Origin of the sequence: Reyranella humidisoli, from assembly GCF_019039055.1 — a bacterium.
Classification (GTDB): Bacteria; Pseudomonadota; Alphaproteobacteria; order Reyranellales; family Reyranellaceae; genus Reyranella; species Reyranella humidisoli.
Genome location: NZ_JAHOPB010000001.1, coordinates 333,261 through 445,811 on the forward strand (window position 1 = coordinate 333,261; position 112,551 = coordinate 445,811).

The window sequence follows — 112,551 nt, forward strand, 5'->3', positions numbered from 1 at the left end:
CAGCGCCGCCGCCGTCGCGGGATTGGTGCCGTGCGCCGATTCGGGCGCCAGCACGGTCTTGCGCGTCGCACGCTCGCCCTTGGCCTCGAGGGCCGCAGCGATCGCCATCATCCCGCACATCTCGCCATGCGCGCCGGCGGCCGGCGACATCGCCACGGCCGGCATGCCGGTCAGGGTCTTGAGCCAGTGCGCCAGCCCGTCGATCAGCTCCAGCGCCCCCTGCACGGTCGAGACCGGCTGCAGCGGATGGAGATCGCCGATGCCCGGCAGGCGCGCGACCTTCTCGTTGATGCGGGGATTGTGCTTCATCGTGCACGAGCCCAGCGGGTAGACGCCCATGTCGATCGCGTAGTTCTTCTGGCTGAGCCGCGTGAAGTGCTGCACCACCTGCGGCTCGGAAAGACCGGGCAGACCGATCGTGCCCTTTCGGCGCACGCCGTTCAGGCGCTCCTTCACCTTCGGCGGTTCCGGCAGGTCGACGCCGCAGCGTCCGGCCTGGCCCATCTCGAAGATCAGCGGCTCCTCGATCTGGAGCGCACGATTGCCGGTATAGGTGCCGTGGTTGTTGGCGGAGCCGGTGGCGACGCCACCAGCGCGGCCCTGGCTACGATCGAGCGACTGTACCATCACAGCACCTCCTTCAGCGCGGCGACAAGCGGATCCATACCCGCATCGGTCGCCGTCTCGGTCGCCGCCAGCAGCAGCAGGTTCGCAACCGAGGGATCGTTCGGGATCAGGCGCGACACCGGCAGGCCGCCCAGGATGCGCTTGGCCGCCAGCGCCTCGACGACTTCGGCGGCGGGCTTGGGCAGCTTCACCGTGAACTCGTTGAAGAAGCTGTCGTTCACCACCGTGACGCCGGGGATCGCGGCGATCTTGTCGGCGAGCTGCGAGGCCTTGGCGTGGTTGATCTCGGCCAGGCGTGTGAAGCCCGCCTCGCCCAGCAAAGTCAGATGCACCGTGAAGGCCAGCGCGCACAGGCCGGCATTGGTGCAGATGTTGGACGTCGCCTTCTCGCGACGGATGTGCTGCTCGCGCGTGGACAGCGTGAGCACGAAGCCGCGCTTGCCGTCGGCATCGACGGTCTCGCCGACGAGACGGCCCGGCATCTGGCGCATGTACTTGTCGCGGGTCGCGAACAGGCCGACATACGGACCGCCGAAGCCGAGCCCGTTGCCGATCGACTGGCCCTCGCAGACCACGATGTCGGCGCCCATCTCGCCCGGCGGCATCAGCAGCCCCAGCGAAACGACTTCCGTCACCACGACGATCAGCAGCGCACCGGCGGCGTGGCAGGCTTCCGCGAGCTTGGTGAAGTCGCGGACATGACCGAAGAAGCTCGGGTTCTGCACGACCACGCAGGACGTGTCGCGATCGACCGCTGCGATCAGCTCCTCGAGGCCCTCGGCATCGGTCTTCGACAGGGTGGCCGTGAAGCCTTCCCACTTGGCCGTGGTCTCGATGATGCTGCGATACTGCGGATGCAGGCCGCCCGAGATCAGCGCCTTGTGGCGGCGGGTGATGCGGTTGGCCATCAGGACGGCCTCGGCGGTGCCGGTCGAGCCGTCGTACATCGAGGCGTTGGCGACCTCCATGCCGGTGAGTAGCGTCACCTGGGTCTGGAACTCGAACAGGTACTGCAGCGTGCCCTGCGTGATCTCCGGCTGATACGGCGTGTACGAGGTCAGAAACTCGCCGCGCTGGATCATGTAGTCGACGGTCGCCGGCACATGATGGCGGTAAGCGCCGGCGCCGATGAAGAACGGCGTGCTCGCGGGCGACAGGTTCCTGGCCGCAAAGCCCTGGAAGGCACGCTCGACTTCGAGCTCGCCCTGGTGATCGGGCAGGCCGCCGACCTTGGCCGCCAGCCGCGCCGACGCCGGCACGTCCCGGAACAGCTCGTCGACCGACTTGGCGCCGATCACGCTCAGCATCTCGCGGCGATCGGCCTCGGTGAGGGGGAGATAACGCATCAGGCTTTTGCTCCTTGAATAATGCCCTCATCCTGGGGAGCATCGCGCAGCGATGCGTCTTGAAGGATGGGAACGAGCACCTTGTCCCTTGCCCATCCTTCGAGACGTACCCTGCAGGCACGCCTCGGGATGAGGTTCGATTTTTAGCCGAGGCTCTTCACGAAGGTGTCGTAGCCGGCCTCGTCCATCAGGCCGTCGAGCTCGCTCTTGTCAGCGAGCTTCAGCTTGAAGAACCAGCCCTTGCCCGTCGGCTCCGCATTCACGTCGCCCGGCGTGTCGGCCAGCGCGGCATTGCTCTCGATCACCTCGCCGGAGGCCGGCGCGTAAATGTCGGAGGCAGCCTTCACCGATTCGACGACGGCGCAGGCCTCGCCCTTGGCGACCGTGCGGCCGGCGGCGGGCACGTCGACGAACACGACGTCGCCCAGCTGCTCCTGGGCGTACTGGGTAATGCCGATCGTACCGACATCGCCCTCGACGCGGATCCACTCATGCTCTTCGGTGTACTTGGTCTCGGCCATCTTGATCTCCTATCCGCGGTAGTAGGCGTGTTTGACGAAAGGCATCGGCACGATCTCGGCCGGCACGGGCTTGCCGCGCACCATGAGATCGACCCGGGTTCCGTTGGCTGACTGGCTGCGCTCGACGTAGCCCATGGCAATGGCGCGCCCCAGCGTGGGCGAGAAGCCGCCCGAGGTAACGATGCCGACGGTCTTGCCGGCGATGACGATCTCGGCACCCTCGCGCGCGATCGCCTTGCCTTCCGGCAGCAGGCCGACCCGCTTGCGCGTCGAGCCCTCGGCGATCTGCTTCTGCACGGTCGCGGTGCCGGGGAAGCCGCCCTGAACGCGGCGCTCCTTGCCGACGCTCCACAGCAGCACCGCTTCGACCGGCGTGGTCGTCGTGTCGATGTCGTGCCCGTAGAGGCACAGACCGGCTTCGAGGCGCAGCGAATCGCGGGCGCCCAGGCCGATCGGCTTCACCTCGGGATGGCTGAGGAGCTTGCGCGCGATGGCGTCGGTCTGGTCGGCGGGCGTCGAGATCTCGTAACCGTCGCCGCCGGTGTAGCCCGAGCGCGTGACGTAGCAGCGTGCGCCGTCGATTACGACATAGGCGCCGGTCATGAACTTCATGGTCGCGACCTGTGGCACCAGCCGCGACAGCACGGCCGAAGCCTGTGGCCCCTGCAGCGCCAGCAACCCGCGCGAGAACATCGGCTCGATCTCGCAGGCCGCCGACAGATGCTTCTGCATGTGCGCGAGGTCGGCGTCCTTGCAGGCGGCGTTGACGACGACCAGCAGGTGATCGCCCGTGCTGGTCACCATCAGATCGTCGAGGATGCCGCCGGCATCGTTGGTGAACTGGGTGTAACGCTGCTGGCCCGGCTGGAGGCCGGTGATGTCACCCGGCACCAGCGTCTCGAGCGCCTTGGCGGCATTCTGGCCGGGCTTCGCGGTGAGCCGCACCTGGCCCATGTGCGACACGTCGAACAGGCCGCAGGCGGTGCGGGTGTGATTGTGCTCGACCAGGATGCCTGTCGGGTACTGGACCGGCATCTCGTAGCCGGCGAACGGCACGAGGCGCGCGCCCAGTTCACGATGGAGGTCGTAAAGCGGCGTGCGCTTCAGGGGGCCGGCGGGAGTTTCGGTCAAGACAGTCTCCGTCAAAGGTCGCGTCCAACGCGACCGGAGTCGCGCTTTCACGACGCACGAAATGCGCCGTTCGCGACCCCCTCTGTCCGGAGACCTGAAAGATTCGCCGACGCAAAAGCCGGCTTACTTCGTCGGTGGGCTGGCACCGAATGGGGCGCCCGCCACTTTCCAGAGACCCATCCTCCTGCGGTCCGTTTGCCTGAGAGTTTCCGGGGTCGGTTGCTCCTTCGGCGCCATCCTCGCGGATGGTCTCTCCCACAGGTCTCGTCTGGGTAGGCAGACCATAGGCAGGCCCCCAATTCCCGTCCACGCACAAAGCCTGCCCGGTGCCCCGAATTACGGGGAAAAGCGTATTGTCTCTTGAAATTGAGTGAATGCTCACTTAATTTATGAGCGTCTGCTCAGTAAAGGAGACTGACATGTTCATCCGCCGCTCTTTCAACGAATCCCTTGAGCTCCAGAGCGAGGTTACGCCGACCTCTCCGCCTGACTGGGTGATCGACTGGCGCTGGCTGTCGACATCGGAAGATGCGGGCGCCACTTTCCCGAGTGAGCGCTCCCTCATAGACTGCGGCACATGGGCAAAGCCGAAGAAACCAAGGCCCGCGTAGAGCGTGCCGCACTCACCCTGTTCGTGGCGCGCGGCGTCGCGGAAACCACGACGCGGGAAATCGCCATGGCGGCCTCGATCGCCGAGGGCACGATCTATCGCTACTTCCCCAGCAAGGAACAACTCGCCCTCGACATCTTCCTCGGCCATCACCGCGCGCTGGCCGAGGCGCTGGTCGAGGCCCATCGTCCCGCCGTCGTCCTGCGCGATAAGATCGACGCCATCGTCCGCTGCTACTGCGAATGGGCGGACCGGGACTGGTCGCTGTTTGCCTACCACCTGCTCACCCAGCATCTCTTCCTGGCGATGGTCCCCGACGGGACCCCCAACCCGGTCGACGTCGTACGCGAGGTCATCATCGACGCAATGGCGGCCGGCGAAATCCCGTCGCGCGACCCCGATCTGGCCGCGGCCTCGGCGATCGGCACCGTGATGCAGCCCGCGACCTACAAGGTCTACGGCCGCTTCGAAGGCCCCCTGTCCGAGCACGTGACGTTCTTCGCCGATGCGGCGTGGGCGGTGCTGGCCGTTCCGGAACGCTAAGTCGCCGCTCAGGCCGCGACGTAGACGAACGCCTCGAGGCCGGATTTCAGGTGCACCGCGACACGCTTGTAGTCCGAGACCTCGTAGGTGTCGGCGGCGGCGAGTTCGGCCGCCGTGATCCTGAACACCACGCCCGCCACCTCGTCGCGGGGATTGCCAGTCGGCCGCGCCATGAAATGGTGGGTCTTGCCGCTGGTCTTCACGACCCCGGCGTCCTTGATCTCGAACAGTGACGTCGCGTAACCCGGCAAGGCGTCGGCACGGCCTTCGAGAAGCCGGCCGAAGGTTGCGAGCTGGACCTCTTCCTGCTGGAGCGTTCCATAGGAGAAGAGCCAGACGCCGGCGGTCACGTCGACGTCAGCCCTCGCGGGCCAGCGCGCCGAAGGCTTCGGCGAAGGCCTCGCGCGGGCCGCCGACACCGGTCTCGTTGAAAATGTCGGCGGTCAGCGACTTCACGGCGTTCTCGTCGATGCGCACGCCATTGTTCTCGAGGAAGCCGCGCGCCGCCGTCACGGCCTCGTCCATCGCGCCGCCGCGCTTGTAGAGCTGGTAGTAATCGGGATGGCCGCCGCGGCCCAGCGCCTCGGCCAGGACGTCGGTGAAGTTCACGACCTTGAGCGACGGATAGATCGCCTCGGCGCCGGACAGCGCGCGATGGCAGGAATGGTACATGGTGACGATCGTGTCGGCGCCCCCATCGATCGCGCCCCTCACCAGGTCGCGATGGATCGCCTGCTCACGATCCTTGAACTTCGCGGCCTGGCCGCCGCACGCATAAGAGAAGCCGGAATCCTGCGGCAGCTCGACCAGTTCGAGGTTGGGCACGGCGCGCAGCAGGTTGCGGACGCTCTCCACCGTGGCCCCGATGCCGAGATGCTCGTGGATCACGACGCGGCGCTTCGGCTGCTCCGCGGTGAAGCGCGCCTTCAGCGCGTCGAGGTTGGCGGCGAGGAATTCGCTGACGTGGCCGAGGTCGAACGACGGCTCTTCGACGTCCTTCTCCAGCTCGTCGAAATTCTTGGTACAGGTCGGGCACCAGGTCAGCACCTTGGAGGCGCCCGACTGGCCGAAGCGCTGGAACGTGCGATGCCCCATCCGCTCATAGGTGGCCAGATCGGCTTCCTGGAACTGATAGACGCCGCAGCAATGCGCCGTGCCGCCGACCACGTCGAAGTCGAGCTCCAGCGCGTCGAGGATGTCCATGACGTTCAGCACGATGTGCGGCGTGCGAAGCACGTTGCAGCCCGTATAGAAGAGCACGTCGGCGGTGCGGCGCTCGGCCGGCGCCAGGATCTTCTTCAGCGTCTCGGACGGGAGCTGCATGCTGGCCAGCAGCCGCACGGCCTGCGCCATGTGGCGGAAACGCCCGGCGGCATTGGCCGCCCCCTCCTGCACTGGCCGCGTCGCCTGCAGCGACTTCATCTTGGCGATGGTCACCCATTGGCGGACGTTGATCTCCTCGGGACAGGCGGCGGTGCAGCGCGCACTGCCGTCGCAGGCACTCAGCCACTTGTCGAGCAGCGGCGCCGCGGCGCCGCCGTCGCGCGTCAGCGAAACCAGTTCGCCGACCCGCTGCACGGCCTGGCCCATGTCGAGCCCGCTCTCGCGCGCCGTGGGGCAAGCCTCGAAGCACTTGCCGCAGGTCGTGCAGCGATCGGCCGCCTCGGCAACCAGCGCTTCGAGCCTGTCGGCATAGGCACTCATCAGCGGCCCATTTGCCTGTTGTAGTCGAGTTCCTCGCGCGACGGCTTGAGGCCAACGGCGATCCGGTAACCGCCGAGTTCCGAAATCTGGCTGAACGGCAGGTTGAGCACGAGATCTTCCTGCGACTGGCCGCGCGGATTGGAGCCCGAGAGCTTGAAGTCGGCGGTGAAATCCTGGCCCTGGACGACCTGACCGGAGGGGCCCAGCACGCGCACGAAGTACGGCACGCGGGTCTGGCCCGGGACGACCGACGGACCGGCGCTCACCGCGACGCGCATGAGCACGTTCACTTCCATCTGATTACGCCGCAGCGTGCACTTGGCACCAACCCCGTTCAGCGCCGCCTCGTACTCGACGTCGCGCGGATCGCGGCCCGGCCCATCCTTGAAGTGGGTCAGCCGTCCGGCGCTCTGCACGGTGAAGGGGACCGGGCAATAGGCGGTCGACGCGTCATCGTCCTTGCTGCCGCCGCAGGCGGCGAGAAGAAGGGTGGCCAGCGCAACGGGTGCAATACGCAGATACATATTCAGGGTCATGCCAGTGTCTTGTGGGCGCCGTCGCACAACGGCTTCTTGGATGAGTGCTTGCAGGCGCAGAGCCAGTAGTCGCCGGTCTTCTCGACCGAATACTTCATCGGGGCGAGGCCGCTGCCCTTGTGGCTGCCGTCGCAGAACGGCTGGGCCTTGCTCAGACCACAGGCGCACCACCAATAGTCCTTGCCCGCCTCGAGAGCGACCTTCGCAGGCGCCTTGGCCGCGACAACCGGCTCGGTCATGTTGCTTTCCCCGTTGCGGCGGCTTTGTTACGGTGCCGCGCCAAATCCGTACTGCACGGACTCTAGGCAATGGTCCGCAGGCCCGCAAGCGAGCGGGTCGTCATCCCGCTGAACGAATTTCATGATTGCCCCGAAGAAGCCGCTCACGATCCTGCTCGCCAGCCCGCGCGGCTTCTGCGCCGGTGTCGACCGCGCCATCCAGATCGTCGAGCGCGCGCTCGAGCGCTACGGACGGCCTGTCTATGTGCGCCACGAGATCGTTCACAACCGCTTCGTCGTCGAGAACCTCGAGGCGCAGGGCGCGATCTTCGTCGACGAGCTGGACGAGGTGCCGGACGACCGGCCCGTCGTGTTTTCCGCGCACGGCGTGCCGAAATCCGTGCCCGCCGAAGCCGCCCGCCGCAACCTTCTCTATGTCGACGCGACCTGCCCCCTCGTTTCAAAGGTCCACCGCGAGGCCGAGCGTCATGCCCAGTCGGGACGCACCGTCATCCTGATCGGCCATGCCGGGCATCCCGAGGTGATCGGCACCATGGGCCAGCTGCCGCCGGGCAAGGTCGTGCTGGTCGAGGACGCGGCGCAGGCCGAGTCCCTTGCCGTCGCCGATCCGGAGAATCTCGCCTATGCCACCCAGACCACCCTGTCGGTCGACGACACGACCGGCATCGTCGCGATCCTGCGTCACCGGTTCCCTTCGATCCAGGGACCGAAGATGGAAGACATCTGCTACGCGACCACCAACCGGCAGGCAGCGGTCAAGGCGATCGCCGAGCGCTGCGACGCGATGGTCGTGATCGGCGCGCCCAATTCGTCGAACTCGATGCGGCTGGTCGAGGTCGCTGCCAACTACGGCTGCGCGAAATCGCGCCTGGTGCAGCGCGCCGCCGACATGGACTGGGACTGGCTGGGCTCCTCGCGGCGCCTCGGCATTACGGCCGGCGCCTCGGCGCCCGAGCTGCTGGTCGACGAGCTGATCGAGGCCTGCCGCACGCGCTACGACGTCACCGTCGAGGAAGTGCGCACGACCGAGGAAAGCGTCGTGTTCAAGCTGCCGCGCGCGCTGGTGGCCTGACGTGGCGGTCTACACGGAAGTCGGCGACACCGAGCTCGAAGCCTTTCTCGCCGAATACGACATCGGCCAGGCCGATTCCTTCAAGGGAATCGCCGAGGGCGTCGAGAACACCAACTTTCTGCTGACCACGACGAAGGGCCAGTACATCGTCACGCTCTACGAGAAGCGCGTCGATCCGGGCGACCTCCCCTTCTTCCTCGGCCTGATGGATCATCTCGCCGCGCGCGGACTCAACTGCCCGCAGCCGATCCATGGCCGCGACGGCAATGCCCTGCGCACGCTGGCGGGCAAGCCGGCGGCCATCACCAGCTTCCTGCATGGCATGTGGCCGCGCCGCACCACGGTCGCGCATTGCGCGCCGGTCGGCGAAGCGCTGGCCACCATGCACCTGGCCGGACAGGATTTCGCGCTGAAGCGCCCCAACGCGCTGTCGGTCGCGGGCTGGCGTCCGCTCTGGGAAGGGTCGCGCCGTCACATCGACGTGGCGCTCGATCGCGAGCTTGGCGCCGAGATCGAGTTCTTCGAGGCGAACTGGCCCAAAGGACTGCCCGCTGGCGTGATCCATGCCGACATGTTCAACGACAATGTCTTCTTCCTGCAGGACAAGCTGTCGGGCGTGATCGACTTCTACTTCGCCTGCAACGATCTGCTGGCCTACGACGTCGCGATCTGCCTCAACGCCTGGTGCTTCGAGATCGACAATGCGTTCAACGCCACCAAGGCGCGCAACCTGTTGCAGGGCTATGAGCGGGTGCGCAAACTCGGCGACGACGAGAAGCAGGCGCTGCCGCTGCTGGCGCGCGGCTCGGCGCTGCGCTTCGCGCTGACGCGGCTCTATGACTGGGTTCACACGCCACCCGACGCGCTGGTCAAGCGCAAGGACCCGCAGGAGTATCTGGCCAAGCTGCGCTTCCACCGCGCCGTCTCGTCCCTGTCGGACTATGGATTGTAAGAGGGACCCGTGAGCGAAGCGGCAAAGGTCGAGATCTTCACCGACGGCGCGTGCAGCGGAAACCCCGGCCCGGGCGGCTGGGGCACCATCCTGCGCATGGGCGAAAAGGAACGCGAGCTTTCCGGCGGCGACCGCACGACCACCAACAATCGCATGGAGCTGATGGCCGCCATCCAGGGGCTGGAGGCACTGAAGCGGCCCTGCCATGTCCGCCTCTTCACCGACAGCACCTATGTGAAGGACGGCGTGACCAAGTGGATCCACGGCTGGAAGAAGAACGGCTGGAAGACGTCGGACAAGAAGCCGGTCAAGAACGTCGAACTGTGGCAGCGCCTCGACGCGGCACGCACGCCGCATCAGGTCGAGTGGCACTGGGTGAAGGGCCATAGCGGCCATCCGGAGAACGAGCGCGCCGACGCGCTGGCGCGCGCGGCGATCCTGACCTTGCGTTCGTAGGCGCGATCAGTTCCGCTTGGGCTGCGTCGGAACCGGCTTCTTCTCGACCTGCTTTTCCATCACCAGATCGAAGCCCTCGCGCGTGCCGTCGCAGGGATTGTCGCCCTCGGCGAGACGCCAGACCTGCGACTTGCCCGAGCGACGGAAGTTGAGGAGGCCGGCGACCTTGCAGGGCGTGCCCTTCTCGACCTTGGCGACACGGAAGGCGACCTCGCCGCGGATCTGAACGACATTCGGCCCGATGCGCTCGACCACGCCGTCGATCGAGGTCCAATCGCCCTCGGTGCCCGGCGCGACGCTGTCGAGGCGGCCCTTGACCACCCAGACCGCGCCCTGGCGCGTGACCGCAAGCTCGCCCGGCTTGGCGCCCTTGATCTTGGCGTGGCGGCCCCAGGCGATCTTGCGTGCGTCGGCGAACATCTGCGCCTCGGCGTCGGAATCGATGACGGTGCGCTCGACCGCGTGCGGCGCGGTCGGCAGCGGCGAGGATAGGTTCGAGGTCGACGCGCCCTTCTCGACCACCGGGGCCCGGTCGGGCGGCGGCGCCGGATAATAGGAGGAAGGCGGCTGCGTCTGGCCTGCGGGAGCCTGCGCGAAAGCCGGCATGGTGAGGGCCGCGAAACCGGCGAGGGCGATCGACGAGAGGGTTTTGTTCATTTGAATGAATTTTACCCGAGCGCCCCGTAGCACGCTACCGCTTCCCGCCGAGGCCCGGCGGCGGCGCGTTGGGTTGGGCCGGGGCCGGGGCCGCGGGCGGATTGGCACCCGCGGCGGAAAGCCCCGCCTCGGCTCGACGCGCCGCCGGCGAACCTGCGGGCACCAGCCGCAACACGCGGTTGAAGTCGCTGTTGGCCGCGTCCCGCGAGCCGCGCGCCAGATTGGCGTAGCCGCGCTCCAGCAACGCTTCCGAATGGTCGGGCGCGATCGACAGCGCGCGGTTGGCGTCGGTCAGGGCACGGCCCGGATCGCGGGCGTTGCGCCACGCCGCGGCGCGCAGCACCAGCACCTCGACATCGTCCTGGCGCAGGCGGATGGCGCGGTCGAAGTCGGAGATGGCGCGCGGCCAGGCCTGCATGGCCGCATAGGACAGGCCGCGATCGACCCACAGGTCCGGATCGCCGGTCTTGAGTTCCAGCGCCTTGCTCTGGGCGGCGGCGGCCTTCTCGGCCGCACCCGTCTCCATCCACGATTGCCCCGCCTGCGCCCACAACTCGGCCCGCAGGCCGGGCCGGTCGTTGCCCATGTCGCGCGCGATGGCCTCGAACTGGGCCGCCGCCTGGGCGTGCTTGCCCGACTGGAACATGGCGACGGCGACGCAATGGCGGGCGCCGAGACCACCGCCTTCGACGATCCACCTCTCGGCCGCCGGCAGCGCCTTCAGCGGCTCCATGCGCGCGAGCCGCATGCAGTCGGTGTAGCGCTTGAGATGATCCGGGGCCGTCTCGAGGCCGGGCGGTCCCGGCATGGGCCGCGCCGGAACGACGGGAATGGGCTGGGCCAGGGACGGCGATGCGACGAAGAGACCGAGCAGCGGCCACAGCGGATTGCGACGAAACAACATGGTTGAAAAGAACAGTGCCTGAGCGTTTCTGACAAGATGACAAGACGACTTTTCATTTTCGGTCTGGGCTACAGCGGCCTTGAAATTGCCAGGCTTGCCAAGGCGCAGGGCTGGTCGGTGGCCGGCACCTGCACGACCGACGAAAAAGCCCGCAGGCTGCGCGCGGAAGGGATCGAGGCGCACGCCTTCGATGGCACCGCGCCGCTCTCGGCCCAATCCTTCGGCGAGGCCAGCCACGCCGTCTGCACGGTGGCACCGGGCACCGCCGGCGATCCGGCGCTGCGCACCTGCCGGGCACTGCTGGGTCGCGCACGCTGGCTGGGCTACCTCTCCACCACGGGCGTGTATGGCGATCACGACGGCGCCTGGGTCGACGAGACGACACCGACCCTCGCGACGCAGCCGCGCAGCCTGCAGCGGCTCGCCGCCGAACAGGGCTGGCGCGACGTCGCGAGCGAAAGCGGCGCCGCCCTCCATATCTTCCGATTGCCGGGCATCTACGGTCCCGGCCGCAGCACGCTCGACCGCGTGGCCGACGGCACGGCGCGGCGGATCGACAAGCCCGGCCAGTTCTTCTCGCGCATCCATGTCACCGACCTGGCCGCCAGCACGCTCAAGGCGATGGACTGCGTACAGGGGACCGAGATCTGGAACGTGGCCGACGACCTGCCGGCCGCCAACGCCGACGTCATCGCCTATGGCTGCGAACTGCTGGGACGGCCGGTACCGCCCGCGATTCCCTGGGAGGACGCGGCGCCCGCGATGACGCCGATGGCGCGCTCCTTCTATGCGGAAAGCCGCCGCGTCAGGAACGACAAGCTCAAGCGCGAGCTGGGCGTCGTGCTGCGCTATCCGACCTATCGCGAAGGGCTGAAGGCGATCGCGGAAGCGGGCGTTTAGCGGCCGACCAAACCCCACCTCATGCTGAGGAGGCCCGAAGGGCCGTCTCGAAGCATGGGCACGCGCACCAAGTCCGTTGCCCATCCTTCGAGACGCGCACTGCGTGCGCTCCTCAGGATGAGGCGGTGCGGGGAAACTTCGGCCGGGAAGACATCAACCCACCAGCTCCTCGACCGTCGCGATCAGGCGGGCGATGTCGGCGGGTGTGCTGAGGCGATGGTCGCCGCCCTTTATGAACGTCGTGATGACTTCCGGCGCGTCGAGATGCTTCGCGATCTGCAGCGAGTATTCCCACGGCACGTCGGGGTCGCTCTGGCCGTGCAGCAGCCGCACCGGACAGGGCAGCGCAAGCGGCTTGTCGAGCAGCAGATGATTGCGGCCTTCCTCGATCAGCTTCCAGGTGAAGACCGAGGGCTCGGGCGAATACTGCGACGGACGCTCGAGCCGGCCGTCACGCTCCAGCGTTGCGCGATCCTCCGGCGACAGGCCGTTCAACAGCATGCGCTCGGTGAAGTCGGGCGCGGCGGCAATCAGCACGAGACCCGCCAGCCGCTCGGGCCGCGCGCGCGCCGCCAGCAGCGACAGCCAGCCGCCCATGCTCGATCCGACCAGCACCAGTTTGCCCGTCGTAAGTTGATCGATGGCGGTGAGCGAATCGTCGAGCCAGCGGCCGATCGTTCCGTCCTCGAAGCGGCCCGACGACTGGCCATGACCGAGATAATCGAAGCGCAGGAACGCGCGGCCCGTCCGGACCGCCCAGTCTTCCAGCGCCACCGCCTTGGTGCCCGTCATGTCGGAGCGAAACCCGCCGAGGAAAACGACGGTCGGCGTTGCTCCCTGTGTCGTTGCATAGGCGATGGTGTTGCCATCGCTGCGCTGCAGCCGCTCGACCCTACCCACGTTCTTCCTCCCGTGTTACCTGCTGCCTCCCCTTGATCGTGTAGCCAAAAGCAAAGCCCGTGTCCGCGCCGACCCTGCTGCAAATCGTTCCGACCCTGGCCGGCGGCGGCCTGGCGCGCGCCACGCTGGAAGCCGCGCAGGCCGTCATCGCCGCCGGCGGCTCGGCGATCGTGGCTTCGCCCGGGGGCAGCATGGTGCCCGACCTGTTGCGCCTGCGCGCAAGTCATCTCGAGCTTCCCGCCCGGAGCCATCCGCTGTGGGGCCGGATGACGCTGCCCGGCAAGCTCGCGTCGAGCCTGCGTGACGCGAAGGTCGACGTCGTGCAGGCGCGCTCGCCCGCCACCGGCTGGGTCGCGCGCGCGCTCGCACGCCGCCTCGGGATCAAGTGGATCGCCACGCTGCACCGGCCGTTCCTCGCGTCGGATGTCACCGGCCGCTTCGTCGAGGGCCGCCAGTCGCGCGCCGACGCCGTGATCGCCGTCTCCCAGCATGTCGCGCGCGACGCGCTGGAGCGCTTCCCCACGCTGCAGGACCGGCTGGAGATCATCCCGCCCGGCATCAATTTCGACCGGTTCGATCCCGCCCTCGTGCGCGCCGACCGGCTGATCCGGCTGGCGGGCGAGCTGCGGGTGCCGGACGGCAGCCATCTCGTGCTCTGTCCGGGCCGCTTCGGCGAGGACAACGGCCAGAAGCTCCTTGTCGAGGCGATCAGGCGGCTGGGCCGCGACGACGTGTTCTGCCTGCTGCTGGGATCGACCGGCGTGCCCACTCCGTTCGAGAAGGAGCTGGAGCGGAGCATCGAAGCGGCGCAGCTGAACGGCCGCGTGCAGATCGGCCCCTATGTCGACGACATGCCGGCGGCCTACATGCTGGCCGACGTGGTGGTATCGACCGGCGGCGCGCGCCAGGGCTTCAGCCGGTCATTGGTAGAGGCGCAGGCGATGGGCCGGCCGGTCGTCGCCGAGGATGGCGGCGGTGCGGCCGAAACGCTGCGTCCCGACGGCGTCACGGGCTGGGTGTCCCCGGCCGGCGATGCCGCCGCCCTGGCGGAGTCGCTGCAGGCGGCGCTGTCGCTCTCGGTCGAGCGCCGGGCGGAACTCGCGCGCGCGGCCCAGGAACATGCGCGCAGCACCTACAGCCTGGCGCAGACCAACCAGCAATTGCTGGCGCTGTATCACCGCCTGGCCGGCCGCTGACCTTGACTCGCGGGGGTCCGGCAACTATGTCCGAGCCCATGGAACGCCGGTTTTTCACCGCTCCTGCCGTAATCACCACCGCCCGAACTTGATTCGGCCGGGCTCGCACTCGTGCGGCTTCCCGGCCTGCTTGCGCCCGACCGTTCGTGTCGGCGGATGAGCTTCGTTCGGAATTTCGTTAGTTGGTGAACAGAATGATCAATATTTCCCTGCCGGACGGTTCGGTCCGGTCCTTCGACAAACCGGTCAGCGGCGCAGACATCGCCGCCTCGATCGGCCCCGGCCTCGCCAAGGCGGCCCTGGCGTTGCGCGTGGACGGCAAGATGGTGGACCTCGCCCATGTGGTCGACCGCGATGCCAGAATCGGCATCGTCACGTCGCGCGATCCCGATGCGCTGGAACTGCTGCGTCACGACGCGGCGCACGTGCTGGCGCAGGCGGTGCAGGAACTCTTTCCCGGCACGCAGATCACGTTCGGCCCCTCGACGGAGGACGGCTTCTACTACGACTTCGTGCGCGACCAGCCCTTCTCGCCGGAGGACTTCGCGAAGATCGAGCAGCGCATGGCCGAGATCGTCGACCGCGACCTGCCGATCGAGCGGTCGGTGTGGGACCGCGCGCAGATCAAGGACTACTTCGCCCAGCACGGCGAGAAGTTCAAAGCCGAGTGGGCCGACGAGCTGCCGCAGGACGAGGAGATCTCGGTCTACAAGCAGGGCGACTGGCTCGACATGTGCCTGGGCCCGCACCTGCCCTCGACGGGCAAGCTCGGCAAGGCGTTCAAGCTGACGAAGGTGTCGGGCGCCTACTGGCGCGGCGACCGCAACAATGCCCAGCTCCAGCGCATCTACGGCACGGTCTTCTTCTCCGACAAGGACCTGAAGGCCTACCTGCACCGCATCGAGGAGGCCGAGAAGCGCGACCATCGCCGCCTCGGCCGCGAGATGGGCCTCTTCCACCAGCAGGAAGAAGCCGCGGGCATGGTGTTCTGGCACCCGAAGGGCTGGACGTTCTGGCGGACGCTGGAGAGCTACATCCGGCGCCGGCTGGATGCCGGCGGCTACCAGGAAGTGAAGACGCCACAGCTGGTCGATCGCAAGCTCTGGGAGGCCTCGGGCCACTGGGAGAAGTTCCGCGAGAACATGTATCTCAGCGAGAACGAGGAAGGCCTGCGCGAGTTCATCGACGATGACGAGAAGCGCATCTTCGCGCTGAAGCCGATGAACTGCCCCTGCCACGTTCAGATCTTCAACCAGGGGCTCCGCAGCTACCGCGAACTGCCGCTGCGCATGGCCGAGTTCGGCTCGTGCCATCGCTTCGAGCCGTCCGGCGCACTGCACGGCATCATGCGCGTGCGCAACTTCACGCAGGACGATGCCCACATCTTCTGCACCGAAGACCAGATCGAGAGCGAGACGATCCGCTTCTGCGAACTGCTGGGCTCGATCTACCGCGACCTGGGCTTCCCCGACTACTTCGTGAAGTTCTCCGACCGGCCGCCGGTGCGGGCGGGCTCGGATGCGGTCTGGGACCAGGCCGAGGGCGCGCTCAAGGCGGCATCCACGGCCGCAGGGCTAGAGCTCCAGCTCAACCCGGGCGAGGGCGCCTTCTACGGGCCCAAGCTGGAGTTCGTGCTGCGCGACGCGATCGGCCGCGACTGGCAGTGCGGCACGCTGCAGGTCGATTTCGTGCTGCCGGAGCGGCTGGACGCGACCTATGTGGCCGAGGACGGCTCGCGCAAGCGGCCCGTCATGCTGCACCGCGCCATCTTCGGCAGTTTCGAGCGCATCATCGGCATCCTGATCGAGAACTATGCCGGACGCTTCCCGCTCTGGCTGGCGCCGACGCAAGCGGTGGTGGTTACGGTCGTGAACGACGCCGACGGCTATGCCGAGGAGGTCGCCGCGGCGCTGCGGGCGGCCGGCATGCGGGTCGACACCGACCTGCGCAACGAGAAGATCAACTACAAGGTCCGCGAGCACTCGCTGGCCCACGTGCCGCTGATCCTCGCGGTCGGCCGGCGCGATATGGAAAACCGCACGGTGGCGATCCGCCGGCTGGGTTCGGACAAGCAGGAGGTCCTTGAACTCGGGGCCGCCGTCACTACACTTTCAAACGAGGCCCGGCCGCCCTTCTAGGGCGGTCCGGTCTCACGACCCGCCCCGCGACAGGGGGCTTCATCACAGGAGAAGTAAGCCATAGCACGACCTGCCCAACAGACTGCGCCCACCCGCGAGGGTCCGCGCGTCAATGCCGAAATCCGAGCCGCGCAAGTCCGTCTCATCGACGAGAACGGCGAAATGGTCGGCGTGCTGAGCACGCGCGAAGCCATCGAGATGGCCGAAGAAGCGAACCTCGACCTGATCGAGATTTCGCCCAATGCCGTGCCGCCGGTCGCCAAGATTTCCGACTACGGCAAGTACAAGTACGAGGCCCAGAAGAAGGCCCACGACGCGCGCAAGCACCAGAAGGTCATCGAGGTCAAAGAGATCAAGATGCGCCCGAACATCGACGACCACGATTACGAAGTGAAGATGCGCGCGATGAAGCGGTTCATCGAGGAAGGCGACAAGGTCAAGGTCACCCTGCGCTTCCGCGGCCGCGAGATGGTTCACGCCAACCTCGGCATGGAGGTGTTGAACCGCGTGCGCAGCGAGATGGACGAGCAAACCAAGATCGAGTCGATGCCGCGCATGGAAGGCCGGCAGATGATCATGGTGCTGGCGCCCAAGTGACGCCAGCCGTGTACGCAGCGAGCGGGCGGCCCCTACTTCTTCTGGGGCCGCTGCCGTAGCGTTACCGTTCCCGTGCTGCGCTGCTCGTCCGGGTTGAAGCGCCCCGTGGTCACGACATTCTCCGGCCAGGTCACGCTGTAGACCGTCTCGCCCGCGAACGACATCGGCGCCTCGGCCTTCGCGGATTTCCAGTAGTCGCACCGCACCGCATCGGCGGGATCGATCTGCTGCGCAAGGCAGAACTGGTGCAGCACATAGGGAATGAATCGCGGCCGGCCGCCTTCCGGCGCGGTCGCCACGTTCAGCGCGAACGACGAGGGCTGCTGGTTGCAGCGGGCGCGCACCACGATCTCCGACGAACCCGGCGTGCGCATCTGCAGGGATTCGAGTTCGGCGCGCAGCGCATCGAGCGCGCGCACGTGCGTGGCCTCGGCGAAGTTTGCCGCGACCAGCGCAGCTTCGTAGCGGCCGATGGCTTCGGCGACCGGCGCCTCGGCATATCCTGCCCGCGCGAGGTCGCGCGACCAGGACAGGGTCTCCAGCGCCCGCACCACCATCTCCCCGGTCAGGCCCGCACTCTCGCCCCAGTCGCCCAGCACGTTGGCGGGCGTCCAGCAGTACTTCAAGAGATTGTAGCCGCCGGCCTCCACGGGAAGCGCGCGCGTCTTCAGAACGCCGATCGACTGCGCCACCACGGTCTTCATCAAGAGGTACTGCATCCCGGGATGCTCTCGGGCCCTGCTGGAACTCGAGAGAGCGGTGATCGGCGTGGCCGCCGCCACCGCATTCGCCGGCGGTGCGATGGGGGGATCGAGCCGGATCGCCGAGGGGTTTGACGGCAGAGGCGCCAGGGATTGGGCCTGAGACGGGCTTTGCGCCTGCGCGGCAGAGGCCGCAAGCACGGCCAGGAACAACAAACTCATGGTCCTCATCGTGCCCAGCCCCCGGCGGTTGCAGCTTTCGCCGCCCGGACAACGCGTCGACATGCCGAACGTTGCGGCTCAGGGCATGTACGCCCCGCCGTTGACGTGCAGCACCTGTCCCGTGGTGGCATCGGAATCGTCCGAGGCCAGGAAGACCGCCGTGCGCGCGATCTGCTCGGGCGTCAGCAGCTTGCCGCCCAGCGGGATGTTGGCGCGCGCCATCTCGACCAGTTCGGCGTCGGTGTTGCCGTAGCGCGGCTGGGCGGTGTCGGTGGTGCCGGGCGCGATGGCGTTGACGCGGATGCCGTGCGGCGCCAGTTCGAGCGCCATCGCCCGCGTCATCGAGACGATGCCACCCTTGCTGGCGCTGTAATGGACGCCGCGCACCGCGCCGCGCACCGACTGGGACGACAGGTTGATGATCGAGCCGCCGGTCCGGCGGGCGGCGATCAGCGCCCGGGCGACGGCGATGGTGGCGAAGCAGCCGGCCTTCAGGTTGATGTCCATCAGGTAATCCCAGTCGCTCTCGCGCATCTCGAGCAGCGGCACGCGCGGATAGACGCCGGCATTGTTCACCAGGATGTCGGGCGGCCCCAGCACCTTCACGGTCTCGGCGACCATCGCCTCGATCTCGGCGACCTTCGAGACGTCGGCCTTGAGGAGATAGGCCTGCCGGCCGAGCTGGGCGATGTCCCGCGCCACCGCCTCGGCGGCCGGACGGTCGTCGAGCCAGCTCACCGCCACGTTCGCGCCCTCGCCCGCCAGCGCCCGGGCGATGGCCGCCCCGATGCCCTGCTGGGCGCCCGTTACCAGAGCCACCTTGCCTGCCAGTTTCATGCGAAAATCCCCCGTCAAATGGGCATTCTGCCCGATCCCGGCGTGCTTGCACGGACCGGGCCGCCTCTGTATAAGCCCCGTTCCTTCAAGCGGCTTGGCCAATAAGGGCATTGCCTCGGCTGCTTCGTAAGGACCTTTCGGCCGTCTGTTCACACAGGGGGCCGGGACCGGCGCGCAAGCGCTAACCCTTTGAAAAGGAACAAAAATGCCCAAGATGAAGACCAAGAGCGCGGCCAAGAAGCGATTCCGCTTCACGGCCTCGGGTAAAGCGAAGCATGGAGTGGCGGGCAAGCGCCACGGCATGAGCAAGCGGGGCAACCGCTTCCTCCGCCAGGCGACCGGCATGGCCATCGTGTCCGATCCCGACACCCGCATCCTCAAGCGCAACTTCTTCCCGTACGAGAGGTAGACCATGGCACGCGTAAAGCGGGGCGTGGCTGCACACGCTCGTCACAAGAAGGTTCTCAAGCTCGCCAAGGGCTATCGCGGCCGCGCCAAGGCGGCGTTCCGCGTCGGCATCGAGAAGGTCGAAAAGGGCCTTCAGTATGCCTACCGCGACCGCCGCAACAAGAAGCGCGCGTTCCGTGGCCTCTGGATCCAGCGCATCAACGCTGCGACCCGCGAGCATGGCATGACCTATTCGCAGTTCATGAACGGCATCATCAAGGCCGGGATCGAGATGGACCGCAAGGTCATGGCCGATCTCGCCACCCGGGAGCCTGCGGCGTTCAAGGCTTTGGTCGATCAGGCCCAGGCCGCCCTCAAGTAACGTCTTCCGCGCGTAACGCGCGGCTGGCAGAGATCGCAAAGAGGGAGCCTGGACCACAGGCTCCCTTTTTTCGTGTTCGGTTTCGAGAGTGGGAAAGATGGACGATCTTTCGACGATTCGCAGCGAGGCGCTCGACGCCGTGCAGGCCGCCGCCGATCTCGGCGCGCTGGAGGCCGCCCGCGTGGCCGTGCTCGGCAAGAAGGGCAGCGTCACCGGCCTGATGAAGACGCTGGGCGGGCTCGCGCCCGAGCAGCGCAAGGAATTCGGCGCCCGCGTGAACCAGCTCAAGGGCGAGATCGAGGCCGCGCTCGACGCCCGCAAGGGCTCGCTCAGCGCCTCGGCGCTGGAAGCCCGGCTCGCTTCCGAGAAGATCGACGTCACCCTGCCCGCCCGTCCCGCGGCCGAAGGGTCGCTGCATCCGATCGGCCAGGTGATGGACGAGGTCGGCGCCATCTTCGGCGAGATGGGCTTCACCTGGGCCGACGGTCCCGACATCGAGGACGACTGGCACAACTTCACCGCCCTCAACATCCCGCCGGATCATCCCGCGCGCCAGATGCAGGACACGTTCTACCTGCCGCCACGCGCCGACGGCACGCCGATGGTGCTGCGCACACATACGTCTCCGGTGCAGGCGCGCACCATGCTGAGCAAGGACGTGCAGAAGCGGCTGGCCGACGGCGGCTCGCTGCGCATCATCGTGCCCGGCCGCACCTTCCGCATCGACAGCGACGCCACGCACACGCCGATGTTCCACCAGGTCGAGGGCCTGGTGATCGACCGCACGACCCACATGGGCCATCTCAAGGGCTGCCTGGTCGATTTCTGCCGCGCCTTCTTCGAGGTCGACGACCTGCCGCTGCGCTTCCGCCCGTCCTACTTCCCGTTCACCGAACCGTCGGCCGAGGTCGACATCGGCTGCTCGTGGAAGGACGGCGAACTGAAGATCGGCGCCGGCGATTCATGGCTGGAGATCCTGGGCTCGGGCATGGTGCACCCCAACGTCATCGCCAATTGCGGCCTCGATCCCGCCGTCTATCAGGGCTTCGCCTTCGGCATGGGCATCGATCGCATCGCCATGCTGAAGTACGGCATCCCCGACCTGCGCGCCTTCTTCGACGCCGACCTGCGCTGGCTGCGCCACTACGGCTTCTCGGCTCTGGAGGCCGTGAAATGAAATTCACCCTGTCCTGGCTCAAGGAGCATCTCGACACCACCGCGACCCTCACCGAGGTGCGCGACGCGCTGACCATGCTCGGCCTCGAGGTCGAGGGCATTACCGATCCGGCAGAGGCGCTGAAGGGCTTCGTCGTAGGCTACGTCGTCGAGGCGGTGCAGCACCCGAACGCCGACCGCCTGCGCGTCTGCAAGGTCGACACCGGCGCCGGCATCGTCCAGGTCGTCTGCGGCGCGCCCAACGCGCGCACCGGCATGAAGGGCATCTTCGCACCGCCGGGCAGCTACATTCCCGGCACCGACCTCCATCTCAAGGTCGGCAAGATCCGCGGCGAGGAGTCGAACGGCATGCTCTGCTCCTCGCGCGAGCTGCAGCTCGGCGACGACCATAGCGGCATCATCGACCTGCCGGCCGAGACCGTGACCGGCATCCCCGCGGCCCAGGCGCTCGGCCTCGACGACGCGGTGATCGAGATCAAGGTGACGCCCAACCGCGGCGATTGCCTGGGCGTGCACGGCATCGCGCGCGACCTCGCCGCCGCCGGCCTCGGCACGCTGAAGCCGGTGAAGGCCGACGCGATCAAGGGCACCTACCAGAGCCCGGTGAAGTGGACGCACGGCTACGAGGCCAAGCCCGACAGCCCCTGCCCGATCGTGGTCGGCCGCCATTTCCGCGGCGTGAAGAACGGCCCCTCGCCCGACTGGCTGCAGCGCCGGCTGAAGGCGATCGGCCTGCGCCCGATCTCGGCGCTGGTCGACATCACCAACCTCGTGACCTTCGACCTCAACCGGCCGCTGCACGTCTATGACGCCGCGAAGCTGTCGGGCGACCTCGTCATGCGCCAGGCGCGCGAGGGCGAGCAGACGCTGGCGCTCGACGGCCGCACCTACACGCTCGATCCCGCGGTGTCGGTGATCGCCGACGACAAGGCCGTGCACGGCATCGGCGGCATCATGGGCGGCGAGGAGACCGGCGTTCAGCCCGAGACCACCACCGTGTTCCTCGAGGCCGCCTACTTCCAACCGATCGGCATCGCCGCCTCGGGCCGCAAGCTCGGCATCCTGTCGGACGCACGCTACCGCAACGAGCGCGGCATCGATCCGGAGTCCTGCTGGTGGGGCGCCGAGGTGGCGACGCGCCTGATCCTCGAACTCTGCGGCGGCGAGTGCAGCGAGATCGTGTCGAGCGGCGTGATGCCGGCCTGGCAGCGCCGCTACGACCTGCGCGCCGATCGCGTGAAGACCCTGACCGGCATCGACGTGCCCGACGCCGACACCGCCTCGATCCTGAAGAAGCTGGGTTTCGAGGTGAACGGCAGCGGCCCGTGGACCGCCGCCGTCCCGTCGTGGCGTCCCGACATCGTGGGCGAGGCGGACCTCGTCGAAGAAGTCACGCGCGTCTTCGGCTTCGACCGCATTCCCACCACCTCGCTGCCGCGCCTGTCGACGACGTCAAAGCCGGTGCGCGACGCCATGCAGCGGCGCGTGCCGCAGGCCCGCCGGGCGCTGGCCGCGCGCGGGCTGAACGAGGCCGTCACCTGGTCGTTCCTGCCGCGCCGCAAGGCCGAGCGCTTCGGCGGCGGCCAGGCCGACCTGCAGCTCCTGAACTCGATCGACGCGACGCTCGACACGATGCGGCCCTCGATCCTGCCAAACCTGATCGATGCAGCGTCGCGCAACGAGGCGCGCGGCCTCGCCGACCCGGCGCTGTTCGAGGTCGGTCCGCAGTACAAGGATGCGACGCCGCAGGGCCAGCGCATGGTCGCCTCCGGCATCCGCCATCACAGCGCGGTGCCGCGCAACTGGGCGGGCCCTGCCCGCACGGTCGATGCGTTCGACGCCAAGGCCGATGCGCTGGCGGTGCTGGCCGCGATCGGCGCGCCCGACACGATCGCCGCCTATGGCGGTTCGGCGCCGGACTGGTACCATCCCGGCCGCTCCGGCGCGCTGAAGCTCGGCGACCGCGTGATGGCTTACTTCGGCGAGCTGCATCCCGAGATTGTCGCGGAAGCCGACCTCAAGGGACCGGTGACCGCCTTCGAGGTGTTCCTCGATGCGCCGCCGCTGCCCAAGGCGAAGGCCACCAAGGCGCGGCCGAAGCTGGTCCTCTCGCCGTTCCAGCCGGTCGAGCGCGACTTCGCGTTCCTCGTGGACGCCAGCGTCGAGGCGGAGAAGCTGGTGCGCGCCGCGCGCAACGCCGACAAGCTGCTGATCACGGCGGCGCGCGTGTTCGATGTCTATGCCGGCAAGGGCGTGCCCGAGGGCCAGAAGTCGCTGGCCATCGCGGTGACCTTGCAGCCGATGGAACGGACGCTGACCGACGCCGAGATCGAGGCCGTGTGCAACAAGATCGTGGCGCAGGTGACCAAGGTCACAGGCGCCGTGCTGCGTGGTTAGGGTGAAATGACCGACCTGTCGCTGATTCGCAATTTCTCGATCATCGCTCACATCGACCACGGCAAGAGCACGCTGGCCGACCGGCTGCTGCTGGCCTGCGGGGCGGTGACGGAGCGCGAGTTCCACGACCAGATGCTCGACTCGATGGACATCGAGCGCGAGCGCGGCATCACCATCAAGGCACAGACCGTGCGCCTCAACTACAAGGCACAGGACGGCAAGACCTACGTGCTGAACCTGATGGACACGCCGGGCCATGTCGACTTCGCCTACGAGGTGAGCCGCTCGCTGGCCGCCTGCGAGGGCTCGCTGCTGGTGGTCGACGCCAGCCAGGGCGTCGAGGCGCAGACGCTGGCCAACGCCTATCACGCCATCGAGGTCAATCACGAGATCATCCCGGTCCTGAACAAGATCGATCTGCCGTCCGCCGATCCGGAGCGGGTCTGCCGCGAGATCGAGGACGTGGTCGGCATCGACACGTCGGAGGCGGTGAAGGTGTCGGCCAAGACCGGCCTCGGCATCGACGAGCTGCTCGAGGCGATGGTCAAGCGCCTGCCGGCGCCCAAGGGCGAGCGCGACGCCCCGCTGAAGGCCCTGCTGGTCGACAGCTGGTACGACCCGTACCTCGGCGTGGTGACGCTGGTCCGCGTGCAGGACGGCGTGCTGCGCCGTGGCATGAAGATCCGCATGATGGCGGCGGCCGCGGCCTACGACCTCGACAAGGTCGGCATCTTCGCGCCCAAGGCGACCGACGTGGCCGAACTCGGTCCCGGCGAGATCGGCTTCATCATCGCCGGCATCAAGACCATCGCCGACTGCAAGGTCGGCGACACGATCACCGACGACCGCAAGCCCGCGACCGAGATGCTGTCGGGCTTCAAGCCCAGCGTGCCGGTGGTGTTCTGCGGCCTGTTCCCCGCCGACGCGGCCGAGTTCGAGACGCTGCGCGAGTCGCTGTCCAAGCTGCGCCTCAACGACTCCTCGTTCCATTTCGAGGCCGAGACCAGCGCGGCGCTGGGCTTCGGCTTCCGTTGCGGCTTCCTGGGCCTGCTGCATCTGGAGATCGTGCAGGAGCGGCTGGAGCGCGAGTTCAACCTCGACCTGGTCACGACGGCCCCCTCGGTCGTCTACAAGGTCGCGATGGTCGACGGTACGTCGATGGAACTGCACAACCCCGCGGACTATCCCGATCCGATGAAGATCGAGACGATGCAGGAGCCGTGGATCAAGGCCACGATCATCACGCCCGACGAGCATCTCGGTTCCGTGCTGACGCTCTGCCAGGAGCGCCGCGGCCAGCAGATCGAGCTCACCTATGCCGGCACGCGCGCCATGGCCGTCTATCGCCTGCCACTGAACGAGGTCGTGTTCGACTTCTACGACCGGCTGAAGTCGATGACGCGCGGCTATGCCAGCTTCGACTACGAGATGGACGGCTACGAGGAGAGCGAGCTGGTGAAGCTCGCCATCCTGGTGAACGCCGAGCCGGTCGATGCGCTGTCGATGATCGTGCACAAGAACGCCGCCGAGAGCCGCGGCCGCCAGCTCTGCGAGCGGCTGAAGGACCTGATCCCGCGCCAGCTCTTCAAGATCGCCATCCAGGCCGCGATCGGCGGCCGGGTGATCGCGCGCGAGACGATCAGCCCGATGCGCAAGGACGTGCTGGCCAAGTGCTATGGCGGCGATATCAGCCGCAAGAAGAAGCTCCTGGAGAAGCAGAAGAAGGGCAAGAAGCGGATGCGGCAGATCGGCGAGGTCGAGATCCCGCAGTCGGCCTTCATCGCCGCCCTCAAGATGGACAATCGGTGAGCGGAACCACCTTCCTCCCCATTCAAATGGGGAGGTAGCGGCGTCTTACGCCGACGGAGGGGTCATGGCCTTCGCGATGCCCATGACCCCATCGCCCCGTATGACGGGGCACTTCCCCATTTGAATGGGGAAGCAATTGATCCCTGCAGCTCAATCCATGTCGGAAAGACTCTAGGAGAGCCCGCCGCGGCGTCGGCGGGGGCGCGAGCCCGCGAGAAAGCCCGGCTCCGTACGGCCGCCATCGCGGCGGCCGATCCAGACCAGGGCGAAACCCAGCACGAGGAAGGCCGGCACCGCCGGCACCGTGAGCAGCGGCCGCATCATCCACGTCCACAGGATGCCCGAGAGATGGCGCCGCGCCGATGTCTGGGTGTTGCCGAGCGAGGACGGGTCGAGGTGCGACCAGAGGCTTCCCAGGGTCGAAAAGGGGTAGCTCCCCTCGGACCACCAGGTGAGCAGGTCGTGCACGACCACTGCGACAGCCAGGGCCAGCAGCAGCCAGCCCAGGGCACGAAACACGACCATTACTCCCCCAGGCACCGCTCCGACGGGCGGACCCTAACCAAGCCGCCGGGACCGGGGAAGGACGTTGCCCAAACCATCCACCGATGTATAAGAGCGGCCGACCGCGCTTCCCGGACAGGTGGCCGAGCGGTTTAAGGCACACGCTTGGAAAGCGTGCGTGGTGTAACAGCCACCGCGGGTTCGAATCCCGCCCTGTCCGCCATTCATTCTGCGAACCTTCTCTCCAGGGCTTGAGCCCTGGAGAATAGGCCCGATTCCCGGGCCAGTCCTCGCGGGAGAGAACCACGATGGCCCGCACAGATCGTGCCCCTCCGGCCAAGCGTGGACTTTCAGATCAGATAGATCCGATTTGGCAGCTCGCTGCGTTCCCCTTCGACCAATGGGAAATGAGCCGCCAGGACGGCACTGCACCGATCGATCGCCGTGACAAAGCCGTCGGCAATGTGGCCTTCCCGCATGTGGCCTCTCAAGATATCGATCGCGCCCTGCCACTCCTCCCGGGGAACGCGGCTGGCAATGCCCTCGTCAGCGATAATGCGAGCGTAGCGCTCGGCCAACGAGACGAAGATCAGGATGCCGGTCCTCTCTCGTGTTCGCGCGATGCCGCGACCCACGAACTGCTCCATGGCCGCGCGGTGGGCGAGAGCACGCCTCGCCGCTCGAGGCAGAAGCGCCACGCGCACACGTGGCAGGCAGAAGACCGCAAGCGAACCGAAGAAGGCCAGAACCTGCAGCGACAATATCAGTTGCAGCGGTGCCGCCGTAAAGCTCATCAACATCCACGGTAGCGCCAGCGCAATGACCGCTGCCAGCATCACAGGCACGCCGACTGCTTCCGACGACGAGGTCCTGGCCAGTACGCAGACGATCTCACCCGTCGTACGAGCCTCGCTGGCGTGGATGGCGGAGGAGATGCGCGCGCGGTCCTGTTCGCTCAATTCCATCACCAGCTCCCTGACGCTCCGCCGCCGCCGGAAGAGCCCCCGCGGCCTGAGAACCCGCCGCCGCCCCTGGAAGATCCCCCTCCGCCCGATCCGCCGCCCCGCCCGCTCATCAGCATGCCGATCACCAGCCACCGGAAGGCCGGCGACACGATCATCAACCCGATCACCGCGATGATGACGACGATGACGAGCCAGTTCACAGGAGCCGAGGCCGGTTCGCTGTCGACACGCAGCGAGGGACGCTGCTGCCATTCCGAGGAATCGGTCGTCAGGACGATGATGATGTCATCGACGCCGCGCGTTATGCCTCCGGCGAAATCGCCTGTCTTGAAACGCGGGGCGATCGCATTGGTGATGATCACCTTCGATAGCGCATCGGTCAGCGTTCCCTCGAGACCGTACCCAACCTCGATCCGGACGCGCTTCTGGTTGGGCGCCACCAGAAGCAACACACCATTGTTGCTCGTCTTGTCGCCGAGCTTCCAGGTCCGAAACAATTCGTTGGCGTACGGCTCGATTTCCTGGCCGTCGAGCGAACTCACCGTGGCGACAACGAGCTGGATACCCGACCTCGATTCGAGGTCGGCGAGCTTGGACTGCAGATCTGCGACAGCGGTCGCCGGCAAGATGTGGGCTTCGTCGACGACCCTGCCGGTCAATGGCGGGAAATTGGCCGCGAAGGCGGCCCACCCGAACAACAGGGACAGCGCCAAGCCCGCGATCCACGCGCCTGTTCTCGAGCGACCAGGACGCATGGTCGACGATCAGAACTTGACGGTCGGTGGCGTCTGGGCGGTATCGCTGGCGGTGAATTCAGCCATCGGCTTGTTCGACCGGAATGCGGTCATTGCCCACAGCATGCCGGGAAAGGTCCTGAGCTCGGTATTGTAAGCCCGTACGGCTTCGATGTAGTCGCGGCGCGCGACGGTAATGCGATTCTCCGTGCCCTCGAGCTGCGACTGCATCGCCAGGAAGTTCTGGTTCGATTTGAGGTCCGGATAATTCTCGCTGATGGCGATCAGCCGGCCCAGGGCGCCCGAGAGCTGGTTCTGCGCATCCTGAAACTGCTTCACCTTTTCCGGATCGGTGAGCTGGGACACGTCGATCCTGGTCTGGGTGGCCTTCGCACGGGCCTCGACCACGGCGGTCAACACGTCTTTCTCCTGCTTGGCATAGCCTTGAACCGTCGCGACCAAATTCGGAATCAAGTCTGCACGACGTTGGTAGTTGTTCTGGACGTCGCCCCACTTCGCTTTCGCTTGCTCCTCGAGCGTCGGGATATTGTTGTACCCACACGACGCCAGGCCCAGGCACAGAACGGCAGTGGCCAGACGCGAAAGGAATGAACTTGAGATCGATCTCGTACCCGTCATGACTCTCCTCGCGAGGCCGACGCTCGTCGAGCCGCGTGTGAAACGTCATTCCTTTCCGGAAGTTCCACTCCGCCTGACGCTTCGCCCTACCTCGCAACTCGCCGTCAGCTTTGCCGGCCGGGATGCTGCAGCGCCCGGGTGCGGACGTTTTCCCCAAACAGCCTTCCAAATTCACAAATTCGGTCAGTGGACTATTCACCGCGCCGGTGCTTGTTTCACCACGAGGTGAACACGATGCCCACACCCGACGACGTTGAGAAAGCCCTGGACGCTATTGCAACCGAGGGCGCCCATGAGGTCCCGGAACCGCTGACGGTCCAGTCCGTCTTCTGGCGGATGATCGATCTCGAGAAGAAGCTGCGTATCTTTCACAGGATGGCAGACAATCGCGATTTGCAGTTCGAGGTGATGACCTACGAGCTGCCTTCCTTCGCCAATCTCCGCCCGCCCACCGAGCTGGGCGTAGAGGTCGACAGGGGACTGATCAAGCCGATCGCGGCGGCAACCTTGCTTCTGAAATCGCTCCAGCGCGCGCAGCGTATCGTTGTTGCAGAGCCGCAAGTGCTGGATGACATCCAGCGGTGTATCGACCGCTTCCTCCAGACCCTGCCGCAGGCGCGCGCTCATCTGCAGCTGCACGGTGCTGATCCGAAACTGTCGCTGCCGGCGGACGAGCTTTAGGGCGATTGGCCCTTCTGAGTTGCGCCAGCTCCTGACCGACCAGCGCCTTCATCGCCTGCAGGCTCTAGACGATTCGTTTTGCGACGGTGTCCTGTACTGACTCGGGAAGAGTTCACAAGCGCCCGCGACGAAAGCAAGGATGGTAAGTCCTTGCACACCTGCCCCGCCGTCTACGACACTCACGGCATGAACGACATCACCACCGGCAACGAACTCTCCGAGCGCATTTCCGCGGCTGCCCTCGAGATCGAGGACAAGGTCATCGCGTGGCGGCGCGACATTCACGAGCACCCGGAGCTTTCCTATCAGGAGACGCGCACCGCCGCGCTCGCCGCCGAGCACCTGAAGAAGCTCGGCTACGAGGTGAAGACGGGCGTCGGGATCACCGGCGTCGTGGGCGTGCTGAGAGGCGGCAAGCCCGGCGGCGTCGTGGCGCTGCGGGCCGACATGGATGCGCTGCCCGTCGAGGAGAAGGTCGACCTGCCCTTCGCGTCAAAGGCCAAGCAGCAGTATCTCGGGCAGACCGTTCCGGTGATGCATGCCTGCGGCCACGATTGCCACGTCGCCATCCTGATGGGTGTGGCCGAGATCCTGGCCGGCATGAAGGACGAGATCCCGGGCACGGTTAAGCTGATCTTCCAGCCCAACGAGGAAGGCTCCAACGACGGTCGCCCGAGCGGCGCCGAGGCGATGATCGCCGACGGCTGCATGCAGAATCCGGCGCCGTCCGCCGTGTTCGGCCTGCACGTCACCTCGGGCATCCGCTCGGGCGTGATTGCGCTCCGTCCCGGCGGGCTGATGGCGAGCGCCGATCGCCTCAAGATCGACGTCGAGGGCCGCCAGACGCACGGCTCGCAGCCGTGGCGCGGCATCGATCCCGTCGTCACCTCGGCGCAGATCATCCTGGCGTTGCAGACCATCGTCAGCCGTCAGCTCGATCCCACCCTGTCGCCGGCGGTGATCTCGATCTCGACCATCCATGGCGGCGTGCGCAACAACATCCTGCCCGACTCGGTCGCCATGGAAGGCACCATCCGCACCCACGATGAGGGCGTGCGTACAGATATCCGGAAGCGCATCGAAAAGACCGCCGGCGCCATCGCCGATGCCGCCGGCGCCAAGGCCACCGTCACGGTCTTCGACGGCGTGCCGGTGACCTACAACGATCCGCCGCTCACCGACTGGGGCACTAACAGCCTGAAGAACGGTCTCGATACCCAGCGCGTCACCGAGGTGCGCCCGGTGATGGGCGCCGAGGATTTCTCGTATCTCGCCCAGGTCGTGCCGGGCATGTTCTTCTTCCTGGGCGTCGTGCCACCGGACGTCGACCCGCTGCAGGCGCCGGCGAACCATTCGCCGCTCTTCCGTGTCGACGAGCCCGCACTCAAGTACGGCGTGCGCGCGCTCAGCTATCTCGCGGTCGACTATCTGAAGCGGAAGTAGGCTTACGTTTTGGCGTAGGCGATGCTCATGGTCTCGGCAACACAGGCCGGACGTTCCTGGCCCTCGATCTCGACGGTCCACTGGTATGTCATGCGAATGCCGCCGTTCGGCATGTCGTCGGCGGCGAGCAGCTTCTGGCGGCCGCGGATGCGCGCCCCAACCTGCACGGGGCTGGTGTAGCGCACCTTGTTCGATCCGTAGTTGATGCCGTTCCGCATATTGTCGATCTTGAGGACATCGCGGGCGAAGGTGGAGATCACGGCAAAGGTAAGATTGCCGTGCGCGATGGTCTTCCCGTCCGGCATGTCCGTCTTGCAGCGCTCGACGTCGACATGGATCCATTGATGATCGCCGCTTGCTTCGGCGAATGTGTTGATGCGTTCCTGTGTCATGACCAGCCAGTCGCTGACCCCCAGCTCCTGACCGACCAGCGCCTTCATCGCCTGCGGATTCTCGACGGTTCGCTTTGCCATGATGTCCTCCCTCAAACCAACGCCGATCCTGTACTGTCGCAGGGAGCGTTCCAAGCGCAGTGTGCTATCCAGGCCGCAAGTGTTTGCAATACACTCTGAATATCAGGAGGAAATCGAATGAGCTTTCGTGCCTCAGGCCATAGCTGGCGTTTGCACTGCGGATCGAACGTCCTTGAGGGTCACCTCATGGAGGTCGTTGCCCGCGCCGGCGCCAGGCGCGCATTCGTCGTCTGCTCACCGTCCATCAACAGGCGAACCGACATTGTCCGCCGCATCGAAAAGGCCCTGGGGCCGGTTTTTGCCGGCGTGTTCGATCAGATCGAAAAGGATTGCCCCTATCCCAACGTCTGCGCCGCCAGGGATGCCGCGCGCGAAGCCAATGCCGATCTCCTTGTCGCCGTCGGTGGCGGGAGCGTGCTGGTCGCCACGCGGGCGGTCGCCATCTTCCTCGGCGAGGATCGCAGCCCCTTCGAGATCATGACGCAGTACCCGGCCGACAAGCCGGCCTATAGCCCGCGGCTGGCAGCGCCGAAGCTTCCCATCGTCAACATCCCGACGACTCCCACCAGCGCAATGAATCGCGCTGGAACGGGACTCAAGAATGCCGATCTCGATCACCGAATGGAGTTCTTCGACCCCAAGACCCGGCCGCAGGCAATCCTGCTGGATTACGAGGTCTTGATGACGACACCCTCCTCCTCCCACCGGTCGACCGCCACCACGGTCTTTGCCGGCCTTGTCGGCGCCATCGCCGCTCCCGAATCCAATCCTCTGGTCGAAGGCGATCGCCTCCAGGCGTTCCGTCTCGCCTTGCGCGCCTATTCGGGCCTTGCCGAGAATCGCGACGATGCGGCCTCGCGGGCCGATCTCTGCATAGCGGCCTTTCTTCAGAACCGTGCCGAGGACGATGGAGCCCGCCTGGCGGCCAGCTCTTCCTTTGGCGGCGATTACGCCGTCTCCACCGCCTTGCATGTCCAGTTCCCGCATGTCGGCCAGGGCGAGTCGATCTCCTCCATCCACGCCACCAAGATCCGGTTGTCGCAGAATGACGACGCGGACGCGGCGCAGGCAGTCGCCGACGCCCTCGGCCTCGGTCGTGGCGCCGGGCCGGTCAAACTGGCCATCGCCGATGAGCTGGAACGACTGTACCGCTGCGTGGGAATGCCGGTTCGTCTCGGCGAACTGGATATTCCGCGATCGGCGATTCCCATCATCGCAGGACTGACGGTGAAGAATTTCAATGCCAACGCGGGCGTCCGATCCGATGGCGAACGTATTGCCGCGGCTCAGCAGCTGCTGGAGGCCGCTTACTGACCGATCGGCAGGTCAGGGCAGCGGACACTGGCCGAGCCGCGAGAAGGTGGGCGCGATCACCACTCGGCGTTCAGGAAGCCGGATCAAAGTCACCCCAGATTATCTCGCTCATGGCCAGGTCGGGCGGCTTGCTCGCCGTGCCTCGAGCCGATGGCGAGGCTCCCAGTTCCAGTTCGCAAGTTCCCTGTTCCGAAAGGCCATACTTTGCGACCTTTGTGCTATCCACGGCGCCGCAGCCCACAGATTGCCCCACATTTTCTTGGATCGCCCGCTATCAGCTTGCCCGCGCCCGGCTTGTCGCGGGGGAGACGCCTGGACGCCTGAGTCTCGCGCGGGACTTCGCTCATCCATTCTGCGTATCGAAGTGCTTATTGATCTGCATCAAACAGTGACTGCATGTGATCGTGTAGCCGTGGCCGAGACAAGGCCTTACCAGGGGTGAAGCATGAGCAGAAGAATCGCCAGGCGTCTGCTCGCAACGGTCAGTATGGCTGCCTGCAGCCTGGGCATCATTGCATCGGCCTCCGCCCAGACACCATCAAAGCCCAACATCGTCATCATCTGGGGTGACGACATCGGCCAATCCAACGTCAGCGCTTACTCGCGCGGCCTGATGGGCTACCAGACGCCCAATATCGACCGCATCGCCAGCGAAGGGATGATGTTCACCGACATCTATGCCGAGCAGAGCTGCACGGCGGGTCGCGCCTCGTTCATCACCGGCCAGTCGGGCCTGCGCACCGGCCTCACCAAGGTCGGCCTGCCCGGCGCGACACTGGGCCTGCGCAAGGAGGATCCCACGATCGCCGAGCTGCTGAAGGCGCAGGGCTATGCGACCGGCCAGTTCGGCAAGAACCATCTGGGCGACCGCAACGAATTCCTGCCGACGGTGCACGGCTTCGACGAGTTCTACGGCAACCTCTATCACCTCAATGCCGAGGAAGAGCCCGAGCTGCCGGATTACCCGAAGGACCCGGCGTTCCGCGCGAAGTTCGGCCCGCGCGGCGTGCTCGACTGCAAGGCCACCGACAAGGACGATCCCACGGTCGAGCCGCGCTTCGGCCGCATCGGCAAGCAGACCTGTGTCGACACCGGCCCGCTGACCAAGAAGCGCATGGAGACGATCGACGACGACATCGCCGCGCGCGCCGTCGATTTCATCCAGCGCCAGAACAAGGCCGGCAAGCCCGCCTTGGTCTGGGTGAACTTCACCCACATGCACTTCCGCACCCACACCAAGCCGTCGAGCCTCGGCCAGGCCGGCCAATTCCAGAGCCCGTATCACGACACGATGATCGACCATGACAGGAATGTCGGGCAGGTCCTCAAGGTGCTCGACGATCTCAAGATCGCCGACAACACGTTCGTGATGTACTCGACCGACAACGGCCCGCACATGAACTCGTGGCCCGATGGCGCCATGACGCCGTTCCGCAACGAGAAGAACACCAACTGGGAAGGCGCCTACCGCGTGCCCGGCATGGTGCGCTGGCCCGGCCGCATCAAGCCCGGCCAGGTCTCCAACGAGATGGTCGCGCATCTCGACTGGCTGCCCACCCTGCTGGCCATCGGCGGCGAGCCGGCCATCAAGGAGAAGCTCCGGGGCGGCCACAAGGTGGGGGACATGACCTACAAGGTCCATCTCGACGGCGACAATCTCGTGCCCTACCTCACGGGGCAGGCCGCGAAGAGCCCGCGCAAGTCGTTCCTCTACTTCAACGACGACCAGCAACTCACGGCGCTGCGCTACGACAACTGGAAGCTGGTCTTCCTGGAACAGCAGGTGCCCGGCACGCTGCGGGTCTGGGCGGCGCCGTTCGTCAATCTGCGCGTGCCGAAGATCTTCAACCTGCGCACCGACCCCTACGAGCGCGCCGACATCACGTCCAACACCTACTACGACTGGCTGCTGGACCATGCCTTCCTGCTCATCCCGGCGCAGGATTACGTCGGCCAGTTCCTGGCGAGCTTCAAGGAGTTCCCGCAGCGCCAGAAGGCCGCCAGCTTCAACCTCGAGGACGTGATGTCGAAGCTGGGCGACGTGTCGCTGATGGAGAACCAGGGCCTCGGCGCCCCGCCTAAGTAGGGCTTCACGCCCTCCGTCAAGGATCCGCGACATGATCTCGAGACGCTTCTTCGTGTCGCTGGCCTCGGCCGCGTCGCTCGTCCTGGTCACGCCGGCCTTCGCCCAAGGCGATCCGCTTCCCTCCTGGAACGACGGGGCGGCAAAACGGTCTATCGTTGCCTTCGTCGAGAAAGTGACACGGCCCGGCTCACCGGACTTCGTGCCGCCCGCCGAGCGGATCGCCACCTTCGACAATGACGGCACGCTGTGGTGCGAGCAGCCGGTGCCGGTCCAGCTCTATTTCGCGCTCGACCGCGTGAAGGCGCTGGCGCCGCAGCATCCGGAGTGGAAGACGCAGGAACCCTTCGCGTCGATGCTCAGAGGCGATTTCAAGGCGGCGCTCGCCGGGGGCGACCACGCCGTCCTCGACCTCATGCTGACGACCCACGCCGGCATGACCACCGTGGAGTTCGAGAAGATCGTCAGGGATTGGATCGCGACCGCCAGGCATCCGGGCACGGGCAAGCTGTTCACCGAGATGACCTACCAGCCCATGGTCGAGCTGCTGGCCTACCTGAAAACGAACGGGTTCCGGAACTTCATCGTCTCGGGTGGCGGTATCGAGTTCATGCGCCCATGGACGGAAAAGGCCTACGGCATCCCGCCGGAACAGGTGATCGGCAGCAGCATCAAGACGAAGTTCGAGATGCGCGACGGCAAGCCCGTACTCCTGCGGCTGGCGGAACTGAACTTCAACGACGACAGGGCCGGCAAGCCCGTCGCCATCAATCAGCATATCGGCCGGTGGCCGATCGCCGCCTTCGGCAATTCCCGCGGCGACAAGGAGATGCTGGAGTACACGCAGGGTGGCGCCGGCGCGCGCTTCATGCTGCTGGTCTTGCACGACGATGCGGCGCGCGAATACGCCTACGGCCCTGCGCTTGGATTGCCGGACGTCGCGCTGGGCGCCTTCCCGCAGGCACTTTACGAGCAGGCGAAGAAGGACGGCTGGACCGTCGTCAGCATGAAGGACGACTGGAAGCAGATTTTCGCGGCCCCGAAGTAGGAGCTGGGCATGCGTCTGTTCACAAGGATCGTGGCGGCCGTCGGCACCGCCTTCGCGCTTCTGCCCGGTTGGGCCGGTCCGTCGAGCGCGCAACATTCCCCGATCACGGCCATCGACGTGCTGCTGGAGCCCGATGCCACGATGCTGAAGCATGCGGCGGCAACCAACGCCCGCCTGCTCAAGGTCTACCCCCGGGGCTTTGCGCTCGACGAGGCGCACAGGCCGCACATGACGACGCTGCAGCGTTTTGTGCGGACAGCGGACCTCGACAAGGTCTACGACGCCGTGGGCAAGGCGCTGGAGGGCGAGAAGATCGCCGGATGGAAGCTCAAGGCTTTCAAGTATTACTACATACCGACGGGTGAGACCGGTCTTGCCGGCATCGTTATCGAGCCGACGAACGACTGGCTCAGGCTGCAGCAGAAGATCGTCGAGGCAGTGGCGCCCTTCACGGTCCAGAGCGGGAGCGAGGCGGCCTTCCACCTGACCCCCGAAGACGGGGCCTTCAGCAAGGGGCTCGTCGAATACGTCGCGGCGTTCGTGCCCGCTTCAACCGGAAAGAACTTCAATCCGCATGTCACGATCGGTATCGCGCCACAGGACTACTTGAAGGCGATGCTGGCGGAGCCTTTCGAGACCTTCACCTTCTCTCCAACAGGCGTTTCCGTCTATCAGCTCGGCAACTACGGAACCGCACGCAAGAAGCTCAAGGTATGGGAACTGACGCCCTGACGAGGCTCGCGCGCAAGTGACGCGCTGCCGGACGGCCATCCTGGCGGCAATGTTTGCTGCCGCCGGCGCCTCTGCGGTGTTGGCTCAGGACTCCAACGAGTTCTGGCCGGAAGCCCAGTACCACTACTGGTTCGACGACAGAACGAGGGCAATCGCCATGGCGGCGGTGAGCCGCGACATGGCCAGCAACGCCAATTATCAGGCCGAGGAAGGGCTGACACTGGAGCATCGCTTTGCGGATTTCCTTCTCGGACGCATAGGTTATCGCCACGGCGGGGCGACCGACGGTGATCCCTTCAACGAAAACAGGCTTCTCACGGAGCAAACGCTGCGGCTGCACCTGCCGTCTCTGGTCATCGTCGACGTTCGAAACCGCCAGGATTTTCGCTGGCTCGACACCGGGTTTTCGATGCGGTTTCGGGAGCGCATTCAGGTCCAGCGCGATGTCACCATCGACAGCTACACCTTCACCCCCTACGCGTCGGCAGAAGTCTTCTTCGACACGCGCTACGGCCAGTTCTCACGCTACCGGTTGACGGCCGGAGTCACCTTGCCAATCGTTCGGCACTTCAGCTTGGAACCGTATCTTGTCCGTCAGGTCGACTATGTCGGCAGTTCCGCGATCATAAATGCCGTCGGTTTGATCTTTATTGCGGCGTTCTAGGGATCAGAGGTGACAGGCTTTTCCTCGCAACGCGGCGGGCACGGTCAGCCTCCTCCTCCAACGGCTTATGGCCAAGGCGTCCATGTTCGAAGCACCGGAGGAGCCTTGCCAGCAGCGAGGGCCTGGAAGATAGGGAGCGACCTGCCGCCTACTCGCTCAGGCCGAAATCAACGGCCGGTATCGATATGCGATTGCGAACGAGCAATTCCGTGAGTTCTTCACGGCATGTCCAGGTCGAGACAATGCTCCATCAATCCTTGGCGGTCGGGTCGTAGCCGTAGTCGAAGGTCAGTTCCTCGCCGCTGGCGAGCCGGCGAAGGGACCAGGCCTCGACCATCCAGCGGTCGTGAACCTGCAGCATCCGCCATTCACAGTTCGGCTCCGGATCGTGATTGATCAGCGAGATGTGACCGATGGCGACCAGACCGCGTTGGGAAGAGAGAGGATGGTCGAAGTAATTGCCGTTCAGGACCGTCTCGGTGACGTGCTTGATGTCCCGCCTGGGCAACTCCCAGGTGAAGCAGTCATCGATCTTGGTTCCCGGATCGATGATGGAGCAAGCGGTGAGCCCGAGGCCACGACCCGGAATCACCGTGACCTGATACGGTCGGACGGTCAGGGGGATGGCAACGCGTTTGGCCTTGCCGGCGCGTTTGGCCGGCGCGCGCGTGCGCTCTGCCAGATGCCGCCCTTTGACGGGCACCTCCAGGCCGGACTCTGCGCAGGCACGCTCGATCCCGGACCGGAGTTCGTTACCGTCGTACTGGAAGGCAGGCTTGGGCTTCAATCTTGGATGAGCGGCTTCTGAAGCTCGATGTACTCGCAATGGGCCTACTTCTTCCCGGGCATATGAGGAGTTGGTAATATCCAATCACCCCCTGACCTATCAAGTGTTCGAAGCACTCCGGACGCTGAATCTCCGTCTGAATGCCCCCTGCCCTGACCGTTCATTGAAGCCTCGTGTCGAATGCGAACACCGTTCTCCTGTGTGACCCGCAGCGAATCGGGGCTGGGCCGCACGACCGGGCGAATGCAATAGTCCGGCCATGACGAACGAGCGCAAGGGCCCCTGGACCGTTCTTTCCAAGAAGGACGTCTACGAGAATCCGTGGATCCGGCTGACCCATCACGAGGTGCTGACGCCGGCGCAGACGCCCGGCATCTACGGATTGATCCATTACAAGAACCTGGCCATCGGCGTCGTGCCGATCGATTCCGAGGGACATACCTATCTGGTCGGCCAGTATCGCTTTCCCCTGGAGGCCTATAGCTGGGAGATCCCCGAGGGAGGCGGCGCTCCCGGTGTCGACCCGCTCCAGTCTGCCGCCCGCGAGCTTCGCGAGGAGACGGGCCTCAGCGCCAGCCATTGGCGGAAGATCCTGGAGTGCGATCTCTCCAACTCGGTGTCCGACGAGCGCGCCGTGGCCTATGTCGCCTGGGGCCTCACGCAGGGAGAGGCGGAACCTGAAGCCACCGAAGACCTGACGGTGAAACGCGTGCCGTTGGCCGAAGCCTTCCGCATGGTTTCGGCCGGGGAAATCCGCGATGCGCTGAGCGTCCTGTCCCTGCAGGCCGTCGAGCTGCTTCAATTGCAGGGCAAGCTGGATCGCGGCGGACCACGAGACGGTTGATCGCGATGCGGCGCCTCGAATAATGGCGCATCAACAAAGGAAACGGAAATGCCCGCGTCGTACGAAACCCACCGCAAGCAGCTCGAACTGATCCTGGAGGCCTGGGGCATGCCCAAGGCGACGGCGGCCGGTACCGCCGAGATCATGGCCTGGGCCGACCTGCACGGCATCGACACGCACGGCATCTCGATGGTGCCGCCCTATGACGAACGGCGCCTGGGCAACAAGCTCGACCTGCGCGCCGAGCCGAAGATCGTGAAGGAGACGCCGGTGTCGGTGCTGGTCGACGGCGCCGGCGGCCTCGGCCATCCCGCCGGACGGCGCGCCATGGAGATCGCCATCGAGAAGGCGAAGAAGACCGGCATCGGCGTGGCGGCGGTGCGCAACTCCGGCCATTTCGGCGCCTGCGGCTTCTACGTGCTGCAGGCCGTCGATGCGGGCTTCATCGGCATGGCCACGACCTCGGCCAGCGGCATCAACATGGCGCCGACCAACGGCGCGCAGGCCCGCCTGGGCACCGATCCGATCGCCTTCGCCGCGCCCGGCAAGCCGGGCGAGCCGTTCCTGCTCGACATGGCGACCACCACGGTGGCCGCCGGCAAGATCCGCAACAAGGCGAACGAGGGTCTGCAGACGCCGCCGGGCTGGCTGGTGACCAAGGACGGCCTGCCCAGCACCGACCCGCACGAGGTGAGCAAGGGCGGCTTCATGACGCCGCTCGGCGGCACGCCCGAGGGCAGCAGCCACAAGGGCTACGGGCTCGGCGCCATGGTCAACATCCTGAGTTCGGCCCTGTCGGGCGGCGCGATGGTGACGGACCCGACGCGCAACACGCGGCCCGGCCCGATCGACATCGGCCACTTCTTCCTCGCGATGGATCCCGGCATGTTCCGCGACACCGCCGACTTCCAGGCCGATGTCGCTTCCTTCTGCGACACGCTGCGCGCGACGCGCCCGGCCGATCCGGCGAAGCCGGTGCAGGTCGCCGGCGATCCCGAACGCCGCATCGCCGCCGCGCGCATGAAGACCGGCATTCCCGTCGGCCCCAACCTGCTCGCCAAGGTCAAGGAGATCGCACTGGCTTCGGGCGCCGACTGGATCATGGAGGGCTGACGGCCTTGTGGCGGCCGTCTCCGGCGAGGCTGCTGCCTGCCAATCCCGCGCTCTACGATGGGCCGATGATTTCCTTCTGGGTGGCCATCGTCTGGCTGGTCGCCATCACGGTACGCTCCTGCATCCATCTGCTGGCACCCGACGGCGGCGCGCAGTCGATCGCCACGATCGATGTCACGGCGGTGGCCGGCGGCTCCAATATCGTGGCGATCTTCGGCCAGTGGGGCGCGATCCAGCTCCTGCTCGCCCTGCTGCTGTGGGTTCTGCTGCTGCGCTGGCGCGGAACGGTGCCACTGGTGCTGCTGGTCTTCACGCTGGAGCCGGTACTCCGCGGGTTGGCGGGACACCTCAAGCCGGTGACGACGATGGGCACCGCGCCCGGGGCCGAGATCAACTGGCTGGTGCTGCCGGTTATGGCGTTCTTCTTCTATCTGTCGCTCTGCCCGAAACGTCGCTGACGTCGGCTACGCGGACGCCGCCTCGCCGATCGCCTTCGCGCCGAGCAAGGCCTCGATATCGGCCTCGCTGTAGCCGACTTCCACGAGGATCTCCCGCGTATGCTCGCCGAGCCGGGGCGGCAGGCGGCGGATGGCGGCCGGACTTTCCGAGAACCGCGCCGGCGGGCGGGCCTGCTGGATCGTGCCTTCCGTCGGATGCTCCAGCTTCTGGAACAGGCCGACGGCCTTCAGATGGGGCTGCTCGCCGACTTCCGTCATCTTGGCGAACGAGGCATGGGGAACGTCGATCTTGAGCAGCAGCGCTTCCCATTCCGCAGTGGTCCGCTCGAGGGCGATCTTGTTCATGCGCGCATAGATCGCGTCGATGTTGGCCGCCCGCTTGATCGGGTCGCGAACGGAAAACTCCTCGATGCACTCGGGATGGCCGACCGTCTCGAAGAAGGTGCACCAGTTCTCGCCGGAATAGGGAAGCATCGTGAGCCAGCCATCCTTGGTCTTCACCGGACGGCGTTCCTTCACCCTCTTGTATCCCGAGGGTCCGATCGGCGGCACGAAGGCGTGGCCGCCCAGCATCTCGATGCTGTTGAAGGCCGCAACGGTCTCCAGCATCGGCACTTCCACGAGCTGGCCCTTGCCCGTGCGCTCCCGATAGACCAGCGCGGCGGCCACGGCGCCGGCGAGCGCCAGCCCGCAGAGCTTGTCTCCGACCAGGCTCGGCACGAAGGCCGGCTCGTCGTCCGTGCCGATCGCCGAGGCGAGGCCGGAGGCCGCCTGCACGATCTCGTCGAACGCCGGCCGCTTGGCCCACGGCCCGTCCTGGCCGAAGCCCGTGGCGGCCGCGTAGATGATCCTGGGGTTGAGCGCCTTGCAGGCCTCGTATCCGAAGCCGAGCCTCTCCAGCGCGGCGGGACGGATGTTCGTCACGAGCGCATCCGCCTTGGCGATGAGACGTCGAAGCACCTCGACGCCGCCGGGAGTCTTGAGATCGACCGCCACGCTGCGCTTGTTGCGGTTGGCGGCCATGAACTGCCCGCTCATGCCGCGGTTCCGGAACTGGCCGGTGTAGCGCCATTGGTCGCCGGTAAGCCCCTCGACCTTGATGAGATCGGCGCCCCAGTCGCCCAGCGTCTGCGCGCCAAAGGGCCCGAAGAGTACGGTCGTGAGGTCCAGAATACGAATGCCGGCGAGCGGTCCGGTAGCCTCGGTCATGGCAAATCCCGCGAATGGTCGGTGCGACGTCTCAGATAGACAAGCGCAGGGCGCAACGAAAGTGCGCCCAACCGATCATCGAAATGCAATAGCGGCAGAGGTCGCTTTGCCGCACGGAGCGGGCGTCTCGAAGAAAGCAAAGGATCCCTCACTGCGTTCGGGATGACACTGCTTTTTTCACGGGCACGCCTGCGCCAATTTCAACACTCGTGTCATCCCGAACGCAGTGAGGGATCCTTGCCTAGTGACCCGCTCACACCGGGTTCGTCGGACCCGAGGTCAGGCGCCGCATGTGCCGCCGCATGCCGTGATAATCGTTGATGGCATTGTGCATCGCGCGCCGGTTGTCCCAGACCGTGAGTGTGCCGGGCTTCCAGTGGACGCGGCAGGTGAATTCGGGCCGCGTCGCATGCGCCTGCAGCCAGTCGATCATCGGCTTGCTCTCCTCGGGAGTCATGCCCTCGAAGGCGACGGTGTGGCCGATGCTGCAGTAGATCGCCTTCTGGCCGGTCTCCTCGACCGTGCGCACGATCGGATGCACCGCCTCGAAGGAATCGGCGTCCTCGGTGCCGGTGATCTTCATGCCGCCGACCACCGAATGGTGCGCCTTGCGGCCGCCGAGATGCTTGAGGCCAGCGCTGTTCACGCCCTTGAGCGAGCCCAGCATCTCCTTCATGCGATCCGACAGGCTCTCGTAGGCCGCGACCATGTCGCAATAGAGCGTGTCGCCGCCCCGCTCCGGCGTCTCCAGCGCATAGAGCAGCGTCGCGAGCGGCGGGGTCTTCATGTAGGTCGTGTCGGAATGCCAGCCGCCGCCGAAATTGCGCTTCTCGGACGGCTCCTTGACGATGTCGAACAGGAACGGGAAGTCGTCCATGCCCTTCACGAAGGGATAGTGGTTGGGCTCGCCGAAGCGCGCGCCGACATCCATCAGGTCCTGCGGCGACAGTTCCTGGTCGCGGATCGCAATCACCTTGTAGTCGAGGAACGCCTGGTGGACCTGAGCCCAGTCGTGATTGTCCATGGAGCGCAGGTCGACACCGGTCACCTCCGCGCCCAGCGAGCCGGCGATCGGCGTCACGGTGATGCTGTTGCGGGTCATGGCGGCTCCTGATGTTCGCGGCTTTGGCTCGGGACGATTAAAGACCCGCCTGCCCGGCACGACAATGGCTTCCGTGCGACCTCAGCTCTTGAAACCGAGATCGCGGGCGATGATGTTCTTCTGGACCTCGCTGGTCCCCTCGCCGATCACGTAGACGAGCGCGTCGCGATGGATGCGGCCCACCGGATACTCGCGCATGATTCCGGCGCCGCCGTGAATGCGGATCGCCTGTTCGCTCACCGAAACAGCCGTCTCGCTCGCGATGAGCTTCACGCGCGCCGCGGTCGCTGAGTCCAGCGTGTTCTGGTCGACCCGCCAGGCGCCGTAATAGACGAGCCAGCGGGCCGCCTCGATCTGCGCCGACATCTCGGCAAGCTTGTGCGCGATGGCCTGGTAGTCGCCGATGCGCTTGCCCGCGACCAGCCGTTCCTGGGCATAGGCGGTGGCGGCGTCGAAGGCCGCGCGCGCCATCCCGAGCGCGTTGGCCGCGACCCCGACCCGGTTCTCGCTGAGAGAATCGAGGATCACGGGATAGGTGCCGAGCCGCTCTCCCAGGACACAGTCATCGGGGACGAACACGTCCTCGATGTGGATCAGGCCGGTCTCGGAGGCGCGGATGCCTTCCTTCCGGAGCTTGCTGATCTCCATGCCCTTCGCCGGCAGCTCCACGATGAAGAGGCTGATCGCGTCACCCCGGAGTTCGGGCGAGGTGCGGGCCGCCACCAGCAGGAAATCGGCGATGGGCGCATTGGTGATGTAGAGCTTGCTGCCGTTCAGCTTCCAGCCGCCCGCGACGCGATCCGCGCGCGTCTTCAGTCCGCGGATGTTGGAGCCGCCATCGGGTTCGCTGAGGGCGAAGCCTGCGATCTTCCGTCCGGCGACGGCCGGACGAAAGAAGCGCTCGCGCTGCGTGGGCGTGCCGGCCTTCCAGATGGGCCAGATCCCGAGATGGCTGTGCGCCGACCAGCTCGAGGCGAAGCCCTGGCTCATGTAGCTCAGCTCCTCGCGGACGATGCAGTCGCTGACCTTGTCCAGTCCGCTGCCGCCGTCGCTCTCCGGATACCGGACTCCGAGAAGGCCGAGCTCTCCCCAGCGCGCGAACACCTCGCGCGGCAGGGTCTCGTTCTCCTCGGCCGCCACGACCAGTCCGCGATGCTCCGCCTCGCACAGGCGGCGCACCGTGTCGCGCACCGCGACGTGCTGCTCCGAAAAGGAGAAATCCATGACGTCCGCTATCCTTCACTCGAGCTTGAGGTTCAGATCCTTCACCATCGTCGTCCAGACCTGGAGCTGGTCCTTCTGATAGGCGACGACCTGCTGCCGGGTCGACGGCGTGGGTACCAGCGCGCTGTCGAGAAGCCTGGTCCTGATCGCGTCGTTCTCGAGGACCTTTACGAATTCCCTATTGAGCCGGTCCTGGATCGCGTCGGGCGTTCCGGCCGGTGCGACGAGGGCCCACCAGCCGTCCATGACCGGCGGCGTGGCGAGGCCGCTTTCGGCGAAGGTCGGCACGTCGGGCAGCAGCAGGTAGCGCTTTGCCGCCGGCACGCCGACCGGGCGGACCTTGCCGGCGCGGATCATGGCGAGCGATGCGGGCACATCCGCCACCATGATCTGCACATGCCCGCTGATCAGGTCGGCGAGAGCCGGCGGAGTCGACTTGTAGGGAACGTGCGTCATGTCGAGCTTGTGCGCGTTCTTGAAGTAGCCGCCGTAGGCGATCCCGCCGGTGTTGCCGCTCGCGTAGTTGTACTTGCCCGGATTGGCCTTGATGAGCGCAACCAGTTCGCCTGCCGTCTTCGCGGGGACGTCGTTGTTGACCAGCAGGACGTAGTTCACCGACGCGACCAACGTGATGTAGGTCAGGTCCTTGACCGGATCGTAGCGCACGCCGCTGGTGAGGCCGCCCGGACTGGCGGCGAGGCCCGAGTTGGTCAGGAGCCCGAGCGTGTATCCGTCCGGCGGCGATTGCACGACCAGCTCGGTGCCGAGCGTCGTGTTGTTGCCGGGCTTGTTCTCGATGAGGATCGGCTGGCCCAGCGCCTGGGTCAGGGGCTCGGCGAGGATGCGCGCGAGAATGTCGCTGCCGGATCCGGGACCGAACGGAACGATCAGCCGGATCGGCTTGCTTGGATAGGGCTGCGCGGACGCGCCTCCCACCTGCAGAACAGCCACTGCCGCAGCCAATACGGCAAACCAGCGAAAGATCTTCATGATTTTTTCCTCCCGATCGTTTTCGTGTTTCTTGCTTTCCTTGTAGCACCGCAGCGGCAGCCTGGCGCTGCCCGACCTACGTGAACCTGTACTGCCTCTGGAAGAATGCCGAGTGCACGCCGCCGGCGGGCGGCCGGGCCGCAATATGCTGCGTGACGTGAGCGTCCCCGGACCCGTTGCCCGCTACCATGAGCATGACGTGATCGACGGGAATGGTACCCAGGACCTGCTTCTGCAGCAGTTCCTCGAAGATGGCCTCCGGCTCGCCTTCCGGAACGGAAATCCAGTAGCGCAGCGCATTCAGCATGCTCCTGGTGCGGGGATCGTAGGCTTCGACGTCGCCGGCAACGTAGTGCGTTCCGAGGGTGCCGATCCGGGCAATGCAGATGGGTTCGCCGGCGGCCGACGGATCCTCCGCGCTGTGATCGGTGTGCAGCCCATGCGGCTGGGGCACGGTGAATTTTCCGAAGGCGTAGTGGCCCTTACGGTATCGCGCCGACGGGAACAGGACCTCAATCATCCGGTCGACGTCGTCGTTGTAGAGTCGTGCGTAGTCGGCCAATCGTTCGGCAGGACCGTTCACAGGTCTTTCCGCGAGCCATCGGTCATCGACATATTCCGTGGTGACGCCGTCGAAGCGGCGCGCCTGTCGGGTGATGTCGTCGGCCGCTTCCCTGGCAAAGCGCGCGAGCGGGATGGGCACTCGCGTCTGCGCCTCGCGATCGCTGAAATTCGAATGCAGCCGGTCGATCACGGACCACTGGTCACGGGAGAACCGGAGAGGCTCCAGGACCCCGAGCGTAGGCCCCAGGGCGGCCCACGCCTCGTGGAGCATTTTCATGCCCGGGCGACGGTCAGACGATCAGGAAATCGGAAGCGACCAGCACCGGCGCGCCCGTGAGCGTCGCGAACTGGGACGCACCGCCAGCCGCGGCGCCATTGATGTCGAAGAACAACGCCCCGGTCGTCGGTCTATAGACGATTTGCGGGCCGGCGCCCGTGGCCGCTCCGATCGCGAACTGCGCAGGATCCAGCTCCCCGAGCGACAGACCGGTGAAGTAATCGGTCTGGTTGATCTCGATCGTGTCGGCGCCGGAGACAAAGTCAGCAATCACGTCCCGATTGGTGTTGCCACCGTGCGGCGAATCGAAGACGAACGTGTCGTTGCCCGCGCCTCCGGCAAGCTGATCGGTATTGGCGCCGCCGTTCAAGCGGTCGGCACCGTCTCCGCCCTGGAGCGTGTCGCGGCCGCTGCCGGCCAACAGGACATCGTCTCCATCACCGCCTCTCAGCGTGTCGTTGAAGCCGGACCCGAACAGCACGTCGTCGTTCACCGATCCGGTGATGCTGATCCTCGACGTCAGACCGGCGTCGCGGATCTCGACGGAGTTCTGGCCGCTGACCCCGGCGGTGAAATCAAGCGTCCCTCCCGCGTCGCGAAGGGAGATGGAGATCCGCGTGTCCGGGGCGGCCTGGTCGGCCGTGTACGCTACGAACGACGCAAACTGCGCGACCGACCCGCTGACGAAGCCATAGTAGGTATCGAGCGTCTCGACATGGCTGAGCTCGAACTGACCCAGATCCGCTGAAGAGACGGTGTCGTTGCCGTCGCCTCCATTCACTCTCCCCGTGCTCGTGCTGGAGCCGTCGAGCCTGATCGTATCGTTGCCATTGCCGCCGTAGATGATGGCACTCGCACCGTTGGTCGTTATCGTATCGTCGCCATCCCGGCCATTGAGCTGATCGTTACCGGTACCGCCGCGCAGCTCGTCATCGCCGACGCTGCCGAAAAGCTGATTGTCCAGGTCGTTGCCGCCGAGCGTGCGCCCCGTCGATCCATAGACCCACAAGGTCTCGATTTCCTGGCCGGCGGCCAGGGTGAAGTTGACGGAACTGTAGAGGACATCGCTGCCACCACCGGCAGCCTCCACGACCAAGTCGCCAGTGTCGTCGACATAGTAGATGTCGTCGCCCGATCCACCGATCATCGTGTCGGGTCCGGCACCGCCCTTCAGCGTGTCGTTGCCGCCTTCGCCCTCGAGCGTATCGTTGCCGACGCCACCGATGATCTCGTTGTCGAACTCGTTGCCTGTCAGTTCGAGGCCGATCGCTGCGAAGGCGCGCAGATACTCGATCTCCTCGCCCGCTCCCAACTGGTAGCTGGCACTGGCATAGACCGTATCGGTTCCACCGCCAGGCGCTTCCACGACTTCATCTTCCGCCTGGTCGACGAAGTAGATGTCGTTGCCGAGGCCTCCGATCAGCGTGTCGATGTCGGTGAAGCTCTTCAGGCGATCATCGCCGATTGTTCCAGTCTTGATCATGCGAAAAGATTACCACGATTCGAAGGGGGTGTACCGCCCTCACGAAAAAGAGAGGGCCACAAGGGCCCTCTCTTGCCTTTGGATGGTCGGAGTTGCCTACCAGAAGCGCGTCGAGCCGAGGAACGAAACCGACGTCCGCTCGTCGCGGTGGCGGGCGCCGAGGGAGGCGCCGGCACACGCGGCCGCACAACCGATCGCCAAGGTCGCCGCGGCCAGGAAAGCGGCGATGATCGCGGTCTTGCGGGCGGCTTCCGCGGCATCCCGGGCTTTCTGCTCGGCGGCCTTCAGGTCGGCATAGGTCTCGTCGACCCGCTTCTCGGCGTCGGCCTGGGGCATGCCGGTCTGCTCGGAAACGATCCGCGCCAGGTAGGTGCGGTCACGGGCGTCGAGCTGCGGGTTCGTAAGCCCTGCCGCAAAGACGCGGGCGATCGGCGCCTCGAGATCGGCGCGCGAACGCGGCGTGACCGGGTTCGCACGGACGGCGGCAGCGCCGGCCGTGGCATCCGTGCCAGCCGCCGCCGGAGCCGGGGCGGCAGGAGCCGGAGTGCCGGCGGGCGCCGGCGCCAGCAGCCGGTCGATCGCGTAGTCGGTCGGGCGAAGCGAAAGCTGACCCAGGGCCGGATTGGACGCAGCACCGGCTGTGCCCGCTGCGGCAATGGCCGTGGTCGCCTTGCCGGCCGCCGATACGACCGCGCCGACCCCGGACGCGGCCAGCGCCGCGCCCAGCAGCACGCCCAGAGACCAGACGCCAAAACCATGGGCGCCGTCTCGGAAATGCATCTCCACCTCGTCGGTGGTGCGCCACGGGGTCCGCATACGGCCCGCGATGTAACCGCCGGACGCAAAGCTCGCGACCATGACGAGGGCGAGATAGACCGCAGCCGCGATGGCCGCACCCTTCGCCGAGATGCCCGCATAGGGGTATGGCGACACCACGCTCAGCCCGAGTGCGGAACCGAAGGCCAGCAGGACGATGGACATCGCCGCGGCACCGAGGGCGCCGAGAATGACGGGTCCCCAATCAAGGTAGCGAAGGGGGGCGTTATCGACGGGAATCGCTGCGGGAACCGCAGTTGTGGTGGCGATGGCCATTAGCGGTACTCCTACCGAAGTCCGAGAAAGGACAGGACGAACATGACCACGACGACCAGACCGACCAGGTAGATGATGCCATTCATGAATTATCTCCTCAGTTGAGGAGCGGAACGCCGATCCTGCGCGCAAGTTCCACACGCGCCACCGATGTAATTGGCGATGGTGCGTACGGCACCAGTCTCGGCGCCCCGATGTTCCGCCTCGCGAGGGACTTCACATAGCCGGAGCCGGGGGCCAGTGGTTAAAGTACGGCACAAAACCGAATGGATACGGGATGAAAAAAGACAGCAGCACCTTCTGGAAGAAGTCGCGTGTGGAACTTCGGGCCGCCGGCTTCGAGCCCGACAAGACCGCGCAGACCAGCGCCGTCGTCACGATCGCCAGCGCCTACACCAACGCCCATCGCTGCAACAACCGGGTTCGCACCATCGGCGACCTGCTGGTCGAGCTGCTGGCCGAGCGCGGCGGAAGCGGGCTGATCGTCGGTGCGCCTGCCGTGTCCGATGCACTGACCCAGGGGACGCCCACCGCCGGCTACAGCCTCGTGTCGCGCGATGTCGTGGCCGACTGCTTCGAGATCGGCCATTACGCCCATCACGGCGATGCGATGATCGTCATCTCGGGTTGCGACAAGACCGGCGCCGCCGCGCTGATGCCGCTCGCCCGCACCAATGCGTTCGGGCTCGTCCTCTATCCCGGCACCAGCTCGCCCGGCCGCGTCTCGTTCGGGGCGTGGGCCTCGAAGGGCAACAACCTCACCATCATGGACTATGTCGAGGGCCGCGCCGCCAACGAGGCGGGTCGTATCTCGGGCGAAGAGCTGCTCGAACTCGAAAGCAACGTCATGCCCGGCAGCGGCACCTGCGGCGCGATGTTCACCGCCAACACGATGAGCACCATCGCCGAGGCGATGGGCATGATGCTGCCGCGCGGCGCCTCGCATCCGGCCGATTACAAGGCCGGCAGCGACATCCATGCCGACGTGCGCGCCCAGGCGAAGGCGTCGGTCGACGCGCTCTATGCGCTGATGGCGGCCGGCATCCGCCCGCGCGACATCATGACGGAGAAGGCCTTCGAAAACGCCATCACGACGGTCTATGCGATGGGCGGCTCGACCAACATGTATCTTCACCTGCTGGCGGTCGCGCGCGAGGCGCAGGTGCCGATCACCATCGAGCGCATCCAGCAGGTCGGCGAACGCGTGCCGCTGATCTGCAACCTGCAGCCGCACGGTCCCTATGCGATGGTGAGCCTGCACGAGATCGGTGGCGTGCCGATCGTGATGAAGGAGCTGCTGCGCCACGGTTTCCTGCATGGCGACGTCATGACCGTCACCGGCAAGACGCTGGCGGAAAATCTCGCCTCGGTCCCTACTCTCGAAGAGCTGGGAAAGCAGGACATCGTCGTACCCGTGTCGAAGCCCTCGGCGCCCGCGAACAACCATATCAGCGTCCTGAAGGGCAACCTCGCACCCGAAAGCTGCCTGCTGAAGCTCAGCGGCAAGACCCTGGAGAAGGGCGAGTTTCGCGGCACCGCGCGCGTGTTCGAATCCGAGGCCGACACGATGAAAGCCATTCGCGCCGGAGAGATCGTTCCCGGCAACGTCGTCGTGGTGCGCAATGTCGGGCCCGTGGGCGGGCCGGGCATGCCCGAAATGGTGATGCTCACCATCCAGCTTCAGGGGCGCGGCCTCGGTGAGGACGTCGCCCTGATCACCGACGGCCGCTTCTCGGGCGTCAGCCACGGCATCCTGATCGGCCACATCTCACCGGAAGCGGCGCGCGGCGGTCCGATCGCGGCAGTGCGCGACGGCGACACGATCGTCATCGATCCCGTCGCCCGCACCCTGAATCTCGAAATCTCCGACGAAGAGCTGGCCCGCCGCATGGCCGACTGGCGCCCGCCCGACGCCGCCGACCGTCCGCGCCCCGGCTCCGTGCACGACAAGTACACCAAGCTGGTCTCGTCCGCGCATTACGGGTGTGTGGTTTAACAATGGAGCGCGCCACTCCGGTGGCGCGCTGCGATGATCACGACGCCGCGGCCGCGAACTTCATGCGGCTCTTCATCAGCGGCTGGATGCGCTGGCCGAACTGCTCGATGCCGATGATGAAGTCGTCGAAGGTCAGCATCACGCCGGCCAGCCCGTCGATCTCGGCCATCTCGTCGAGCAGGCGCGCGATCGTGGCGTAGGAGCCGATCAGGCGCGAGCCGTTGTTGGGCAGCGGCTCGCGGCGGCGGATGCGGCCGGCCGTCGAGTTGGCCGCCGCGAGCTTGTCGGAGGCCGCCTGGTCGGAGCGCCAGTCGATCGCGTCGAGGTCGACACCGGCCTTGTAGTGTTCCCACTTGGCCATCGCCGCTTCGTCGGTCTCGTCGGCGATGATCATGGTGAGAGCCAGCGCCTTCACGTCGCGACCGGCGGCGGCACAGGCGGACTTCAGCCGGCCAACCGCCTCGGCGCAGTCGCGCGGATCGTTGGCCTCGCCCTGGCCGCTGCAAAAATTATAGGTGCAGTGGCCGGCCGCGAACGTCATGCCGGCATCGCTGGTGCCCGCCGAGATCAGCTTGATCGGCCGCGACGGCAGCGGCGAGAGCCGGCAGTCGTTCATGGTGAAGTAACTGCCCTTGAAGTCGGAACGGCCGGTCTCCCACAGCTCCTTCATCACCGTCACGTACTCGGTGACCATCTCGTAGCGATGCTTGAAATGCTCCTCGCCCGGCCACAGGCCCATCTGGTCGTACTCGGCCTTCTGCCAGCCGGTGACCAGGTTCACGCCGAAGCGCCCCTTCGAGATGCTGTCGATCGTCACCGCCATGCGTGCGGTGATGGCCGGCGGCAGGGTCAGCACCGCGACCGTCGCGATCAGGTCGATACGCGTCGTCACTGCCGCGAGGCCCGCCATCAGGGTGAAGGATTCGAGATTGTCGTCCCAATGCCGCGACTTGCCGCCGAAGCCGCGCAGCTTGATCATCGACATGGCGAAGTCGAACCCGTAGCGCTCGGCGCGCTGCACGACCTCGCGGTTGAGGTCGAAGCTCGGCGTGTATTGCGGCGAGGTCGACGAGATCAGCCAGCCATTGTTCCCGATGGGAATGAACACGCCGATTTCCATGCGCACCTGCCTTTGATGCCCGACAGGCAGCAAGCGCCATGCCAGCGGGGCGCGGCGGGGCCGGGTCGAAACTTCCGCAAAATGGCACAGAATCTGCTGACTCGACCTGTATAGACAGGCTACAGGCTAGGCATGGAAACCGAACGGACAGTGCAGGAAGCGGACGACGCGGCGCGGTATCGACAGGACGGCGCCATCGTCCTGCGCGGCGTCTTCGACGCCTGGGTCGAGCCGCTGCGCGTCGGCATCGCTGCGCTGATGGCCGATCCCAGCCCGCTGGAACGGACGGTTCGCCCGGCCGACGGTTCGGCGCCCTTCTTCCAGGACCTCTGCAACTGGCAGCGCATCCCGGAGTTCGAGGCCTTCGTCCACAAGTCGCCGGCGGCCAAGATCGCCGCCCGCCTGATGGGCTCACGCACCGCCCGCTTCTTCCATGACCATGTGCTCGTGAAACAGCCCGGCGGCAGCACCGTGACGCCTTGGCACCAGGACCAGCCCTATTACTGCGTCGAGGGCCAGCAGAGCGTCAGCTTCTGGATCCCGCTCGATCCCGTCCCGCGCGACGTCGTGATGGAATGCATCAAGGGCTCGCACACCTGGGGCAAGGGCTTCCGGCCCATGCGCTTCGACGGCACCCGGCTCTACGCCAACGACGACTTCGAGGTGATGCCCGACATCGAGGCAATGCGTCCCACGCTCGACATCGCGGGCTGGGACATGCAGCCGGGCGATGCCATCGCCTTCAATTTCCGCACCGTTCACGGTGCGCCGGGCAACCACTCGCCGCGCGCGCGCCGCGTCTTCTCGGCGCGCTGGGTCGGCGACGACGCGGTGTTCGCCCAGCGGGCCGGCAGGACCTCGCCCCCCTTCCCCGATCTCGGGTTGCACGACGGCGATCCGCTCGATGTCCCGATATTCCCCGTCGTCTATCGTTCGTAACAGTCACCTCAAACGGAGCTCATCAATGGCCAAGTTCACAGCATTTGCCGCCGTCGTCGCGGCAGCCGCCGTCGCCGGCGGCGCCTCGATCGCCCAGGCGCAGGACACAAAGGTCGCCATCGGCATCTCCGGCTGGACCGGCTTCGCGCCGATTACGCTCGCCAAGGAAGCCGGCATCTACAAGGCCAACGGCCTCGACGTCACGATCAAGAAGATCCCGCAGAAGGACCGTCACCTCGCGATCGCCTCGGGCGACCTGCAGTGCGCCGCGACCACGGTCGAGACCTGGATCGTGTGGAACGCCAACGGCATCGCCACCACCCAGCTCTTCAAGATGGACCAGGGCATGGGCTCGGACGGCATCGTCGCCCGCAACGACATCACCAAGGTCGCGGACCTCAAGGGCAAGACCGTCGCCGCCTCGGCGCCCGGCACCAACCCGCACTTCACCCTGGCCTGGATCCTGAAGAAGAACGGCATGTCGCTGAAGGACGTGAAGCTCGTGACGCTGGAGCCGGCGCCCGCGGCCAACGCCTTCGTCACCGGCAAGGACCTCGACGCCGCCGTCACCTACGAGCCCTATCTCAGCCTGGTGCGCGACAAGCCCGAGACCGGCAAGCTGATCGCCGATTCGCTGCAGTACCCGATGGTGTTCGACTCTTTCGGCTGCACGCCGAAGTTCATCAAGGAGAACCCGAAGGCGGTGAAGGCTCTCACCGAGAGCTACTTCCAGGCCCTCGAGATGATCGAGAAGGACAAGCAGAAGGCCTTCACGATCATGGGCGCCGACGTGAAGCAGACGGCCGAGCAGTTCGAGAAGTCGCAGTCCAAGATCAAGTGGGCGGACCGCGAAGCCAACAAGAAGTTCTTCAACGGCGAGATCCAGGCCTTCAACAAGGAAGCGGCGGAGCTGCTTCTCGAGATCGGCGTGATCAAGGCCAAGCCGGACAACATGGATACGTTGTTCGACACGACGTACATCAAGTAACGATCCGTCTCGCCCCGTCGTCGACGGGGTAAGCCGCCCATGGCCTCGAGGGCCTTGGCGCTCACGTAGCGAAGGAAGCAAAGGATCCCTCGCTACGCTCGGGATGACACCTTTTTCGGAATCGGCGCACGGCGCCAGTTCCAGCAACAGTGTCATCCCGAACGAAGTGAGAGATTCTTGGATCATATGGGATCGCCCCACCGTCACCGGGGGCAGAAGATTTTGAGTAGAGCCGCATGAAACTGCTGGTTCCCGTCAAGCGGGAGAATCGCATCGTCCTGGGCGTGGCGTTCTTCATCGCTTTTGTCGCGCTCTGGTCCCTGGTCACCTGGACCGGCGCCGTCCCGAAGCACTTCCTTGCCTCGCCGTGGCAAACGGTTGCTTCGGGGTGGGACCTCTTCGCCACCCAGGGATTCAGCAACGATGTCGGCATGACCATCTGGCGCGTCGTCGGCGGCTTCGTGCTCGCCGCCGTCATCGCCGTGCCGCTCGGCATCGCGATGGGCGTCTACAAGCCGATCGAAGCCTTCTTCGAGCCCTTCGTTTCCTTCGCCCGCTACCTGCCGGCCTCGGCCTTCATCCCGCTGCTGATCCTGTGGGTCGGCATCGGCGAGGCACAGAAGCTCACCGTCATCTTCATCGGCTGCTTCTTCCAGCTCACCCTGATGATCACCATGATCGTGAGCGGCACGCGCCGCGACCTGGTCGAGGCCGCCTATACGCTGGGCTGCAAGGATACCGGCGTGATCCGCCGCGTGGTTCTTCCCGGCGCCGCGCCCGACATCGCCGAGGCGCTGCGCCAGGTGCTGGGGCTGGGCTGGACCTACATCATCGTCGCCGAGCTGATCGGCGCCTCGTCGGGCATCGGTCACATGATCACCGACAGCCAGGCGCTGATGGCGACCGACCACATCATCGCGGGCATCGTGGTGATCGGCCTGGTCGGCCTGCTTTCCGACGTGGCGTTCAAGAAGGTGAACCAGCACCTCTTCTCGTGGAGTCTGCTGCGATGAGCCGGCTTTCGATCCGCGGGGTTTCGAAGATATTTCCCGGTCACCGGCGCAACATGCCACCGACGCAGGCTCTACTGCCGGTCGACCTCGAGGTGGGCGACAACGATTTCATCACCGTGCTGGGGCCCTCGGGCTGCGGCAAGTCCACACTGTTGAGGCTCGTCGCCGGGCTGGAAACGCCGACGACCGGCGAGATCCAGCTCGACGGCACCAACATCGTGGGCGCCGGCGCCGATCGCGGCGTGGTGTTCCAGAGCTACACGCTCTTTCCCTGGCTGAACGTCCGCCAGAACATCTGCTTCGGCCTGCGCGAAAAGGGCATGAAGCTCTCCGAGCAGCGCGAGATCAGCGACCGCTTCATCGCCCAGGTCGGCCTGCGCGGCTTCGAGGATCATTTCCCCAAGCAGCTTTCCGGCGGCATGCAGCAGCGGGTGGCGATCGCGCGTGCGCTGGCCAACGACCCCAAGATCCTGCTGCTCGACGAGCCGTTCGGCGCGCTCGACAACCAGACCCGCGTGCTGATGCAGGAGCTGCTGCTCGGCATCTGGGAGCAGGCGCAGAAGACGGTCATGTTCATCACCCACGACATCGACGAGGCCATCTTCATGGCCAGCCGCGTCGTCGTGTTCAGCGCCCGGCCCGGCCGCATCAAGACCGAGCTGGCCGTCGATTTACCCCACCCGCGGCATTACACGGTCAAGACGACGCCCGAGTTCATGGCGCTGAAGGCCCGACTCACCGAGGAGATCCGGGTCGAAGCCATCGCCGCGGATCACTGAGGGACCGATGGCCTCGACCGCGCTCTATCAACAGGTCGGGGACTATATCGTCCGCCACATCCAGGACGGTACGTGGCCGCCCGGTCATCGGCTGCCCTCCGAACACGATCTGGTGGCGCGGTTCGGCATGTCACGCATGACGGTGAACCGCGCCCTGCGCGATCTCGCCCAGCAGGGGCGCATCGTGCGCGTGGCCGGTGTCGGCAGCTTCGTCGCCGAGGAAAAGCCGCAGTCGACCCTGCTGCATATCGCCAGCATTGCCCGGGAGGTTCGCGATCGCGGCCATGACTATCGCTGCGCCCTCATCGCCGCAGAGCGTATCGCGGCCGCCGCCGACGTCGCGGCCTGGCTCGACCTGCGTCCGGGACAGACTGTCTTCCATTCGGTGTGCCTTCACCTCGAAAACGAGGTGCCGGTCCAGTTCGAGGATCGCTACGTCAACCCGCAACACGCGCCGGATTTCCTTGCCCAGGATTTCAGTGAAGTGCCGCCGGGCGAGTACCTTGTGCAGAACGTGCCGTTCGACGAAATCGAGCATGTCGTAGATGCCGTGCTGCCAACTGCCGAGCAGGCGCACCATCTGCAGATCGAGGCGTCCGAACCCTGCCTCATGCTGACGCGGCGCACGTGGACACGGACGGTGCCTGTCACGATGGTGCGCTGCCTGCATCCGTCTTCACGATACCGGCTGGGATGCCGCTTCGACGCGGTGGGAAATCAGCGGCTGGGCTGAACGGCGGCGGCCGTATGCGCGGCCCAGGAACGCGAGGCCTGCTGCGCCCAGAGCGCCCGCTTCATCTCCGCTGCCAGCCGCTCGCGCGCGGCATTGTCGGCGGCTTCGGCCAATTCTGCAGGAGGGAGAGGATCGCGGGGCATGCGAACCGAACGCCCGCGCCCGCCAAATAGTTGCAGAGTTCGGTCAACTCTTCCCGAGTTTCATGCCCGGCGGCGGCACCGCCGCCTCCGGATCGACGGCGCGGATCACGTAGGCATGGGCTTCGGGCTCGTATTTCTCCCAGAGGCGGGCCAGCTCGGCGATCGGCCGGGCATGGTCGTCGGCGCGCAGGTCGACATAGGGAAAGGACTCCCGGTCGACCACGAGCAGGGCGGCCGAGGTCACCGGCTGGAACTCGCCGCCCGCGTCCTCGCCGGCCGCGAGCGCATCGAGCAGTCGGCGCGCCAGCGGCTGGTCCGGCTGCGCCTCGAATGCGCTCACCATGGCCTGCGGCAGGGTCGCTGATCGCACGATGTTGGCAATGGAGGCGCAATCCCGGCCCTGCGCCTCGCCGCGCTCGGCACGGACATTGGCGCCGGAATAAACGGCGGTGCGGCCGGCCGCATCGATCAGCGCCAGTTGCCGCCAATGTCGGTGCGGCGTCGCCGCGACCACGGCCTGCATCGCCTCCGGTGCCGAGAACCCGTGGGCGAGCAGGTCGAGCGCCAGCGGCCCCAGCCGGGGATCGGTGCGATGCTGGGTGAGCGCCGCCCCGACGCCGGCCCGCGCATGCGAACAGCGCGAGCCGACCGAGATCGATGAGGTGGTCACGACCGCTCCCAGCATCCCGGTGCGGGCACAGCGTCCGACGAGCGAGAAGGTCATGTGCTGCTCCGCGGTTTGTTTGTCTCAAGTTGACCGACCCTACCTCATCCTGAGGAGGCCACGGAGTGGCCGTCTCGAAGGATGGGCAACGGAAGCGGTGCTCGTGCCCACCCTTCGAGACGCTCTCTACGTTCGCTCCTCAGGGTGAGGACTTTGTTGATAGCTCGCTATCACGCTCGCTCTAAAGACTCGGCAGGTTGAGCCCCTTCTCGCGGGCGCAGTCGATGGCTTCCTGGTAGCCCGCATCGGCGTGGCGCATGACGCCGGTTGCCGGGTCGTTCCACAACACCCGCTCGACGCGCTTGCCCGCTTCCGGCGTGCCGTCGCAGACGATCACCATGCCGGCATGCTGGGAGAAGCCCATGCCGACGCCGCCGCCATGATGCAGCGACACCCACGTCGCGCCCGAAGCGCAATTGAGCAGGGCGTTGAGCAGCGGCCAGTCCGACACGGCATCGGAGCCGTCCTTCATCGCCTCGGTCTCGCGGTTGGGGCTGGCGACCGAACCCGAATCGAGATGGTCGCGGCCGATCACGATCGGCGCCTTGAGCTCGCCCCTGGCCACCATCTCGTTGAAGGCGAGCCCCAGGCGATGACGGTCGCCGAGGCCGACCCAGCAGATGCGCGCCGGCAGGCCCTGGAACTTGATCTTCTGGCGCGCCATGTCGAGCCAGTTGTGGAGATGCTTATTGTCGGGCAGCAGCTCCTTCACCTTCTCGTCGGTGCGGTAGATGTCCTCGGGATCGCCCGACAGCGCGGCCCAGCGGAACGGCCCGACGCCGCGACAGAACAGCGGCCGGATATAGGCCGGCACGAAGCCCGGGAAGCTGAACGCATCGGCCACGCCCTCTTCCAGCGCCATCTGGCGGATGTTGTTGCCGTAATCGACCGTCGGCACGCCCAGCTTGTGGAACTCGAGCATCGCGCGGACATGGCCCGCCATCGACTGCTTCGCCGCCTTGGCGACGCCGGCCGGATCGCTGGTGCGCCTGGCCTCCCAGTCGGCAAGCGTCCAGCCCCTGGGCAGATAGCCGTTCACCGGATCGTGCGCCGACGTCTGGTCGGTGACGCAGTCGGGCCGCACGCCACGGCGCAACAGCTCGGGCAGGACATCGGCGGCATTGCCCAGCAGGCCGACCGAGACGGCCTTCTTCTCGGCCACCGCCCTGGCGATGATCTGCAGCGCGTCGTCGAGATCCTTGGCCTGGACGTCGAGATAGCCGGTACGCAGGCGGAACTCGATGCTGCTGGGGCGGCATTCGATGGCGAGGCACGAGGCGCCCGCCATCGTCGCGGCGAGGGTCTGTGCCCCGCCCATGCCGCCGAGGCCCGCCGTCAGGATCCAGCGGCCCGCGAGGCTGCCGCCGTAATGCTGGCGCGCCATCTCGACGAAGGTCTCGTAGGTGCCCTGCACGATGCCCTGGCTGCCGATGTAGATCCACGAGCCGGCCGTCATCTGGCCGTACATCATGAGCCCCTTGCGATCGAGCTCGTTGAAATGCTCCCAGGTCGCCCAGCGCGGCACGAGGTTGGAATTGGCGATCAGCACCCTCGGCGCATCGGCATGGGTGCGAAACACGCCCACCGGCTTGCCCGATTGCACGAGCAGCGTCTCGTCGGCTTCGAGCTTGCGCAGCGAGGCCACGATACGGTCGAAGCTCTCCCAGTCGCGCGCGGCGCGGCCGATGCCGCCATAGACCACGAGCTCGCCCGGCTTCTCGGCGACGTCGGGATCGACATTGTTCATCAGCATGCGCAGCGGCGCCTCGGTCAGCCAGCTCTTGGCCGTAAGCTCGGTGCCATGCGGTGCCCGGATGGTGCGGGCATTGTCGATACGGTTCATGGTGTCTCCTGAAGCGCGGGCAGGAAGCCGCTGCCGATGGTTGCGACGATCGTGCCATTCGCGACGAGCGCGGTGGCCTTTTCCATGTCGGGGTGGAAGTGGCGGTCGTCCTCCAGATGCGGCACCTCGCGCCGTAGCCGCTCGCGCACCGCTTCGAGCGGCGGGCTGGAGGCCAGCGGCCGGTGGAAGTCGCAGCCCTGCGCGGCCGCCAACAGCTCGATGCCGATCACCGAGGAAAGGTTGGCCGCCATGTCGAGCAGCCGGCGCGCGCCGTGCGCGGCCATCGAGACATGGTCTTCCTGGTTGGCCGAGGTCGGGATCGAATCGACGCTGGCGGGATAGGCGCGCTGCTTGTTCTCCGACACCAGCGCCGCCGCCGTCACCTGCGGGATCATGAAACCGGAGTTGAGGCCGGGCCGCGGCGTCAGAAAGGCCGGCAGGCCAGAGAGCGCCGGATCGACCAGCATGGCGATGCGGCGCTCTGCCAGCGAGCCGATCTCGCACAGCGCCAGCGCGATGATATCGGCGGCGAAGGCCACGGGCTCGGCGTGGAAGTTGCCGCCCGACAGCGCTTCCTCGGGATCGGTGAAGATCAGCGGGTTGTCGGTGACGCCGTTGGCCTCGGTCGCCAGCGTGGTCGCCGCCTGCCGCAGGATGTCGAGTACGGCGCCCATCACCTGCGGCTGGCAGCGCAGGCAATAGGGATCCTGCACCCTCTCGTCGCCGACCAGATGCGAGGCGCGGATCGCCGAACCGGTCATCAACCCGCGCAGCGCGTCCGCCGCGGCGATCTGCCCGCGGTGACGACGCAGCGCATGGATGCGCGGATCGAAGGGCGCATCCGAGCCGCGCGCGGCGTCGGTCGAGAGGGCGCCCGTCACGAGCGCCGCGCCATAGAGGTTCTCCGCCTCGAACAGGCCGGCCAGGGCATAGGCGGTCGAGAACTGCGTACCGTTCAGCAGCGCGAGACCTTCCTTTGCGCCGAGGACGAGCGGCCGAAGCCCCGCATCGCCCAGCGCCTTCTCGGCCGGCACGACCTTGCCGTCGACCAGGAAGGAGCCGACGCCGATCATCGCCGCGCTCATATGGGCGAGCGGTGCGAGATCGCCCGAGGCGCCGACCGATCCCTGGCAGGGCACGACCGGCGTCAGGCCCTCGGCCAGCAGCGTTTCCAGCAGACGCACCGTCGCCGGCTGGACGCCCGACGCGCCCTGCGACAGGCTGCCGAGCTTCAATGCCATCATCAGGCGCACGACCGGCACGGGCATCGGCGCGCCGACGCCGGCGGCATGGCTGAGCACGATGTTGCGCTGCAGGGTCTGCAGGTCGGCGGCCTCGATGCGGACGCTCGCCAGTTTTCCGAAGCCCGTATTGATGCCGTAGACGGGCTGGCCCTTCGCGAGGATGGACGAGACCGCCCGCGCCGACGTCTCGATCGCCTCGTAGGCGGCCGGGTCGAGGCTCACCGTCGCGCCACGATAGATGTCGCGCCAGGCCGAAAGAGGAACGGTGCCGGGCGTGAGTACGATCGCCTTCATTTGCCCCTCCAGACGCGTGCGAACAGCGGATTGAAGCCCATCCGGTAGACCAGCTCGGCCGGGCGCTCGATGTCCCAGATCGCGAGGTCGCACCATTTGCCCGCTTCGAGCGTGCCGGCGCTGTCGAGACAGCCCAGCGCCCGCGCCGCCTCGCGCGTCACGCCGGCCAGGCATTCGTCGACCGTGAGCCGGAACAGGGTCGCGCCCATGTTCATCGCCAGCAGCAGCGAGGTGAGCGGCGAGGTGCCGGGATTGCTATCCGACGCGAGCGCGATTTTCACGCCGTGCCGACGCAACAGCTCGACCGGCGGCTTGTGCGTCTCGCGCACGAAATAGAACGCGCCGGGCAGCAGCACGGCCACGGTGCCGGCTCTGGCGAGGGCGCTCACGCCCTGCTCGTCGACATGTTCGAGATGATCGGCCGAGAGTGCACCGTAGCGGGCCGCGAGGCTCGCGCCGTGCAGGTTGGAGAGCTGCTCGGCATGCAGCTTGACGCGCAGGCCCTTTGCCTTCGCCGCCTCGAACACGCGTTCGATCTGTTGCGGCGTGAAGGCGATGCCCTCGCAGAAGCCGTCGACCGCATCGGCCAGTCCGGCCTTGGTGACGGCCGGCAGCATCTCGTGGCAGACCGCCTCGATATAGGCATCCTTGTCGCCCTTGGCTTCCGGCGGCAGCGCGTGGGCGCCGAGAAACGTCGTCTGCACCGAGAGAGGCCGCATCTCGCCGATGCGCCGCGCCGCGCGCAGCGACTTCATCTCGGTGGGCGTGTCGAGCCCGTAGCCCGACTTGATCTCCAGCGTCGTCACGCCTTCGGCGATCAGCGTGTCGACGCGCGGCAGTGCCCCGGCGACCAGCTCGTCTTCGGTCGCCGCGCGGGTCGCCCGCATGGTCGACACGATGCCGCCGCCGGCCCGCGCGATCTCCTCGTAGCTGGCGCCGGCCAGCCGCAACTCGAACTCATGCGCGCGATTGCCGCCGTAGACGATGTGGGTGTGGCAATCGACCAGGCCGGGCGTGATCCAGCGGCCGGCGCAATCGATGGTCTCGGCGGGGTCGAGCGACGGCGCGTCCGCTTGCGCGCCGGCAAACAGGATGCGGCCGTCGCGAGCGGCGACGATGCCGTCTTCGACGATCCCCAGCCCCTCGCCCGTCAGGGTCGCGAGGCGTGCGTTCTTCCAGAGGCGGTCACATTGCATGGCGGCCTTATTATGACTATACATAATAATATGTCCAGAACCGCCCTCTGGTTTCGCTCCCTGCTCCTGCCCGAAGGCTGGACCGACGACGTGCGCCTCGTCCTGGCCGACGGCCGCATCGAAACCCTGGTGAAGGGCGCTCCAGCCGAGGCGGGCGACGAACGGCACGAGATCGGCCTGCCCGGCCTGCCCAACCTGCACAGCCACGCCTTCCAGCGCGGCATGGCGGGCCTCACCGAGCAGCGCGGCGCCACGGCAGACAGCTTCTGGACCTGGCGTGAGGCCATGTATCGCTTCGTCGACCATATGGGACCCGAGGAGGTCGAGGCGATCGCCGCGCAGGCCTTCCTGGAGATGCTCGAAAGCGGATTCACCCGCGTCGGCGAATTCCACTACGTGCATCACGATCCGAATGGAGCGCCCTATGCCGACATCGCCGAGCTGGCGGTGCGGGTCGCGGCGGCGGCGGGCGAGACCGGCATCGCGCTGACGCTGCTGCCCGTCTTCTATCGCCATGCCGGCTTCGGCGGCCTTCCCGCATCACCGGGCCAGCGGCGCTTCGTCAACGATATCGACCGCTACGGACGCCTGGTCGAAGCCAGCCGCAAGGCCGTGTCCTCGCTGCCCGGCGCGGTGGTCGGCATCGCGCCGCACAGCCTGCGCGCAGCGACGCCGGAAGAGATCGCGGCGATCCTGCTGCTCACCGACGGCGGCCCCGTCCACATCCATGTCGCCGAGCAGACGAAGGAGGTCGAGGATTGCCTCGCCTGGTCGGGCCAACGGCCGATCGAGCTGTTGCTCGATCGCCTGCCGGTCGACGAACGCTGGTGCCTCGTCCATGCGACGCATGTCACCGACGCCGAGAGTCAGGGCATCGTGACGCGCGGGGCGACGGTGGGCCTGTGTCCCATCACCGAGGCCAATCTCGGCGACGGTCTCTTTCCCGCGCAATCGTTCATGGCGCGTGGCGGCCGGTTCGGCGTCGGCTCGGACTCCAATGTCCTGATCGACGCCGCCGAGGAGCTGCGCCTTCTCGAATACGGCCAGCGGCTGTCCCTGCGCACCCGCAACGCGCTAGCCCGGGCCTCGACGCCGTCGGTGGGACGCAGCCTGTTCGATGCCGCTCTCGCCGGCGGCGCACAGGCGCTCGGAGCACCATCGACGCTCGCCGTTGGACAGCCGGCCGATCTCGTGAGCCTGAAGGCCGACGATGCGGCACTCACGCATCGGCGTCACGACCGCTGGCTCGATGGCTGGATTTTCAGCGGCGGACGGCAGGCCGTGGATTGCGTCTGGTGCGCGGGCAACAAGCTCGTGACCGGCGGGCGGCACATTCATCGCGACGCGATCGGCCGGCGCTACCGTCTGGCGTTGCACAAAGTGTTGCACCCATCGTGACCGCCGCCGCACCGTCTCTTCACCAGAAGATCCTGGGCGACCTGCAGGGCAAGATCCTGTCGGGGAAGCTGGCGCCGGGTGCGCGCATCGCCACCGAGCACGAGCTGGCCGAGGCCTATGATTGCTCGCGCATGACGGTGAGCAACGTGCTGGCCAAGCTCGCCCGCGCCGGGCTGGTCGAGCGCCGCCGCAAGGCCGGCACCTTCGTGACGCGGCCGCAATCGCAGGCGGCGGTGCTGGAGATCCACGACATCAAGGCAGAGGTGCTGGCGCTCGGCCGGCCCTACCGGTTCGAGCTGGTCTCGCGCGCCACGAGGCTCAGCACGGCAGCCGATCGGGCGCGGTTCGACACGAAGTTGGCCGGCCGAGTCCTCGTACTGGTTGTGCGCCACTTCGCCGGCGCGAAAGTCTTCTGCCTCGAAGAACGCCTGATCAATCTCGATTCGGTGCCGCAGGCGGCCGAGGAAAGCTTCCAGGACGTGCCGCCCGGCCGATGGCTGCTCGACAGCGTGCCCTGGACGGCGGCGGAGCATCGGATCAGCGCCAGCAATGCTCCGGCATCCGTGGCCGCGTCACTGTCGGTCCGCTCCGGCACCGCCTGCCTGATCGTCGAACGCCGCACCTGGCGCGCCGCCCTGCCCGTCACGCACGTGCGCCTCACCTATCCGGGCGATTTCCACCAGCTCGTGGCCCGGTTCACGCCAACCTCGGCCTGAGCGGATCGAGCCTAGCGATTCGCCCGCGTCACCGCGGCGTTCAACAGGAGATTGGCGCCAGGCACCGAACGCGTGAGTTCGATCGCCTCGTTGACGTTGTGGCTGATGCCCTCGAAGCAGGGCGTGAAGATCATCGCCGTCGGCGCCATCGTCGCCACCGCATAGGCGTCATGACCGGCCTGGCTCCTCATCTCGCGATAGGGCAGGCCGAGTTCCTTCGCCGTCGATTTCAGCAGCTCGATGCATTCGGGCGCGAACAGCTCGCTGCCCCAGCTCCAGCCCTCGGCGACCTCGATCTCGACATTGGCCTTCTTTGCCGCGGCGGCGATGGCGGCATCGACCTCGGCGCGCATCGCCTTGAAGCGGTCGGCGTCGATATGGCGGAAGTCGATGGTGAGCTTCACCTGCTCGGCATAGGTGCCGGCGAGGTTGGGAAAGCTCTCGATGCGCGTCGTCGTGGTGCGGCCCTCGTCGGCGGCAAAAGCGAGGCCGATATCGTTGACCGCGGCGATGACATAGCCGGCGCCGACCAGCGCGTTGCGCCGCTGTGCCATCGGCGTGCCGCCGGCATGCCCGGTGTCGCCGTTGATCGTGAGCCGCAGCGCCTGGGTCTTGTAGCCGCCGACCACGATGCCGACGTCGCAGCCCTCGCGATCCAGCACCGGAGCCTGTTCGATATGCAGCTCGAGATAGGCGTCGAAGGTCCGTCCCACCGGCGCGGGGCCGGCATAGCCGATCTCGTCGAGCGCCTGCTCGACCGTGATGCCGGCATCGTCGGTGGTGGCCAGCACGCTCTCCAGCGGCAGGACACCGGCGAAGGCCATCGAGCCCATCATCGGCGGATTGAAGCGCGCGCCTTCCTCGTTGGTCCAGCAGATCACCTCGATGCCGCGCCTGGTCTGCAAGCCACGGTCGTTCAGCGTGCGCACGACCTCCAGCCCGCACAGCACGCCCAGGATGCCGTCGTAGCGGCCGCCGCAGATCTGCGTGTCGAGATGGCTGCCGATCGCGACCGGCGGCAACGACGGATCGGTCCCCGGGCGGCGCGCAAAGATGTTGCCGAGGCGATCGATCTCGACGGTGCAGCCCGCCGTCTTAGCCCACTCGACGAAGAGATCGCGCATCTGCTTGTCTTCGGCCGACAGAGCAAGGCGGCGCAAGCCGACATCGCGGAAGCGCCCGATCTCGGCCGATCGTTCGAGGCTCTCCCACAGGCGTTCGGGATTGACCTCCAGGACGTTTGCGACCATGCGGCGCTCCTTTTGCGTGCGGCTTTCTCGGTGGGCGGTGGCATTCTAACCAAGAAGCGTGCCATCCGTCGGAACAACGAGATGCGAAACATGGACGAAGAGTACGACTACATCATCATCGGCGGCGGGTCCGCCGGCGCGACGCTCGCGGCCAGGCTGACCGAGGACCCGGCGCTGCGCGTCCTGCTGCTCGAGGCCGGCCGCGACTTCCGCACCGCCGAGACGCCGCATCACCTTCGCATCCCGAACCCGCTGCGCGCCATCGGCGACGACAACTACCGCTACCCGAAGCTGCTGGCGCGCCGCACCGAGCGACAGGAGCCGAAGCTGCTGTGGCGCGGGCGGGCGATCGGCGGCAGTTCGACCATCAACGGGCAGATCGCCATCCGCGGCATTCCCGAGGATTTCGAGGACTGGGCCTCCATGGGCGCGACGGGCTGGGGCTGGGAGGCCTGCCTCCCCTACTTCCGCAAGCTTGAAACCGACGTCGATTTCGGCGACGCGCCCTATCACGGCAACAGCGGCCCCCTGCCAGTCTATCGCGCGCCCATCGATCAATGGGGCACGGTCGACCGGGCGCTGAGAGAGACGGCGCTGGGTCTCGGCTATCCGTGGTGCGAAGACCACAATGCACCGACCGGCACCGGCGTCGGACCCTACGCGATCAACAGCCGACAAGGGCTGCGCATCTCGACCAACGACGGCTATCTCGAGCCGGCGCGTGGGCGCTCCAACCTCACGATCGTCGGTGAGGCGATCGTCGACACGCTGCAATTCGAGGGCAATCGCCCTCATGTCAGTGGCGTGCACGTCAATGTGGGCGGCGAGGCGCGAAACGTCCGAGCACGCCGCGAGGTTATCCTGTCGGCTGGCGCCATCCATTCGCCGGCGATCCTGCAGCGCTCCGGCATTGGCCCGCGCGCGGTGCTCGACGGCCTCGGCATCGCGACGGTCGCGGAGCGGCCGGTCGGCGAACATCTGCTCGACCATCCGATCCTCGGCCTCATGCTCGAGCTGCGCGATGACGCACGCGTCAGCACGCTGATGCACCGCCATACCAACTGCTGCCTGCGCTACTCCTCCGGCCTCGCGGGCGCCGGCGTCAACGACATGATCATGATCGCAGGCAACCTGCGGCCCGAGGAGGACGGCGGCACCGCGCGGGCGCGGCTCGCCGTCTCCGCCTTCCAGGCCTTCAGCGAAGGCACGGTGCGCATCACCTCCCGCGATCCCGCCATCGACCCACAGGTCGACGAACGCATGCTGTCGGACGAAAGCGACCTTATGCGCATGCGCGACGGCGTACAGCGCATGCGCGACCTCTGCCGGCAGCCCGCCTTCAGGGCGATCTCGACCCGCGTCGAGTACGGCGCGACGGGACGCTCGATCGAGGACCCGTTCGAAGCAAAGGCACTGGACGACTGGATGTTCGACGAATGCTCGGACGCGCAACATGCCAGCGGCACCTGCCGCATGGGCGCGGCAGACGATCCTCGGTCGGTGGTCGATCCGGACTGCCGCGTGATCGGCTGCACGGGATTGCGCGTCATCGACGCGTCGATCATGCCGACCGTCGTGCGCGCCAACACGCACTTCACGACGGTCATGATCGCCGAGAGAATGGCGGACGAGCTGAAACGGGCTCGTCCGCGCCCGTGAACTACCGGGGCAGGTCTTTGGCTCGCACCTTGTTCAGGGCCTCGGCGCAGTTCTGGCCCTTCATGGGCGCACGGATCTTCCAGCACATCGTCTCGTCGTCCCGCGTGACGCCCGAGTTGCAGAAGAAGACGTCCTTCTTCTTCTGCAGCCATACGCCACCGGGAACGGCCGCCTTGATCTCGTAGGCATCGGACAACAGATCCGACGTGGAGATCCCGGGCGCCTCCTGATGCTGCGAGGCGCAGGTCGCTTCGCCTGGCATCGTAGTTTGCGGGATGGCTGCAGTTTGTGGTGCCTGCGGGCCGGCCGACGGGCCGGTTGCAGTCGTCTGAGCATAGGCAACGGCGCCGAGGGCAAGCACAGCAGCGCCCACAGCCGAAATCATCAATTTCGTCTTCGTTTTCATGGCTTTAGACCCCAAGGTCCCGACCCGGCGCCCCACGCGCCGGTCCGGAACTAAATTTCCCACACACTAGAAAGCTAAGCCTGCAGTCTTACAGCAACCTTTCATGATGGCAGTCAAGATGAAAATATGAACGCTGAATCAGGAAAGGCTCTTGGAAGCGATCTCGTAGACGTCCCGTGACAGCCCTTTCTCCTGCACGATCCGGGTCAGTTCACGCTTCATCAGGGTCTGTCGTTCCCCGTCGTAGCGCCGCCAGGAGCCGAGCGGCGACAGCAGCCGCGCCGCGATCTGCGGATTGAGTTTGTCCGTGGCCAGAACCTGATCGGCGAGGAACCGATAACCGCGCCCGCCGGCCGCGTGGAACTGGACGGGATTGCCCGACGCGAAGGCGCCGACCAGGGAATAGACCCGGTTGGGATTCTTCCGGTCGTACGAGGGATGCTCGACGAGTCGCTCGACCCGTTCGAGCGTGCCCGCGGTGGGGGTCCGTGCCTGGATGCCGAACCACTTGTCGAGGACCAGCGGCTCGCCCTTCCAGCGCTCCCAGAACGAGGCGAGCGCCGCCTCGCCCTCGGCGCTGCCCAGTTCGGCCAGCACCGCGAGGCCCGCGACCTGCTCCGTCATGTTGCCCGCCTTCTCGAAATACTCGACGGCCCGTCGCCGCGCGGCCTCGCCCTTGTCGGTCGACAGGTAGGCGAGCGCCGTGCTGCGCAGGCGGCGGCGCCCCACCTCCTCCGGCGTGAAGCGGTAGGGGCCGCTCCCGTGAGCGGCGTCGTAGACGGAGCTCCAGCGATCGGCGAGCTGATCGGACAGGACCGACCGCACGCGCTGCTGGGCGGCCCACAGCCCCTCGATGTCGATCGAGGGCATCAGCTCGCCCAGGAAGGCGAGCCCGGGCAACGTCACCGCGTCGGCGATGAACGAGCGGTCGAGCCGCTGATCGTCGAGGGTGCGGCGGATGGCGTCGACGAACAGGTCCGACACGACCATCGGCTTGCCCGCCTTGCGCGCCTCGACCAGGTCGAGGATCAGCCGGGCGCCGAGCTGCTGGCCGGCTTCCCAGCGCGCGAAGGGATCGCTGTCGTGCGCCATGAGGAAGGTGAGTTCCTCCTGCGAGCGCGGCGCCTCGAGCTTCACGGGCGCCGAGAAGCCGCGCAGCAGCGAGGCCACCGGCTTCTCGGGCACATCCTCGAAGACAAATACGTCGCGAGGATTGCGCACGTCGAGCACGCGCGTGGTACCGCCCGCCGTCGCTTCCCCCGCGAGCTTCAGGGGCAGATCCCGCCCCGCACCGTCGAGCAAACCCACTGACAACGGAATGTGCATCGGCTTCTTGTCAGGCTGACCCGGCGTCGGCCGCAGGCTCTGCGCGACCGTCATCGTGTAGCGCCGTGCGGCCGCATCGTAACTGCCCTCGACCTTGAGGTCGGGCGTGCCGGCCTGCGCGTACCACAGACGGAACTGCGCGAGGTCGACGCCCGATGAATCCTCCATCGCGCTCGCGAAGTCGTCGCAGGTGACGGCCTGACCGTCATGGCGCTGGAAGTAGAGATCCATGCCCTTGCGGAAACGATCCGGCCCCAGCAGCGTGTGCATCATACGCACCACCTCGGCGCCCTTCTGGTACACGGTCGCAGTGTAGAAATTGTTGATCTCGATATAGGAATCCGGCCGCACCGGATGGGCCATCGGCCCGGCATCCTCCGGGAACTGCGCGGCGCGCAGGCGACGCACGTCGTCGATCCGCGCATCGGCCGCCGAGCCCATGTCGGCGGAGAATTGCTGGTCGCGCAGGACGGTCAGTCCTTCCTTGAGGGAAAGCTGGAACCAGTCGCGGCAGGTGACGCGGTTGCCCGTCCAGTTGTGGAAATATTCGTGACCGATGACGGCCTCGATCGAATGATAGTCGAGGTCGGTCGCCGTTTCCGGATTGGCCAGCACGAGCTTCGAATTGAAGACGTTCAGCCCCTTGTTCTCCATCGCACCCATGTTGAAGTCGTCGATGGCGACGATCATGAATGTGTCGAGGTCGTATTCGAGTCCGTACACGTCCTCGTCCCACTTCATCGACTTCTTGAGCGATTCCATCGCGTGCTCGCAGCGCGGCACGTCGCCGGGACGGACGTAGATGCGCAGCGCCACCTCGCGCCCGGAGCGGGTCGTGAACCGGTCCTCCAGGCAGTCGAGCGATCCGGCGACCAGCGCGAAGAGATACGACGGCTTGGGAAACGGATCTTCCCAGGTCGCGAAGTGCCGGCCGCCGTCCAGCGGGCCGCTGTCGATCAGGTTGCCGTTGGACAACAGCACCGGCGTCAGCGACTTGTCGGCCACGATGCGGGTCGTGTAGCGCGCCATCACGTCGGGACGGTCGAGGAAGTAGGTGATGCGGCGGAAGCCCTCGGCCTCGCACTGCGTGCAGAAAAGTTCGCGCGATTTATAGAGACCGGTCAGCTCGGTATTGTCCTGCGGCCGCGAGCGCGTCGCGATCTCCAAGGTAAAGCTGTCGGGCACGCCGCGGATCGTCAGCGTCTCCGGCGTCACCTGATGATCGACCGGCCGGCCATCGAGGCGGACCGACACAAGGTCCATCTTCTTGCCGTCGAGCACCAGATCGGCGGGCTTCGACGCGGCCCCGGCATTGCGCCTCACCGCAAGACGCGACACGACGTTGGCTGCTTCAGGCGAAAGCACAACATCGAGATCCACGGTCTCGATCAGGAACGGTGGCGGCGTATAATCGACGCGACGAATCGTGCCGGGGGCGGTGGTCATGTCCTTGCTGATATCCATGGAATCCTCAATACGACGGCCGTTGTCCGCGCGGAAACCGGGCTTGCCCGACATGACGACCCGCCGCAATCCCGAAGGCGCGCCTTCCGGGCACGACTCCGTGCCCCAAACCTGCCACACGGCCAATCTAGGCCTGTCGGCAGGCTTCTCGCGGATGCGAATGACGATTGGACCTTTGGCGATAAGGACCCTGGGCGTGGGATTGAGCGTATTGCTTCTCTCCGGCTGCGAGGTGTGGAATGCCGCGCGAAGCGATCTCGCAAGCTTTGGCTCATCGCCACCGCCGCCCGCACCTGCGGCGCGCAGGGCACCGCCCCCCCAACCCGCCACGCGACCGGCAAAGCCCGCGGCCACGCCGGTCGCCGCGGCGGTCGAGCCTTCGCCACCGTCTCCTGCACCTGCGCCGGCAACAGCACCGGTGCTCACCGGCTATCGCGAGTCCGAGCTTCGGGCGATGCTGGGGCCGCCCACCAGTGAGGAGAATCGCCCTCCCGGCAAGCAGTGGCACTACCGCAACGGCAAATGCACCCTGGACATCCAGCTCTATCCGGATGTCGAAACCAAGCAGTACGGAACCCTCGCGTACAAGGTGAAGAGCGATGACGACACAGACGAAGGACGACGGCTCTGCCTGGCCCAGCTCCAATCCAGGCTTCCCGCCGGACGCTGAGGTCGAGACCGGCCGGCGCGTACGCATCGCCTTCGTGGAGGACGATGACGATTTCCGCGAGGCCGCGAGCGGCGAACTGGGCGACCACGGCTTCGACGTCGCGGCGTTCCGCGACGGCACCGGCCTGGTCGAGTTCCTGGAGACCGCCGGCGACATCGAGATCGTCGTCCTCGACTGGGGCCTGCCGCGCGTCTCGGGCATCGACCTGCTGCCCAGGCTGCAGCGCGCGGGCATCAACCTGCCGGTGGTGTTCCTCACGGGACACAGCGAGCCCAACTACGAGCAGCTCGCGCTCGACCGCGGCGCCATCGATTTCGTCGACAAGTCGCGCGGCGTGCCGATCCTCGCCCGCCGCCTGCGCCTGATCGTCGACCGCGCCGACAAGCCGATGTCGGCCGACGGCGACGGCAATTTCCATTGCGGCCGGCTGCTGCTGAAGCCCGCGGTCAGCCGGGCGCTCTGGGACGAGACCGACCTCAACCTCACCGTCACCGAATTCAAGATCGTCCATGCGCTCGCCTCCAACATCGGCAGCTACGTGAGCTATCGTTCGGTCTACGACTGCATGCACTATGTCGGCTTCATCGCGGGGAGCGGCGAGAATGGCTACCGCACCAACGTCCGCTCCTGCATCAAGCGCATCCGCAACAAATTCCGCGCCATCGATCCCGAGTTCAGCGAGATCGAGAACTACCAGTCTTTCGGCTACCGCTGGGGCAAGGAATAGCGCTCCGGTGCTGCGCCGCCTCGCCGCCTCGCTCACGCTGAAGCTGGTGGCGCTGATCGGATTGTTCGTGGCGCTGCCGATCGTGCTCTACGGGCAGTTCGAGAGCGCCGACAGCCAGATGCAGATCCTGGTGACGCGTGCCATCCAGGACCGCAGCGCGCTGATCGCCGAGGCGCTGGCGCCGGTGCTGCGCGACACCGACCCTTCGGAGCCCATGAATCTCAACCGCGAGCTCGCGAAGTATGCAAGCAGCGGCACGGTTCTGAAGCTGATGTACCAGCCGCCCGACGCCCGGACGGCGAGCCGGTTCTATCTCGTGGCCTCGGCGCCGCCGCTGGGGCCGGAAGCGGTGACGGCCGAGCTCGAGGAGCTGGGCCAGCGCGGCATCCTGCAGCGCCTGTCCGAGGCCTGCACCTGGAACGCCTCCGACGAGATGCGCTACAGCCGTGCCGACGGCACGGTCGAGTTGCTGACCTCGATCATCCCGATCCGCGCCCGCGGCAACTGCTGGATCCTGACGACCACGCACGTTGCCTCCGAATTCCTCGACACCTCGATCGGCCGGCCCTACTGGCAGACGCGCGAGGTCCGCATCGCCGCCGCGATCTATCTCGGCGGCGCGCTGCTCGCCGTGCTGGTGGCGCTCGGCATCCGCCTCAGCCTGCGCCGTTTCCGTAACGTGGCCGACGAGATCGCGCTGGGCCGTGCCGTCGATGCGACCTTCGTCCAGCGCAACACCGTGCCCGAACTGTCGGGCGTGGCCCGCGACTTCGACCGGCTGGTCCACGAATTGCGCCGCGTGTCGCGCGAGATCCGCCAGTCGGCCGAGGACAATGCGCACTCCTTCAAGACGCCGCTGGCCGCCGTGCAGTCGGCGCTGCGTCCGGTGAAGCGCGCCGTGCCGGAGCAGGACCAGCGGGCGCGGCGGGCGCTCGAGATCATCGAGTCCTCGCTGGCCCGCCTGCTCGCCCTGGTGAATGCCGCACAGCGTCACGACATAGGAACCGCCGACCTGATCGACGCGCCGCGCGTGCCGACCGACCTGGCGCCACTGGTCGAGGATGCGGCCCGCCATTTCCGCGAAATTCTCGCCGCGCGCGACATCGGACTCTCGGTCAGGCTCGACCGCGGCGCTGTCGTGCGCACCGCGACGGGCATGATGGAGATCGTCCTGCAGAACGTGCTGGAGAATGCCATCAGCTTCTCGTCCCCCCGCACGACCATCGCCGTTTCGCTGCGCGTCTCGCCCGACACCGTCGCCCTCACCGTCGACGACGAGGGACCGGGAATCGACCCCGAGAAACTCGACAGTGTCTTCCAACGATACTTCTCTTTGCGCCCCGAGGATGGCATAGGCAGCGACCGTGCCGTCGAGCATTCGGGCCTCGGGCTCTGGATCGTTCGGCGCAACGTCGAGGCCTTGGGCGGCCAGGTCGTCGCCCTCAATCGCCCCGGTGGCGGTCTGTCGATCGGGATGCGGCTGCCCCGCGCTGTCATCCATTAGTTGCCGTCGAAAGGTTTGAGATCATGAGCGCCGTCACTTCAGCCAGAAGAGTGAGCACGCCGCAGATCCGCGCCCGCAAGGGCGGCGAGCCCATCGTGTGCCTGACCGCCTACACGACGCAGATGGCGCGGTGGCTCGACCCGCATGTCGACCTGCTGCTGGTCGGTGATTCGCTCGGCATGGTGGTCTACGGCTTCGACAGCACCCTTCCCGTAACGCTCGACATGATGATCGCGCATGGTTCGGCCGTGATGCGCGGCGCCGCGCATGCCTGCGTGATCGTCGACCTGCCGTTCGGCAGCTATCAGGCCAGCCCCGAGCAGGCGTTCCACAGCGCCGCCCGCGTGATGTCGGAGACCGGCGCCAGCGGCGTGAAGCTGGAAGGCGGCGAGGTCATGGCCGGGACAGTCCGCTATCTCGTGCAGCGCGGCATTCCGGTCTGCGCCCATGTCGGGCTGATGCCGCAGGCCGTGAACGTGGCCGGCGGCTTCAAGGCGACCGGCCGGTCCGACGAGGAGGCCCGGCAGGTGACGCGCGACGCCGAGGCGATGGCCGAGGCCGGCGCCTTCGCCGTCGTGCTGGAAGGCACGCTGGAGCCGGTCGCGGCCGCCATCACGGCTTCGATCTCCATCCCGACCATCGGGATCGGCGCTTCGCCCGCCTGCGACGGCCAGATCCTGGTGTCCGAGGACGTGTTCGGCCTGTTCAGCGATTTCACCCCGCGGTTCGTGAAGCGTTATGCCGACCTCGGCCCTCGAATCGCGGAAGCGGCCGCCGCCTATTCAGCCGACGTGAAGGCCCGTCGTTTTCCCGCGATGGAGCATTGCTTCCTACCCAAATCCGGTGGTCAATCCCGTCAATAGGGAAGGAAGCGACGGGAATGGAGAGTTTCGACTACGTGATCGTGGGCGCCGGCTCGGCGGGCAGCGTGCTGGCCAGTCGGTTGAGCGAAGATCCCAGCGTCACGGTCTGCGTACTGGAAGCCGGTCCACGCGACTGGCATCCCTTCATCCATATCCCGGCCGGCTTCATGTACACGCTGGTCGATCCCAAGGTGAACTGGCTCTACAAATCCGAGCCCAGCGAATGGACTGGCGGCCGGGCGATCGCCGCACCGCGCGGCAAGACGCTGGGTGGCTCCAGCTCGATCAACGGCCACATCTACAATCGTGGCCAGCGTCTCGACTTCGACGGCTGGGCACAGCGCGGCAATCGCGGCTGGGGCTATTCCGACGTGCTTCCCTATTTCCGCCGCAGCGAGAACCGCATGGCGGGCGACGCCGATGCCACCTTCCGCGGCAGCGAGGGCAACCTGCCGATCACCGATCTCGAATGGCGCGATCCTTTGTGCGAGGCCTTCATCGAGGGCGCCGTGGAACAGGGCATCCCGCGCAACCCTGATTATAACGGCACGAAGCAGGCGGGCGTGAGCTACGTCCAGCGCATCATCAGGAACGGCCGCAGGGTCAGTGCCGCGCGTGGTTATCTTCATCCCGCCATGTCGCGGCCCAACCTCACGGTGCGCACCCACGCACAGGCGACCTCGGTCGTGCTCGAGGGCAAGCGCGCCGTCGGCGTGCGCTACCGCAAGGGGGGCCGCAACGGCACGCCGATGGAAGTGCGCGCCCGGAAGGAAGTGATCCTGAGTGGCGGCACGGTGAACTCGCCGCAGCTCCTGCAGATCTCGGGCATCGGCCCCGCACCGCTGCTGAAGTCGCTCGGCATCGAGGTGAAGCACGAGCTGGCCGGCGTCGGCGAGAACCTGCGCGACCATTACGCGCCGCGCTTCGTCGCCCGTGTGAAGAACGCCACCAGCATCAACGAGCGGTCCAAGGGCCTGCGCCTGGCCGGCGAGGTCCTGAAATACGTCACGACGCGCAAGGGCCTGCTGACGCTCAATCCGACGCTCATCTACGTCTTCTGGAAGTCCGACGAGAGCATCGAGAATTACGACCTCCAGCTCACCTTCACCCCGGCGAGCTACAAGGAAGGCGTTCAGTCGACGCTCGACGATTTTCCCGGCATGACCATCGCCTCGTGGCAGCAGCGCCCCGATTCGATCGGCTACGTTCGTGCCCGTTCCGCCGACCCGTTCGAGCATCCCGTCATCCAGCCGAACTATCTGGGCGCGGAGAGCGACCGGCGCGTGCTGCTCGCCGGCATGAAGCTGGCGCGGCGGCTGCTGGGCTCGAAGGCGCTCAGCAAATACTACGACCGCGAGGAGTTTCCCGGTTCGCAGAAGCAGTCGGACGCCGACCTGCTGCAGGCCGCCAAGGAGCGCGGCACCACGACGTTCCATCTGATGGGTTCGTGCCGCATGGCGCCGGACAACGATCCGACCGCCGTCGTCGACGACCAGCTTCGCGTGCGTGGCCTCGAAGGACTGCGTGTGGTCGACGCCTCGATCATGCCAACCATGCCTTCGGCCAACCTCAACGCCTCGGTGCTGATGATCGCGGAGAAGGCGGCCGACATGATCCGCGGCAAGCAGCCGCTCGATGCGACGATGCTGAAGGACTGATGGCCGAAGAGGACGCCATCGACGCCCTCTCCGCGCTGGTGCCGGCAACGCTGCGCGCGCTGCACGCCATCGAGTTCGCGACCCGTCATCTATCGCCGCACACCCTGCCGCAGATCCTCGAAGCCCTGGCCGGCCGCAACGACGATCTTGGCCCCGCTCTCGCCGCCTCGCGCGCCCTCGACTGGCCAAGGCGGCTGGCTCCGGTGCGCGATCATCTGGAACGGGCGGCGGTGTTTGCCGGCGAGGCGATCCAGGGTCTGCTCGCCGCGCCCGAGGCGCCGCAGCCTATCGTCGCCGCCTATCGCGCCCTGCGTGGCTACCCGCGCGCCTGCGAGTCCCTCTATCCGCTGTCTCCATATCTCCGACCCGTCAGCAACTTCTTCCTCGAACAGGAAGCGCGCGCCGACGCCGACCTGCAGGCGCGCCTCGCTGCCGCCGATCCGACGCGCGAGGGCGTGGGCTTCATGCACATCGCCGGACCGTCGGGAACGCGCGGCGCCTTCTCGCTCTACGTTCCTGAGTATTACGACGCCGCGAAGAGCTGGCCGCTGGTCGTGGCGCTGCATGGCGGCAGCGGCAATGGCGGCGCCTTCCTGTGGAGCTGGGTGCGCGAGGCCCGTACGCGCGGCTTCATCGTGCTGGCGCCGACGGCGGCTGGCGCCACCTGGTCGCTGATGGAGCCGGAGATCGACGGGCCGCGCATCGACCGCATGGCCGAGGATGTGACCAACGACTGGAACATCGACAGCTCGCGCCAGCTCCTCACCGGCATGAGCGACGGCGGCACCTTCACCTACGTCATCGGCCTGCGCGGCGACTGCCGGTTCACGCACCTCGCGCCGGTCGCCGCCAGCTTCCATCCGATGCTGATGACCTTCGCCGACGCGGATCGCCTTCGGGACCTGCCGGTTCACATCATCCACGGCACGCAGGACTGGATGTTTCCGCCCGAGATGGCGCAGGGCGCGCAACGCGCGCTGGAGCAGGCCGGCGCCGACGTGACCTATCGCGAGATCGCCGACCTCTCGCACACCTACCCGCGCGACGAGAATGCGCGGATTCTGGATTGGTTTTTGCCCACCGTGTCATCCCGAGCGTAGCGAGGGATCCTTAGCGGGCGCCGATCAAGGATCCCTCGCTACGCTCGGGATGACACCGGGTCTAAGCGCCACGTCCGTCGTCCGTGCCGACCGGGGCCGGCACACTGTTCTCGGCGCGCGGCGGGACCGCCTGGCCCGAGAGTCGCAAGGTGCGCTCCAGCAAGAGCTCGTAGAGCGGCCGGCCGCCCAGCGCCTGCGAGACCGCATTGGCCGTCACGCAGGTCACGATCAGCGGCAGGATGAGCGCGTAGCCGTTGGTCAGTTCGGCGGCCAGCACGACGCCGACCAAGGGCGCGCGGATGGATGCGGAGAACAGGCCGCCCATTGCGGCGATCACGAAAGCGGCGCCCGCCAGTGGCGGTACCGGTACGAACGTCTGGAGCAGCCATGCGGCGATCAGGCCCACCGTGGTGGCAAGTGTCAGCAGCGGCGCGAAGATGCCGCCAGGGACACCGACCGGATAGCTCAGCATTACACCGACGAAGCGCAGCAGGCAGAGCAGCAGCAGCGTCGTGATCGGCAGGTTCGCGGTCACGAGGCCCGGGATCAGCAGTTCGCCGCCGCCGACGGCTTGTGGCAGCACGAGCGCCAGCACGCCGATGGCAGCGCCGACCACGAGCGCCGGCACGAACGGCACCTTCCGGAAGGTTGTCCCCACCCAGTCGAGCAGGAAGAGCAGCGTGTTGTTGAACACGATGCCCAGCCCGCCGAGGAACACGCCCAGTACCAAGAAGGCCGGCAGCAGCGACAGCGGCATCTCGGCATTGTCGAGCCTGAGCTGCGGTGCCGTGCCGCCCACCAGCTCCATGCCGATGGCGCTGGCGGTCGAGGCGATGATGACGGCGGTGTAGGAGCGCAGCGTGTAGCGGAACTGCTTGCGCGTCTCCTCGATCACGAAAAGGATCGCCGCCAGCGGCGCATTGAAGGCGGCGGCGAGGCCGGCCGCGGCGCCGGCCGCCAGAAGGCCACGCAATTCCACCTCGCTGAGCTTCAGGCGCTCGGCAATCGCCTGCGCGATCGACGCGCCCATGTGGATGGTCGGCCCCTCGCGTCCCGCCACGAGACCGGACGAGAGCGCCAGCACGCCACCCACGAACTTCACCGGCAGGACGCGCCGCCAGCGTACCTCGCGCAGCCCTTCCATCGCGCCTTCGATTTCCTGCACGCCGCTGCCCGCCGCTTCGGGTGCGACGCGGCGCGTGAGGAAGAAGGCAGCGACCAGCGCAACCGCGGCAATCGCCGCCGCAGCCGCCATGGTGAGGGGGCCGTGTCCCATGTACGCCACCAGCCACGACGGCCAGCGGACGAGCGTATCGACGACGAGATGGAAGCCGGCACCCAGGACACCGGTGGCCAGCCCGCACAGGGCCGCCAGCGCATACAAGGCGGCATCGGAGATCGATTGGCCCGCCGGTCGATCTCCTGAAGTCACGCGCCGCCTCCAATAGTGAGAGGCAATAATGCCCGGCGAGGACAGGGTGTCAAAGCGTCAGCGCGTAAAGACCACGTCGGAAAGATCGCTGCGCACTTCCCAGTGATGCCGTTCGAGCTCGGGATCGAGATGCTCCTCGGCCGGGAAGCCGAGGCAGAGATAGGCCACGAGGTTCCAGCCGGCAGGCACGTCGAGCGCCTGCGTCACCTTCTTCGGATCGAGGATTGAAACCCAGCCCATGCCGATTCCATCGGCGCGCGCCGCGAGCCACAGGGTCTGGATGGCGGCCACGACCGAGTAGTGCAACGTCTCGGGCATGGTTTGTTGTCCAAGCCCGCTGCCGGTATGCGTGCCGTCGTCGGAGAAGACCGCGAGATGAACTGGCGCTTCCTTGAGGCCGGCGAGCTTGAGCCCGGCATAGATCGCATGCTTCTCGCCACCATAGCCGGCCAGCGCCTTCTCGTTGGCCTGCGTAAAACTCTCGACCACGGCGCGCCGGCGCTCGGCCGACTCGACATGCACGAACCGCCACGGCTGGCTGAGGCCGACCGACGGGGCGTGACTAGCCACCTCGAGCAGCGTGTCGATGCGCTCGCGCGCCACCGGATCGGTGCGGAACCGCCGCACGTCGCGCCGCCACAGGACGAGCTGGCGAAACTCGGCCCGGAAGGCCGCGTCGAAATCGGGATGCGTCATCAACTCCACCGATCGATTGCATGAAAGAACGTGCCGCTCACGGAGCCGCGTTGCGCCCCCGCTTCCGGCACCGCCGCGCCGTTCGCATCGCGACACTCGACGAGCGGTGCATCGCCTGTCGACTGGATGCTGGCATAGTGGAACTCGTGACCAGCCACCTCGTCGCCCCGAGCGCCCAGTACGCCGTTCGTCACGAGACGGGCGCGGCGATAGCCGAGATGCAGTCGACGCCTGGCAAACGAGGTTTCGACGTCCAGAAACCCGAGCATCGCGTGTCTCGTTCCGCCTGCATCGACAAGCCCCTGCCCCAGCACCATGTAACCGCCGCACTCCCCGTGGACCGGCACCGACTGCGCCGCCAGCGCCTTCATGCCGGCGGCAAAACGGCCGGCCGCGGCCAGCGTTCCCGCATGCAGCTCGGGATAGCCGCCGGGCAACCAGACCGCGTCCGCCGCAGCGTCCGGCGCTTCGTCGGCGAGCGGCGAGAATGGCAGGATTTCCGCGCCCGCCCTGCGCCAGCTTTCCAGCAGATGCGGATACATGAAGGAGAAAGCGCGGTCCTGCGCCAGTGCGATGCGCTGGCCGGGCGGCAGCAGGCCCCGCGCGGCCTCAATCGAGCCCGCTCGGGCCGTCCGGGCGCTCGCTTCGATGGCATCGAGATCGAGCGACGCCTCGACCGTATCGGCGAGTATGTCGAGGCGGTGCACGATGTCGGGCAGTTCGACGGCCTGCACGAGGCCGAGATGTCTCTCGGGCAGGGAAAAACCCGCATTCGACGGCAGCGCGCCGAACAGCTTCAGGCCGGCGCGTTCGAGACCCGGCGCGATCATGCCGACATGCCGTGCGCTCGCGGCACGATTGAGGATGACGCCCGCCACCTCGACATCGTCGCGATAGCGCGCAAGGCCGCTTGCGATGGCCGCCGCCGTCTCGGCCTGGCCCGACACGTCGAGCACCAGCGCCACGGGCCATCCCGTCAACGCCGCGAGATCGGCCGTCGCACCGCGTGCCGTCTGTCCCCGTTCGGCCACGCCGTCGAACAGGCCCATCACGCCTTCGACGACCACGAGGTCGGCCGAAGCGCCGTGACGGGCCACGAGTCCGGCAAGCGTCCCCGGTGACATCGCCCAGGTATCGAGGTTGAAGCTCGGCCGGCCGGTCGCCGCCGTGTGGAAGGCCGGATCGATGTAATCCGGCCCGCACTTAAAGGGCTGCACGGAGCGACCGCGGCGCGCGAGCGCGCGGATCAGGCCCGAGGCGATCGTGGTCTTGCCGGCACCCGAGCGCGCCGCCGCGACGATCAGCCCGCGCGGCCTCTCGCTCATGACCAGCCGACCATCGACGCGAACACCTCTTTGCGCAACGCGGCGATCTCTCCGATGACGGCAATGCAGGGCGAGCCGAGACGGTGATGCTGCGCGTCCGCCGCCAGCGCATCGAGGCGGCTTTCGACGATGCGCTCGCCATCGACTGTCGCCGACTGGATCAGCGTCGCGGGTGTTTCGGCTGCAAGTCCGCCCCGTTGCAGCGCCGCCACGATCTCCTCGAGCTGCGTCATCGGCATGTAGAGAATGAGCGGCTGGCCGAGCCGGCCCAGGGCCTCCCAGTCGGCGGTGGACTGGCCCTCGGCGCGATGGCCCGCCGCCAGCACGACGGCGTGGTTGGTGTCGCGCGACGTCGCGGGAATGCCGGCGAGTGCGGCACCGGCAAGCCCCGCCGTCAGGCCGGGAATGATGCGGAAGCGAAGCTGCGCCTCGCTGAGCGCCGTCACCTCGTCCCAGCCGCGGCCGAACACGAAGGGATCGCCACCCTTCAGGCGCAATACGCGCCGCCCAGCGCGCGCGCGGTCGATCAGCAGCGCGTTGATCTCATCCTGCTTCGGCGAAGGCTTGCCGCCGCGCTTGCCCGCCGGCAGCAGCACCGCGTCCTTGCGCGCCAGACGCAGCACGCGCGGATCGACCAGCGCGTCATGCACGATATCGTCGGCGACCGTCACGGCGTGCAGTGCCAGCACAGTGAGGAGCCGCGGATCGCCGGGGCCGGCTCCAGCCAGCCACACTTCTCCTGGTGGGAATTCCGGCAGGTCGGGGAAACCGTCCAGCGTCACGCTCCACGGCCCCGGAAGCGCCTCTGATAGGCGGCGTCGTAAAGCGCGCTGTTCCGGAAATCGCGTGCGCCCAGAACCTTGCCGACGAGGATCAACGCCGTGCGCTCGATCGGCGCCTTCGCCACTTCATCCGCGATCGTTCCGAGCGTGGCGCGGATCACGCGCTCGTCGGGCCAGGTCGCACGATAGACGATGGCCGCGGGACAGGCCGCCCCATAGTGCGGCGTCAGCTCCGCCACGATCCTGTCGAGCACATGGATCGAGAGATGCAGCACGAGCGTGGCGCCAGTCGCGGCATAGGAGGCGAGCTTCTCTCCTCCGGGCATCGCCGAGGCGCGGCCGGAGGTCCGCGTCAGCACCACGGTCTGCGCCACTTCGGGCAAGGTGAGTTCCTGTCCCAGCGCGGCGGCTGCGGCCGCGAATGAAGGAACGCCCGGCGTCACCGTGTAGGGAATTCCCTCTGAGTCGAGGCGGCGAAGCTGCTCGCCGAGCGCGCTCCAGATCGACAGGTCGCCGGAATGAAGGCGCGCCACATCCTGCCCGGCCTCGGTCGCGCGGCGGCATTCCGCGACGATCTCGTCGAGCGACAGCGGCGCGGTATCGACGATGCGGGCGCCCGGCGGGCAATGGTCGAGCAACGCCTTCGGCACCAGCGAGCCGGCATAGAGGCAGACCGCACAGCGCGCGATCAGATCGCGCCCGCGCACGGTGATCAGGTCCGGCGCACCTGGGCCGGCGCCGATGAAATGGATGGTCATCGTCCCTCTCCGATGGCGATGGCGCAGGTCGCGCGCTCGGTCGCCACGCGCGTGCCCAGCAACCGGCCCTCGCGGCCCGCCACCACCAGCGCCGACGCCTCGGCGATCGACGGCAGTCCCTTGGCCTTCAGCACCAGCTTCGACGGCGTGAGCACGCGTCCCGCGACACGATCGAGATCGTCGACCGTGCAGGCGACCAGCCTCACGGAAAGCCGGCGCGCCACTTCGGCGAAAACCGGATCGGTCGCCTTCTCCGATTCGGTCGCAACCGAATCGAGGCGCTCCACCGGCAGATCGAACATGCCGAGCGCCATGCGCACGACCCGCTCGATCTCGTCGGCCGACGTCTCGCGCCGGCAGCCCACGCCCGCGACGATCATGGTTTCCCCGCCCGCCATTGGGTGACCGGCGCGGCGTGGCGCCAGACGAAGACATTGCCGCTCCCGGCGCGGCCGGCCTTGGCGACCTGCAGCCGCGTGATTTCTCCACCATGCCGCTCGAAGCAATCGATCAACCGAGCCTCCGACTGCAGCGACACGGCGTTGGCAACGATGCGCCCACCGGGCTTCAATGCATTCCAGGCGGCGTCGAGCAGGCCGGGATCGGAGAGGCCACCGCCGACGAAGATCGCGTCGGGCGACGGCAATCCGTCGAAAGCCGCCGGTGCTGGCTTCCGCACGATCTGCAGGTCGGGCGTGCCGAGCGTCGCGGCGTTGCGCGCCGCCCGCGCCGCTCGCTCCGCGTCCTCCTCGATGCCGATGGCACGCAGCGAGGGATGGCGCAGCAGCCATTCGATGGCGACCGAGCCCGCGCCCAGCCCGACATCCCACAGCAGTTCGCCCTGCTGCGGCGCCAGGGAAGAAAGCGTCACCGCGCGAATGTCACGCTTGGTGAGCTGGCCGTCGTGCTCGAACAATGAATCGTCGAGACCGGGCGCCAGCGTCACGATCTTCGCATCGGCCGCGGCTGCGACCTGCAGCGCAATGATGTTGAGGGCAGCGACCTCCGTGAGGCCGAAGGACCGCGCTGCCGTAGAACGGATGCGCTCGCGTGTACCACCCAGCGCTTCCAGAACCGCGAGCGTCGAGGCGCCCATGCCGCGCGCCGTCAGCAACTGGGCAAGACGAGATGGCGTTGCGCCATCCCATGACAAAGCGAGAATGCGCGCGCCAGGCTGGAGATGGCGGACGATGCCTTCCAGCGCGCGGCCGTGCAGGCTCACCAATGCGACGTCCTGCAACGACCAGCCCAATCGAGAGGCGGCGAGGCTGAACGACGATGGCTGCGGCAGGCAGATCGTCTCATCGGCGGAAATCGATCGCAGCAGCATCTCACCGACGCCGTAGTGGAAGGGATCGCCGCTTGCCAGCACGACGACTGGCCGGCCGCGCATCGCCAGAATGTCACTCATTGCGCCGGCAATCGGGCTGGGCCAGGCGAGAGACCGGCCACGGATCAGACCACCCACGAGCTCCAGGTGACGCTTGCCACCCACCACCAGCTCTGCCGACGACACGAGTTGGCGCGCCACGGAAGACAGACCGTCGATCCCATCCTCACCGAGACCGACGATGGACAGCCATCGCGCGGCCGGGCAGGTTGCGGCCCCGCTCGTCATCGCCCGGCCCCGACATGCGCGTTCTCATCCTCGGCGGCACCACCGAAGCCTCCGCGCTGGCCCGTCGGCTCGCCGACGACACGCATTTCGAGGCGACGCTGTCGCTGGCTGGCCGCACGGCGCAGCCCGCGCCGCAAGCCTTGCCCACGCGCATCGGTGGCTTCGGCGGAATCGACGGACTCGTGCGCCATCTGCGCGACGAGAAGATCGTGGCCGTCATCGACGCGACCCATCCCTATGCCGACCAGATGTCGGCTCATGCCGTCGCGGCCTGCGGCCAGGCCGCCGTTCCGCTGGCTTCGCTGGTCCGCGCGCCGTGGACGCGACAGGCCGGAGACGAGTGGATCGAAGTGGTCGATACGCAAGCCGCGGCAAACGCCATCGGTCGCAATCCACGGCGCGTGTTCCTGGCGATCGGCCGGCAGGAGCTGCCGGTCTTCGCCGACGCGCCACAGCACCACTATCTCGCCCGCGTCATCGACGCGCCCGCCGGCGATGCGTTGCCGCCCAACCTGACTCTCGTGGAGGCGCGCGGTCCGTTCGATCTTGCGGCCGAGACCGCACTGCTGCGCGACCGCAGGATCGAGCTCGTCGTATCCAAGAACGCCGGCGGCGACGCGACCTACGCCAAGATCGAAGCCGCGCGCGCGCTTGGCGTGCGGGTCATCATGATCGCGCGTCCGCACAAGCCAGCCGGCTACGTCACGGCGACGCCGGAAGACGCTGTTGCCTGGCTGGATCACGTCAGGCGCTCGCTGCGCGGCGTGTAGACCCAGCGACCGACCGTGCGTGTCGTGCTGGCGCCGACGATGACCAGGGTGCGCATGTCGGCCACGGACGGATCGGCCGTTGCCAGCGTCGCCGCGACCACCTTTGTCTCCGCCGTTCCCGCGGCGCGCACGAACAGGACGGGCGTCGTACCCGACTTCACTTGCCGCAGCAGGTCGAGCGCCATGCCGAGCTGATGCGGCCGCGCCTTCGAGGCGGGATTGTAGAGCGCGATCACGAAGTCGGCTTCGGCCGCCGCATTCAGGCGCCGCTCGATGGTCGACCAGTTCTTGAGATTGTCCGAAAGCGAGATCGCGCAGAAATCGCCGCCCAGCGGCGCGCCCGCTTCCGCCGCCGCCGCCAGCATCGCCGTCACGCCGGGCTCTACGCGGATGTCGAGCGTCCGCCAGGCCGGATCGCCGTGTTCCACCGCCTCGAACACCGCCGAGGCCATGGCGAAGACGCCGGGATCGCCGCCCGATACCACGACGACCTGACGGCCAGCGGCGGCGAGCGACAGGGCATGGCGCGCGCGATCGAGTTCGACGCGGTTGTCCGAGGCGTGGCGTTGCTGGTCCGCGCGCGTCGCGGGAATGCGATCGAGATAAGGCCCGTAGCCCACGAGGTCGGAGGCCCGATCGAGGACCGCGCGCGTCGCGGGCGTCATCAGCTCGGCCTTGCCCGGGCCCGTGCCGACCACGGTCAGCGAGCCGCTCACAGCTGCCGTCCCCGGCCGGCGATCAGGACCATGGCGAAATAGGCGCCGGCGGGATCGCCGCACTCGGCCAGCGGCGCGATCCGCTCGCCCGGCATGGTGCCGCGCTCGACATAGACCGCGCGCGACAGCAGGCCGGCCGCCTCGACGGCGCGCCGCACCTTTCCGAGATGGCGGCCCACTTTCATGATCACCGCGGCATCGGTGTTGCGCAGCCGCTCCACGAGCTGATCTTCGGCGAGCGTGCCCGGCAGCACCGCGAGCGTGTCGTCCCCCCAGGTGATCGGCAGGTTGGCGCGCGTCCAGCAGCCCGACATGCCGGTGACGCCGGGAACGACCTCGACCGGAAACGTCTCGGCGAGACGCCGCCACATATGCATGAACGAGCCGTAGAAGAACGGATCGCCCTCGGCGAGCAGACCGACCGACTTTCCGCTTTCGAGCAGGGCCGTGAGCGAAGCCGAGGCTTCGCGATAGAAACGGATCATCTGCGACTGGTAGTCGGGATGCTCCGCCGGAATTTCGTCGGTGACCGGATATTCCAGCCGCAGTTCCTGCCGCGCCGTGCCCATCAGCGGCGTCACGATGCCCCGCGCATTGCCCTGACGACCACGCTTGGCGAAGAAGGCGACGACGTCGACCGTCCGCACCAGGCCGGCGGCGCGCAGCGTGAGATAGCGCACGTCGCCCGGACCGACGCCGATGCCGTAGAGCGTGCCCGGCGCGGCGGTGCCCGCGATCGCATCGAGACTGGTCATTCGATGTCACTCGCCAGCGCATTGATCGCGGCCGCCGTCATGGCGCTGCCGCCGCGCCGGCCGCGCACGACCAGGAACGGCACGCGCCCGTCGGCCGCCAGCGCCTCCTTGGATTCCAGCGCGCCGACGAAGCCCACCGGCACGCCGATCACCGCGGCCGGCAGGGGCGCGCCCGCGTCCAGCATTTCGAGCAGGCGGAACAGCGCCGTCGGTGCGTTGCCGATCGCGACAACCGCGCCGCCGAGACGATCGCGCCACAGCTCCATCGCCGCGGCGGAGCGCGTATTGCCGAGCTTCTGCGCGAGGGCGGGCACCGAGGGATCGTCGAGCGTGCAGATCACGTCGTTCGCCGCGGGCAGGCGCGCGCGCGTGACGCCGTTGGCCACCATCTTCGCATCGCACAGGATCGGTGCGCCGTCCTTCAGCGCCTGCCGCGCCACCTGGGCGAAGCCGCGCGACATGTCGATGTCGCGGGCGATCTCGGGCATGCCGCAGGCGTGGATGAGGCGAACCGCCACGCGTTCCTCGACGGGATCGAAGCGCGCAAGATCGGCTTCGGCGCGGATGATCGCGAAGGAGCGGCGGTAGATCTCCGCGCCGTCGCGCACATAGTCGCGCGGCTCAGCCATGGTTCGCATCCCGCAACAGCGATTCAAGGTCGGCCGGACCGATCGTGCGTTCGGCCTCGTCCCTCGTCGTACCGTCGCGCACGACGCCGTATCGTCCGGCCTCGCCCACCAGCACGAGATCCGACGGCGCGGAGCGTGCGCAGCCCTTGGCACAGCCGGACACGTGGACGGTGCCGCCGAAGCGACGCTCGGCCACGAGCCGGGCGAGACGACGCGCATCGCCGCGCGCATCCACCGTGCCCGATGCGCAGGCCGGCGCGCCGGGGCAGGCTTCGATGCGCAGCAGCGGATCGCGGTCGTCGACGATCATTCCGATCGACCGTGCGCCGTCGAGCAACTCCTGGCCCGCAGCGGCATCGCGCACCCGCATGTAGAGCGTCCGCCACGGCGACAGGCGCAGATCGCGCGCGCCCGCCATCATCGCCAGATCGGCGAGACGCCGGAGCTGTCCCGCCTCGAGCCGGCCGAACGGCGCCGCAACGCCTGCGGCATCGTCCACGAGACCGATGACGCGCCCCCTCGCCTGCCCGAGCGGCGGCAGCGGCTGCAGCTTCGGCGACACGGCCAGCCGCAGCTTGGACAAGGCGGCAGCGGACAGAGTACGCAGGCGCGTGCGCGGCACGCATTCCAGCACCGCCTGCATCGCCGTCACGACCAGATCGACCGCGTCGCGCGAGGCACAGGCACCGAGCCAGCGTGTCCCGTCGGGCGTATCGATGCCAAACGCGACGAAGCCCGATGCAACCCGCAGACTGATGTCGGCGCGCTCATCCGCAATGGACACCGGTCCGCCATCGTCGACCAGGACGCCGAACTTCGCGGGAAGCCCGCGCAGACGCGGATCGCCGGCGAGAATTTCCTCGAGCCGGTCGGCGATGCCGTAGGCAACGGATCCGCGCTCGGCGAGCGGCGCCACCATCACGTTGCGCACAGCCTCCGATGCGGCATCGTTGTCGAGCAGCCCGAACCGGCCCAGTTCGGCCTGCTGCTCGTCGAGGCGGCTGTCGCTAAGGCCGCGAATCTGCAGGTTGGCGCGCCGCGTCAGGTCGATATGCCCGTTCCCCAGTCGCTGCGCGGCATCGGCCAGCATGCGCGCAGCATCAAGGTCGAAGCGACCGACGCGCGGACGCACGCGCACGATCAACCCGTCGCCGCTCTGCATCGGCCGCAGAGCGCCGGGGCACCAGCCTTTCCTCAGGATCGCCGCGGCCGTGCTCATCTCGGGCCTTCATCGACCGGTCGCGCTGGCCGCGCAAGGCCGATCGCGCGCGTCAGATCGCGCTCCACCGCATTGCGCCGCGTCATCCAGAGACCGCGGTCGAGCGCATCCCTGAGGCGCGCCGCGATGGCCGCGACCGCCGCCGGATTGCGTGCCGCCATGGCGTCGAGAACGGCCTCGTTGGCGATCAGCGCGGCATGGGTGGCGTCGAACAGCGGGCCGGGCACGATCTCCGCGGTCGCGGCGAAGGCATAGAGCGCATCGACCGACTGGGCGATCTCGGCCACGCCCCGGTGGCCGTGGCTCAACATGCCCTGGATCCAGCGCGGGTTGGTGAGGCGGCCGCGCACGATGCGGGCGATTTCCTCCGCCAGGCGCCGCGCGCGCGGCTTGGCCGTATCGCTTGTGTCGAGATGATAGAGTTCGGGAGCGTTGCCCAGCAGTGCCGCCGCCGCCGCGAAGCCGCCGGCAAAATCGGCGACGCCGTCGCCGTCGAGCACGTCGCGCTCGCGATCATCCTGCGGATGCACCAGCAGATCGGCCGTCGACACGAGGCTGCGAAAGCCGGGCCCGGCCTCGCGCACCGGCTCGACACCGCCATAGGCATGGGTCACCGCGGCGAGATAGATCTCCCCGAGATCGGCCTGCGTCTTCCACGCCCCGTCGAGCGCCACGTCACCCGCCTGGGCGCCATAGTTGCCCGGCGCGGCGCCGAAGATGCGCGACAGGTCGGCGCCCGCGCGGCGCGCCGCCGCCAGCGGATTGTCCTCGTCGGGCTCGTCTAGTTCGGCGACGCGCCGCACGGCCATGTCGAACAGGGCGATCTGCGTCTCGAAGATGTCGCGGAACAGGCCCGAGATACGCAGCGTCGCGTCGATGCGCGGCCGGTCGAGCGTGGCGAGCGGCATCACCTCGATGCCGGTGACGCGGCTCGAGGCGGCATCCCAGACGGGTCGCACGCCGAGATAGGCCAGCGCCTGCGCGAGATCGTCGCCGCCGGTGCGCAGCGAGGCCGAGGCCCAGAGATCGATCACCAGCGCGCGCGGCGGCTCGCCATGGTCCTGCAGATAGCGCCGCACCACCTCGTCGGCGGAGCGCGCGCCGATGGCCGCCGCAGTACGGGTCGGGATGGCGCGCGGATCGATCGACGTAAGGTTGCGGCCGGTCGGCAGAACATCGGCCCGGCCGCGCGTCGGCGCACCGGCGGGACCGGGTGCAACGCGACGACCGGCGAGCGCAGCCAGCAGGCCCGCGCGCTCGCGAACGGCGCTCAGGCGGATCGGCGCATCTTCGCCGCCCATCGTGGCCGCAAGCTGCGCGATCTTCGCCTCATCCGGCAGCGTGCCGTACACATGCAGTCCCTCGCGGATGCTCAGTTCCTTGATGTCGCAGAGATGGGCGTCGAGCTTGGCCACCGCCTCGCGGCTGGGCTCGTCCTTCACCAGACCGCATTCGGCCGCGAGCCCGCCGCTCCAGGCGCGCTCCACGATCTCTTCTTCGAGATGGCGCAGGCGGCGGCTGTCGAGTCCATCGGCCGCGGCATACTCCTCGATGATGGCTTCCATCTCCGCCAGCGCGCCGTGCAGTCCTGCGGCGCTGAGCGGCGGCGTCAGATGGCCGATGGTGACGGCGCCCAGCCGGCGCTTGGCCTGCACCGCCTCGCCTGGATTGTTGACGATGAAGGGATAGATCACGGGCAGCGGCCCCAGCACCGCCTCGGGCCAGCAGCCGGCCGACAGCGCCAGCGCCTTGCCTGGCAGCCATTCGAGCGTGCCGTGCGTGCCGAGATGGATCATCGCATCGATCCGCTCCTGCTCGCGCAGCCACGCGTAGAGCGCAACATAGGCGTGTCGCGGCGGGCAGTTCATGTCGTGGTAGCCCGTCTTGCGGTCCTGCACCGTGCCGCGATCGGGCTGCAGCAGCACCATGACCTTGCCGCAGCGCAGGACGGGCAGGCGGAACCCCTCGGACGCCTCCCCCCACGTCTCCGCAAGATCGCCCTGGAGCGAGCCCGGCAGTTCAGAAAGCCAGCGCCTGTACCTGTCGAGCGATATGTCGACCCAATCCGCGTCGCCCGCCAGCAGCCTCTCGACGTCGGCCACCTGCCAGTCGAGGCCGCCGACATCATAGCCCTCGGCGCACAGCAGCCTCAGGATCCCGACCACGCTGGCCGGCGTGTCGAGGCCAACCGCGTAGCCGGTCCGTCCGCCGCGCGCGGGATAGTCCGACAGGACCAGCGCGAGCCGGCGTTCCTGCGCGGGCGTGGCGCCGAGCTTCGCCCAGGCCGCCGCCAGCCGCGCCACATAGTCGATGCGATCGGGCTCGGGCTCGTGATGCACGCGGCTGAATTCGAGCGCCGCGTCGGGTTCGGCCTCGGCCTTGAAGGAGATGGCGCGCGTCAGCAGCCGTCCGTCGAGTTCGGGAAGCACGACGTTCATGGCGAGATCGGCGGGCGCGAGCCCCCGCAGCGAGCCATCCCAGGCCTCGCGCGCGCTACCCGAGAGCACGACCTGCAGCACCGGCACACCGGCGCCGTCGAGCACCGTCGTATCGTCGTCGCGCATCGCGGAGAAGGCCGTGGTGTTCAGGACGATCGCGGGCTTGCGCTCGCGCAGAAGCGCTTCGAGCGGCGTCGCCGCCGCCGGATCCTTCAGGCTGCTCACGGCCACGCCGAGGGGGGCCAGGCCGCGCGCGTCGAGCGCCTGCATCAACGCAGTGACCGGCGCGATGTCGGCGGCCATCAGGTTGGCGCGATAGAACACGACGAGGGCCATCGGCCGTACGTCATCCGCCGCACCGAGAACGGTCAGGGGGCCGACCGGCTCGGGCGGCAACCACGCAATATCCCGGCCCAGCAGGCTCGCGGCGTAGCGCAGCGCCTGCCGCAGGTTCGCCGCGCCCCCCGCCCGGAAGTAACCGTCGAGCCGTTCGAGCCGGTCGGACGCCAGAGTGGAGACGGCGACCAGCCGCGGATCAGACCTGTCATCGCCCGGAAGCGCGGCCAGCAGCACGCCGTTGTCGCGCGCCGCATCGGCAATGCGCTCGAATCCGTAGCGCCAGTAGTCGAGACCGCCCAGCCCGCGCACGATCACCAGCCGCGCTTGTGAGATCACCTGCTCGACATAAAGATCGACCGACATTGGATGGCGCAGCTTCTTCAGGCTGGCCAGCCGCAACGTCGGCAGCAGATCGCTGTCCAGCCGCCACGCCGCCGCAAGAGCCGAGAGGTCGCTGTCGGAAAAGGAGAGCACGACGATCTCGCCCGGCGACTGAGCGAGATCGACGGCGGCGTCGGCCTCGTCGAGTGTCGCGAGTTGGGTCGCCAGGACGTGCATCTGCCTACCCCAGCAGGATCGCCCGGATCCCCGCCTGATCGAAGCCCTTCTGGCCGATCACGACCAGCCGGCCGCGCCGCGGCGCGCCGTCGGGCCAGCGACGGTCGAACTGGTGCTGGATGCGCGCGCCGACACCCTGGACCAGCAGGCGCATCGGCTTGCCGTCGACCTCGACGAAGCCCTTCATGCGCAGCACGTCGTGTTCCTCGGCCGCCTTCACCATGCGGTCGACCAGCGCCTGCGGCGAGGCGTAGGCCGGCAGGTCGACGATGAACGTGTCGAAATCCTCGTGGTCGTGCTCGCCTTCGAGGTCATGATGCGAGGGACGCGCCGCGAGGTCGGCTTCGGCCGCCGCGCCGAGACCCAGCAGGACCTTCACCGGCACCTGGCCGTGGCGCGTCTCCACGAGCGCGACCGCGCGCGGCAGGACCTTGCCGATCTCGCCGATGACCGCCTTCCGGTCGGCGTCCGTCATCAGGTCGGCCTTGTTCAGCAGGATCAGGTCGGCACAAAGGATCTGGTCCTCGAACACTTCCTCGAGGGGATTGTCGTGATCCAGCGACGAATCCTCCGCGCGCTGGCGCGCCACCGCCGCGGGATCGTCGGCGAACCGGCCGGCCGCCACCGCCGCGCCGTCCACCACGGCGATCACGCCGTCGACGGTGACGCGCGAGGCGATCTCGGGCCAGTTGAAGGCCTTCACCAGCGGCTTCGGCAGTGCGAGGCCCGACGTCTCGATCACGATATGCTCGGGCGGATTGGGACGGTCGAGCAGGCTCTTGAGGGCGGGCACGAAATCGTCGGCGACGGTGCAGCAGAGGCAGCCGTTGGCCAGTTCGACGATCGCATCCTCGGGACAGTTCTCGACTCCGCAGCTCTTCAGGATCTCGCCGTCGATGCCGACATCGCCGAACTCGTTGACGATCACGGCGAGGCGACGGTCGGCATTCTCCAGCACATGGCGGACGAGCGTCGTCTTTCCCGCGCCGAGGAAGCCGGTGACGATGGTGCAGGGCACCTTGGCGAGCGTGCTCATGAGGACTCCCGGAGGTTCATCGGCGGGACGCGCGCGATGGTGTTCTTGCGGATGTGTTCGGGCCGCTCGCGCCAGACCGTGACGCCGGTTTCATGCGCGCTGTGCTGACGCGCGAAGGCGAGGATATCGGGCGCATGCTGTTCGGCATCGAGGTTGCCAATGACGTAAGTCCACTTGCCGGGCGCGCCGACGGCGATCGTGCAGCCACGCGAGCAGTTCGAGAGACACTCGACGCCGACGATCTGCGAGAGCGGATAACCTTCTGCCGCCGCGCGCTGCGCCGCCGACAGCAGCCGTGCGCCGGCGCGCATGGGATGCGCATTCGCGTCATCGGCGCTGCTGCGGCAGGTCGTGCAGACGTAGAGCGTCGATGCAGTCATGCGAATGCGCCTCGACCTAGAGGGTCGCGGCCGTTGCGGCGGCAGCGCCGATCACGGCCACGACCGCGCCCATGACAGAGACACCGAGAGCCCGCGACGGCCGGCTCATCACCGCGAGCGTCAGGGCATAGGCCGCGACCGCGAGCGCCGACTGGACCACGAACAGGCCCGCGAGATAGGCGGCGACCGGCGTGGGTTCGGCACCGACGATCGCCTCGCCCAGGGCATGGCCGTGAACGAGGCCAGCCAGGGCGAACAGCGCGACGGCCAATGCCGGCGAAAGCTTCGAGCGCACGATCACGAGGCCGCCGATGACGAGCGTGCTGAGGCCCACGAGGAATTCACCTGCCGGCAGGCCGATGCCCGCGAGATGCACGACGACGCCCGCGATCACGGCCGCGCTGAAGGCGAGGACCGGCACGATACCGCGAGCGGCAAGGCCTGCGAGGATACCGACGCCGACGACCGCAGCCAGATGGTCGAGGCCGATGATGGGATGGCCGAGGCCGGACAGGAGACCGTTCATGAAGGTCTGCGGCGTCTGGCCGCCCATTGGATGGTGGGCGAAGGCCGGCGCGGTCGCCGCCATCGACAACAGCAACGCAATGGAACCCGAACGCGTGATCGCCGCCTTCATGATCGTCTCCGTCGTATGAGGGCACATGCCCTCGGGGTATGCCGTCTCCGACGGAGCCCGCGCATCCGGCAAGGCCGGATGTCGGGTGGACCTCGTTCCTCGTGCTTCCCCGCGCGAGGACTCGGATGCGGCAGTTTCGACGGCAGGTTTCCTGGCTCTCGGCTCTTCGTCTTCGGCCACCTTCCCGGTTTCCCAGTGGTATCGAGGCCTTCGACTCACCAATCACAGTTGCGGGGGCAGCCTCGGATTGGGGCGCGAGGCCCGGCACCGTGTTCCCTTTTGATCCCCTTGCGGGGCACCGTCACGTGCTTGATAGGGGTCCGGGCGAAGTCGCGTCAACGGTATTCGGTCGCCCCGGCAGGCGCGGCGGTCAGCTGATCAGCCCCGCGGCCTGGATCGCGGCAAGGCCGCCCACGGCGGTGATCAGGGACCCCGCGACGACCAGCGCGGTCCGCTGCGCCGGCCACTTGCTAACACCCAGCGTGAGCGCACAGGAAGCGACGCCTAGCGCCGTCTGCGCCACGAGCAGGCCCGCGACGTTGGCGACGATCGGCAAGGCATCCGCCCCGATCAGGACCACCCCCAGCGAATAGCCGTGCACGAGCCCTGCGACGGCGAAGATGCCCGACGCGACCTTCGGGCTGATCGGCTGGCGGATCAGGATGAGCACGCCGATCAGCATCGTCGTCAAAGCCACGAAGGCGCCGTCCGCGGGAATGTCGTAGGGGCTGAGCTGAAGCGCCACGCCGGCGATGGCGGCGACACCGAAGACAAGCACCGGGACGATGCCGCGGGCGGCGATGCCGACCAGGATGCCGATGCCGATCATCGCAGCCAGGTGATAGACGCTGATGACCGGGAGACCGACACCCTGCAGGAAACCCTCGGCGAAGGTCCGGGGCAGTTCCTCCTCCACCAACGTGTGGGCAAGGACCGGCAACCGCGGAACCGCGAGCGCAAGCGTCGTCCAGAAGCCCAGCCGCCGGATGGAAACCCGCATCACCTTCCCTGGTCCCGTCTTTGGCCCTCGCTTGGGGCGCGCATGCACCTCAGATAGGGTGCAGCTGCACAACTCGTCAATCCAATTCCGCATCGGCGGTGAAACTATAGCCGATATTGGCGATTCCACTGCATCGAAGGGCCGAAGTCCATGACGAACGAGATCAGCGACGACGCACGGCATAAAAACAAGATGGCCAACCGGAAGGCCGTGCAGGACGCCGAAGTCGCCGCCAAGACCATCGAAAAGGGCCTGTTGATCGTCCACACCGGCAAGGGGAAGGGAAAATCGACCGCCGCCTTCGGCCTTCTCCTGCGCGCCATCGGCCGTGGACTGCGGTGCGGCGTCGTGCAGTTCGGCAAGGGCGCCTGGCAGACCGGCGAGCGCACAGCCGTCGAGCGCTTCGGCGATCAGGTGCAATGGCATACGCTGGGCGAGGGCTTCACCTGGGAGACGCAGGATCGCGCGCGCGACGTCGCGGCCGCCGAACGGGCCTGGTCCGTGGCGCGCGACCTGATGGCCGATCCCTCGATCCGCTTCATCGTGCTCGACGAACTCAACATCTCGCTGCGCTACGACCATCTCGAGATCGGCGCCGTCCTCGAGGCCCTTAAGGCGCGCCGTCCCGACCAGCACATCGTCGTCACCGGCCGCAACGCCAAGGCCGAGCTGATCGAGGCAGCCGACCTCGTGACCGAGATGACCCTCGTGAAGCACCATTTCGCCGCCGGCGTGAAAGCGCAGGAAGGCATCGAGTTCTGATGCCCCTCGATCTGCACGCCCGCGCGCTGATGATCCAGGGCACCGGCTCCGACGTGGGCAAGTCGCTGCTGGTCGCGGGCCTCGCCCGCGCCTTCACGCGACGCGGCCTGCGCGTACTCCCTTTCAAGCCGCAGAACATGTCGAACAATGCGGCCGTGACGGCCGACGGCGGCGAGATCGGACGCGCCCAGGCACTTCAGGCGCGCGCCGCGCGAGTCCCCACCAGCGTTCACATGAATCCGGTGTTGTTGAAACCGCAGACCGATGTTGGCGCGCAGGTCGTGGTGCAGGGCCGCGTCGTCGGCAACGCGAAGGCGCGCGAGTATCAGGCGATGAAGCCGAGGCTGCTGGGCGCCGTCCTCGACAGTTTCGGCCGCCTCGCCGCCGAGGCCGATCTCGTCCTGGTCGAAGGCGCCGGTTCGGCGTCGGAGGTCAACCTGCGCGCCGCCGACATCGCCAACATGGGCTTTGCGCGCGCCGCGGACGTTCCCGTCGTGCTGGTGGGCGACATCGATCGCGGCGGCGTCATCGCGAGCCTGGTCGGCACGAAGGTGGTGATCGAGCCCGAAGACGCCGCGATGATCGTGGGCTTCCTCGTCAACCGCTTCCGCGGCGATCCGAGCCTGTTCGCCGACGGCATGGCGCGCATCGCCGACGAGACCGGCTGGGCCGCGCTCGGCCTCATCCCCTACTTCGCCGAAGCGCAGAAGCTGCCCGCCGAAGACGCGCTCGGCATTCCCGGTCGTGGCGCCTTAACTGGTGCCGTCAAGGTCGTCGTGCTCGCCTATCCGCGCATCGCAAACTTCGACGACTTCGATCCGCTGCGACAGGAGCCCGGCGTCGACGTCGCGTTCATCCGCCCCGGCGAGCCGATCCCCGGCGACGCGGCCCTGGTCATCCTGCCGGGCTCGAAGGCCACCATCGCCGATCTTGGCGCCCTGCGCGAAACCGGATGGGACGTCGATCTCGCCGCGCATCGGCGCCGCGGCGGTCACGTGCTGGGGATCTGCGGCGGCTATCAGATGCTGGGGCGACGCGTGGCCGATCCCGACGGAATTGAAGGCGCGCCCGGCAGCGTCGAGGGGCTGGGCCTGCTCGACGCCGACACCGTACTCGGCGGCGACAAGAGGCTGGTCGAGGTGTCGGGCACGACGATCGCCGGAGGCGTGCCCTTCAAGGGCTACGAGATGCATGTCGGCCGCACCACCGCGTCGCAGCCGCCGATGCTCGATCTTGGCGGCGGCCGCACGGACGGTGCCATCGACGCGAGCGGCCGGATCGCCGGCTGTTACATCCACGGCCTGCTGGCCGATGACCAGCAGCGGCAGCACTGGCTGGCCCGCATCGGCGCGCAGGGTTCCGATCTCGACTACGAAGCCGGCATCGACGCCACCCTCGATGCGCTCGCCGACCATCTCGAGAAGCATGTCGATTGCACGCGACTGCTCAAGCTCGCGCGCGTGCCCACGATCAAGACAGCAGCGTAAGGACCGCGAGAAGCGCGACGACCGTTACCTGCACCGCGCACGCCACGCGATAGAGACGAAGCGCGGCGCGAATGTCGGCGGCCGTCAGATCGGCGCGGCCTTCGCCCATCCAATGGTCGTCGACCTTCACGCCGCCATAGACACGCGGGCCGGCCAGCTTGATGCCGAGCGCGCCCGCCATTGCCGACTCCGGCCATCCGGCGTTGGGTGAGCGATGGTGACGCGCGTCGCGTTTTACTGCCGCGATGGCGCCGGCCGGCGACAAGCCCGGCCGCAACGAGGCCGCCAGCACCAGCCACAGCGCCGCCAGCCGCGAAGCGGGCAGGTTCACGTAGTCGTCCAGCCGGGCCGACGCCCATCCAAACGCCCGGTAACGATCCGACTTGTGGCCGATCATCGAATCGGCCGTGTTGATAGCCTTGTAGGCCAGTGCGCCGGGAAGACCGGCCACGACCATCCAGAAGAGTGGCGCCACGACACCGTCGGAGAAGTTCTCGGCGAGGCTCTCGATGGCAGCGCGGCTGATCGCGGCTTCATCGAGTTCGCTCGTGTCGCGGCCCACGATCATCGACACCGCCGTACGCCCGCCGACGACGCCCTCGCGCTCGAGCGCCGTCGCCACGGCGGCCACGTGATCGTGCAGGCTTCGCTGCGCCAGCAGTGAACTTGCAAGCACCGCGCAGAGGATCATACCGGCGACGCCGGGCAGCAGCGCGCCGCAAAGCCACGCAATGGCAGTGCCGAAGGCGAGACCTGCGGCCAGCAGTACCAGCAGCGTCACGACGCCGAGCATGCGTCGCCGCCCATACGAACGATGCGACGAATTCCACGCCCGTTCGCACCATGCTATGAGCCGGCCGATCCAGGTGACGGGATGTCCGATCGCGCGATAGAGGGCGTCGGGATATCCGAAGACCGCTTCGACGGCGACGGCAACGAGGGCAAGACCCGCGAACATGAGCGCTCTGCCTAACATGGGCGACCCGAACGGAACACCAGTGGTGCATGGCGGCGACCTTTCGGCCGTGCGCCAGCGCTTCCCCGACGCGCCGTCGCCATGGCTCGACCTGTCGACGGGCATCAACCCGATGCCTTATCCGGTGCCGGATCTGCCGCCCGAAACCTGGTCGCGCCTGCCCACGCGCGAACAGAACGACGCGCTGATCGCCGCCGCCGCGCGGCGCTACGGCGTTCGCGATCCGGCAACGATCGTCGCAGCGCCCGGCACGCAGGCGCTCATCCAGGCGATCCCGCGCCTCGTGCCTCGATCACGCGTCGCCGTGGTCGGCCCGACCTATGAAGAACATCAGGTCTGCTGGCGCCGGCAGGGCCACGACGTCGCCGTCGTTTCCAGCCTCGACGAGGCAGGCGACGCAGAGGTCGTGGTCCTCGTGAATCCCGACAATCCCACCGGTCGCCTTGTGCCGGTCGAAGCGCTGCCGCCGCGCCCGAGGTTGCTCGTCGTCGACGAAGCCTTCATCGACCTGTCGCCGTCCGAGGCCAGCCTCGCGGGCAGGCTGCCACCGCGCACCGTGGTGCTGCGTTCCTTTGGCAAGACCTACGGCCTCGCCGGCCTTCGCCTGGGCTTCGCCGTCGCCAACCCCGACCTCGCCTTTTCCTTGCGCGACGAACTCGGACCGTGGGCGGTCTCGGGTCCCGCGCTGGAGATCGGGCGAACAGCGCTTGCCGACAACGCTTGGCTGGATGCAGCGTCCCGACGCCTCCAGGCGGACCGCCATCAACTCGACGAGATCCTGAAGGACGCTGGCTTCACCATTGTCGGCGGAACGTCGCTCTTCTGTCTCGCCGAGCATCCCGAGGCGTCCTCAATGATCGACCGGTTGGGCCGCGGCGGACTTCATGTCCGGCACTTCCCGCACTGGCCTTCGCGGATGCGCTTTGGCCTGCCCGGCGACGCCACGGCCTTCGCCCGGCTTCGTACCGCCCTGGACACCCGTTGAGGAAATCGTGACCGATCCATCGCGCAGGAGTTTCATCGCCGCCGGTGCCGCCCTTGCCGCTGCAGGCGCTCTCGACGGCGGTCCGTCGCCGGCCAACGCGCAGGCCCGCATCACCGGCGGCACCCAGTCGGCCTTCCCTTCGCCCGAAGCGCCGGGCTCCAACGACGGCGGCTACAACATCCTCTTCATCCTGACCGACCAGGAACATTACATGGGCCCGCGCTGGCCCATCCCGCTGCCGGGACACGAGCGGCTGCGCACCACCGGCACCTTCTTCGAGAACCACCAGATCGCGTCGGACATGTGCTCGGCCTCGCGCGCGGTGATCTATACCGGCCTGCACACGCCCCATAACGGCATCTTCGACAATGCCGGCGTGCCTTACATGAAGAGCCTGGATCCAAAGCTGCCGACCATCGGCAAGATCCTGCGGAAGATGGGCTACTACACCGCCTACAAGGGCAAGTGGCACCTGAACGGCGCTATGGCGATGGAGAACCACGCCGACGACATCAAGGCGCTGTTCGAAACGATGATGGATCGCGACTACGGCTTCTACGATTACACCGGCGTCGGCGATTTCATCGAGGGCGCCCAGGGCGGTTACCAGTACGACGCGATCACCTCGGCGCAGGCGATCCAGTGGCTGAAGGCCAAGGGCCGCCCGATGACCGACCGCAAGCAGCCCTGGTATCTCGCGGTCAATCTCGTGAACCCGCACGACGTGATGTGGGTGAACACCGACAAACGCAGCGGGCCGCCGGTTCAGGCGATCGAGGCCAAGCTCAACATTGCCTATCCACCCGACGATTCTTTCTACCGGCAGGAATGGAACGACATACCGCTGCAGAAGACCTGGCAGCAATCGCTCGACACGCCCGACCGCGTGCCGGCGCATCGCATCTACAAGGGCGCCAATGCCATCCTGACGGGACTGATCCCCCAGGAAGAATGGCGCATGCGGCTGCGTCAGAATTACTATTTCAACGCCATCCGCGACGTCGACCAGCAGATCGTGCAGCTGCTGGAGCAGCTCGACCGGCTCGGCCTCACCGACAACACGATCGTGATCTTCACGTCGGACCATGGCGACCTGCTGGCCAGCCATGGCGGGCTGCAGGGCAAGGGCACGACGACCTATCGCCAGCAGAACCACGTGCCGATGCTGGTCGTGCATCCCGAGATCAAAGGCGGCCAGCGCTGCTTCGAAACCACGTCGCATCTCGACTTCGTGCCGACCATCGTTTCCCTCACCGGCAAGTCGACCGCGCCGGTCGCCGACACGATGGCGCTGATGAAGGGCCAGGATTTCTCCCCGCTGCTGCGTCAGCCCGCGAGTCCGGCCTTCACGCGAGACCGCGGCGGCGTGCTGTTCTGCTACAGCCAGATCATGGTGCACGACGCGAATTTCACGAAGGAGCTTTACGAGACGCTGCTGAACAAATCGATCGCGCGCTCGGACCTGTTCAGGAAGATCGAATCGTTCCCGGTCGACTGGAAGCTGCGCGTCTGCATCCGCTCCATCGTCGACGAACGCTACAAGTTCAGCCGCTACTTCTCGTTCCGCAACTTCAACACGCCGACGACGCTGGAGCAGCTCAAGGCCAGCAACGATCTCGAACTCTACGATCTCGCGAACGATCCCGACGAGATCGTGAACCTCGCTTACGATTTCGAGCGCAACCGCGATCTGATCGCGACGATGAACGCCAAGCTGAATGCTCTGATCGCCCGCGAGATCGGCACCGACGACGGAAGCTTCATGCATCTCGATTCGTGGATCGACTGGAAGGACGCGACGCCGGCCGCGATCAATATCTGAGGCAGTGCACGCGTGGGTCAGACAAACGAAAGATCCCTCGCTACGCTCGGGATGACACTGTTGTTGGAATAGGCGCAGTGCGCCGAATCAAAAGACGGTGTCATCCTGAGCGCAGCGAAGGATCCTTTCTCTTCGCCTCGAAACGCGAATGGAAACGACTCAACTAAGTGCCACAGAAAGTCCGATAAACGCCCCCGTCAGCCGGCGCCGGCTCGGCATAGGCTTCCAGTCCCGGCCGTTCCTCGTAAGGCTTCGCCAGCACCGCGAGCAATTCCTCGAACGGCGCATAGTCCTCGCGCTCGGCCGCGGCGCTGAGCACGAGTTCGACGCGATGATTGCGCGGAATGTAGATCGGGTTGACCAGATGCATCGCCGCGCGACGGGTCGGACCATCCTGCGGCTCGCGTACCAGGCGCTCGCGCCAGCGCGGGAGCCAGGCCTCGAAGGCTTCCGGCTTGTTGGCGAACAGGCGGCGGACTTCGGCATCGGCCGCCGGATCGGCAGCAGCGTCGCCCAGCCGGCGGAAGGTCAGGGTGAAATCGGCCTGGCCTTCGGTCATGGCATTCAGCAGGTCCTGCGCCAGCGCCGCGTCGCCCTCCTCCTCGGTGGAGAGGCCGAGCTTCTGCCGCAGCCCGCCGGTCAAGGCGGCGACGTAGCGGTCGCGAAAGGTCCCCAGCGTCTCGTTGGCGATGGCCAGCGCCTTGTCGCTGTCATCGGCCAGCAACGGCAGCAGGGTCTCGCCGAAGCGCGCCAGGTTCCAGTGCGCGATGCTGGGCTGGTGCGCATAGGCATAGCGGCCCTGCTGGTCGATCGAGCTGAACACCGTCTCGGGATTGTAGGCGTCCATGAAGGCGCAGGGGCCGTAGTCGATGGTCTCGCCGGCAATGGAGCAATTGTCGGTGTTCATCACGCCATGGATGAAGCCGACCAGCAGCCACCTGGCGACCAGAGCGGCCTGCCGCCCGATCACGCTCTCGAACAGCACGCGATACGGCTCTGCTGAGTCGCGCGCGTGCGGATAGTGGCGCGCGATGACATGGTCGGCGAGCAGGCGCAGCGCCTCGGTGTCGCGGCGGGCGGCAAAGAACTGGAAGGTACCGACGCGGACGTGGCTGGAGGCGACGCGCGTCAGCACGGCGCCCGGCAGTTCGCCGTCACGCCAGATCGGCTCGCCGGTGGTGACGGCCGCCAGAGAGCGCGTCGTCGGGATGCCGAGGGCCGCCATCGCCTCGCTGACGATGTATTCGCGCAGCACCGGGCCGACGGCCGCGCGACCGTCGCCGCTGCGCGAGAAGGGCGTCGGGCCCGAACCCTTGAGCTGGATGTCCCGGCGCAGGCCGTCACGGTCCACGACCTCCCCCAGCAAGATGGCGCGACCGTCGCCGAGCTGCGGCACGAAGTTGCCGAACTGGTGGCCGGCATAGGCCAGCGCGATCGGCTCGGAGCCGGGCGCGACCTTGTTGCCGGCCAGCATCGCGACGCCTTCCGGCGAAGACAGCACCTCGGGATCGAGGCCAAGCTGCAAGGCCAACGCGCGATTGAGCTTCACCAGCCGCGGCGCCGCGACCGGCGTCGGCGACAGCCGGGCATAGAAACGCTCCGGCAGCCTCGCATAGCTGTTGTCGAACGGCAGGCTCGGCAGCGTGTCCATGTGCTTGTTGCCTCCCTACTCGTCGTAGCGCGCCGTGGGGACGCCGCTCATGCGGTCGTAGTGAAGCGAGATGTTCTTCAGGGTGCAGAGATTGAGGTAACCCCACACGACCGGTGGGCCGCCATCGGCGAACGTGACCCTGAGGTCGCCCATGCACCAGTCGGGCGATGCCCGGTAGGACACTTCGCGGGCTTCGCCGGGCCTGATACCCGGCGGTCTCATGAAATTCGGCCCCCACATGTTGAGCTGGGTCGGCGACACGGAAAGCTGGGCAATCGGATACTGCGTAGAATTCTTCAGCCGGAAGGTGGTTTCCTGGGCGGAAGCCTGCCCCGTGAAAAGGACCAGGGCGGCGACGGCCAGAGAGCGCATCATGGACAAAACAACCTCACAGCGAACGACGGGTTGCGCACGAGTCTGTCGCAGATCGCCGAAGCGCGCTAGAGGGAGAGCATGACGCTGTTGATCGGCCATCCGTCGTTCCTCGAACACGATACCGGGGACTTCCACCCCGAGAGACCGGACCGGCTGCGCGCCGTCACCGCGGCCCTGGCCGATGAGGAATTCTCGGGCCTCGCCCGCCTCGTGGCACCCACGGCCACGATCGAGCAGCTGACTCGCGTCCATCCGCAGAATTATGTCGATGCCATCCTGGGCATCCGTCCACCCGAGGGCGAGCTGGTGCATGTCGACGGCGACACGGTCATGAGCGCGGGCAGCGCGAATGCGGCCCGTCACGCCGCCGGGGCCGTGATCGCCGCCGTGGACGGCGTCCTGAAGGGCCGCGCCCGCACCGCCTTCGCCGCCGTGCGGCCGCCCGGGCATCACGCGACGCCCGACGTGCCGGGCGGTTTCTGCCTGTTCAACAATGTCGCGATCGGGGCGATGCACGCCCGCGCCGCCTTCGGCCTGCGGCGCGTGGCGCTGATCGACTTCGACGTTCATCACGGCCAGGGCACGCAGGCCGTGGTCGAGCCCGATCCCGACCTGTTCTACGCCTCGACGCACCAGTACCCGCTCTATCCCGGCACCGGTTCGGCCCGCGAGCGCGGCATCGCCGGCAACGTCGTCAACGTCCCCCTGCCGGCCGGCAGCGGCAGCGCGGCGTTCCGCGCGGCCTGGAGCGACCGCCTCCTGCCGGCGCTCGACAATTTCGCGCCCGAACTGATCATCGTGTCCGCCGGGTTCGATGCCCATCGCCGCGATCCGCTGGCGCAACTCGACGTCGAGACCGAGGACTTCGTCTGGCTCACCGAGGAATTGCTGTCGATCGCCGGCCGGCATGCGGGCGGCCGCCTCGTCTCGGTGCTGGAAGGCGGCTACGACCTGGCTGCCCTCGCCGAATCGGTCGCCGCGCACGTTCGCGCCCTGATGCGCGCCTGAAACGACTTGCGCGTGTAACGGTCCCGGGCGATTTTCTCGCCGCGTGAACAAAAACAGCCGCTGCCTTCTCGCCGGGCTTCTCCTCTGGGTCGCGGCCGCCGTGTTCACGGGCCCGACACTGGCCGCGGGCGGGGCCCACATCGTCGATGATTCGGAGGTCGAGACGCCGGGCACCTGCCATCTCGAACTGTGGATTTCACGCTTCGTGCCGGGCGACGGGTACGGGAATGTCGGGCCGGCCTGTACGTCCCTGAAGATTCCCTGGCTGCAGTTCGGCGTGAACTACCAGCACTACTGGGACCAAGCCGGCGGCGCGCCGCTGATAGGGCCAGGGCTGAAGATCAATTTCCAGCCAGCCTCGGAAGGCGTGGGTTTCGCGCTGGGGATGAACGCGGGCGTCAATGCGCAGACCGGCGAACTGGGCGTGGCCAGCCTGCTTGCCCTGGTGACCGTTCCGATTACGGACAAATTCCGGATCAATCTGAATGCCGGCTGGAGCTATCTGAACGCCGAAAACCCCACCGCGTTCTTCTGGGGCGGCCAGGTCGAGGTCAATGTCGGCTGGGACGTCACCCTGATGATGGAAGCCTTCGGTCGCCAACCCGGCGTAATCGGCAATCAGATGGGCCTGCGCTACACGCCGGCCGCCCACCCGCAGTTCGACTTCGATCTTCTCGTGGGCACGGTTTTCGATCAGGACAGCACCAAGTTCTTCACGCTGGGCGTGACCATGCGGTTCTGAACCGGTCTGCCGCTATTTCCGGTCCATGTGCCAGGTGCCGTCCCATGCCGCCGGCACACCGTCCCGCACGAACATCTCGCAGCGTCCGATGAAGACGTGACAGGGAGCGTCTTCCTGGCGCATCGCCGAGGCCGCCCGGAACCCTGCCAATGCGTCGTCGAAGCGACCGGCGACATAGGCCGTGCGGGCCTTCTCCCAGGCGGCCAGGAACGCCGCGTGCTCGCCACGGCTGGCGATTTCTCCCATCGGCTCGTACACGTCGTGCGGTTCGGTCGTGCCCACCGCGATCACGCGGTCGATATGGCGCCACACGAACAGTTCGGCGGTCGGCCGGGCGATCTCGCCGCTCGCCAGGATCTCCGTGCCATAGACCTTGTTCATGCCTTCGAGGCGCGACGCCTGGTTCGCGACCTGGCCGACCAGCGTGTAGTTGATGCGCTCCCGCGCGCCGACATTGCCCACGACCGCCGGCCCGGTATGCAGGCCGAAGCGCGTGCGGAAGCCCGGCCGGCCGCGCTCGCGCCACTTCTCCGACAGCGCGCGTCCCGCGGCGGCCGCCTGCAGGGCCCCGCGGCAGGCATTGGCGATGTGCTCGGGGTCGGTCGCGGGTGCGTTCCAGAACGCCATGATGCTGTCGCCGATATACTTGTCGATCATGCCTCGATTGACGGAGATCGCCGCCCCCAGCGCCTCGAAGTATCGCGACAGCCGGCTGGTCAGCAGTTCGGGTTCCATCGTCTCGCTGAGCCGCGAGAAACCCTCGATATCCGTGAACATCACCGTGATCTCGCGGCGCGTTCCGCCAACGCCGCTGCTCTCCGGCGATCGCATGATCTGCTGGACGAGATCCTTGGAGACGTAGCGCCCGAAGATCTCAAGCCCCTCGCGCATGTTCTCGACAGCATCGGAAAGCCGCACGATCTCCCGGATCCGGCTGCGGACCGGCTGCCGGTCGGAGAAATCGAGCTGGCGGATCTTCTCGGTCTTGAGCGCGATGCTCGCGATCGACCGCGAGACGAGCAGCGACGCCGCGAGCGCGCCCAGCACGGCGAGCAGCACGGCGATCGCAGCGGCGATGGCCGCCCGCTGCAGCAGCTCGCGCGACTGCGCCGTGAGTTCGCGCACCGGCACCGCGGCCGCGACGACGAAGCGCTGACCCAGCAGGGGCGCCATGCGATGCACGATCACGCGATAATCGTGGCCTGCGGCCTCGACTTCGCGATCGATCTTGACGTCGGTGGCGATCGCCTCGCGCACCGCCTCGCGCAGCAGCTTTCGCACCAGTTCGTCACCCGGCAGGCAGCCGGGCAAGGTCGGCGCACAGGGTTCCGACTCGATCTCGACGCCGCCACCGGCATGCCCGACCACGATCACCGAATTGGCGGTGATCTTGTAGGCGGTGAGTAGCTGCGACAGGGTTCGCAACGTGAAATCGAAGCCGATCACACCGTTGCCGCCGCGCAGCGGGATGCCCGCAGAGATGCCGGCATCGGAAGTCTGGGCGAAGCGATAGGGTTCGGTGAGGATCGCGGCCTTGGCCTTCATCGCCTCGACATACCAGGGACGCGTTCGCGGATCGTACGAGGTGGAGAGGCTGCGGGCGGGGCCGTGCGTGTCGTCGGGTGCGTAGAACCACCAGGTCTCCGGGCGCGGCGGCGTTCCTGCCTCGATCACGCGCACGATGGTCGATTCGCCGTCCGGTGCGTCGAGATCGAGGCGCTGGCCAATGCTCAACGTCTCGAGCTGGCCGGCATAGATGAAGCTGCCGTCGGCATAGCCGACGAAGGCGGCCTGCACCGCGGGATGGCGCCGCAGCACGGCGATGAGCTGATGCCGGCGCTCCACGTCGGTCAGGGGATTCTCGATGGCATTGAAGCTCGGGCCGAAGGCCAGCGCCTGCCCGACCGAGATCACGACATGCAGCCCGTCGGTGAGGAAACCCTCGACCGCGGTTTCAAGGTTCGACACCCGCTGGTCCGCGCTGCGCTCCTCCAGGAAGTTGACGGAGCGCCAGCCAAGCCACAGCAGCACGGACGTGAGCGGCACGACAACCAGCGCCATCAGCGTCAGCATCGTGATGCTGAACGGGATCGATCGCCGTACCGGCTTCATGTCGCCATTCAAGTCGGAGCGAAAGTCGCGAAGGCTATGCCTTCACCGCATTCCACTTGCAGCCGCCATCCTGGCTCTGCGCCACCAGCGTCGGCGGCGTCGCGCCCAGGTCGGCGGTGTAGATGAGGTTCATGCGGCCGAGATTGAAGCTTCCCTGGTACACGTTCGGACGGATCGGCTTCAGCTTGACGTCGATTCCGCCCGCCGACTTGATCTCGGCCTGGCCGTTCACGATCCTGAACGTGTGCTCGCGCGTGAAGGAAGGATCGGCCTGGATGCAGCCGGAGATGCTGTTGGCGTTCTCCTTGAACCAGAACTTCACCTCGGCGTCCTGCTGGGCGGCGGCGGCGAGCGGCATCAGGCCCACCAGGGCAAGCGTGGCGAGTTTTTTCACGAGCATGGCTGTTCTTCCTTCATGGGCCGGGGCTGCCGCCCACTCTACAGCGGGCGGACCGCCCCGTCAGTCTTTGCTGCGCAGCAACCCGTAGGCACCGCCGGCAAGTGCCCCGCCCAGCAGCGGCGCCACCCAGAACAGCCAGAGCTGCGACAGGGCCGCACCGCCGACGAACAGGGCCGGCGCGGTGCTGCGGGCCGGGTTCACGGACGTATTGGTCACGGGAATGGTCACCAGGTGGATGAGGGTCAGTGCAAGCCCGATCGCGAGTCCGGCCATGCCCGGCGTGACCCGCTTGTCGGTGGCGCCCAGGATGATGGTCACGAAGCCGAAGGTCATCACGACCTCGATCACCAGCGCGGAAACCAGACCATATTTGCCAGGCGAATGGTCGCCATATCCGTTGGTCGCGAAACCGCCGATCTCCGCGCCGACCTTGCCGGTGGCAATGACATAGAGGATGGCGGCGCCCGCGATGCCGCCCAGCACCTGCGCGACCACGTAGTGGACGACCTCACCCATGGGATGGCGGCCCGCGACGGCCAAGCCCACCGTCACCGCGGGATTGAAGTGGCCGCCCGACACGCCGCCCACGGCATAGACCATCGTGAGGACGGTGAGGCCGAAGGCCAACGACACGCCCAGGAACCCGATGCCGAGTTGCGGGAACCCCGCGGCCAGCACGGCACTGCCGCATCCACCCAGCACCAGCCAGGCGGTCCCCAGAAATTCTGCATAAAGACGGTTGCTGATCGGCATCGTTTTCTCCCCCGAGTTAGCTGCACCTGAGTCTACGCCTTCGCGGACCGGGCCACCCGGACTTTCGTGCGCGCGCCAACGCTTCTTTCCACAGCGACGGATGATCTCCCGCAGTGCAACAGGCGAAGCGTAACCGGATGGAAACCTCGCGGTCATGGAAGCGGACTAGCGTCCCGCACTCGTCACCGGGGAGTTCCGCACCATGTTCCTGCGCCGCCGAAGCCTGATCGCCGCATCGGGTCTTGCCGCCACCAGCTTTGTCCTGCCGCGCATCGCCCTCGCGCAGGCCGACCGCCGCCCCTCGATCACCATTGCAGTGCAGCAGATCGCCAACAGCGCCTCCCTCGAGCCGCTGCGCGAGCAATCCAATGTCGGCCAGCGAGTCTTCTCCTTCGTGTTCGAGCGCCTGATCATGCAGGACCTGCTCGCGAAGCTTGAGGAAGTGCCGGGCCTTGCCGAGAGCTGGAAGCGCCTCGACGAGCGCACCGTCGAGTTCACCCTGCGCAAGGGCGTGAAGTTCCACAACGGCGACGAGATGACCGCCGACGATGTGGTCTTCACCTTCAGCCGCGACCGCATGTTCGGCCCGGACTATGACATCGCCTCGACCAAGACACTGTTCACCTCGGTCCTGATCCGCGATTCCGTGCAGGGCAAGAACCTGCCGCCGGAAGTGCCAGCCGTCGCCAAGCGGCTGTTCCCCGCGCTGGAAAAGGTCGAGGCGGTCGACAAGTACACGGTGCGATTCACCAACCGCACACCCGACGTGACCATGGAAGGCCGCATTGGCCGCCTCGGCAGCGACATCGTCTCGCGCCGCGCCTACGACGAGGCGAAGAACTGGCTCGACTGGGCCCGCGCGCCGGTCTCGACCGGTCCCTACAAGGTGCGCGCCTTCGTGCCCGACCAGTCCCTGACGCTCGACGCGCACGACGACTATTGGGGCGGCCGGCCGCCGCTGAAGAGCGTGACCATCGTCGTGGTGCCGGAAGTCTCGACCCGCATCAACGGCCTGCTGGCCGGCCAGTTCGACTTCATCTGCGACGTGCCGCCCGACCAGATCTCCGGCATCGAGAAGAACCCGAAATTCGAAGTGCTGGGCAGCACCATCGTCAACCACCGCATCACGGTGTTCGACAAGAACCATCCGCGGCTCGCCGATCCACGCATCCGTCAGGCGTTCACTCACGCCATCGACCGGCAGGCGATCGTCGACGCGCTGTGGTCGGGCCGCACGCGCGTCCCGGCCGGCCTGCAATGGGAATTCTACGGCCCGATGTTCGTCGAGAACTGGACGGTGCCCGCCTACGACCTGGGCAAGGCCAAGGCGTTGCTGAAGGCGGCCAACTACAAGGGCGATCCGATCCCGTACCGGCTGCTCAACAACTATTACACCAACCAGGTTTCGACGGCGCAGGTGCTGGTCGAGATGTGGCGCGCCGCCGGCCTCAACGTGCAGATCGAGATGAAGGAGAACTGGCAGCAGATATTCGATGCGAACAGCCCGCGCGCCGTGCGCGACTGGTCCAACAGCGCCGGCTTCAACGACCCGATCTCCTCGCTCGTCGCGCAACACGGGCCGCAGGGCCAGCAGCAGCAGGTCGGCGAATGGACCAACGAGGAGATGAACAAGCTCTCGGTCGCGATGGAGGTCGAGACCGACATGGGCAAGCGCAAAGCGATGTTCCGGCGCATGCTCGAAATCTGCGAGCGCGAAGACCCTGCCTATACGGTGCTGCACCAGAACGCGACCTTCACCGCCAAGCGCCGGGACATCAAGTGGAAGGCCTCGCCGTCCTTCGCCATGGAGTTCCGCGCCAACAACTTCTCGGTCTGAGGAAGCCACGATGACGGCTCCCCTCGTCGCGGTGCGCGGCCTCACGGTCGATTTCGCGGGCGGCGCGCAAACCGCGCGCGCCGTCGACGGCGTGACCCTCGAGATCGCGCCCGGCGAAGCGCTGGGCATCGTGGGCGAATCGGGCTCGGGCAAGAGCGTGACCTGGCTTGCGGCGCTCGGTCTCCTGCCGGCCAGGGCGCGCGTGACCGGGTCGGTGCGACTCGAAAAGCAGGAGCTGGTCGGCGCCTCGCGCGGCGATCTCGAACGGGTGCGCGGCAAGCGCATCGCCATGATCTTCCAGGACCCGTCGAGCTGCCTCAATCCCGTCCATCGCATCGGCCGCCAGCTCGTCGAGGCGCTCGGCCTGCATCGCAACCTCGCCGGACATGCCGCCGAGGCCGAGGCGCTGCGCCTGCTCGACCAGGTCGGTATCGCCGACGCCCGCCGACGCCTCTCCGACTATCCGCACCTTCTGTCCGGTGGCCTGAACCAGCGCGTGATGATCGCGATGGCGCTGGCCGGCCAGCCCGATCTGCTAGTCGCCGACGAACCCACGACGGCGCTTGACGCTACGATCCAGGCGCAGATCCTGGCGCTGCTCGCCAGCATCCGCCGCGACACCGGCATGGCGCTGGTGCTGATCAGCCACGATCTCGGCGTCGTGGCCGAAAACGTCGATCGCGTGGCGGTGATGTATGCCGGCCGTCTCGTCGAGGAAGCACCCGGCGCCGACCTGTTCGGTTCGGCACGTCATCCCTACACGCAGGGGCTGTTGGCGGCCCTGCCCGCGCTCACCGGGCCGCGCCGCCGCCTCACCGCCATTCCCGGTACCGTGCCCGATCCCGGCAGCATGCCGGCGGGTTGCCGCTTCGCGCCGCGCTGCCCTGTCGCCGAGACGCGATGCGCGACCGTGCCGCCGCCCTCGCGCACGGTCGGCTTCCTCCATGTTGCGGCCTGCCATCGCCAGGTCGAGGCGGGTCTGTCGGTCTGGTCGCTGCCGCGGGCCGCCGAATGAGCGCCCTGCTGCAGGCCACCGAGCTCCGGCGTCACTACAAGGTCCGCTCGAGCGAAGGCTTCTTCGGACCGAAGTCCGTGTTGCGCGCGGTCGACGGTGTGTCGCTTACCCTCGAACGCGGACGCACGCTCGGCCTGGTGGGCGAATCGGGCTGCGGCAAGTCGACGACCGGCAAACTGGTGCTGGGCTTGGTGCCGCCCACCGCCGGCACGGTGCGCTATCGCGGGCAGCCGCTGCCTCCCGTCGGCACGCCAGCCTGGCGCGGCCTGCGGCGGCACATCCAGATGGTCTACCAGGATCCACTGGGCGCGCTCGACCGGCGGCTGCCGATCGGCACGCAGATCGAGGAGCCGCTGGCCATCCACGAACGGGTCTCGCCGGCCGAGCGCCGCGAGCGCGCTCGCGCGACCATGGAATCGGTCGGCCTGCAGCCGCACCAGTATGAACGCTACCCGCACGAGCTTTCGGGCGGCCAGCGCCAGCGCGTGGTGCTGGCGCGCGCCCTGATGACGAGCCCGGACCTGCTGGTCTGCGACGAGCCGATCTCGGCGCTCGACGTGTCGATCCAGGCGCAGGTCGTGAACCTGCTGCTCGACCTGCAGGAACGGCTGGGCATCGCCTACCTGTTCATCAGCCACGATCTCAAGGTCGTGCGGCAGGTGAGCCACGACGTCGCCGTCATGTATCTCGGCCGCATCGTCGAGCAGGGAGAGGCCGAGAGCCTGTTCGCCTCCCCGGCGCATCCCTATACGCGCGCGCTGGTGGCCGCGATCCCGACGGTGACTTTCGGCGGCGGCCCCAGGCGCGAGCGACTGCTGCTGCAGGGCGATCCGCCCAACCCGGTGAACGTGCCGTCCGGCTGCGCCTTCCATACGCGCTGCCCCTTCGCCACCGCGCAGTGCCGCGCCGAGGCGCCGACGCTTCAGCCCATGCCCGGCGGCCGGATGGTCGCCTGCCATCGCGTCCACGAACCTGCCCTCCGGGTCGCCGCCTGATGCTGACGTTTGCCATCTCGCGCCTGCTGCGCGCGGGCCTCACCATCCTGTTCGTGATGACCTTCGCCTTCGTGGTGCTGCGCCTCTCGGGCGATCCGGCGCTGCTGATCATGTCGGTCGACGCGCCGCCCGAGGCGATCGCGGCCTTCCGCGAATCCTGGGGCCTCAACCAGCCGATCTGGGAACAGTACCTCGCCTATATCGGCCACGCCTTTACCGGCGACTTCGGCAAGTCGATGCGCGACGGCCGACCCGCCATTGAGCTCGTCATGGAACGGGTGCCGGCGACGCTCGCCATCACCCTGCCGGCGCTGGCGCTCAAGATCGGGATGGGCATTCCGGCCGGCATCTATGCAGCGCTTCATCGCAATTCCATGGCCGACCGGTTGACCATGGCGGCTTCGGTCGCGGGCTTCACCATGCCGAGCTTCGTGCTGGCGCTGCTGCTGGTGCTGGTTTTCGCGGTCCAGCTCGGCTGGCTGCCGGCCAGCGGCAACAACGGCCTGTCCTCGGCCATCCTGCCGATCCTGACGCTCGGCATCGGCGGCGCAGCCATCATGGCGCGATTCACGCGCTCGGCGATGCTCGAAGTGCTGGGCCAGCCCTACATTCGCGCCGCCTCGGCCAAGGGCGTGACATGGCACACCGTCGTGCGGCGCCATGCATTGCCAAACGCCGCGATCCCGACCGTCACGATCGTCGGCTTCATGGTGGGCAGCCTGGTGGCGGGCGCTGTGGTCGTCGAAAGCGTCTTCTCCTGGCCGGGCATCGGAAGGCTGCTCGTGTCGGCGGTCGCCAATCGCGATCTCGCCGTCGTGCAGGCGATCCTGATGGTGATCGCGGCGTGGATGGTGATGGCCAATCTCGCTGTCGATCTCGCCTACGGCTGGCTCGATCCGCGCGTGCGCGGCACCGCTGCGGCGCATTGACCATGGCCATCGCCGAACAAGTTCAAGCTCTCTCCGCCCGCCGCCGGCTTTTCGCCGTGCCGCTGGGCGTCACGCTGGCGCTCGCGTGGCTGGTGCTGATGATCGTGACGGCACTGGGGGCGGACTTCCTGGTGCCCTATTCGATCACCGCGCTCGACCTCAAGGCGCGGCTGGCGCCGCCCGTCCTGATGGGCGGGACATGGGCCCATCTGCTGGGCACCGACGAACTCGGCCGCGACGTGCTCTCGCGCCTCATCATGTCGATCCGCATGAGCCTCCTGATAGCGCTGTTCGGCACCCTGATCGCCGCGACGCTCGGCACGGCGCTGGGCTTCCTCGCCGCGCATTTCCGCAAGGCCATCGAGCAGGTCGTGCTGATGGCCATCGATTTCCAGGCCAGCATGCCGTTCATGATCATCGCGCTGTCGGTGCTGGCCTTCCTCGGCAACAGCCTGCCGCTGTTCATCGCGCTGATGGGCTTCCATTCCTGGGAACGCTACGCCCGCATCACCCGCGGCCTCACCCTGGCGGCCAACGAACAGGGCTATGCCGCCGCGATCCGCCAGCTCGGCGCCAGCCCGGCACGCATCTACAGCCTGCACATCCTGCCGAACATCGCCTCGACCCTGATCGTGTCGATGACGCTCACCTTCCCCGAGATCATCCTGCTGGAAAGTGGCCTGTCGTTCCTCGGCCTCGGCGTGCAGCCGCCGCTCGCCTCGCTCGGCAACATGGTGGGCTACGGCCGCGAATACATCAGCCACGCGCCGTGGATCATGCTGGCGCCGGCCGCCACCATCGTTCTCACAACGCTGTCGATCAGCCTTTTAGGCGACTGGCTGCGCGACCGGCTCGATCCGACCCTGCGCTGACTGTTCCTAGGCCTTCTTTGTTCCCTGCGGATAGAGCGTCTCGCCGCGCTTCAGCATCTCGACGAAGGTCGCGATCTTCCGCTTTCGCCCCGCCTCGGTCTTGAGGTTGTTGAGCTGGAAGGCCAGCGCAAAGCGGTTCTGGGCATTGAGCCGGGCCAGCATCGCCTTCGCCTCGGGCTCGGCGTCGATGGCCGCCTGCAGTTCGTCGGGAATCGTCGAGCCCCTGGTCCGATAGGCGCGCTCCCAGCGACCATCCTTCTTCGCGGCCTCCACCTGGTCCAGCCCGTGCACCGTCATGCGCCCTTCCCCGATCAGCCGCGCGACGTTCTCGACGTTGACCTGGCTCCAGATGCTCCGGGGGCGGCGCGGCGTATAGCGCTGCAGGAAGCTCTTCTCGTCGAGTCCCTTGCAGATGCCGTCGATCCAGCCCCAGCAGAGAACGACGTCGATGGCTTCCTTGGCCGTGATCGACTGCACCCCCGACTTGATCTTGAAGATCCTGATCCAGAGTTCGTCTTCCTTGTCGTGGTGCCTGCCGAGCCACTTGTAGAAGCTCCCCGCGTCCTCGAAGAGGCGGACCTTGGCCGGATCGACCTTGACCGGCGCCATCAGCAGACCCGGTAGCGTTCGACCGCATCCCAATCGAGCTCGATGCCGAGGCCGGGCCCGTCCGGCAGCAGGACGTGCCCGTCTTCGAGCTTGAGCGGCGTCTTGAGCAGCCTGGTGCGCAGTTCGTTGTCGCTCATGTCGTATTCGAGCATCGAGGGATGCGGCGGATGCTCGGTGTGCGGTGTCGCCGGCAGCGCGGCCAGGAAGTGGCAGGCGGTCGCGAGGCCCACCGCCCCGCCCCAGACATGCGGCGCGACCCGCAGGTTCTGCGCGTGCGCCAGCGCCACGATGCGCTTGGCCTCGGTGATTCCGCCCACACCCGGAATCGAGGGCTGAACGATGTCGATGCAACGCCCGTCGATCAGCGCACGGAAGTCGCGGACCGCGTGATGCGCCTCGCCGGCCGCCAGGGCGATCGGCGAACGCGCGCGCAATTCGGCATAGCCGCGGAAATCGCCCGGCGGCAGCGGCTCCTCGATCCAGTGGATGCCGAACGGCTCGATCGCCCGTGCGCATTCCAGCGCCACGTCGACGGTATAAGCGCCATTGATGTCGACCAGCAGCAGCTTGTCCGGCCCAATCGCTTCGCGCGCGAGCTTCACGCGCTCGATGTCGCTCCTGATGCCGCGGCCGATTTTGATCTTGGTCCCGGCATAGGGATGGGCCGCGGCCTCCGCCATCATGTGCTCGAGCTGGCGATCCGGGTCATTGGAAAAGAAGCCGGTCGAGGCGTAGGCCGGAAAGCGTGTCGCGCCGCAGCCGCCGATCAGGTCGCAGACGCGCACGCCGAAGCCCCGCGCGATGGCATCCCACAGCGCCACGTTGATTCCGGCAAGGCACGAGGTGAGCTGGTTGCCGACGCCCAGGTGATAGATCGCGTTGCGCACGCGCGCCTCGACATGGTCGAAGTCGAAGACGCTGCGGCCGACGAACATCGGCTCGAGCATGCGGAAATACTCGCGCGTGACCAGCGGATTGCCGAAGGCCTCGCCGATGCCCTTCACGCCCTGGTCGGTC

At 67.2% G+C, this 112,551-nt stretch carries 109 protein-coding genes, 1 tRNA gene and 3 riboswitches (2 of these 113 running past the window's edge); of the genes, 51 read left to right on the plus strand and 59 right to left on the minus strand.

Features of this window, described 5'->3' with window-relative positions:
- From gcvPB to gcvT, 4 genes are all read right to left on the minus strand, one after another.
- On the minus strand, positions 1-627 hold the 5' portion of the coding sequence (gene gcvPB, locus KQ910_RS01645) for an aminomethyl-transferring glycine dehydrogenase subunit GcvPB (protein ID WP_216956478.1). The gene continues 972 nt to the left of window position 1, outside the view; 627 of the gene's 1,599 nt are visible here — the first part of the coding sequence; its start codon is at positions 625-627; its stop codon lies beyond the left edge, outside the window.
- Positions 627-1,973: an aminomethyl-transferring glycine dehydrogenase subunit GcvPA gene (gene gcvPA, locus KQ910_RS01650; protein ID WP_216956481.1), complete on the minus strand. Its 1,347-nt coding sequence runs from the start codon at positions 1,971-1,973 to the stop codon at positions 627-629. Before gcvPA ends, gcvPB begins: the two co-directional genes overlap by 1 nt.
- A gap of 143 nt (positions 1,974-2,116) precedes the next feature.
- Positions 2,117-2,494, minus strand: coding sequence for a glycine cleavage system protein GcvH (gene gcvH, locus KQ910_RS01655; RefSeq protein WP_216956484.1), 378 nt, complete (start codon positions 2,492-2,494; stop codon positions 2,117-2,119).
- 9 nt (positions 2,495-2,503) lie between these two features.
- Entirely contained in the window at positions 2,504-3,625 is a 1,122-nt protein-coding gene (gene gcvT / locus KQ910_RS01660; protein ID WP_229600295.1) for a glycine cleavage system aminomethyltransferase GcvT, read from the minus strand.
- 80 nt (positions 3,626-3,705) lie between these two features.
- A riboswitch (glycine riboswitch) is annotated at positions 3,706-3,799 on the minus strand.
- 3 nt (positions 3,800-3,802) lie between these two features.
- Positions 3,803-3,893, minus strand: a riboswitch (glycine riboswitch).
- A 309-nt stretch (positions 3,894-4,202) separates the two neighbouring features.
- Between gcvT and KQ910_RS01665 the strand changes: the two genes are divergently transcribed.
- Positions 4,203-4,778, plus strand: coding sequence for a TetR/AcrR family transcriptional regulator (locus KQ910_RS01665; RefSeq protein ID WP_216956487.1), 576 nt, complete (start codon positions 4,203-4,205; stop codon positions 4,776-4,778).
- Between the two features lie 8 nt (positions 4,779-4,786).
- On the opposite strand, the gene KQ910_RS01670 is transcribed toward KQ910_RS01665, so the two are convergent.
- The 4 genes from KQ910_RS01670 to KQ910_RS01685 are packed head-to-tail and all read right to left on the minus strand — an operon-like array spanning position 4,787 to position 7,257.
- Complete coding sequence (locus KQ910_RS01670; protein ID WP_216956490.1) at positions 4,787-5,128, minus strand: gamma-glutamylcyclotransferase family protein; 342 nt, start codon at positions 5,126-5,128, stop codon at positions 4,787-4,789.
- 7 nt (positions 5,129-5,135) lie between these two features.
- Positions 5,136-6,482 carry a (Fe-S)-binding protein gene (locus KQ910_RS01675; RefSeq protein ID WP_216956493.1) on the minus strand — a complete coding sequence of 449 codons (1,347 nt, stop codon included), beginning with the start codon at positions 6,480-6,482 and terminating at the stop codon, positions 5,136-5,138.
- A complete protein-coding gene (locus tag KQ910_RS01680) occupies positions 6,482-7,018 on the minus strand; it encodes a hypothetical protein (protein WP_216956496.1) in 537 nt (178 codons plus the stop codon). Before KQ910_RS01680 ends, KQ910_RS01675 begins: the two co-directional genes overlap by 1 nt.
- Positions 7,015-7,257 (minus strand): CDGSH iron-sulfur domain-containing protein, encoded by a 243-nt coding sequence (locus tag KQ910_RS01685; RefSeq protein WP_216956499.1) that lies wholly within the window; start codon positions 7,255-7,257, stop codon positions 7,015-7,017. Before KQ910_RS01685 ends, KQ910_RS01680 begins: the two co-directional genes overlap by 4 nt.
- A gap of 121 nt (positions 7,258-7,378) precedes the next feature.
- On the opposite strand from KQ910_RS01685, the gene ispH reads away from it, so the two are divergent.
- From ispH to rnhA, 3 genes are read left to right on the plus strand one after another with little or no spacing between them, the layout of a single operon-like run.
- Positions 7,379-8,329, plus strand: coding sequence for a 4-hydroxy-3-methylbut-2-enyl diphosphate reductase (gene ispH / locus KQ910_RS01690; protein ID WP_216956501.1), 951 nt, complete (start codon positions 7,379-7,381; stop codon positions 8,327-8,329).
- A gap of 1 nt (position 8,330) precedes the next feature.
- Positions 8,331-9,281 (plus strand): homoserine kinase, encoded by a 951-nt coding sequence (locus KQ910_RS01695; protein ID WP_216956503.1) that lies wholly within the window; start codon positions 8,331-8,333, stop codon positions 9,279-9,281.
- A 9-nt stretch (positions 9,282-9,290) separates the two neighbouring features.
- Positions 9,291-9,737 (plus strand): ribonuclease HI, encoded by a 447-nt coding sequence (gene rnhA, locus KQ910_RS01700; protein ID WP_216956506.1) that lies wholly within the window; start codon positions 9,291-9,293, stop codon positions 9,735-9,737.
- Positions 9,738-9,743: 6 nt separating this feature from the next.
- On the opposite strand, the gene KQ910_RS01705 is transcribed toward rnhA, so the two are convergent.
- Positions 9,744-10,394 carry a hypothetical protein gene (locus KQ910_RS01705; protein WP_216956509.1) on the minus strand — a complete coding sequence of 217 codons (651 nt, stop codon included), beginning with the start codon at positions 10,392-10,394 and terminating at the stop codon, positions 9,744-9,746.
- Positions 10,395-10,428: 34 nt separating this feature from the next.
- A complete protein-coding gene (locus tag KQ910_RS01710) occupies positions 10,429-11,298 on the minus strand; it encodes a tetratricopeptide repeat protein (protein ID WP_216956512.1) in 870 nt (289 codons plus the stop codon).
- A gap of 36 nt (positions 11,299-11,334) precedes the next feature.
- On the opposite strand from KQ910_RS01710, the gene KQ910_RS01715 reads away from it, so the two are divergent.
- Positions 11,335-12,198, plus strand: a complete 864-nt coding sequence (locus tag KQ910_RS01715; protein ID WP_216956515.1) for an SDR family oxidoreductase — start codon at positions 11,335-11,337, stop codon at positions 12,196-12,198.
- 153 nt (positions 12,199-12,351) lie between these two features.
- Here KQ910_RS01715 and KQ910_RS01720 read toward each other — a convergent pair whose 3' ends face one another.
- Positions 12,352-13,098 carry an alpha/beta fold hydrolase gene (locus KQ910_RS01720; RefSeq protein ID WP_369408270.1) on the minus strand — a complete coding sequence of 249 codons (747 nt, stop codon included), beginning with the start codon at positions 13,096-13,098 and terminating at the stop codon, positions 12,352-12,354.
- Between the two features lie 59 nt (positions 13,099-13,157).
- Here KQ910_RS01720 and KQ910_RS01725 point away from each other — a divergent pair, with 59 nt between their 5' ends.
- The 3 genes from KQ910_RS01725 (at position 13,158) to infC (ending at position 17,029) form a co-directional block, all read left to right on the plus strand.
- Positions 13,158-14,294: a glycosyltransferase gene (locus KQ910_RS01725; RefSeq protein ID WP_216956516.1), complete on the plus strand. Its 1,137-nt coding sequence runs from the start codon at positions 13,158-13,160 to the stop codon at positions 14,292-14,294.
- Positions 14,295-14,488: 194 nt separating this feature from the next.
- Entirely contained in the window at positions 14,489-16,432 is a 1,944-nt protein-coding gene (thrS, locus tag KQ910_RS01730; RefSeq protein WP_216956519.1) for a threonine--tRNA ligase, read from the plus strand.
- Positions 16,433-16,492: 60 nt separating this feature from the next.
- Positions 16,493-17,029, plus strand: coding sequence for a translation initiation factor IF-3 (gene infC / locus KQ910_RS01735; protein WP_216963489.1), 537 nt, complete (start codon positions 16,493-16,495; stop codon positions 17,027-17,029).
- A gap of 32 nt (positions 17,030-17,061) precedes the next feature.
- Here the strand turns inward: infC and KQ910_RS01740 are convergent, their stop codons facing one another.
- Both KQ910_RS01740 and KQ910_RS01745 read right to left on the minus strand, forming a co-directional pair.
- Positions 17,062-17,952 carry a hypothetical protein gene (locus KQ910_RS01740; protein WP_216956521.1) on the minus strand — a complete coding sequence of 297 codons (891 nt, stop codon included), beginning with the start codon at positions 17,950-17,952 and terminating at the stop codon, positions 17,062-17,064.
- Between the two features lie 78 nt (positions 17,953-18,030).
- Positions 18,031-18,789: an SDR family NAD(P)-dependent oxidoreductase gene (locus KQ910_RS01745; RefSeq protein WP_216956524.1), complete on the minus strand. Its 759-nt coding sequence runs from the start codon at positions 18,787-18,789 to the stop codon at positions 18,031-18,033.
- A gap of 205 nt (positions 18,790-18,994) precedes the next feature.
- On the opposite strand from KQ910_RS01745, the gene rpmI reads away from it, so the two are divergent.
- From rpmI to lepA, 5 genes are all read left to right on the plus strand, one after another.
- A complete protein-coding gene (rpmI, locus tag KQ910_RS01750) occupies positions 18,995-19,198 on the plus strand; it encodes a 50S ribosomal protein L35 (RefSeq protein ID WP_216956527.1) in 204 nt (67 codons plus the stop codon).
- A 3-nt stretch (positions 19,199-19,201) separates the two neighbouring features.
- A complete protein-coding gene (gene rplT / locus KQ910_RS01755) occupies positions 19,202-19,558 on the plus strand; it encodes a 50S ribosomal protein L20 (protein WP_068187875.1) in 357 nt (118 codons plus the stop codon).
- A 97-nt stretch (positions 19,559-19,655) separates the two neighbouring features.
- Positions 19,656-20,735 (plus strand): phenylalanine--tRNA ligase subunit alpha, encoded by a 1,080-nt coding sequence (pheS, locus tag KQ910_RS01760; protein WP_216956530.1) that lies wholly within the window; start codon positions 19,656-19,658, stop codon positions 20,733-20,735.
- Positions 20,732-23,131: a phenylalanine--tRNA ligase subunit beta gene (pheT, locus tag KQ910_RS01765; protein WP_216956533.1), complete on the plus strand. Its 2,400-nt coding sequence runs from the start codon at positions 20,732-20,734 to the stop codon at positions 23,129-23,131. Before pheS ends, pheT begins: the two co-directional genes overlap by 4 nt.
- Positions 23,132-23,137: 6 nt before the next feature.
- Positions 23,138-24,940 (plus strand): translation elongation factor 4, encoded by a 1,803-nt coding sequence (lepA, locus tag KQ910_RS01770; RefSeq protein WP_216956535.1) that lies wholly within the window; start codon positions 23,138-23,140, stop codon positions 24,938-24,940.
- Positions 24,941-25,111: 171 nt separating this feature from the next.
- Here the strand turns inward: lepA and KQ910_RS01775 are convergent, their stop codons facing one another.
- Complete coding sequence (locus tag KQ910_RS01775) at positions 25,112-25,459, minus strand: hypothetical protein (RefSeq protein ID WP_216956539.1); 348 nt, start codon at positions 25,457-25,459, stop codon at positions 25,112-25,114.
- 118 nt (positions 25,460-25,577) lie between these two features.
- Here KQ910_RS01775 and KQ910_RS01780 point away from each other — a divergent pair.
- Positions 25,578-25,667 (plus strand) — tRNA-Ser (locus KQ910_RS01780).
- Between the two features lie 127 nt (positions 25,668-25,794).
- On the opposite strand, the gene KQ910_RS01785 is transcribed toward KQ910_RS01780, so the two are convergent.
- The 3 genes from KQ910_RS01785 to KQ910_RS01795 are packed head-to-tail and all read right to left on the minus strand — an operon-like array spanning position 25,795 to position 27,782.
- Positions 25,795-26,409 (minus strand): TPM domain-containing protein, encoded by a 615-nt coding sequence (locus tag KQ910_RS01785; RefSeq protein WP_216956542.1) that lies wholly within the window; start codon positions 26,407-26,409, stop codon positions 25,795-25,797.
- On the minus strand, positions 26,409-27,164 hold the full coding sequence (locus KQ910_RS01790; protein ID WP_216956545.1) for a TPM domain-containing protein: 756 nt from the start codon (positions 27,162-27,164) through the stop codon (positions 26,409-26,411). The genes KQ910_RS01785 and KQ910_RS01790 overlap by 1 nt, the downstream gene beginning before the upstream one ends.
- A 9-nt stretch (positions 27,165-27,173) precedes the next feature.
- Positions 27,174-27,782 (minus strand): LemA family protein, encoded by a 609-nt coding sequence (locus tag KQ910_RS01795; RefSeq protein ID WP_216956548.1) that lies wholly within the window; start codon positions 27,780-27,782, stop codon positions 27,174-27,176.
- Between the two features lie 234 nt (positions 27,783-28,016).
- Here KQ910_RS01795 and KQ910_RS01800 point away from each other — a divergent pair, with 234 nt between their 5' ends.
- Positions 28,017-28,463, plus strand: a complete 447-nt coding sequence (locus KQ910_RS01800; protein ID WP_216956551.1) for a hypothetical protein — start codon at positions 28,017-28,019, stop codon at positions 28,461-28,463.
- A gap of 150 nt (positions 28,464-28,613) precedes the next feature.
- A complete protein-coding gene (locus tag KQ910_RS01805; RefSeq protein ID WP_216956554.1) occupies positions 28,614-29,906 on the plus strand; it encodes an amidohydrolase in 1,293 nt (430 codons plus the stop codon).
- Positions 29,907-29,908: 2 nt separating this feature from the next.
- On the opposite strand, the gene KQ910_RS01810 is transcribed toward KQ910_RS01805, so the two are convergent.
- Positions 29,909-30,379 (minus strand): MaoC family dehydratase, encoded by a 471-nt coding sequence (locus tag KQ910_RS01810; protein WP_216956557.1) that lies wholly within the window; start codon positions 30,377-30,379, stop codon positions 29,909-29,911.
- 117 nt (positions 30,380-30,496) lie between these two features.
- Between KQ910_RS01810 and KQ910_RS01815 the strand changes: the two genes are divergently transcribed.
- The 5 genes from KQ910_RS01815 to KQ910_RS01835 all read left to right on the plus strand — a co-directional run bounded on the left by KQ910_RS01815 (position 30,497) and on the right by KQ910_RS01835 (position 36,220).
- Complete coding sequence (locus KQ910_RS01815; protein ID WP_255560177.1) at positions 30,497-31,693, plus strand: iron-containing alcohol dehydrogenase; 1,197 nt, start codon at positions 30,497-30,499, stop codon at positions 31,691-31,693.
- Between the two features lie 445 nt (positions 31,694-32,138).
- Complete coding sequence (locus KQ910_RS01820) at positions 32,139-33,779, plus strand: arylsulfatase (protein WP_216956562.1); 1,641 nt, start codon at positions 32,139-32,141, stop codon at positions 33,777-33,779.
- 31 nt (positions 33,780-33,810) lie between these two features.
- Positions 33,811-34,824: an HAD family hydrolase gene (locus KQ910_RS01825; protein ID WP_216956565.1), complete on the plus strand. Its 1,014-nt coding sequence runs from the start codon at positions 33,811-33,813 to the stop codon at positions 34,822-34,824.
- Between the two features lie 9 nt (positions 34,825-34,833).
- On the plus strand, positions 34,834-35,556 hold the full coding sequence (locus tag KQ910_RS01830; RefSeq protein ID WP_216956568.1) for a 2'-5' RNA ligase family protein: 723 nt from the start codon (positions 34,834-34,836) through the stop codon (positions 35,554-35,556).
- A gap of 16 nt (positions 35,557-35,572) precedes the next feature.
- Positions 35,573-36,220: a DUF2490 domain-containing protein gene (locus tag KQ910_RS01835; protein WP_216956571.1), complete on the plus strand. Its 648-nt coding sequence runs from the start codon at positions 35,573-35,575 to the stop codon at positions 36,218-36,220.
- 250 nt (positions 36,221-36,470) lie between these two features.
- Here the strand turns inward: KQ910_RS01835 and KQ910_RS01840 are convergent, their stop codons facing one another.
- The gene (locus KQ910_RS01840; protein WP_216956573.1) at positions 36,471-37,007 is read right to left on the minus strand and encodes an SET domain-containing protein-lysine N-methyltransferase; all 537 of its coding nucleotides are present in this window, start codon (positions 37,005-37,007) and stop codon (positions 36,471-36,473) included.
- 259 nt (positions 37,008-37,266) lie between these two features.
- Here KQ910_RS01840 and KQ910_RS01845 point away from each other — a divergent pair, with 259 nt between their 5' ends.
- The 3 genes from KQ910_RS01845 to KQ910_RS01855 all read left to right on the plus strand — a co-directional run bounded on the left by KQ910_RS01845 (position 37,267) and on the right by KQ910_RS01855 (position 39,422).
- The gene (locus KQ910_RS01845) at positions 37,267-37,851 is read left to right on the plus strand and encodes an NUDIX domain-containing protein (protein ID WP_216956576.1); all 585 of its coding nucleotides are present in this window, start codon (positions 37,267-37,269) and stop codon (positions 37,849-37,851) included.
- A gap of 48 nt (positions 37,852-37,899) precedes the next feature.
- Entirely contained in the window at positions 37,900-38,964 is a 1,065-nt protein-coding gene (locus KQ910_RS01850; protein WP_216956579.1) for an Ldh family oxidoreductase, read from the plus strand.
- A 65-nt stretch (positions 38,965-39,029) separates the two neighbouring features.
- Complete coding sequence (locus KQ910_RS01855) at positions 39,030-39,422, plus strand: hypothetical protein (RefSeq protein ID WP_216956582.1); 393 nt, start codon at positions 39,030-39,032, stop codon at positions 39,420-39,422.
- Positions 39,423-39,428: 6 nt separating this feature from the next.
- Here the strand turns inward: KQ910_RS01855 and KQ910_RS01860 are convergent, their stop codons facing one another.
- From KQ910_RS01860 to KQ910_RS01890, 7 genes are all read right to left on the minus strand, one after another.
- Entirely contained in the window at positions 39,429-40,631 is a 1,203-nt protein-coding gene (locus tag KQ910_RS01860; RefSeq protein WP_216956585.1) for a CaiB/BaiF CoA transferase family protein, read from the minus strand.
- A gap of 253 nt (positions 40,632-40,884) precedes the next feature.
- The gene (locus KQ910_RS01865) at positions 40,885-41,733 is read right to left on the minus strand and encodes a TauD/TfdA dioxygenase family protein (protein WP_216956588.1); all 849 of its coding nucleotides are present in this window, start codon (positions 41,731-41,733) and stop codon (positions 40,885-40,887) included.
- 81 nt (positions 41,734-41,814) lie between these two features.
- A complete protein-coding gene (locus KQ910_RS01870) occupies positions 41,815-42,957 on the minus strand; it encodes an acyl-CoA dehydrogenase family protein (RefSeq protein ID WP_216956590.1) in 1,143 nt (380 codons plus the stop codon).
- Positions 42,958-42,972: 15 nt separating this feature from the next.
- Positions 42,973-43,947: a Bug family tripartite tricarboxylate transporter substrate binding protein gene (locus KQ910_RS01875; RefSeq protein ID WP_216956593.1), complete on the minus strand. Its 975-nt coding sequence runs from the start codon at positions 43,945-43,947 to the stop codon at positions 42,973-42,975.
- A gap of 76 nt (positions 43,948-44,023) precedes the next feature.
- The gene (locus KQ910_RS01880; RefSeq protein WP_216956596.1) at positions 44,024-44,788 is read right to left on the minus strand and encodes a hypothetical protein; all 765 of its coding nucleotides are present in this window, start codon (positions 44,786-44,788) and stop codon (positions 44,024-44,026) included.
- 13 nt (positions 44,789-44,801) lie between these two features.
- Complete coding sequence (locus KQ910_RS01885) at positions 44,802-46,271, minus strand: calcium-binding protein (RefSeq protein WP_216956599.1); 1,470 nt, start codon at positions 46,269-46,271, stop codon at positions 44,802-44,804.
- Between the two features lie 96 nt (positions 46,272-46,367).
- Entirely contained in the window at positions 46,368-47,252 is an 885-nt protein-coding gene (locus KQ910_RS01890; RefSeq protein ID WP_216956602.1) for a hypothetical protein, read from the minus strand.
- A 388-nt stretch (positions 47,253-47,640) separates the two neighbouring features.
- Here KQ910_RS01890 and KQ910_RS01895 point away from each other — a divergent pair, with 388 nt between their 5' ends.
- Entirely contained in the window at positions 47,641-49,359 is a 1,719-nt protein-coding gene (locus KQ910_RS01895) for a dihydroxy-acid dehydratase domain-containing protein (RefSeq protein WP_216956604.1), read from the plus strand.
- A 37-nt stretch (positions 49,360-49,396) separates the two neighbouring features.
- On the opposite strand, the gene rutA is transcribed toward KQ910_RS01895, so the two are convergent.
- Entirely contained in the window at positions 49,397-50,479 is a 1,083-nt protein-coding gene (gene rutA / locus KQ910_RS01900; protein ID WP_216956607.1) for a pyrimidine utilization protein A, read from the minus strand.
- Positions 50,480-50,611: 132 nt separating this feature from the next.
- Here rutA and KQ910_RS01905 point away from each other — a divergent pair, with 132 nt between their 5' ends.
- The 5 genes from KQ910_RS01905 (at position 50,612) to hutC (KQ910_RS01925) (ending at position 54,931) form a co-directional block, all read left to right on the plus strand.
- Positions 50,612-51,418 carry a phytanoyl-CoA dioxygenase family protein gene (locus KQ910_RS01905; RefSeq protein ID WP_216956610.1) on the plus strand — a complete coding sequence of 269 codons (807 nt, stop codon included), beginning with the start codon at positions 50,612-50,614 and terminating at the stop codon, positions 51,416-51,418.
- Positions 51,419-51,443: 25 nt separating this feature from the next.
- Entirely contained in the window at positions 51,444-52,406 is a 963-nt protein-coding gene (locus KQ910_RS01910) for an ABC transporter substrate-binding protein (protein ID WP_216956613.1), read from the plus strand.
- A 236-nt stretch (positions 52,407-52,642) separates the two neighbouring features.
- Positions 52,643-53,419, plus strand: a complete 777-nt coding sequence (locus KQ910_RS01915) for an ABC transporter permease (RefSeq protein WP_216956615.1) — start codon at positions 52,643-52,645, stop codon at positions 53,417-53,419.
- Positions 53,416-54,198, plus strand: coding sequence for an ABC transporter ATP-binding protein (locus KQ910_RS01920; RefSeq protein WP_216956618.1), 783 nt, complete (start codon positions 53,416-53,418; stop codon positions 54,196-54,198). The genes KQ910_RS01915 and KQ910_RS01920 overlap by 4 nt, the downstream gene beginning before the upstream one ends.
- A 7-nt stretch (positions 54,199-54,205) precedes the next feature.
- On the plus strand, positions 54,206-54,931 hold the full coding sequence (hutC, locus tag KQ910_RS01925; protein ID WP_216956620.1) for a histidine utilization transcriptional repressor HutC: 726 nt from the start codon (positions 54,206-54,208) through the stop codon (positions 54,929-54,931).
- Here the strand turns inward: hutC (KQ910_RS01925) and KQ910_RS01930 are convergent.
- The 5 genes from KQ910_RS01930 to hutI all read right to left on the minus strand — a co-directional run bounded on the left by KQ910_RS01930 (position 54,916) and on the right by hutI (position 60,375).
- Positions 54,916-55,074, minus strand: a complete 159-nt coding sequence (locus KQ910_RS01930; RefSeq protein ID WP_216956623.1) for a hypothetical protein — start codon at positions 55,072-55,074, stop codon at positions 54,916-54,918. The two genes, hutC (KQ910_RS01925) and KQ910_RS01930, sit on opposite strands and share 16 nt — an antisense overlap.
- Positions 55,075-55,117: 43 nt before the next feature.
- Positions 55,118-55,798, minus strand: coding sequence for a DUF1028 domain-containing protein (locus tag KQ910_RS01935; RefSeq protein ID WP_216956626.1), 681 nt, complete (start codon positions 55,796-55,798; stop codon positions 55,118-55,120).
- 181 nt (positions 55,799-55,979) lie between these two features.
- Positions 55,980-57,641, minus strand: a complete 1,662-nt coding sequence (gene hutU, locus KQ910_RS01940; RefSeq protein WP_216956629.1) for a urocanate hydratase — start codon at positions 57,639-57,641, stop codon at positions 55,980-55,982.
- Positions 57,638-59,179 carry a histidine ammonia-lyase gene (hutH, locus tag KQ910_RS01945; protein ID WP_216956631.1) on the minus strand — a complete coding sequence of 514 codons (1,542 nt, stop codon included), beginning with the start codon at positions 59,177-59,179 and terminating at the stop codon, positions 57,638-57,640. The genes hutU and hutH overlap by 4 nt, the downstream gene beginning before the upstream one ends.
- The gene (gene hutI, locus KQ910_RS01950; protein WP_216956633.1) at positions 59,176-60,375 is read right to left on the minus strand and encodes an imidazolonepropionase; all 1,200 of its coding nucleotides are present in this window, start codon (positions 60,373-60,375) and stop codon (positions 59,176-59,178) included. Before hutI ends, hutH begins: the two co-directional genes overlap by 4 nt.
- Positions 60,376-60,405: 30 nt before the next feature.
- Here hutI and KQ910_RS01955 point away from each other — a divergent pair, with 30 nt between their 5' ends.
- Both KQ910_RS01955 and hutC (KQ910_RS01960) read left to right on the plus strand, forming a co-directional pair.
- Positions 60,406-61,773 carry a formimidoylglutamate deiminase gene (locus KQ910_RS01955; RefSeq protein ID WP_216956636.1) on the plus strand — a complete coding sequence of 456 codons (1,368 nt, stop codon included), beginning with the start codon at positions 60,406-60,408 and terminating at the stop codon, positions 61,771-61,773.
- Positions 61,767-62,489 (plus strand): histidine utilization transcriptional repressor HutC, encoded by a 723-nt coding sequence (gene hutC / locus KQ910_RS01960; RefSeq protein WP_216963491.1) that lies wholly within the window; start codon positions 61,767-61,769, stop codon positions 62,487-62,489. Before KQ910_RS01955 ends, hutC (KQ910_RS01960) begins: the two co-directional genes overlap by 7 nt.
- An 11-nt stretch (positions 62,490-62,500) precedes the next feature.
- Here the strand turns inward: hutC (KQ910_RS01960) and KQ910_RS01965 are convergent, their stop codons facing one another.
- Positions 62,501-63,739 carry a Zn-dependent hydrolase gene (locus KQ910_RS01965; protein ID WP_216956639.1) on the minus strand — a complete coding sequence of 413 codons (1,239 nt, stop codon included), beginning with the start codon at positions 63,737-63,739 and terminating at the stop codon, positions 62,501-62,503.
- 90 nt (positions 63,740-63,829) lie between these two features.
- On the opposite strand from KQ910_RS01965, the gene KQ910_RS01970 reads away from it, so the two are divergent.
- Entirely contained in the window at positions 63,830-65,398 is a 1,569-nt protein-coding gene (locus tag KQ910_RS01970) for a GMC family oxidoreductase (protein ID WP_216956641.1), read from the plus strand.
- Position 65,399: 1 nt separating this feature from the next.
- Here KQ910_RS01970 and KQ910_RS01975 read toward each other — a convergent pair whose 3' ends face one another.
- Together KQ910_RS01975 and pepN are read right to left on the minus strand one after the other, a co-directional pair.
- Complete coding sequence (locus tag KQ910_RS01975; protein WP_216956644.1) at positions 65,400-65,783, minus strand: hypothetical protein; 384 nt, start codon at positions 65,781-65,783, stop codon at positions 65,400-65,402.
- A gap of 159 nt (positions 65,784-65,942) precedes the next feature.
- Positions 65,943-68,594 carry an aminopeptidase N gene (gene pepN / locus KQ910_RS01980; protein WP_229600297.1) on the minus strand — a complete coding sequence of 884 codons (2,652 nt, stop codon included), beginning with the start codon at positions 68,592-68,594 and terminating at the stop codon, positions 65,943-65,945.
- A gap of 43 nt (positions 68,595-68,637) precedes the next feature.
- On the opposite strand from pepN, the gene KQ910_RS01985 reads away from it, so the two are divergent.
- Genes KQ910_RS01985 through KQ910_RS02010 form a run of 6 tightly spaced genes read left to right on the plus strand, consistent with a single transcriptional unit; the run spans position 68,638 to position 75,116 of the window.
- On the plus strand, positions 68,638-69,264 hold the full coding sequence (locus KQ910_RS01985; RefSeq protein WP_216956646.1) for a hypothetical protein: 627 nt from the start codon (positions 68,638-68,640) through the stop codon (positions 69,262-69,264).
- On the plus strand, positions 69,194-69,991 hold the full coding sequence (locus tag KQ910_RS01990; protein ID WP_216956649.1) for a response regulator transcription factor: 798 nt from the start codon (positions 69,194-69,196) through the stop codon (positions 69,989-69,991). The genes KQ910_RS01985 and KQ910_RS01990 overlap by 71 nt, the downstream gene beginning before the upstream one ends.
- A 7-nt stretch (positions 69,992-69,998) precedes the next feature.
- The gene (locus KQ910_RS01995; protein ID WP_216956651.1) at positions 69,999-71,495 is read left to right on the plus strand and encodes a sensor histidine kinase; all 1,497 of its coding nucleotides are present in this window, start codon (positions 69,999-70,001) and stop codon (positions 71,493-71,495) included.
- A 23-nt stretch (positions 71,496-71,518) separates the two neighbouring features.
- On the plus strand, positions 71,519-72,358 hold the full coding sequence (panB, locus tag KQ910_RS02000) for a 3-methyl-2-oxobutanoate hydroxymethyltransferase (protein WP_216956653.1): 840 nt from the start codon (positions 71,519-71,521) through the stop codon (positions 72,356-72,358).
- Between the two features lie 17 nt (positions 72,359-72,375).
- The gene (locus KQ910_RS02005) at positions 72,376-74,016 is read left to right on the plus strand and encodes a GMC family oxidoreductase (protein WP_216956656.1); all 1,641 of its coding nucleotides are present in this window, start codon (positions 72,376-72,378) and stop codon (positions 74,014-74,016) included.
- Positions 74,016-75,116 (plus strand): carboxylesterase family protein, encoded by a 1,101-nt coding sequence (locus KQ910_RS02010; RefSeq protein WP_216956658.1) that lies wholly within the window; start codon positions 74,016-74,018, stop codon positions 75,114-75,116. Before KQ910_RS02005 ends, KQ910_RS02010 begins: the two co-directional genes overlap by 1 nt.
- Before the next feature lie 61 nt (positions 75,117-75,177).
- On the opposite strand, the gene clcA is transcribed toward KQ910_RS02010, so the two are convergent.
- From clcA to cbiE, 7 genes are read right to left on the minus strand one after another with little or no spacing between them, the layout of a single operon-like run.
- Positions 75,178-76,548, minus strand: a complete 1,371-nt coding sequence (clcA, locus tag KQ910_RS02015) for a H(+)/Cl(-) exchange transporter ClcA (protein ID WP_369408272.1) — start codon at positions 76,546-76,548, stop codon at positions 75,178-75,180.
- 57 nt (positions 76,549-76,605) lie between these two features.
- A complete protein-coding gene (bluB, locus tag KQ910_RS02020) occupies positions 76,606-77,244 on the minus strand; it encodes a 5,6-dimethylbenzimidazole synthase (RefSeq protein WP_216956659.1) in 639 nt (212 codons plus the stop codon).
- The gene (locus tag KQ910_RS02025) at positions 77,244-78,569 is read right to left on the minus strand and encodes a cobyrinic acid a,c-diamide synthase CobB (protein ID WP_216956661.1); all 1,326 of its coding nucleotides are present in this window, start codon (positions 78,567-78,569) and stop codon (positions 77,244-77,246) included. The genes bluB and KQ910_RS02025 overlap by 1 nt, the downstream gene beginning before the upstream one ends.
- Entirely contained in the window at positions 78,566-79,351 is a 786-nt protein-coding gene (gene cobA, locus KQ910_RS02030; protein ID WP_369408273.1) for a uroporphyrinogen-III C-methyltransferase, read from the minus strand. Before cobA ends, KQ910_RS02025 begins: the two co-directional genes overlap by 4 nt.
- Entirely contained in the window at positions 79,348-80,109 is a 762-nt protein-coding gene (gene cobM / locus KQ910_RS02035) for a precorrin-4 C(11)-methyltransferase (RefSeq protein ID WP_216956663.1), read from the minus strand. The genes cobA and cobM overlap by 4 nt, the downstream gene beginning before the upstream one ends.
- On the minus strand, positions 80,106-80,489 hold the full coding sequence (locus KQ910_RS02040; RefSeq protein ID WP_216956665.1) for a cobalamin biosynthesis protein: 384 nt from the start codon (positions 80,487-80,489) through the stop codon (positions 80,106-80,108). Before KQ910_RS02040 ends, cobM begins: the two co-directional genes overlap by 4 nt.
- Positions 80,486-81,727, minus strand: a complete 1,242-nt coding sequence (gene cbiE / locus KQ910_RS02045; RefSeq protein WP_216956667.1) for a precorrin-6y C5,15-methyltransferase (decarboxylating) subunit CbiE — start codon at positions 81,725-81,727, stop codon at positions 80,486-80,488. Before cbiE ends, KQ910_RS02040 begins: the two co-directional genes overlap by 4 nt.
- A 14-nt stretch (positions 81,728-81,741) precedes the next feature.
- Here cbiE and KQ910_RS02050 point away from each other — a divergent pair, with 14 nt between their 5' ends.
- Positions 81,742-82,497 carry a cobalt-precorrin-6A reductase gene (locus KQ910_RS02050; RefSeq protein ID WP_216956669.1) on the plus strand — a complete coding sequence of 252 codons (756 nt, stop codon included), beginning with the start codon at positions 81,742-81,744 and terminating at the stop codon, positions 82,495-82,497.
- Here KQ910_RS02050 and cobJ read toward each other — a convergent pair.
- From cobJ to KQ910_RS02095, 9 genes are all read right to left on the minus strand, one after another.
- Positions 82,467-83,213 carry a precorrin-3B C(17)-methyltransferase gene (gene cobJ, locus KQ910_RS02055; RefSeq protein ID WP_216956671.1) on the minus strand — a complete coding sequence of 249 codons (747 nt, stop codon included), beginning with the start codon at positions 83,211-83,213 and terminating at the stop codon, positions 82,467-82,469. The genes KQ910_RS02050 and cobJ overlap by 31 nt on opposite strands.
- A complete protein-coding gene (locus tag KQ910_RS02060) occupies positions 83,210-83,968 on the minus strand; it encodes a precorrin-2 C(20)-methyltransferase (RefSeq protein WP_216956673.1) in 759 nt (252 codons plus the stop codon). Before KQ910_RS02060 ends, cobJ begins: the two co-directional genes overlap by 4 nt.
- Complete coding sequence (locus KQ910_RS02065) at positions 83,965-84,597, minus strand: precorrin-8X methylmutase (protein ID WP_216956676.1); 633 nt, start codon at positions 84,595-84,597, stop codon at positions 83,965-83,967. Before KQ910_RS02065 ends, KQ910_RS02060 begins: the two co-directional genes overlap by 4 nt.
- The gene (gene cobG / locus KQ910_RS02070) at positions 84,590-85,816 is read right to left on the minus strand and encodes a precorrin-3B synthase (protein WP_216956684.1); all 1,227 of its coding nucleotides are present in this window, start codon (positions 85,814-85,816) and stop codon (positions 84,590-84,592) included. The genes KQ910_RS02065 and cobG overlap by 8 nt, the downstream gene beginning before the upstream one ends.
- A complete protein-coding gene (gene cobN / locus KQ910_RS02075) occupies positions 85,813-89,151 on the minus strand; it encodes a cobaltochelatase subunit CobN (protein ID WP_216956686.1) in 3,339 nt (1,112 codons plus the stop codon). Before cobN ends, cobG begins: the two co-directional genes overlap by 4 nt.
- A 4-nt stretch (positions 89,152-89,155) precedes the next feature.
- Entirely contained in the window at positions 89,156-90,187 is a 1,032-nt protein-coding gene (gene cobW / locus KQ910_RS02080) for a cobalamin biosynthesis protein CobW (protein WP_216956688.1), read from the minus strand.
- The gene (locus KQ910_RS02085) at positions 90,184-90,567 is read right to left on the minus strand and encodes a DUF1636 family protein (RefSeq protein ID WP_216956690.1); all 384 of its coding nucleotides are present in this window, start codon (positions 90,565-90,567) and stop codon (positions 90,184-90,186) included. The genes cobW and KQ910_RS02085 overlap by 4 nt, the downstream gene beginning before the upstream one ends.
- Positions 90,568-90,583: 16 nt before the next feature.
- Complete coding sequence (locus KQ910_RS02090) at positions 90,584-91,204, minus strand: HupE/UreJ family protein (protein ID WP_216956692.1); 621 nt, start codon at positions 91,202-91,204, stop codon at positions 90,584-90,586.
- Between the two features lie 124 nt (positions 91,205-91,328).
- A riboswitch (cobalamin riboswitch) is annotated at positions 91,329-91,522 on the minus strand.
- Between the two features lie 52 nt (positions 91,523-91,574).
- Positions 91,575-92,204: a HupE/UreJ family protein gene (locus KQ910_RS02095; RefSeq protein ID WP_216956694.1), complete on the minus strand. Its 630-nt coding sequence runs from the start codon at positions 92,202-92,204 to the stop codon at positions 91,575-91,577.
- A 150-nt stretch (positions 92,205-92,354) separates the two neighbouring features.
- Here KQ910_RS02095 and cobO point away from each other — a divergent pair, with 150 nt between their 5' ends.
- Both cobO and KQ910_RS02105 read left to right on the plus strand, forming a co-directional pair.
- Positions 92,355-92,966, plus strand: coding sequence for a cob(I)yrinic acid a,c-diamide adenosyltransferase (cobO, locus tag KQ910_RS02100; RefSeq protein ID WP_216956696.1), 612 nt, complete (start codon positions 92,355-92,357; stop codon positions 92,964-92,966).
- Positions 92,967-92,995: 29 nt separating this feature from the next.
- Complete coding sequence (locus tag KQ910_RS02105) at positions 92,996-94,453, plus strand: cobyric acid synthase (RefSeq protein ID WP_216963499.1); 1,458 nt, start codon at positions 92,996-92,998, stop codon at positions 94,451-94,453.
- Here the strand turns inward: KQ910_RS02105 and cbiB are convergent.
- The gene (gene cbiB, locus KQ910_RS02110; protein WP_216956698.1) at positions 94,437-95,411 is read right to left on the minus strand and encodes an adenosylcobinamide-phosphate synthase CbiB; all 975 of its coding nucleotides are present in this window, start codon (positions 95,409-95,411) and stop codon (positions 94,437-94,439) included. The genes KQ910_RS02105 and cbiB overlap by 17 nt on opposite strands.
- Between cbiB and cobD the strand changes: the two genes are divergently transcribed.
- Together cobD and KQ910_RS02120 are read left to right on the plus strand one after the other, a co-directional pair.
- Positions 95,410-96,414 carry a threonine-phosphate decarboxylase CobD gene (gene cobD, locus KQ910_RS02115; RefSeq protein ID WP_216956699.1) on the plus strand — a complete coding sequence of 335 codons (1,005 nt, stop codon included), beginning with the start codon at positions 95,410-95,412 and terminating at the stop codon, positions 96,412-96,414. The two genes, cbiB and cobD, sit on opposite strands and share 2 nt — an antisense overlap.
- Before the next feature lie 7 nt (positions 96,415-96,421).
- Positions 96,422-98,236: a sulfatase family protein gene (locus KQ910_RS02120; protein ID WP_216956701.1), complete on the plus strand. Its 1,815-nt coding sequence runs from the start codon at positions 96,422-96,424 to the stop codon at positions 98,234-98,236.
- A 163-nt stretch (positions 98,237-98,399) separates the two neighbouring features.
- Here the strand turns inward: KQ910_RS02120 and KQ910_RS02125 are convergent, their stop codons facing one another.
- Positions 98,400-99,887 carry a protein adenylyltransferase SelO gene (locus KQ910_RS02125; RefSeq protein ID WP_216956703.1) on the minus strand — a complete coding sequence of 496 codons (1,488 nt, stop codon included), beginning with the start codon at positions 99,885-99,887 and terminating at the stop codon, positions 98,400-98,402.
- Between the two features lie 15 nt (positions 99,888-99,902).
- The gene (locus tag KQ910_RS02130; RefSeq protein WP_216956705.1) at positions 99,903-100,262 is read right to left on the minus strand and encodes a hypothetical protein; all 360 of its coding nucleotides are present in this window, start codon (positions 100,260-100,262) and stop codon (positions 99,903-99,905) included.
- A 78-nt stretch (positions 100,263-100,340) separates the two neighbouring features.
- Between KQ910_RS02130 and KQ910_RS02135 the strand changes: the two genes are divergently transcribed.
- Positions 100,341-101,270, plus strand: a complete 930-nt coding sequence (locus KQ910_RS02135; RefSeq protein ID WP_216956707.1) for a histone deacetylase family protein — start codon at positions 100,341-100,343, stop codon at positions 101,268-101,270.
- A 43-nt stretch (positions 101,271-101,313) separates the two neighbouring features.
- Positions 101,314-102,012 carry a PA4824 family protein gene (locus KQ910_RS02140; RefSeq protein ID WP_216956709.1) on the plus strand — a complete coding sequence of 233 codons (699 nt, stop codon included), beginning with the start codon at positions 101,314-101,316 and terminating at the stop codon, positions 102,010-102,012.
- A gap of 12 nt (positions 102,013-102,024) precedes the next feature.
- Here KQ910_RS02140 and KQ910_RS02145 read toward each other — a convergent pair whose 3' ends face one another.
- The 3 genes from KQ910_RS02145 to aqpZ are packed head-to-tail and all read right to left on the minus strand — an operon-like array spanning position 102,025 to position 105,277.
- Positions 102,025-104,124, minus strand: a complete 2,100-nt coding sequence (locus tag KQ910_RS02145; RefSeq protein WP_216956711.1) for an adenylate/guanylate cyclase domain-containing protein — start codon at positions 104,122-104,124, stop codon at positions 102,025-102,027.
- A 34-nt stretch (positions 104,125-104,158) separates the two neighbouring features.
- Positions 104,159-104,524 (minus strand): hypothetical protein, encoded by a 366-nt coding sequence (locus KQ910_RS02150; RefSeq protein WP_216956713.1) that lies wholly within the window; start codon positions 104,522-104,524, stop codon positions 104,159-104,161.
- A gap of 60 nt (positions 104,525-104,584) precedes the next feature.
- Positions 104,585-105,277, minus strand: coding sequence for an aquaporin Z (gene aqpZ / locus KQ910_RS02155; RefSeq protein ID WP_216956715.1), 693 nt, complete (start codon positions 105,275-105,277; stop codon positions 104,585-104,587).
- Between the two features lie 202 nt (positions 105,278-105,479).
- Here aqpZ and KQ910_RS02160 point away from each other — a divergent pair, with 202 nt between their 5' ends.
- Genes KQ910_RS02160 through KQ910_RS02180 form a run of 5 tightly spaced genes read left to right on the plus strand, consistent with a single transcriptional unit; the run spans position 105,480 to position 110,925 of the window.
- Positions 105,480-107,114, plus strand: coding sequence for an ABC transporter substrate-binding protein (locus tag KQ910_RS02160; RefSeq protein ID WP_216956717.1), 1,635 nt, complete (start codon positions 105,480-105,482; stop codon positions 107,112-107,114).
- 10 nt (positions 107,115-107,124) lie between these two features.
- Positions 107,125-108,129, plus strand: a complete 1,005-nt coding sequence (locus KQ910_RS02165; RefSeq protein ID WP_216956718.1) for an ABC transporter ATP-binding protein — start codon at positions 107,125-107,127, stop codon at positions 108,127-108,129.
- Positions 108,126-109,124 carry an ABC transporter ATP-binding protein gene (locus tag KQ910_RS02170; protein WP_216956720.1) on the plus strand — a complete coding sequence of 333 codons (999 nt, stop codon included), beginning with the start codon at positions 108,126-108,128 and terminating at the stop codon, positions 109,122-109,124. Before KQ910_RS02165 ends, KQ910_RS02170 begins: the two co-directional genes overlap by 4 nt.
- Positions 109,124-110,053 carry an ABC transporter permease gene (locus KQ910_RS02175; RefSeq protein ID WP_216956727.1) on the plus strand — a complete coding sequence of 310 codons (930 nt, stop codon included), beginning with the start codon at positions 109,124-109,126 and terminating at the stop codon, positions 110,051-110,053. The genes KQ910_RS02170 and KQ910_RS02175 overlap by 1 nt, the downstream gene beginning before the upstream one ends.
- Positions 110,054-110,055: 2 nt before the next feature.
- On the plus strand, positions 110,056-110,925 hold the full coding sequence (locus KQ910_RS02180) for an ABC transporter permease (protein ID WP_216956729.1): 870 nt from the start codon (positions 110,056-110,058) through the stop codon (positions 110,923-110,925).
- Between the two features lie 6 nt (positions 110,926-110,931).
- Here the strand turns inward: KQ910_RS02180 and KQ910_RS02185 are convergent, their stop codons facing one another.
- Entirely contained in the window at positions 110,932-111,534 is a 603-nt protein-coding gene (locus KQ910_RS02185; RefSeq protein WP_216956731.1) for a YdeI/OmpD-associated family protein, read from the minus strand.
- A protein-coding gene (locus KQ910_RS02190) for a mandelate racemase/muconate lactonizing enzyme family protein (RefSeq protein ID WP_216956733.1) crosses the window boundary here: on the minus strand, positions 111,534-112,551 show its 3' portion. 119 nt of this gene lie beyond the right edge of the window; only the last 1,018 of its 1,137 coding nucleotides appear in the window; its start codon lies off the right edge, out of view; the stop codon is at positions 111,534-111,536. The genes KQ910_RS02185 and KQ910_RS02190 overlap by 1 nt, the downstream gene beginning before the upstream one ends.

Coding starts and splice junctions, on each gene's coding strand:
- gcvPA (WP_216956481.1), bottom strand. CDS start 1,973: ATGCGTTATCTCCCCCTCACCGAGGCCGATCGCCGCGAGATGCTGAGC.
- gcvH (WP_216956484.1), bottom strand. CDS start 2,494: ATGGCCGAGACCAAGTACACCGAAGAGCATGAGTGGATCCGCGTCGAG.
- KQ910_RS01665 (WP_216956487.1), top strand. CDS start 4,203: ATGGGCAAAGCCGAAGAAACCAAGGCCCGCGTAGAGCGTGCCGCACTC.
- KQ910_RS01675 (WP_216956493.1), bottom strand. CDS start 6,482: ATGAGTGCCTATGCCGACAGGCTCGAAGCGCTGGTTGCCGAGGCGGCC.
- KQ910_RS01680 (WP_216956496.1), bottom strand. CDS start 7,018: ATGACCCTGAATATGTATCTGCGTATTGCACCCGTTGCGCTGGCCACC.
- KQ910_RS01685 (WP_216956499.1), bottom strand. CDS start 7,257: ATGACCGAGCCGGTTGTCGCGGCCAAGGCGCCTGCGAAGGTCGCTCTC.
- ispH (WP_216956501.1), top strand. CDS start 7,379: ATGATTGCCCCGAAGAAGCCGCTCACGATCCTGCTCGCCAGCCCGCGC.
- KQ910_RS01705 (WP_216956509.1), bottom strand. CDS start 10,394: ATGAACAAAACCCTCTCGTCGATCGCCCTCGCCGGTTTCGCGGCCCTC.
- KQ910_RS01710 (WP_216956512.1), bottom strand. CDS start 11,298: ATGTTGTTTCGTCGCAATCCGCTGTGGCCGCTGCTCGGTCTCTTCGTC.
- KQ910_RS01715 (WP_216956515.1), top strand. CDS start 11,335: ATGACAAGACGACTTTTCATTTTCGGTCTGGGCTACAGCGGCCTTGAA.
- thrS (WP_216956519.1), top strand. CDS start 14,489: ATGATCAATATTTCCCTGCCGGACGGTTCGGTCCGGTCCTTCGACAAA.
- KQ910_RS01740 (WP_216956521.1), bottom strand. CDS start 17,952: ATGAGTTTGTTGTTCCTGGCCGTGCTTGCGGCCTCTGCCGCGCAGGCG.
- KQ910_RS01745 (WP_216956524.1), bottom strand. CDS start 18,789: ATGAAACTGGCAGGCAAGGTGGCTCTGGTAACGGGCGCCCAGCAGGGC.
- rpmI (WP_216956527.1), top strand. CDS start 18,995: ATGCCCAAGATGAAGACCAAGAGCGCGGCCAAGAAGCGATTCCGCTTC.
- rplT (WP_068187875.1), top strand. CDS start 19,202: ATGGCACGCGTAAAGCGGGGCGTGGCTGCACACGCTCGTCACAAGAAG.
- pheS (WP_216956530.1), top strand. CDS start 19,656: ATGGACGATCTTTCGACGATTCGCAGCGAGGCGCTCGACGCCGTGCAG.
- pheT (WP_216956533.1), top strand. CDS start 20,732: ATGAAATTCACCCTGTCCTGGCTCAAGGAGCATCTCGACACCACCGCG.
- lepA (WP_216956535.1), top strand. CDS start 23,138: ATGACCGACCTGTCGCTGATTCGCAATTTCTCGATCATCGCTCACATC.
- KQ910_RS01785 (WP_216956542.1), bottom strand. CDS start 26,409: ATGGAATTGAGCGAACAGGACCGCGCGCGCATCTCCTCCGCCATCCAC.
- KQ910_RS01790 (WP_216956545.1), bottom strand. CDS start 27,164: ATGCGTCCTGGTCGCTCGAGAACAGGCGCGTGGATCGCGGGCTTGGCG.
- KQ910_RS01795 (WP_216956548.1), bottom strand. CDS start 27,782: ATGACGGGTACGAGATCGATCTCAAGTTCATTCCTTTCGCGTCTGGCC.
- KQ910_RS01800 (WP_216956551.1), top strand. CDS start 28,017: ATGCCCACACCCGACGACGTTGAGAAAGCCCTGGACGCTATTGCAACC.
- KQ910_RS01810 (WP_216956557.1), bottom strand. CDS start 30,379: ATGGCAAAGCGAACCGTCGAGAATCCGCAGGCGATGAAGGCGCTGGTC.
- KQ910_RS01815 (WP_255560177.1), top strand. CDS start 30,497: ATGAGCTTTCGTGCCTCAGGCCATAGCTGGCGTTTGCACTGCGGATCG.
- KQ910_RS01820 (WP_216956562.1), top strand. CDS start 32,139: ATGAGCAGAAGAATCGCCAGGCGTCTGCTCGCAACGGTCAGTATGGCT.
- KQ910_RS01825 (WP_216956565.1), top strand. CDS start 33,811: ATGATCTCGAGACGCTTCTTCGTGTCGCTGGCCTCGGCCGCGTCGCTC.
- KQ910_RS01830 (WP_216956568.1), top strand. CDS start 34,834: ATGCGTCTGTTCACAAGGATCGTGGCGGCCGTCGGCACCGCCTTCGCG.
- KQ910_RS01845 (WP_216956576.1), top strand. CDS start 37,267: ATGACGAACGAGCGCAAGGGCCCCTGGACCGTTCTTTCCAAGAAGGAC.
- KQ910_RS01850 (WP_216956579.1), top strand. CDS start 37,900: ATGCCCGCGTCGTACGAAACCCACCGCAAGCAGCTCGAACTGATCCTG.
- KQ910_RS01855 (WP_216956582.1), top strand. CDS start 39,030: ATGATTTCCTTCTGGGTGGCCATCGTCTGGCTGGTCGCCATCACGGTA.
- KQ910_RS01860 (WP_216956585.1), bottom strand. CDS start 40,631: ATGACCGAGGCTACCGGACCGCTCGCCGGCATTCGTATTCTGGACCTC.
- KQ910_RS01865 (WP_216956588.1), bottom strand. CDS start 41,733: ATGACCCGCAACAGCATCACCGTGACGCCGATCGCCGGCTCGCTGGGC.
- KQ910_RS01870 (WP_216956590.1), bottom strand. CDS start 42,957: ATGGATTTCTCCTTTTCGGAGCAGCACGTCGCGGTGCGCGACACGGTG.
- KQ910_RS01875 (WP_216956593.1), bottom strand. CDS start 43,947: ATGAAGATCTTTCGCTGGTTTGCCGTATTGGCTGCGGCAGTGGCTGTT.
- KQ910_RS01880 (WP_216956596.1), bottom strand. CDS start 44,788: ATGAAAATGCTCCACGAGGCGTGGGCCGCCCTGGGGCCTACGCTCGGG.
- KQ910_RS01885 (WP_216956599.1), bottom strand. CDS start 46,271: ATGATCAAGACTGGAACAATCGGCGATGATCGCCTGAAGAGCTTCACC.
- KQ910_RS01890 (WP_216956602.1), bottom strand. CDS start 47,252: ATGTCCATCGTCCTGCTGGCCTTCGGTTCCGCACTCGGGCTGAGCGTG.
- KQ910_RS01895 (WP_216956604.1), top strand. CDS start 47,641: ATGAAAAAAGACAGCAGCACCTTCTGGAAGAAGTCGCGTGTGGAACTT.
- rutA (WP_216956607.1), bottom strand. CDS start 50,479: ATGGAAATCGGCGTGTTCATTCCCATCGGGAACAATGGCTGGCTGATC.
- KQ910_RS01905 (WP_216956610.1), top strand. CDS start 50,612: ATGGAAACCGAACGGACAGTGCAGGAAGCGGACGACGCGGCGCGGTAT.
- KQ910_RS01910 (WP_216956613.1), top strand. CDS start 51,444: ATGGCCAAGTTCACAGCATTTGCCGCCGTCGTCGCGGCAGCCGCCGTC.
- KQ910_RS01915 (WP_216956615.1), top strand. CDS start 52,643: ATGAAACTGCTGGTTCCCGTCAAGCGGGAGAATCGCATCGTCCTGGGC.
- KQ910_RS01920 (WP_216956618.1), top strand. CDS start 53,416: ATGAGCCGGCTTTCGATCCGCGGGGTTTCGAAGATATTTCCCGGTCAC.
- hutC (WP_216956620.1), top strand. CDS start 54,206: ATGGCCTCGACCGCGCTCTATCAACAGGTCGGGGACTATATCGTCCGC.
- KQ910_RS01930 (WP_216956623.1), bottom strand. CDS start 55,074: ATGCCCCGCGATCCTCTCCCTCCTGCAGAATTGGCCGAAGCCGCCGAC.
- KQ910_RS01935 (WP_216956626.1), bottom strand. CDS start 55,798: ATGACCTTCTCGCTCGTCGGACGCTGTGCCCGCACCGGGATGCTGGGA.
- hutU (WP_216956629.1), bottom strand. CDS start 57,641: ATGAACCGTATCGACAATGCCCGCACCATCCGGGCACCGCATGGCACC.
- hutH (WP_216956631.1), bottom strand. CDS start 59,179: ATGAAGGCGATCGTACTCACGCCCGGCACCGTTCCTCTTTCGGCCTGG.
- hutI (WP_216956633.1), bottom strand. CDS start 60,375: ATGCAATGTGACCGCCTCTGGAAGAACGCACGCCTCGCGACCCTGACG.
- KQ910_RS01955 (WP_216956636.1), top strand. CDS start 60,406: ATGTCCAGAACCGCCCTCTGGTTTCGCTCCCTGCTCCTGCCCGAAGGC.
- KQ910_RS01965 (WP_216956639.1), bottom strand. CDS start 63,739: ATGGTCGCAAACGTCCTGGAGGTCAATCCCGAACGCCTGTGGGAGAGC.
- KQ910_RS01970 (WP_216956641.1), top strand. CDS start 63,830: ATGGACGAAGAGTACGACTACATCATCATCGGCGGCGGGTCCGCCGGC.
- KQ910_RS01975 (WP_216956644.1), bottom strand. CDS start 65,783: ATGATTTCGGCTGTGGGCGCTGCTGTGCTTGCCCTCGGCGCCGTTGCC.
- pepN (WP_229600297.1), bottom strand. CDS start 68,594: ATGGATATCAGCAAGGACATGACCACCGCCCCCGGCACGATTCGTCGC.
- KQ910_RS01990 (WP_216956649.1), top strand. CDS start 69,194: ATGACGACACAGACGAAGGACGACGGCTCTGCCTGGCCCAGCTCCAAT.
- panB (WP_216956653.1), top strand. CDS start 71,519: ATGAGCGCCGTCACTTCAGCCAGAAGAGTGAGCACGCCGCAGATCCGC.
- KQ910_RS02005 (WP_216956656.1), top strand. CDS start 72,376: ATGGAGAGTTTCGACTACGTGATCGTGGGCGCCGGCTCGGCGGGCAGC.
- KQ910_RS02010 (WP_216956658.1), top strand. CDS start 74,016: ATGGCCGAAGAGGACGCCATCGACGCCCTCTCCGCGCTGGTGCCGGCA.
- bluB (WP_216956659.1), bottom strand. CDS start 77,244: ATGACGCATCCCGATTTCGACGCGGCCTTCCGGGCCGAGTTTCGCCAG.
- KQ910_RS02025 (WP_216956661.1), bottom strand. CDS start 78,569: ATGAGCGAGAGGCCGCGCGGGCTGATCGTCGCGGCGGCGCGCTCGGGT.
- cobM (WP_216956663.1), bottom strand. CDS start 80,109: ATGACCATCCATTTCATCGGCGCCGGCCCAGGTGCGCCGGACCTGATC.
- KQ910_RS02040 (WP_216956665.1), bottom strand. CDS start 80,489: ATGATCGTCGCGGGCGTGGGCTGCCGGCGCGAGACGTCGGCCGACGAG.
- cbiE (WP_216956667.1), bottom strand. CDS start 81,727: ATGACGAGCGGGGCCGCAACCTGCCCGGCCGCGCGATGGCTGTCCATC.
- KQ910_RS02050 (WP_216956669.1), top strand. CDS start 81,742: ATGCGCGTTCTCATCCTCGGCGGCACCACCGAAGCCTCCGCGCTGGCC.
- KQ910_RS02060 (WP_216956673.1), bottom strand. CDS start 83,968: ATGACCAGTCTCGATGCGATCGCGGGCACCGCCGCGCCGGGCACGCTC.
- KQ910_RS02065 (WP_216956676.1), bottom strand. CDS start 84,597: ATGGCTGAGCCGCGCGACTATGTGCGCGACGGCGCGGAGATCTACCGC.
- cobG (WP_216956684.1), bottom strand. CDS start 85,816: ATGAGCACGGCCGCGGCGATCCTGAGGAAAGGCTGGTGCCCCGGCGCT.
- cobN (WP_216956686.1), bottom strand. CDS start 89,151: ATGCACGTCCTGGCGACCCAACTCGCGACACTCGACGAGGCCGACGCC.
- cobW (WP_216956688.1), bottom strand. CDS start 90,187: ATGAGCACGCTCGCCAAGGTGCCCTGCACCATCGTCACCGGCTTCCTC.
- KQ910_RS02085 (WP_216956690.1), bottom strand. CDS start 90,567: ATGACTGCATCGACGCTCTACGTCTGCACGACCTGCCGCAGCAGCGCC.
- KQ910_RS02090 (WP_216956692.1), bottom strand. CDS start 91,204: ATGAAGGCGGCGATCACGCGTTCGGGTTCCATTGCGTTGCTGTTGTCG.
- KQ910_RS02095 (WP_216956694.1), bottom strand. CDS start 92,204: ATGCGGGTTTCCATCCGGCGGCTGGGCTTCTGGACGACGCTTGCGCTC.
- cobO (WP_216956696.1), top strand. CDS start 92,355: ATGACGAACGAGATCAGCGACGACGCACGGCATAAAAACAAGATGGCC.
- KQ910_RS02105 (WP_216963499.1), top strand. CDS start 92,996: ATGATCCAGGGCACCGGCTCCGACGTGGGCAAGTCGCTGCTGGTCGCG.
- cobD (WP_216956699.1), top strand. CDS start 95,410: ATGAGCGCTCTGCCTAACATGGGCGACCCGAACGGAACACCAGTGGTG.
- cbiB (WP_216956698.1), bottom strand. CDS start 95,411: ATGTTCGCGGGTCTTGCCCTCGTTGCCGTCGCCGTCGAAGCGGTCTTC.
- KQ910_RS02125 (WP_216956703.1), bottom strand. CDS start 99,887: ATGGACACGCTGCCGAGCCTGCCGTTCGACAACAGCTATGCGAGGCTG.
- KQ910_RS02130 (WP_216956705.1), bottom strand. CDS start 100,262: ATGATGCGCTCTCTGGCCGTCGCCGCCCTGGTCCTTTTCACGGGGCAG.
- KQ910_RS02135 (WP_216956707.1), top strand. CDS start 100,341: ATGACGCTGTTGATCGGCCATCCGTCGTTCCTCGAACACGATACCGGG.
- KQ910_RS02145 (WP_216956711.1), bottom strand. CDS start 104,124: ATGAAGCCGGTACGGCGATCGATCCCGTTCAGCATCACGATGCTGACG.
- KQ910_RS02150 (WP_216956713.1), bottom strand. CDS start 104,524: ATGCTCGTGAAAAAACTCGCCACGCTTGCCCTGGTGGGCCTGATGCCG.
- aqpZ (WP_216956715.1), bottom strand. CDS start 105,277: ATGCCGATCAGCAACCGTCTTTATGCAGAATTTCTGGGGACCGCCTGG.
- KQ910_RS02160 (WP_216956717.1), top strand. CDS start 105,480: ATGTTCCTGCGCCGCCGAAGCCTGATCGCCGCATCGGGTCTTGCCGCC.
- KQ910_RS02165 (WP_216956718.1), top strand. CDS start 107,125: ATGACGGCTCCCCTCGTCGCGGTGCGCGGCCTCACGGTCGATTTCGCG.
- KQ910_RS02170 (WP_216956720.1), top strand. CDS start 108,126: ATGAGCGCCCTGCTGCAGGCCACCGAGCTCCGGCGTCACTACAAGGTC.
- KQ910_RS02175 (WP_216956727.1), top strand. CDS start 109,124: ATGCTGACGTTTGCCATCTCGCGCCTGCTGCGCGCGGGCCTCACCATC.
- KQ910_RS02180 (WP_216956729.1), top strand. CDS start 110,056: ATGGCCATCGCCGAACAAGTTCAAGCTCTCTCCGCCCGCCGCCGGCTT.
- KQ910_RS02185 (WP_216956731.1), bottom strand. CDS start 111,534: ATGGCGCCGGTCAAGGTCGATCCGGCCAAGGTCCGCCTCTTCGAGGAC.